The following is a 111,695-nucleotide window of genomic DNA, read 5'->3' as shown; positions in this document are numbered from 1 at the left end:
CAACAACTGGATGTGCTCGGCCAACGGTTCGTCCGAGCTTCCTTCCGCAACGAAGAGCCCGGAGTGCACCCGGTCGCTCATGCCGTCAGTCCTGGGGGAAGGCGCAGTTGCGCCGATGGCGGGCTGGCCAGGTAGGCGACCACATCGGCCTCGGAGAAGGCGGGGCGTCCTGGCGTCGCGCGCCAGGACTTCCGGTACGGCAGGAGCGACAGCGAACGGGTCACCCCCCCTTTTGGCGTCGATCTTGGCCTGAGCTGCGCCAACAACAGGTCGGCCGGGTCGCAGAGCTGCACCACTCCCGGCGCGTGGGTGTTGACGATTACCTGGCGGAATGGGTTCGCGTCGTCCGGCGGGTCGGCCGGGTCGACGGCGAGGTCGCGTACGAGCTGCACCATCGCGGGGAGGTTCGCGGGGTGGATGCCGTTCTCCGGCTCCTCCATGCAGATCAGCCCGGTGAATTCCGCGTCCTCAAGCAGCACACAGAGGGCCAGGAAGCGCAGGGTGCCCTCCGACAGCGCCCGAGCCGGCAGCCTGAGGCCACCTCTCTCCTGAAGGAAGAGGGTGTAGATCTCGCGGGCCTCGTCGAATTCGACATCCAGGCCGTCGACGTTGACTCCGGCGAGGTCGGAGAGCCTGCCGGCCACCATGGCGTACATCCGCTCCGGATCGGCCGACCAGTCGGGCGCGTGCGCGACCCGGTACAGCGTGCTGGCAAGATGCCGGCCGTTCGGGGCGAGAGAGTCCGGGTCCATCGCCTCGTCCGGCGCCCGCAGCGCCGACGGTTCCAGAGCGAGCCGCCGCCAGCTCTGCATCTCCCGTCGGGCTGCGAGGATGGTCGGGTAGTCGCTCGTGTTCATGGTACTGAGAACGGTGCGACTGGCCCGCTCGGCAAGGCGCGATCTCTTGATGCTCTCGCCTTCGGCGTGGACGTCGACAACCAGGCCATCTTCATTTCGATGTTTGGTGGAGAGAAAGGTTCTCCCGCGGTTGGCTGCAATGACGACCGCATCGAGGAAATTTGCCGCTGCAGGGAAACGCAGTCGCGCCCGAGCGTCATCGATCTGTCGCAGGTCTTCCCGGACCAACTGGAGACCACCCATGCCATGTTCCCCGCGTGCCGCCTCGTAGCGAAGCGTCACCTCGTAGCGCAGGCAGGTCGCCAAGGAGCGCGAACTTTCACCGAGCTCGTCGTCGACCTCCCTGGGCACGATCATCTCCGCGGCCAGGGTCATCTCGTGCCGATCGCTGCGGTATCCGTCCCAGAAGAGATCGCGAGGGTCGCCACCTCTGTTTCCCGCCGCGCTCCGCACCCGCTGGGATGCTTTGTGGAGGGAGTCACCGGCGAGGTACGACAGAAATTCGATGGCGTCGAAGACGTTCGACTTGCCCATGCCGTTCGCGCCGGCAATGCAAGTGAATGGACCGAACTCGACATCCACGTCGAGCAGGTTCTTGAAGCCCTGCACCTCCAGCCGGGTAAGCATGGTCAGAGCCTAATCGCAGTTGACCTCGCCACCTACGCCACCTCGGGGACGGGCGCGGCGGTGGCGCGGACGGAGTGGAGGATCGAGACGATCCGGTCCACGTCGTCGGAGGGGAAGAGACCGTCCGGCCTTCGTCTACTCGCCCGCCACCGGCCTGATCAGCCCCGTCAGCAAGATCGCACGCTCAACTTTCCGCGCGGCCGTCGCCCGACAGAGTGCCCGTAAGCCCGGAAGCCGTACAGATGCCGGAGCGGCACCGGGGAAGCCTGCACCGGATCCCCGCCACCGCAACAGCTCAACGCCGTCAACGCCGTCAACGCCTTTGCGCACGACCGTCGAGTACCTGCCGGCAGAAGACGGGCCCGGTCTCAGCAAGTCTCAGGTGAGCGACATGCTCAGGAGTCTCCGGCAGAAGAGGGAAGCGCGAGTCGAAGCGCCGCGGGTGCCGCCTGACCGACCCGACGATGATCAGCTCGCCGAGCCAGGGCAAAAACTCTCCTCGGCCGGTTCGACGGCCCAACCTCAGCCGTCGGCACCTGGCTGCCTTTCCGTCGGCGGATTGGTGGCAGCGGGTATGGCTCTCTGCTGCAACGGCACAGTTCTCGACGGAGATTGGCCCGCCTGGTTGGCGCTGTCGGGTGCTGCAGCCTTGCTCCTCGGGATCGCCGGCACCATCGCCACGGTCCGTCAGAACACCAAGTCAAATGACGAGGCATGAGGCCGCCTGTCGCAGACCTTCAGAGTGACTACGACCCTTCAGGTCCGCCGGCGGGGTAGTGCCCAGCCGAGAAAGCGATCGAAGATCTGGGTCGGGTCGGGGCCGTCGTGCGGGTGGAGAGTGTGCAGTTGGCCGGCCGCGTCGTGCAGCAGCCCGCCGAGGTAGACCAGCAGCGCCACCCGGTCGTGCGCGTACTCCCGGAGGAGGGTGAGTCGCGCGGTGGCGCACGGCCAGGGTGCGGCGCACGCCCGGCAGAGCCAGAGGGGCCGCAGCGGCAGGTGCCCACGGCCGCTCACCATCGGCCGCCGTTGGCCCGCCAGGTCTGTGCCGGGGTGAGCCAGCCCGCCCGACCCACCTGGGGATTCGCCCTGGTCACCTCGTCCCACCAGCGGCTGTTCGGCGGCGGCGCGGGCGGTTCGGTGGGAACAGGCGCGTGCCGGTCGGGGCAGGCCGTCCAGCGCAGGCCGCACGAGCACCAGCGCCGTCCGTAGCGCCAGGTCCGTCGGTGCCGGGGCGCGAGCGGCACCGGGCCCGCGTTGCGTCGCGGCCACCCCATCAGCGCCGACCATGGGGTACGCCGGCCAGCAGTCCGCCGCGTCCCGCCACCGTGTCGATCACATCGTCGGGCAGGCCGCGCGAACGCAGCAACCGCCGTGCCCAGCGGTGCAGCAGGCAGGGGTACGGGGTCCGGTCGCTGCGGCACAGCGGGCCGGTGGGCCACTCCTCGGGCCGGTGCACGAGCAACGCCCGCAGGCCGAGCTTGACGTCCTCCACGGTGACCACCCACGGCAGGGGCAGCTCACCGAGCACCTTTTCCAACGCGTCCACCGGTTCGTCGGCCACTGACCGCACGTGTGTTGCCTCCTCATCGAGTGCGGCGCCGAGGCGGGCGGGGACGGCCGTGCGCGCATGGTCAGCCGGAGCCCGGCACCCGCCCCGGGCCTGTTCACGGAACCCATCGACGGCAGATCGCGGGCAGGGGACACCCGGCCGACTGCCCGGGGGAGTGGTCGGCCGGGTGGTTCCACAGGACGACCAGCTCCGGGTTTGCAGACCAGGGAGCCGGTCAGGTCGAACTTTGTCAGACAAGACAAGTAAAGTCAACGCTGATCTAGCCCTTGCTTGTCATGTAAAGCTTGGCCGTGATCAAATGGCGGTGCAGACCAGGGAGTCAACATGCCCGCCAAAGCAAAGTGGGCGCAGATCGCGGACCAGATCCGTGATCAGATTGCGTCCGGACAACTCGCACCCGGCGAGAGGCTGCCATCCACGGCGCAGCTCAAGGAAGAGCACGGCGTCTCTGCCGGCGTTGTGCGTCAGGCGGTCCTCGTCCTGCAAATGCAGGGCTGGGTGGAAGGCGTACACGGCGTCGGCGTGTTCGTCGTCGAGCAACTGCCCCAGGGGCAGGGCAAGTCCTGATCGGGGTTCCGCGACCGGGTCCAACCGAGGCGTCTCACCTCGCGTAGCCGCATGCCGGGCGCGGTCAGGCGTGCGCCGGGGTGCTACGCAGCTCGGCGAGGAGGCGCTCCACCTCGGCGAAGGCCGCGTCGGGCAGCGGGCCGTACGCCAGCGTTCCCAGGTTTTCCTCGGCCTGGGCCACCGTCCGGCAGCCGGGGATGGGCAGCGTCCGCGGGCTGCGCGCGAGCAGCCAACCCAGCGCGCCCTGGGCGAGGGTACGACCGTCGGCGGTGAGCGCTTCACGTACCCGTGCCACCCGGTCGGCCCACTCCGCTCTGGGCACCCCGTCGGTGAACCAGGGCAGCCACTCCGGGGCGATCCCGCGTACGTCGTCGCCGCCCCGCGCGGCCGGCGCGCCCTGGTACTTCGCGGTGAGCAGGCCCATCGCGAGCGGCCCCCGATTGAGGCTGGCCAGGTCGAACTCGTCGCAGACCGCGAGCATCTCCGCGTTGTCCCGCAGCACCGACTGGTCGTGCTGGATCGTCGCGCAGTGTGGCCCCGCCGCCGCGAACGCCCGCGCCGAGGCGGGGTCGTCGGTGCTCCAGCCGTACGCCCGGATGTTGCCCTCGGCGACCAGCGCCTCCAGCGTGTCGACCAGGTCCAGCGCCTGCGGCACCGGCAGCGCGTTGACGTGCAGCTGGTACAGGTCGACGTGGTCGGTGTCGAGTCGGCGCAGCGAGTCCTCCAGGCTGCGCCGCGCGTAGGCCGGGCTGGCGTCGACGCCGGTGGCCTGCCGGGTGGTCTCGTCGGTGGGGTGGCCGAACTTGGTGGCGATCACCGCCCGGTCGCGGCGGCCGGCGAGGGCGCGCCCGAGCACCCGCTCGCTGTGTCCGGCGCCGTAGTTGCTGGACGTGTCGAAGAGCGTCGCCCCGAGGTCGAGCGCCCGGTGGACCGTGCGCACCGACTCGTCGTCGTCGACCTCGCCCCAGCCGAGCGGCTGCTCGCCCTCCCAGAGCGGGCCGCCGATCGCCCAGCAGCCCATGCCGATCGCGCTGACCTCGATACCGCTGCGCCCCAGTCGTCGTGTCGTCGTCATGGGACCACTTTTCAACCTGGAGTGCGCTCCAGGTCAAGCGTTAGCCTGCGGACGTGACCGGACGACACTCGCCTTCGGAGGCTGCCCGGCGCAGCGGCTTCAGCCTCGACACCCTGCGCTACTACGAGAAGATCGGCCTGCTCGCCGACATCGACCGCACCTCGGGCGGCCGGCGCGTCTTCACCGACGACGATCTGAGCTGGCTGGTGCTGTTCCGCTGTCTGCGCGACACCGGCATGCCGATCGCCGAGATGTGCCGCTACGCCGAGCTGGCCCGGGAGGGCGCGCACACCGCCGGCGAGCGGCGGGCGCTGCTGGAGCGGCACGCAGAGCGGGTCGAGGAGCAGATGACGCTTCTCCAGCGCCAGTACGACCACCTCCGCGAAAGATCAGGTTCTACGACCGGCTCACCTGAGCCCCTCGTCCGGACCCAGCCCAACCCGGCCGATCAGGCCAGCCGGGCGAGCACCGGCGCGAGCGGTTCGAGGGCGTCGCGGCGTACCACGAAGCGGGTGACCCCCCAGCGGCGCTCGTGTGCCGTGACCGCCGCGACGATCTCGTCCTCGGTCCCGATCAACACGAACGGGATGGCCAGCAGCTCGGCCACGGTCATCCCGTTGCCCCGGGCGTGCTCCGCCGCTGCGGCCTCCGCGTCGTCGGTGACCACCACCCGCTGGACCAGCGCCTCCAGCGCAGGCGGGTCGTCCCGACCCGCGGCGCCGGCGGCGACGCAGGCCAGCTGCGCCTCGATCTGGTCGGCCCGCCACCGGGCCGCGTGCGTGTGGCCGTCGGCGAGGGTACGCCCGAAGCCGGTCAACCCGACCACGTCGGCGTGCGCGCCGGCCCAACGCAGCAGCGTCGAGTTGGCGGTGCCCATGGTCAGCGGGATCCGCTCCTGCACCGGCCGGGGTGAGCGCAGCCGCGCCTCAAACATCGCCAACTCGGGGGAGTCGACCGTTACCGGGGCGCCGTCGAGCAGGGCGCGGACCGCCTCGGCGACGGCCACGCAGCGGCGGACCCGGCCGGCTACGTCGGGGCGTTCCCGGCCGACGGCGCGCCACTCGGCCGGGGTGTGGCCGGCGCCGACGCCCAGCCGGGCCCGCCCGCCGGAGACCAGGTCGAGGGTGGCCACGTCGGCGGCGAGCAGCATCGGCTCGCGCACGCCCAGGTTCGACACGTACGACCCGAGCCCGATCGTCGAGGTCACCGACGCGGCGGCGGCCAGCGCGACGAAGGGGGAGGTCACGTCGCCGGGATGGTCGCCGGCGAGCAGCGCGTCGAAGCCGGCCGCCTCGGCCCGGCGGGCCAGCTCGACCCAGCTCGCCGCGTCGGTGGGGGTTGCCTGGAGGGAGAAGGTGGTCACCGGCCCAGCCTGCGGTGCCGACGGCCGCCCGGCCAGCCCGCCGGCCCGGATTCTGCCGACCGGCGAATCCGCTCACGGCGTAGCGGTCGGCGCGGGTCAGGTCTCGTCGGGCAGGGGCACGCCGAGGAGCTCCTCGGTAGTTCCGCCGCGGAGCGCGTTCAGCGCGGCGACCAGCTTCTTCTCCTCGTAGACGAAGTGCGATTCGAGCAGCGCGCTCAGCCCGTCCAGCTCGGCGCGTACCCCGTCGGAGTCGGCCGGGTCGGCGGCCAGATCCTCGACGCGGCGCAGGATCGTCGCGACCACCTCGTGGTCGGCGGTGAGTTCGTCCAGCACTGGGCGCAGCTCGGGAGCCTGCGCGGCCAGCAGCCGGAACGCGCCGCCGTCCTCACCGGTGTGGTGCCGGGTGAGCGCGGCGCAGAAGGTCAGGCAGTGGGCACGCAGGTCGCGCCCGGGGCTGCCGAGGTTGGCGCGCAGCGCAGCCAACTCCTCGCGGAGCCAGAGGTGAATCTCGATCAACTGGTTGCCGAACGCCGTCAGGCGGTCCTGCGGCGGGTGGGAAGGATGCACGTGTGTCCCATGCGGTCCCGCGCCTCCATGCCCTCGGCGGCCTCCGTGCCGGGTACACCGCGACGCTGCGGCGATCCTACGCGGACCCGCCGGTGACGTCCGGCTTGTCGTCGTGCCAGCGGGCCCGGAAGGCTGCCTCGGCCGCCTCGTGGGTGGTCCGCTCGTCGTGCACGACCGACCGGAGGGCGTGCCGGGAGTCGGCGAAGATCGTCACTTCGACGGCGATCAGCCCGACGCAGATCGCGGTCAGCAGCCCGAGCGCGCCCAGCGCCGGCAGGTGATGCGCCACCGGCACGGCGGCGGCCAGCGCCACCAGCACCCCGACCCGGGTCCAGGGGAGGGTGTGCAGGGTGCGGAGCTGGAACAGCAAGTTGGCGGCCAGGTAGCAGATCACCCCGCCGTAGAACAGCTGCAGGGGCGGGCCGTGCACCTTCTCGCCCAGCCCGCCCGCGGAGTCGGTGACCGCGCGGACCAGTTCCTCGCTACCGATCGAGAACATGATGATGCCGGCGATCATCGGCAGGTAGAGGTAGGCGTAGGCGTCCCGGGCCATGGTCATCCGGCCGTGACCGGTCGCCGCGTGCAGGGCGATCCGGGCGGCCGGACCGACGACGTCGAAGTGGGCCCACCAGAGGGCCGCGGTGAACACGATGCCCAGCACGGCCGCCAGCACCGCGGACCAGGTGACCGGCTTGCCGAGGAGGTTGCCGCCGACGCCGACCGAGATGATCGATTCGCCGAGCGCGATGATCAGGATCAGGTCGTAGCGTTCGGTCCAGTGCTCCGCGGAGGTCACGGTCCAGCCCCAGGCGCCCGCGATCAGTCCCGTCCCGTACTGGACCAGCACCACGATGATCCAGAGCACGTCCCGGACGAGCGCGGCCCGGCCCGGGTCGGCGATCGCCGCCGGTACCAGCGCCGCCGCCATCAGCAGGACGGTGCTGCCGACCAGCTCCGGCATGAACTGGATCAGGTGCCGGCGGTCACTCGGGTTGTCCCGTCCGGCGCGCAGGAACAGCACCAGGTGGACCGCGCGGACCGCCACGTAGCTGGCCGCCACCACCATCGGCCCGGCGAACCCCTCCTGAGGGTCACCGAACGCCTGCGGCAGCGCCAGGGCGAAGGCGAAGAGGGAGGCCATCGCGGCCACCATCAGCACCGGCACGAAGCCCTCGCCGAGCCGCAGCCGGGTGGCGGCCATGCTGTGCACCACCCAGCACCACCAGAGCACGGCCAGCACCAGCACCGCGTGCAGCAGGCTCCGGCCGCTGATCTCGATGGCGGTCGCCCGGGTGATGATGAAGAACGAGACGACGAAGACCAGGTCGAAGAAGACCTCGAACTTGTCCACCCGGGCGCCGGGGGCGACCGCGACGGCCGGGCCGAGCCGCCCGCGCCGCCGGTCCTCGCCCATCCGTTCACTCTCGCAGCGTCCGGGCCTCGGGGCCGGCGATTCACCTCAGCCCGTCGGGCGGTGGCGCAGCCCGTCCATCAGCAGGTCGAGCAGCCGGCCGGCGAGGTCGCGCTGCTCCGGGCCGCCGGCGGCGAGGGAGACCCCGCTCAGGCCGGCCAGCACGTCACCCGGGTCGACGTCCGCCCGGAGCGTGCCGGTGGCCGCGCCGGCCGACAACAGCCGGGTGAGCGCGGCCACCAGCAGGTCGCGGCTCTGGGCGTACGGGTTGGCGCCGCCGGCGATCACCAGCCGCAGCGCGTCCGCCATCCCGCGCTTGGTGGCGAGATAGTCGACGAACCGGTCCATCCAGGCCCGGGTCGCCTCGGCCGGCGGGAGCCGGTCCAGCAGGTCGCCCGCCGCGTCGCAGAGCTTCGCCAGCTCGTTGCGGTAGGCGGCCTCGACCAACGCCTCCCGGGTGGGGAAATGCCGGTAGAGGGTGCCGATGCCCACTCCGGCGTCCCGGGCCACCGCGTCCAGCGTTACCTCGGGGCCCTGGCGGGAAAACGCCCGTACGGCCGCGTCCAGGAGTCGCTCGCGGTTGCGTGCCGCGTCGGCGCGCAGCGGTCGAGGGCCGGATGCCGGCACGTCTCCTCCTGGGCTCGGGTGGCCGGTTGGCAAACGGAGGGTCCTCCGGTTAGCCTCGGTGTCGTACCGGAGGGGCCTCCGCTTCTCATCGTAGCGGCCGGACCGCGGTCCGCGCCGCCTCGGACAAGGACGGATCATGACTACGAGCACACCAGTCCGCACGCCCTTCGACGCCCGGTCCACCGCCCTGGAGGTGGTCCGCGACATCGACCTCACCGGCCGTCGCGCGATCGTCACCGGCGGCGCGTCCGGCATCGGGGTCGAGACGGCCCGCGCGCTCGCCGCCGCCGGCGCCGACGTCACGATCGCCGTACGCAACCTCGACGCCGGCCGCACCGCGGCCGAGGACATCACCGGCACCACCGGCAACGAGCAGGTGCTGGTCGCCCCGCTCGACCTCGCCGACCAGGGGTCCGTCGCCGCGTTCGTCGGCACCTGGGACGGCCCGCTGCACATCCTGGTCAACAACGCCGGGATCATGGCCTCGCCCGAGATGCGCACCCCGCAGGGCTGGGAGATGCAGTTCGCCACCAACCACCTCGGGCACTTCGCGCTCGCCACCGGGCTGCACCGCTCGCTCGCCGCGGCCGAGGGCGCCCGGGTCGTCTCGGTCAGCTCCAGCGCACACCTGCGCTCGCCGGTGGTCTTCGAGGACATCCACTTCCGGCAGCGCCCCTACGAGCCGTGGGCGGCGTACGGGCAGTCCAAGACCGCCAACGTGCTCTTCGCCGTCGACGCGACCCGACGCTGGGCCGACGACGGCATCCTCACCAACGCCCTGATGCCGGGCGCGATCCGGACCAACCTCCAGCGCTACGTCAGCGACGAGGACCTGGCCCGCCTGCGCGCCGAGAGCGGCGGCGGGGCCACGCCCAACTGGAAGAACACCGAGCAGGGCGCGGCCACCTCGGTGCTGGTGGCCACCTCGCCGCTGCTCGACGGCGTCGGCGGGCGCTACTTCGAGGACTGCCAGCAGGCCGAGCTCAACCAGCCCGGTACCCGCACCGGCGTCGCCGCGTACGCGCTGGACCCGGAGGCCGCAGAGCGGCTCTGGGAGGTCTCCGAGGAGACCCTGCGCGCCTGACCGGCGGCTGGAACGACGAAGGGGCGGCCCCGGTCGCGATGACCGGGGCGCCCCTTCGTACGCCGGTGTTACAGGCCCAGCTCGGCCTCGAAGTTGCCGGCCTCCAGCCGCTCCTTGACCGCGACCAGGAAGCGGGCGGCGTCGGCGCCGTCGACCAGCCGGTGGTCGTAGGAGAGGGCCAGGTAGACCATCGACCGGACCGCGACGACCTCGCCCAGCTCCGGGTCGTTCACCACGACCGGACGCTTCACCACGGCACCCGTGCCGAGCATCGCCGCCTGCGGCGACGGCACGATCGGGGTGTCGAAGAGCGCGCCCCGGCTGCCGGTGTTGGTCAGCGTGAAGGTCGCCCCGGCGATCTCGTCCGGGCTGATCTTGTTGGTCCGGGTGCGCTCGGCCAGGTCGGCGACCCGCTTGGCGATGCCACCCAGGTTGAGGTCGCCGGCGTTGTGGATGACCGGGACCAGCAGGCCCCGCTCGGTGTCCACGGCGATGCCGAGGTGCTCGGCGTCCGGGTAGGTGATCGTCCCGCCCGCCAGGTCCATCCGGGCGTTGACGATCGGGTACGTCTGCAGCGCCTCGACGGTGGCGAGGGCGAAGAACGGCAGGAAGGAGAGCTTCACGCCGTGCCGCTGCTGGAAGGAGTCCTTCGCCTGCGCCCGCAGCTTGGCGATCCTGGTGACGTCCACCTCGATCACCGTGGTGAGCTGCGCCATCTCGTGCAGCGACTCGTGCATCCGCTTGGCGATGGCCGTGCGGATCCGGGTCAGCTTCTCGGTCGTGCCCCGCTTGCCGCTCGGCTGCGGCTTCGCGGCCGGCTTGGCCGGGGCCGCCGCCGCGGCGGCCGGCTGCGCGGCGGGGGCCGGAGCGGCCTTGGCGGCCTTGGCCTTCTCGGCCGCCTCCAGCACGTCCTGCTTGCGGATCCGACCACCGACACCGGTGCCGTTGACCGAGGAGAGGTCCACGCCGTGCTCGCCGGCCAGCTTGCGCACCAGCGGGGTCACGTAACCCGCGGCCTCCTCGCCGCCACCCTGGACGGGGGCGGTGGGCCGCTGCGGGGTCGGCGTCGCGGCGGACGGCTGGGCGGCCTGCTCGGCCTTGGTCGGCTGGGCCGCCGTCTCGGCCTCCGCGGCCGGCTCGTTGTACGACATGCCCGGGGTCGGCTCCTCGACCTTGGGCTCCGGGGCGGGCTCGGCCTTCGGCTCCGGCTTCGGCTCGGGCTTGGCCTCCGCCTTCGGCGCGGGCGTCGGCTCCGGCTTCGCCTCGGCCGGGGCGGCCCCGGCGGCGCCGATGATCGCCAGGTCGGCGCCGACGTCGGCGCTCTCGTCCTCGGCGACCTTGATCTCCAGCAGGGTGCCGGCGACCGGCGAGGGGATCTCGGTGTCGACCTTGTCGGTGGAGACCTCCAGCAGCGGCTCGTCCACCTCGACGCTCTCGCCGACCTGCTTGAGCCAGCGGGTGACCGTACCCTCGGTGACGCTCTCGCCCAGGGCCGGCATCTTCACCGGGGTTCCCTGGCCCGACGGCGCCGGAGCGGCCTGCGCCTGCGGCTGCTCGGCGGCCGGCTGCTCCTGCTCCGGCTCCGGGCCGGCGCCCTCGGCGGCGGCCGTCGGCTCGGCGGCCGGCTCGACCTGCTCCGCCGGGGCGGCCTCGCCACCACCGGTGGACTCGCCCTCACCCGCGATGACGGCCAGCTCGCTGCCCACCTCGGCGGTCTCGTCCTCGCCCACCACGATCCGGCTCAGCACGCCCGCCGCGGGGGACGGGATCTCGGTGTCGACCTTGTCGGTCGACACCTCGAGCAGCGGCTCGTCGACCTCGACGGTGTCGCCCTCCTGCTTGAGCCAGCGGGTGACGGTGCCCTCGGTGACGCTCTCGCCGAGCCGAGGCATGGTGACCGATACCGGCATGTTCTGAAACTCCTTCGTGGCCTCGTGCGATCCTCGCCCGCTTGCCGCCGGCGTCGCGGAATGAGTGTGGGTCAGGCGTGCGAGTGCAGCGGCTTGCCGGCCAGGGCCAGGTGCGCCTCGCCCAGGGCCTCGTTCTGGGTCGGGTGGGCGTGCACGAGCTGCGCCACCTCGGCCGGGTACGCCTCCCAGTTGTAGATGAGCTGCGCCTCGCCGATCAGCTCACCGACCCGGGCACCCACCATGTGCACGCCGACCACCGGGCCGTCGGCGACGCGGACCAGCTTCACATGCCCGGCGGTCTTGAGGATCTGGCTCTTGCCGTTCCCGCCCAGGTTGTAGTTGTACGTCTGCACCTTGTCGGCGCCGTACTGCTCCTTGGCCTTCGCCTCGGTCAGGCCGACGGAGGCCAGCTCCGGGTCGGAGTAGGTCACCCGCGGGATGCCGGCCTCGTCGATCACGGCCGGGTTCTGGCCGGCGATCTCCTCGGCGACGAAGATGCCCTGCTGGAAGCCGCGGTGGGCGAGCTGGAGGCCGGGCACGATGTCGCCGACGGCGTAGACGTTCGGCACGCTGGTGCGCAGCCGCTCGTCGGTCAGCACGTAGCCGCGGTCCATCTTGACGCCCTGGTCCTCGTAGCCGAGGTTGGCGGTGTTCGGGCCGCGGCCGACGGCGACCAGCAGCAGCTCGGCCTCGACGGTGTCGCCACCGGAAATGGTCAGCTTGACGCCGTTCTCGGTCTTCTCGACCTTCTCGAACGGCTTGCCGACCTTGAAGTTGATCTTCCGCTTGCGGAACGCCCGCTCCAGCGCCTTGGACGACTCCTCGTCCTCCGCGGCCACCAGCCGCGGCAGCGCCTCGACGATGGTCACGTCCACGCCGAAGGACTTCCACACGCTGGCGAACTCCACGCCGATCACGCCGCCGCCGAGCACGATCACCGACGAGGGGACCCGGTCCAGGGTCAGCGCGTGGTCGCTGGTGATGATCCGCTCGCCGTCGACCTCCAGGCCGGGCAGGCTCTTCGCGTACGAGCCGGAGGCCAGGATGACGTTGCGGCCGGTGTAGCGCTTGCCGTCCACCTCGACGACGTTCTTGCCGACCAGCTTGCCGGCGCCCGCCACGAAGGTGATGTTCTTGGCGCTGCCCACCAGGCCCTGCAGGCCCTTGTACAGCCGGGAGACCACGCCGTCCTTGTACGAGTTGACCGCCGCCATGTCGATGCCGAGCAGTTCGGCCTTGACGCCGAACTGCTCCGACTCGCGGGTCTGGTCGGCGACCTCGGCCGCGTGCAGCAGCGCCTTGGTCGGGATGCAACCGTTGTGCAGGCAGGTACCGCCGAGCTTGCCCTTCTCGATCAGCGCGACCGAGAGGTCCAGCTGGGCGGCGCGCAGCGCCGCCGCGTAGCCGCCGCTGCCACCTCCGAGAATGACGATGTCGAAGGTCGCTTCGTTCGGCTCGCTCACGTCCAACTCCCAGGTCGCGTCGCTGCATCGGGGGTCACGGAGGGATGACACGGACACACCCCACCTCGGTCATCTTGTCACTAGCGGACGCGGAGCGCGTAGTGAGGTGCCCAACGACACGTCGTCGACACGTACGCTTGGCACCGTCTTCGATGACATTACGGGGGAGGTTCGGGCGGGGTGGGGTTGTTCCGACGACGCAGGAAGGCGGTCGGCGTCAGCCGGGACCGCCCGGCCGACCGTGCCGATCTCGACCACCTTGAGAACTTCGTCCGCACCCGGCGCGGGGTGGAGGCGTACATCGAGCCCCGCACGACGGTCACCGAGACCACGGTGATCCTGATCGCCGACGACGGCGAGTGGACCCGCCGCCGGGTCGAGGGCCCGGAGGGCGCCCGTCGCTTCGCCCACAAGCTCGCCATCCCCATCTACGACGTCCGCCTGATGGGCTACCCGCAGCGGATGCGCGACTACAACGAACGCCGCAAGCGCCGCCCGCACCTCTTCTGACGCGCGGCGGGGCGGCTCCCCGGAGGGAGCCGCCCCGCGTTCGCGTATCCGTCAGCCGTTGGCGGCGACGTCCTCGACCAGCTGCACCAGGGTGCGGACCGGGACGCCCGTGCCGCCCTTGGTCCAGTAGCCGGTGGCCTCGCCCGAGTGGTAGCCCGGGCCGGCGATGTCGATGTGCGCCCACGCCACGTCGTCGGTGACGAACTCGCGCAGGAACACGCCACCCTGGAGCATGTGGCCGGCCCGGTCCATCCCGGCGTTGACCTGGGAGATGTCGGCGACGTCGGAGTCCATGCCCTTGCGCACGTCGTCCGGCAGCGGCATCGGCCAGGCCGGCTCGCCGACGGAGTCGCCGACGACCTTGACCCGCTCGCACAGCTCCGGGGTGCCCATCACGCCGGCGATCCGCTTGCCCAGCGAGATCACCTGCCCGCCGGTCAGGGTGGAGGTCTCGAAGAGGTAGTCGGTGCCGTCGGCGCAGGCCCGGGCCATCGCGTCACCGAGGATCATCCGGCCCTCGGCGTCGGTGTTGAGCACCTCCACCCGCTTGCCGTTGAACATGGTGATCACGTCACCCGGCCGGTAGCTGGTGCCGGACGGCATGTTCTCCGCCATCGGCAGGTACCCGGTGACCGCCACGGACGGCTTGAGCGCGGCGATCGCCAGCATCGCGGCGCCGACCGCGGCGGCCCCGGCCATGTCGGACTTCATCTCCCACATGCCCTGCGCCGGCTTGATCGAGATGCCACCGGTGTCGAAGGTGATGCCCTTGCCGACCAGCGCCACCCGCTTGCCGGACCCGCCGCCCTGCGGCGTGTAGGTGAGCTTCACCAGGCGCGGCGGGGCCTCCGAGCCCTGCCCGACCGCGACGATGCCGCCGTACCCGCCGGCCCGCAGCGCCTCCTCGTCGAGCACCTCGACCGTCAGGCCGGCGGCCCGGGCGGCGGTGGCGACGGCGTCGGCGAACGCCGGCGGACGCAGCTCGTTCGGGGCGGTGTTGACCCAGTCCCGGCTGGTCCGGACCGCGCCGGCCACCGCGGTGGCCCGGTCGAGCTCGGCCAGGGCGCCCGCCTCGGCGGCGTCCGGGACGGCGATCAGCACCTCGGCCACCGGCTCCCGCCGGGCCGGCTGCGGCTTGGTCTTGTAGCCGGCGAACCGGTAACCGCCGAGCAGCGCGCCCTCGGCGACCGCGCGCAACGCGGCCGGGGCGTCGGCGTCGTCCGGCAGCGGCAGGGCCAGCGCCACCCGGGGCGCACCGGCCAGCGCGCGGACGGCCGCGCCGGCGGCCCGGCGCAGCGTCTCCGGGGCGGGGGCGGCGCCGGTCGGCTCCGGGCCGAGCCCGACCACGGCGACGATCGGCGCGGTCACCGTGCCCAGCGTGGCCAGCTTGATCACCTCGCCCGGTGCGCCGGTTGCGCCGAGCAGCGCCAGCGTCTCGGTCAGCTTGCCGTCGAAGGCGGCGGCGATGCTCTCCGCGCCGCTGGCCAGCAGCAGGATGCCGGCGAGGCCGCTGGTGGCGGCCTGCTCTCCGGACAGGCTGTGCACGCCGATCACGATCGCGTCGACGGCGAGCTCTGCGGGGTCGGTGTCAACCAGGCTCAGGGTGGTGCTGGGCGATGTCACTGAAGCTACTCCGGGCGGGCCGGGCCGGCCGCGTCGTCGCGTACCGGCGGTGATGGTCTCCGGCGGCAACCTACCCGCCGGAGCGCGGGTGCGTCCCGCCGATGTTCATGACGGGTCCCGCCGATGCTAACCAGCGGTGCGGTCCCCGGTAAGTTGCCACCCATGACGGACGTGACCCCGGACGCCGCCGAGACCCGGCTGCGCCGTTCCCCGCTGCACGAGCGGCACACCGCTCTCGGCGCCAAGTTCGCCCCCTTCGGGGGCTGGGAGATGCCCCTGGAGTACGCGGGCGGCGGCGTGCTCAAGGAGCACACCGCGGTGCGTACCGCGGTGGGCGTCTTCGACGTCTCGCACCTGGGCAAGGCGCGGGTCACCGGGCCCGGCGCGGCGGAGTTCGTCAACGCCTGCCTCAGCAACGACCTGGCCAGGATCGGCCCCGGCCGGGCGCAGTACACGCTCTGCTGCGACGACGCGACCGGCGGCGTGGTGGACGACATCATCGCCTACCTGCACGCCGACGACCACGTCTTCCTCATCCCGAACGCCGCGAACACCGCCGAGGTGGTACGCCGGCTGCGCGCCGCCGCGCCGGCCGGGATCGAGGTCACCGACGAGCACGAGGCGTACGCGGTGCTGGCCGTGCAGGGCCCCCGCTCGGCGGAACTGCTGACCGCCCTGGGCCTGCCCACGGAGCACGGCTACATGAGCTTCTCCACCGCCACCCTGGCCGGCACCGAGCTGACCGTGTGCCGCACCGGCTACACCGGCGAGCTGGGCTACGAGCTGGTGGTGCCGGCGGAGCACGCGGTGGCCGTCTGGGACGCCCTCTTCGCGGCCGGCTTCGAGCTGCGGGCCTGTGGGCTGGGCGCCCGGGACACCCTGCGCACCGAGATGGGCTACCCGCTGCACGGGCAGGACCTGTCGCTGGAGATCACCCCGGTGCAGGCCCGCTCCGGCTGGGCGGTCGGCTGGGACAAGCCGGCCTTCTGGGGCCGCGACGCGCTGCTCGCCGAGAAGGCCGCCGGCCCCGCCCGTACGCTGCGCGGCCTGGAGGCCGTCGACCGGGCCATCCCGCGCGCCGGCATGACCGTGTACGCGGGCGACGCCGAGGTCGGCACGATCACCAGCGGCACCTTCAGCCCGACCCGGAAGCAGGGCATCGCCCTCGCCCTGCTCCGCGCCGACCCGAAGCTCGCCGACGGCGACCTGGTCGAGGTGGACATCCGCGGCCGCCGCGCCCAGATGCGCGTCACCCGTCCCCCCTTCGTCCAGCCCTCCGTCAAGGGCTGACCGGCGTCAGGGGGTGGGGCGTTCGCCGGCGTCGAGGACGGCCTGGGTCCAGCCGCCCTCGATGACGCCGGTGCCGTCCAGCAGGGCCCAGTCGACGACGTCCGCCGTCTCGACCACCACCGGGGAGCCGATCCGGACGGTCGGGTCGGTGCTGGCGTCGCTGGCGCTGGCGCCGACGATCCGCTCCGGCGCCTCCCACGAGGTCACCCCCGCCCACACGTACTCCGGGCCCTCGTCGCCGGGCAGGCCGTACTTGACGACCAGCTGCGACTCCGGCGGCAGCGCGTCGGCGAGGAACCGGGCCCGGACGTCCGGCAGGCTCTCCCGGGCGGTGGCGATCGCCCGGCTCATCGCGTCACCCGCGCGGGCGTAGCGGACGTCCGGCTGGATGCCGGCGAAGAGCGTCGCGCAGGCCGCCGCGTAGTACTTCCCGTCCGGCCCCGGGTGCCCGGGCGGCGGGCGCAGGCTGAGGAACGAGTCGGCGTCCGGGTCGGTGGCCGGGTCCAACTCCAGCCGGAGCAGCACCGGGGCGGTCGCGCCGTGCTGCTCCGGGTTGCCGTACGCCACCGCGATGTCGTGCCCGGTCACCGTGGCCAGCACCGGTAGCTGCACGAACGCCGGCACCTCCTCGCCGGCCAGCCCGTCGGTCCAGTCCCGCAGCAGCCGCCGGGCCGCCCCGGTCATCACCGCGCCCCAGGCCCGGGTGAGGTGGTCCGGCACGCCCTGGGTCTGCAACTCCAGCAACCCGAACCGGCGCAGCCCCTTGGTGGTGAACCAGAGCCCCTCCGCGTCGGACGAGTAGGGCACCAGCACCCAGTCGACCAGGCGGACCCGGCCGTTGGCGTCGGGCAGCGAACGCAGCGCGGTCGCCGGGTCGAGGAACTGCAGGCCGAAGACGTCCACCACGTCGCCGTCGACGGACTCGGCGATCGCCGCCGCCACCGCCCGGGCCGCCCACTCGTGCGCCGGCGGCCAGCCCGGCCGGTACTCGGCCTGCACCACCACCAGGTGGCTCGCCGCCGCCAGCCGACCGAGCTGCTCCTCGGTGGCGCCGAACGCGCTGAGCAGGTCCGTCGGCAGCTCCGGGAACTCGTCGATCGAGCGGGTGTCCACGGACATCAGCGGGCTGTCCAGCATCTGCTTCGCCAGCCCGTGCACCGGGTCGGCCAGCCGGCCCTCCAGGGCCTGCACCGCCGTCTTCGGGCTCACCCGGGGCAGTCCCGCCATCGGCACCAGGTAGGTCGCGCTCAGCGACTCCGGGACCGGTACGGGGAGGAAGTCGTCCGTGATGAGCAAGTCGTCCCCCGGAAGGCCGTGCCGGTGCTGTCGGGGCAAACGCTACCCGGCGCCGCGTACCGCCTTCAGCCGGACAGCACCAGTCCCAGGTAGACGAGCGTGGTGACCAGCTCGACGCCAGCGCCGAGCACGTCGCCGGTGATGCCGCCGAGCCGGCGTACCACGTGGCGGAGCAGCCCGACCGCGACGGCGAGCGCGGCCACCACGGCCAGCGGCCCCTGCCACGGGCGGCCCGGCACGGCCGGCACCGCCACCAGCGCGACGGCCGCCGTGCCCGCCACCAGCGCGACCGGCCCGACGGTCCCCGCGACCAGCGCGCCCAGCCCCTCCGGCCGGGCCGCGGGCACCCCGCGCCGGCAGGCGAAGGGCACCCCGAGCCGCCCCGCCGCCGTCGCGGCGACCACGGCCGCGAGCGCCGCCGGCCAGGACCGCCCGGCCAGCTCCGCGAGGCACGCCGCCTGGAGCAGGAGTACGACCACCAGCGCCGCCACCCCGAACGGCCCGACGTCCGGCTTCTTCATGATCTCCAGCGCCGCCGCCCCCCGCCGGTACGATCCCAGCGCGTCCACGGTGTCGGCCAGCCCGTCCAGGTGCAGCCCCCGGGTGGCCAACGCGGCGCAGCCCACCGTCACCCCGGCCGCGACCAGCGGGGGAGCCAGCGGGGTGAGCAGCAGCAGCACCCCGGCGAGCGCCGCGCCGAGCAGCGCGCCGACCAGCGGGGCGAGCGCCATCGCGGTGCCGGCGGTGGCCCGGTCGATCCGGCCGGCGCGCACCGGCAGGGTGGTGAAGGTGGTCAGCGCCAGCCGCAGGCCGTCGAGCCGGCCCCGGTCAGCCGGCACGCCAGCCGGACGGGTCCCGCTCCGGCCCGGTCGTGGCCGGCCCCGGGCCGGCCGGCTCGGGCTCGGTGAAGTCCGGCTCGGGCTCGGTGCTGGTCGGCCCCGGGCCGGCGGGCTCGGGCTCGGTGAAGTCGGGCTCCTCGTCGTCCCCGCCGCCGAGGCGCGGGTGCTGCGGCAGCGCGGCGGCCAGCGCCAGCACCGAGCGCAGCAGCGGCAGCGCGGTCAGCGCGTTCGCCCCCTCGCCGAGGTCCAGCCGCAGGTCGAGCAGGGGCGTCAGGCCGAGCACGTCGGCGGCGAGCCGGACGGCCGGGTGACCGCCGTGGTCGGCCAGCAGGCACCAGTGCCGGGCCTGCCCGGCCAGATCCCGGCTGATCATCCCGGCGGCCACGCCGACCGGGCCGTCGAGCAGCACCGGCACCCGGCGGGCGGTCGCGCCGAGCAGCACGCCCGTCGCCACCGCGATGTCGCCGCCGCCCAGCTCGGCCAGCACGTCCTTGGCGTCGCGCGGGGACCGCCGGGTGCGGTGCAGCGCGTCCCGGACCGCGGCGCAGCGGAGCATCCACGCCGCGTCGTCGATCTCCCCGTCGGGGGTGTGCACCCGGCCGAGCACCGCCGGAGCCTCCGCGCCCGCGGTGGCCGCGAGCACCGCGGCGGCGGCCGCCTCGGTGCCGGCCCCGCACGCCCCCAGCACCAGCAGCTGTACGCCCGCGTCGGCGGCCTCCTCGGCCAGCCGCCAGCCGTACCGCAGCGCCGACTCGACGGCCGCCCCGGCCAACGCCGGCTCCTGCTCCATCGGCGCCGACGACGGGGTGTCCACCACCTGGAGGCTGGCCCCGCTCTCGGCGGCCAGCCGGGCCAGCGCGCCCCGGCCGGCGCGGGCCTGCCGGGCCCGGCGGGACGACTCCCCGGCGATGGCGCCGGCGGCCGCACCGCCGGTGTGATCGCCGTGCAGCAGCAGCACCCGGACGGTCTGCCACGGCTTCGGGGTGGCCGTGCCCTGGGTGGCGGCGGCGAAGCCGACGACCCGCTCCAGCACCCCGAAGCCGGCGCCCGGCACGTCCAGGGTGGCGAGCCGGTCGATCGCCTGCGGGCCGGCGTACTCGTCGGGCATGGGCAGTTCCATGCCCGGCTGGATGACCAGGCCGGTCGCGACCATCGGCAGCGCCATGGTGGGCGCCGCCCAGGCGATGCCGTTGGTCTCGCCAGCGGCGGCCGAGGTGGGCGGCAGGGTCGGGGTGAGCACGTCCGGCAGCGGCGCCTCCGGCTCGCCGGCCGGCGCCAGGGTGACGTGACCGGTCGGCCGGTCGGTCGACGCCGGGGCGGCCTGCGCGGGCACGCTCGCCGGGCGGGGCGCGGCGGCCGGCTTGAGCCACGCCGGCTGGCCGGCGACCACCAGCACCACCGCGTCGCAGGCGTCGGCGACCGCCCGGTTCGCCGCGCCGAGCGCGTCGGTGAACGCCCGCCCCAGCGGGGTGGTCGGCACCAGCGACAGCCCCACCTCCGGGCTGACCAGCACGATCCGGGCCTCGCTGTCGCGCACCGCGGTGGCCAGCTCGGCGATGGTGGCGACATCGTCGGCCGGCTGGTGGGCCGGGTCGAGCAGCACGGTCACCCAGCCGCCCAGGTCGTCCACGAGCAGCGTCTCGTTCGGGCCGGCGGAGCCGATCACGTCGGCCAGCCGGCGCGGGTCGTCCGCGGTCTCCTCGGTGGTCCAGCTGCCCGGTCGCCGCTCGCGGTGCGCGGCGAGGCGGGCCGCCCACTCGGTGTCCTCCGGGTCGGCGTCGGCCGCGGTGGCCACGTAGCGCACCGTGGGGGCGTCGGCCACCAGGGACTCGGCGAACTCCGACTTGCCCGAGCGGGTACCGCCGAGCACCAGGACCGTGTTCCACCCGTCAACGGACATGTCCGTACCTTAAAGCCGCCCGGCGCGGCCCCGCCCGCCGGCCCGCGCTCAGGCGCAGTGTTCGAAAGCGCTGCCGTAGCTGGCGCCGCCGGTCGACCCGCCCCACCGCACGCAGGCCCCGGCCGCACCGGCGCGCACCGGCCCGGCGTAGTACTCGAACGGGCCGCTGTCGGTCTCCCGGGCCCTGCCCTGCACCTCCAGGTACGCCGCGGCGGCCGTCGGCTCGCCGACCGCCGTCTCCTTGAGGGTGACCACGCAGTTGGCCTTCGCCGCCTCGTTCCACAGCAGGTACACCCGCCCCTGCCGGACGCCGCCCGCGGTCAGCGTCGCCGAGTCGATCACCTGGTACCCGCTGCCGCAGACCTGACCCGCGGTGTACTGGTTGGGCGTGGCGGGCCGGGTGGTCGTCGCGCCCGGTGCGGGCGCGGTGGTGGTGGTCGCGCCCGGGGCCGGGTCGACGGTCGCCGGGGCGGTGCCGGTCGGCCCGGTGGTCGGCCGGGTGGCCGCCGGTGCGGGGCCCTCGGCGGGGGCCGACGGTGGGCGGGAGCCGGTGGGGCTTCCGGTGGGCCGCGGCCGCCCGCCGGCCCGGGTGACGCCCGGGCTCGGCACCGCCGGCGCGGGCACCGCCGACTCGGCGGTCAGCTCCGCCCCTCGGCCGGCGGCCGGTTCGTCCGGGCCGAACGCGGCCAGCGCGCCGCCCGCGACGGCCAGCGCGGCGACCACCCCGCCCACGGCGATCAGGGCGAGCCGGCGCCGGGCGGACGGCCCGGCCTGGTCCTCGCGGGTCGGCGCGACACCGCCCGTCCCGGTGCCGCCGCCTGTCGGGGTGTCCCCGCCGGTGTTCGCACCGCCCGTGGGGATGTGCCCGCCGGTGCTCCCACCGCCCGTGAGGATGCCCCCGCTGGTGCTCGCACCGCCCGTGGGGGTGCCCGCGGGGGCCGGGACGGCCTGCGGGCCGCCCAGCGCCCAGGGCGGGCGGGGCGGCGCGGGGAGGACGGCCAGGGTGGCGTCCCGGGCGTCCAGGGCCGCACCGGCGAACGCCTGGGCGCTCGGCCAGCGGTCGGCCGGCCGCTTGGCCAGGGCCCGTTCGACCACCGCCGCGACCGCGGGCGGGGTGTCCGGCGGCAGCGGCGGCGGGGCGTCCTGGGCGTGCCGCAGCGCCACCTGCAGCGGGTTGTCGCCGGCGAACGGTGGCTGCCCGGCCAGGCAGAAGTAGGCCAGCGCGCCGAGCGCGTACGTGTCGGTGGCCGGCGAGACCGGCTGGCCGATGGCCTGCTCCGGCGACATGTACGACGCGGTGCCGAGCACCATGTGCGCCGCGGTGATGCCGGCCGTGGCGGTGGACCGGGCGATGCCGAAGTCCACCAGCACCACGTTGCCGTCCCGCCCGACCAGCAGGTTGGCCGGCTTCACGTCCCGGTGCACGATGCCGGCGAGGTGAGCGGCGTGCAGCGCCCCGGCGGCCTGCGCCACCACCGACATGGTCGAGGCCGGGTCGAGCCGACCGGCCCGACGTACCCAGGCGGAGAGCGGTTCCCCGTCGACGTACGCCATCACCAGGTAGCTGACCCGGCTGCCGTCGGCGAGCGTCGCCGTGCCGAAGTCGTGCACCGCGACGATCCCCGGGTGCCGCAGCGCGGCCAGCATCCGGGCCTCGGCGTGGAACCGGGTGCTGAACTCCGGGTCCTCCAGCAGCTCGGGCAGCATCACCTTCACCGCCACCTCGCGTTCGAGCAGGGTGTCGACGCACCGCCAGACCGCGCCCATGCCGCCGGTGGCCACCCGTTCGTTCAGCCGGTACCGGTCACCGAGCAACACCCCTCGAGTCAGCACCGCGTCACCGTACCGGCCGGGACCCACGGAGGTGATCACCCGGGGCGAGGGTCGGGCCGTTCGGCGGGCGGCCGACTACGCTTGCGGAGGTTCCGTCCCCGGGGGACGGTGAGCGGCGAGGGGAGACGCGGCATGGCGTGGAGCTGGCGGTACGAGGGCACGGACGGCGCGACGGTCGACGGACCGGCTGAGACGTTCGGCAGCCAGGCGGACGCCGAGTCCTGGATCGGCCAAACCTGGCGGGAGCTCGCGGCGTCCGGCGTCACCTCGGTCGCGCTCGTCGAGGACGACCGGGTGGAGTACCGGATGAGCCTGCTGCCGACGGCGGAGTGATGGCGTACGACCGCCCGGGCGAACCGCTCGTGCTCGGTGTGCCCCGGGCGGCGTTCCGGCCCAGCCCGGTCTTCCTCGCCCTGGTGGCGCTCTTCGCGGCCAGCGGGGTGATGGCCTGGAACCGGTTCGGCAGCGTCCGCTTCGACGTCTTCCTCTTCGTCGTCTCGGGCTGGCTGGTCTCGCTCTGCCTGCACGAGTACGCGCACGCGGTGGTCGCGTTCCGGGCCGGCGACCGGGACATCGCGCACCGCGGCTACCTGACGCTCAACCCGTTCAAGTACACCCACCCGCTGCTGTCGATCGTGCTGCCGGTGGTGGTGGTGCTGCTCGGCGGCATCGGCCTGCCCGGTGGGGCGGTCTGGGTGGACCGGCACGCCATCCCGGGTCGGCTGCGGCACACCCTGGTCAGCCTCGCCGGTCCGGCCACCAACGTGCTGTTCACGCTGGTGCTGGTGGCGGTGCTGCGGGTCGGCATCGGGGTGGGCGGGCCGATCGAGTTCTGGGCCGGGGTGGCGCTGCTGGCGTTCCTCCAGCTCACCGCGAGCGTGCTCAACCTGCTCCCGGTGCCGGGCCTGGACGGCGGCAACATGATCCAGCCCTGGCTGAACCCGCAGTGGCGCCGGATGTACGACCTGTTCGCGCCGTACGGCTTCATCCTGCTCTTCGCGCTGCTGTGGAACCCGCGCATCGGCGGCTGGTTCTTCGGCGCGGTCTTCGCGGTCGGCGACGCGCTGGGCCTGCCGTCGTGGCTCTACGCCGCCGGCCTCGACCTGATCCGCTTCTGGCAGGGCTGACCCCTCCCGGACGTTTGCGCGCGGACGCTACGAACTTGATGACGTGGACGAATCGGTCGGCTACTGATTCGTCCACGTCATCAAGTCTGTAGCGGTCGATCGTCTCCACCCGGACCGCGCCGGGCCACCGGCCGCCGGGTCACGGGCCACCGGGTCACGGGCCACCGGGTCACGGGTCACCGGGAGCCGCCGCGCAGCGGCGGGGCGCGTCAGGCTCGGCGTACCCCCGGAAAGGGCCCGGGTCGGCGCGGACGCCGCGCCGACCCGGGGAAACGTCACGGCCGCTGGGCCGGGCTCTCGGTCTTCGCCGCGTCGCGCTCGGTGACCGGCTCGACGATCTCGTCGATCGCCTTCATCAGGTCCGCGTCGAGCTTCACGCCGGCCGCCTTGACGTTGTCGTGCACCTGCTCCGGGCGGGACGCCCCGACGATCGCCGAGGAGACGTTCGGGTTCTGCAGCACCCAGGCGATGGCGAGCTGCGGCATGGTCAGCCCGGCCTGCTCGGCCAGCGGCTTGAGCCGCTGCACGCGGGTCAGCACCTCGTCGGTCAGCCACTGGGCGATGAACCCGGCGCCGGACTTCTCGTCGGTGGCCCGGGAGCCGGCCGGCGGCGGCTGACCCGGCTGGTACTTGCCGGAGAGCACACCCTGCGCCATCGGCGACCAGACGATCTGGCCGATGCCCAGCTCCTCGCTCGCCGGGACCACCTCGGTCTCGATGACCCGCCACAGCATCGAGTACTGCGGCTGGTTGGAGACCAGCGGGATGCGCAGCTCACGGGCGAGCTTGTGGGCCTCCCGCAGCTGCGACGCCTTCCACTCGGAGACGCCGATGTAGTGCGCCTTGCCGGCGTGCACGATGTCGGCGAAGGCCTCCATCGTCTCCTCCAGCGGCGTGCTGTAGTCGTACCGGTGGGCCTGGTAGAGGTCCACGTAGTCGGTGCGCAGCCGGCGCAGCGAGCCGTTGATCGACTCCATGATGTGCTTGCGGGACAGGCCCCGGTCGTTGCGGCCCGGGCCGGTCGGCCAGAAGACCTTGGTGAACACCTCGACGCCCTCTCGGCGCTCGCCCGCGAGGGCCTTGCCGAGCACCTCCTCGGCGCGGGTGCCGGCGTACACGTCGGCGGTGTCGAAGGTGGTGATGCCGGTGTCCAGGGCGGCCCGGACGCAGGCCAGCGCCGCGTCCTCCTCCACCTGGGAGCCGTGGGTGATCCAGTTGCCGTACGAGATCTCACTGACCAGCAGGCCGGAGCGGCCTAGGTGTCGGAATTCCATACCCCGACCCTAGCCCCGCCCGATCATGGTCACCGGACGGCGCGTCGGTGGGTGGCTCAGAGCACCGGGTGGGTGTCGGTGAGCAGCAGGTCGAGCTCGGCGACGACCGCGTCGGGGCTCGGGTGCCCCGGGTCGATCAGCGGCGCGCCGCCCCGGTCCAGCGCGCCCCAGCGGCCCGCGGCGTCGGCCACCAGGAACGCCACCGGGTGGATCACGATCGCCGGATGCTCCGGCGGGACGACCCACTTCCCGCGCCGGTCCACCACGCCCCGCCGGCCGCCGGCGTCGAGCACCGCCAGCCCCTCGGCGGTGAAGCCGTCGATCCGGCGACCGTCGACCAGCGCGGTGGCGAACCCGTGGTACTGCGGCCGGACGACCATTCGCCCGTTGCGGTCCACCGCGCCCCAGCCGCCCCGGCGGACCGCCGCCACGCCGCCGACGAACGGCCGGACCTCGTCGAAGCCCGGCGGCACCGCCTCCGTGCCGTCCGGCTCGATCGCCGTCCAGTCCGTGCCGCCTTCGGGTGAGACCCAGGCCAGCCCGTCGGAGAAGGGCCGCACCGCCGCGTACGACGGGCCGAGCAGGGTGTTCCCGCTCTCGTCGATCAGCTCCCAGCCCGGCGCGTCGGGGCGGCGTACCCACGCCATCCCGTCGGCGAACGGCTGGGCCGCGGCGAACTGGTAGCCGAGCGCCAGCTCGCCGTCGGCGTCCGCGTACCCCCAGCGGTCCAGGGCGCCGTCGTGGGTGGGCACCGGCGACCGGCGCCCGCGCCGCACCTCCTCCGCCCCCCGGGGGTACGGCCCGAAGCCGCCGCCCGCCGCCGCCCGGACGTGTACGGCGTCCAGTGCGACCCGGATCCGCCCGGTGAGTTCCGGGTCCTCGGCGCGGTGCAGGCCCAGCGCCCGCTCGAAGTGTTCGCAGGCCTCCATCAGCCGGCCCTGGTCGTAGCAGGACCGGCCGGCGTGCTCGTGCAGGGCCGCCCGGAGCCGGGCCGGCAGCTCCGTCGAGTTGGCCTCGGCGAAGAGCCGGTCCGCCTCGGCGAACTCGCCCTTCCAGCGCAGCACCTCGGCCAACCGCGCCCGGGCCAACGCGGTCCGCCGCAGCTCGCTGGTCGCCTCGGCGTAGGTGAGCGCGAGCCGGCCGTCGGCCAGCGCGTCGTCCAGGTCGTCCACCAGGCGGGAGACCACGGCGCGCAGGCTGAGCAGCCGGGCGCGGGCGCGGTTGTCCAGGGACGCGCCGAGCTTCTCGGTCAGCCGCCGCCGAATCATCCGCAGCTCGTCGGGGTCGTCGACGACCTCGCGCAGCGTCTCCGGGTCGAGTCGCCAGTGGTACCCGGCGAGGATCTGCTCCGGGTCGCCGTTCGGGAAGGGCTTCGGGGGCGGTGTTGCGTCCCCGGCGACCGGCGGCTCCCGGTCGCCGGCCGGGGACGGCGACGCGGGCTGCTCCAGGCCGGGGGGCGCGGAGACCGGCCGAACCCCCGCCGCCGGTTGTTCCGGCTGCTCGCCGACGGCACCTTCGGTGCCGGAGGTCGACGCGTCGCGGGCTGTCCGCTCCGGCTCGTCGGCCGGCGCAGCGGACACCGAAGCCGGCTCGTCGGCCGGCGTGGCGGCCAGCGCCGGTCCGTCGGTGGTCGCCGTCGGGGCCGGCTCGTCGGCCGGGCCGGGGGAGGGCGGTGCGGAGACCGGCCGGGCCGCCACCGGCTCGTCCGCCGGGGGTGGCGGGACCACTGGGGGCGGCGCGGACACCGGCGCGGACGCCTCGTCGGCCCTCGCCCACGTCGACGCCTCGTCGGCCCATCCCGGCGATGCGGGGGCTGGGGCCGGCGGCGTGGAGACCTGCGCCGGCGGGGCGGAGACCTGCATCGGTGGGTCCGAGACCGGGGCGGCGGGTTCCCAGGGCCGCGCGAGCGGCGCGGAGATCGGTGCCGGTGGCCCGGAGACCTGGGCCGGCGGCCCGGAGACGGGGGCCGACGGTGCCCAGCTCGGGGCCGGCGGGGTGGGGACCTGCGCCGGACCGGTCGGCTCGACGGATGCCGGGGGAGCGGGTGAGGAGTCGACCGGAGCCGGAGCTGCCGCGGTCCGCGCCCACGATGCCGGCGCCTCGGCCGGCGGTCCCGACACCGGACGGACTCGGTCCTCGTCGGTCGCGGGCGGCGCAGGGACCGGCCAGGCCGGAACCCTGCCGTCCGTGACAGATGGCGTGTCGACCGACGGGAGGTCGCCGGCCGGGGCGGTGTCGGCCGCGGTCAAGGTGGACGGTGGTGCCGACACCGGTCGGGCCGGCGGTGCGGAGGAGCGCTGGGGTCCGGGCCCGTCCGGAACGCTGGGACCGTTGGCGCTGGTCCCGCCGTGGTCGGGCCGCCGCGACGACGGGGGCGCGGTGGGTGCGGCACCCGCTCCGGCGTCGTCGTCGCCCGGTCGCGGCGACGACCGGTCCTGCCCGGTCGAGGTCGGCGTCGGCCGGGCGGGTTGGAACCAGGCTTCCGAGGTGTTGCGTTCCGCAGGCCGGGCGGCCGCCGGCGGGGCCGCCGGCTCCGGAGTGGGCGCTGGCGGTACGTAGCGGCGGGGCCGGTCGGGCGTGATCTCGAGCGCCGGGGCGTTGGACGGTCCGGCGGCTGCGGGGCCGTTCGGGCCGGGCGACGCGGGGCGCACGGGCGCCCGGGCTTCGGCGCCGACGGGCTGTCCGGGCGGTGCCGGGGCGGCCGGCCGTGCCGGGGCGGCCGGCGAGGTCGGGGCGGCCGGCGGCGCGGGCGTGCGCGGCGCGGTGGCCTCGCGGCCGGGCTGTCCCGGGGCCGGCGCGTCGGTGCGGGGCCGCTGCGCGGGCGGCGCGGGGTCGGCCGGTGGGGTCGGCCGGTCGTTCGTCTCCGGCAGCGGCACGAACTCCACCCGGAGCCGGGCGGCCGGGGGTCCGGACACCGGCGTGGCCTCGTCGGGCGCGGCGTGCCTGTCCCGGCGGGCGGGCATGCCGCCGGAGGTCGGTGGCACCGGCCCTCTCGTGGCCGGCGGGACCGGCGGCCGGTCCAGATCCTGCTGCCGCGCGCCGCGCCGGAAGGCATCGGGCTCGCGACCGCCGGACGTCGGCGCACCGGAGGTCGGCACGCCCGACACCGGGGAGCCGGAGACGGGGGCACCGGACACCGGTCGACCCGACACCGGGGCTCCGGAGATGGGCGCGCCGGAGACCGGGGAGCCGGAGACGGGCGCGCCGGGGAACGGGACCGGCGGCGTCGGCACGCCGGACACCGGAGGGCCCGAGACCGGGCCACCGGAGACCGGACGACCCGACGCCGGACCGCCGGAGACGGGGGCGCCGGAGACCGGCCGGGAGGTCGCCGCCCGGGCAGCGGGTCGCTCCTCGTGCCAGGACGGCCGGGGATCCGGCCGATGCGGCGGTACCGGCTCGGCCTGGCGGTGCCGCTCCGCACGCCGGCCGTCGTGGCCGGGCTCCGGCCGTTCCGGGCCGGGCGCCGGCCAGCGGGACCCGTCCCGGTCCGCGTCGGGCCGGTCCCACGGTCCGCGGTACGCCTCGGCGGGCCGGACCTCCTCGCGCGAGCGGCGATCCGGGTACGCCTCCGCGCGGGCGGCCGCCTCGCGCGGTTCCGGCCGGCGCTCGTCCTGAGCACGGCGCTCACCCTGACCAGGGCGTTCGTCCTGACCACGGCGTTCACCCTGACCAGGGCGTTCGTCGTGACCACGGCGTTCACCCTGACCAGGGCGTTCGTCGTGACCACGGCGTTCACCCTGACTACGGCGTTCGTCGTCAAGACGGCGGTCGTCGTGAAGACGGTGCTCGTCGCGGCCGGGGCGGTCGTCGCGGTCCCGCCGCTCGGGCTCGCGACGGACTTCGCCGCCGGCCCGCCCGTCGTGTGCCGGCCGCCCGTCGTGTGCCGGCCGCCCGTCGTGGGCCGGCGATCCGCCGGGAACCTGCCACCGGTCGTGCGCGGGCCGCCCGTCGCCATTGGGTCGCCCGTCGACGGCGGCGCGCCCGTTGACGGCGGGTCGTGCGTCGTGGCGGCCATCCTGGTCGCGGCGCTCGTCGTACCCGGGGCGTTCGTCGTGGCGGCGCTCGTCGTAGCCGCGCTGGAGCGTCCCGCGGTCCTCGGGGCGATACGGGGCGGAACGTCGGCCGTCGTCGGGGTCGTACCCGCGGGCGGCCGGGCGCTCGTCGTGATCGCGGCGGGGCTGCCAGCGGGACTCGTCGTCGCGGTAGCGCCCCGGGGCGTCCCGCTCGGCCCGGTATCGGGCGGCCGGCTGCTGCTCGTACGGGTCGGCGCGGCCCCGGCCGTCGTCGGCGGGTCGGCGGCCGTACCCGGAGTGCTCGGGCGCGGCGGATCGGCGGTGCGGAACGGCCTCGTCGGGCTCGGGCATCCAGCCGGGTTCGGCGGCCCGGCCGACGTCGGCGCGAGCCGGCTCCGGGCGGGGGCCCGGCGAGACCGGTGCGACGCCCGGGGCGGGGGTGCGCTCGGGGCGGGACGGGCGGGTGTCGTGCCGGTCAACGCGGTCGCGCTGCCAGGCCGCCTCCCGGTACTCCTCGGCCGGCCCGGGTCGCGGGTCGGACCAGCCGGGTCGCTCGTCGTGCCGGTCGGGCTCGGGGCGGCGTCGCTCCCGCTGCCAGACGGGCCCGTCGGCCGGCCGGCGGTACGGCTCGTCGGCGGCGCGCCGCTCGTCGGCGGGGCGGCTGTCCCGGCGCGGCGGCGCCTCGTCCTCGTCGGCCCAGGACCGCCCGAGGTACGTGCCGTCGGGCCGGGTGGGGGCGAGCGGGGGCACCTCGGCGGGGGCGACCACGGCGGCCCGTCCGCGCGGGACGGGCGGTGCCGGGTGCCGGGCGCCGATGTCGCCGGGGTAGCGCTGGCCGGGGAACTGGGGGTGCCACTCGCTGGTCGGTTCGACCACCCAGGAGGGTTCCCCCGGGTCGCGCCAGCGGTCGCGGTAACCGCCCGTCATCTCCGGACTCCATCGCCGCTCGTGCGGCGCGCCCCGATGGCCGGCTCGCGTCGCTCGCTCACGGCGGTGTCACCTCGTTGCAAATTGTCGTGCCGGGCGCCCCCGGTGCCGGTAGAGTCCCCCGCTCCGACACGGCTTGGCTGCGGATGGAGGGTAACGGCGTGGGCTCGGTCACCGCCACTGTGGCACCGCCCACGGACTCAAACGTTATCCGATGGTTCCGGACATTCCGGGCGATATCCGGTTCCGGCTTCAGACGATACGCCACCTACCGGCAGGCGGCCCTGGCCGGTGTCGTCACCAACTCCGTCTTCGGGTTCCTGCGCTGCTCCGTCCTGCTCGCCGTGGTCGGCAGCGCGGGCGGCGTGGCCGGCTACGACCGGGCGCAGCTCGCCACGTTCGTCTGGGCCGGGCAGGGCATGATCGCGGTCATCCTGCTCTGGGGCTGGACCGAGCTCGCCGACCGGATCCGCACCGGTGACATCGCCAGCGACCTGCTCCGGCCGGTCCACCCGGTGACCAGCTACCTCGCCGCCGACCTGGGTCGCGCCGGGTACGCCGTGCCGACCCGGCTGCTCCCGCCGCTGCTGGTGGGGGCGCTCTTCTTCGACGTGCACCTGCCCGCCCGCTGGCCGACCGTCCCGCTGTTCCTGCTCTCCGCGGTCACCGCGGTGGTGCTCTGCTTCGGCTGCCGGTTCCTGGTCAACGCCAGCGCGTACTGGTTGCAGGACGTCCGCGGCGCGATGATCCTCTGGACGCTCGGCTCCGGGGTGCTGGCCGGGCTCTACTTCCCGTTGCGCTTCCTGCCCGGGTGGCTGCAGTGGGTGCTCTGGGTCGGCACCCCTTTCCCGAGCCTGCTGCAGACCCCGCTCGACGTGCTGGTCGAACGGGTCCCACCGGCCACCCAGCTCGGCCTGGTCGTCCTCCAGCTGGCCTGGACGGTCGTGATCCTGGCCCTGTGCCGGCTGGTGCAGCGCCGCGCCGAGCGTCGCCTGGTGGTGCAGGGTGGCTGAGACGCCGGGCACCCTGGCGGCCTACCGGGCCCTGCTCGGCGCGCAGGCCCGGTCCCAGGCGGCCTACCGGACGTCCTTCGTGGTCGACCTGGTGGGCAACGTCGGGGCCACCGTCTTCGACGTGGTCGCCATCCTGGTGCTCTACCGGGTGACCCGCGCGCTGGGCGGCTTCAGCCTGCACGAGACGCTGGTCATGGTGGGCCTCTCCGCCGCCGCGTTCGCCACCGCCGACCTGCTGGTCGGCAACATCGAACGGCTGCCCCGCTACGTACGCACCGGGCTGTTCGACGCGGTGCTGGTCCGGCCGCTCGGCGCGCTGCCGCAGCTGCTGCTGATGGACCTGCCGGTGCGCAAGATCTCCCGGGCGCTGTTCGGCCTGGCCGTGCTGGTGGTGGCGCTGGCCACCGCCGGGATCGACTGGACGCCCGCCCGGGTGGCGCTCGCCGTCGTCGCCCCGCTGGCCGGGGTGGTCTTCTTCGGTTCGATCTTCGTGGCCACCGCCACGGTGTCGTTCCTCTGGGTGGAGTCGGGGGAGCTGGGCGCCTCCGTCACCTACGGCGGGAAGGAGTTCACCACGTACCCCGTCACCGTCTTCGAGGGCTGGTTCCGCGCGACCTTCGCGTACGGGCTGGGGTTCGCCTTCGTCAGCTACCAGCCCGCGCTGGCGCTGCTCGGCCGGCCCGATCCGCTGGGCCTGCCGCCCTGGGCGGGGTGGGCCGCGCCGGGGGTCGCGCTGGTCGCCGCCACCGGCGCGGCCGCCGCCTGGCGCGCCGGGGTCCGCCACTACCGGAGTACGGGGTCATGAGCGTCATCGAGCTGCACGGGCTGCGCAAGGACTTCACGGTACGGGTGAAGGCCGGCCGGCTGCGCCGCGAGAAGCGGACGGTCACCGCGGTCGACGGCATCGACCTGCGGGTCGAGCGGGGCGAGATGCTCGGCTACATCGGCCCGAACGGCGCGGGCAAGTCCACCACGCTGAAGATGCTCACCGGCGTGCTGACCCCCTCGGCCGGTGAGGCGCGGGTGTGCGGGCTGCGGCCGGTGCCGGAGCGCACCCGGCTGGCGTTGCGGATCGGGGTGGTCTTCGGCCAGCGGTCCCAGCTCTGGTGGGACCTGCCGCTGCGGGACTCGTTCGACCTGCTGCGGCACGTCTACCGGGTGCCGGCCGGCGACCACGCCGTCCGGCTGCGCCGCTGCCGGGAGCTGCTCGACCTGGACGCGTTCCTGGACACCCCGGTCCGGCAGCTCTCGCTGGGGCAGCGGATGCGCGGCGAGCTGAGCGCCGCCCTGCTGCACGGGCCGGAGGTGCTCTTCCTCGACGAGCCGACCATCGGGCTGGACGTGGTCAGCAAGCATGCGGTCCGGGACTTCCTCGCCGAGCTGGGCCGGGCCGGCGACACCACCCTGGTGTTGACCACACACGACCTGGCCGACATCGAGCGGCTCTGCCGGCGGCTGGTGGTGATCGACCACGGTCGGGTGATGCACGACGGGTCGATCGCCGACCTGCACGCCCGGTACGGCTCGCGCCGTCTGGTCGTCGCCGAGCTGGACGCCGCGCTGGCGGTGCCGCCGAAGCTGGTCGGCGCGCCGTTGCACCGGGTCGAGGCCGACGGCCGGCGGCTGGTCTACGCGCTGGAGTCGGCCGGGGTGGCCGAGGTGGTCGCGGGGCTGGCCGGGCTGGCCGCGCTGCGGGACATCTCGATCGTGGAGCCGGACATCGAGGCGGTGGTGGCCCGGCTCTACCGGGCCCCGGCGCCGGAGCCGCGGCTGCCTGGCTGACCCGGCGAGGGTCAGGGGTGCTCCATCACGAGGACCGCGAAGCTGCCGGGGGCCAGCGCCTCGTACCGGTGGGGTGCGTCGCCGGGGAAGGTGGCGTAGTCGCCGGGGCCGAGTTCCACCAGGTCCGACTCCGGGCCGACCCGCATCCGGCCGGCGGCGACCACGACGTGCTCGATGCTGCGCGGGGTGTGCGGCTGCGCGATCCGTACCGCGCCCGGCTCCAGCTCGATCAGGTAGACGTCGCGGCGGGCGTGCGTCGAGCCGGCGGCGAGCAGGGTGCCGGTGAAGTCGGCGTGCTCCGAGCGGATCCGGGGGCCCTCGCCGACCCGGACCACGCGTACGGCGGCCGGGGGCGGCTCGACCAGGCGGCTGAAGGGTACGCCGAGCGCGACGCCGAGCGCCCAGAGCGTCTCGACGCTCGGGTTGCCCGCGCCGGACTCCAGCTGGGACAGGGTCGACTTGGCGATCCCGGCGCGCCGGGCCAGCTCGGTGAGGGAGATGCCTGCCCGCTGGCGTTCGTGGCGCAGCGCGGCGGCGATGGTGGCCAGCGGGGGCGCGGAGTCGGCCGGCATGTTCGCTCCAGTGGTCGAGATGTTCGGTTTGACGAACGCTGGTGAGCGCGTTCATCATGATGAACCATGCGTACGGTACAACGAACGCCGGCCGCCGGGCCGCTGCGCGATGTCGCGGCCATCGGCGCGGCGATGGTCGCCGTCGGCGCCTCCTTCGGCGCCGTCGCCGTCGCCGCCGGTGTGCCCGGCTGGGCCGCCGTCACCATGTCGGTGCTCGTCTACGCCGGTGGCGCCCAGTTCATGGCGGTGGGCCTGGTGGCCGCGGGCAGCCCGCTGGCCGCCGTGCTGGCGGGCCTGCTGCTCAATGCCCGGCACCTGCCGTTCGGCCTGACGCTGGGGGACAGCCTTGGCGTCCAACGGTGGCGTCGGCTGCTCGGCAGCCACCTGATGACCGACGAGGCCACCGCCTTCGCGCTCGCCCGCCCGGCCGGCGAACCGCGCCAGCGGGCGTTCTGGCTGGCCGGGCCGCTGCTCTTCCTGGCCTGGAACGCCGGTACCCTGCTCGGCGTGCTCGCCGGCGGGGCGGTGGGCGACCCGGCCGCCCTGGGCCTGGACGCCGCCTTCCCGGCCGGGCTCGCCGCTCTGCTGCTGCCGACGCTGCGGGATCGCGAGACCCGGTTCGTGGCGTTGGGCGGCGCCGGCTTGGCGGTGCTGGCCACCCCGGTGCTGCCGGCCGGCCTACCGGTGCTGCTCGCGCTCGCCGGCCTGCTCGTCCCCGCAGTGCGCGCCCTCCGGTCCAGCCCGGCCGGCACCGCCGACGGGCCGGACCGGACCGTGCCGGTGGGGGAGCCGTCGTGCTGATCGCCGTGATCCTCGCCCTGGCCGCCGGCACCTACGGCTTCCGGGCGGCCGGGGTGCTGCTCCGCGACCGGCTGGACCTGCCGGACTGGTCCCGCCGGCTGCTCCCGATCGGGGCCGCCGCGCTGCTGGCCGCGCTGGCCGCCACCGCCGCGCTGACCGAGGCCGGCGGCTTCGCCGGCTACGCCCGACCGGCCGGCGTGCTGGTCGGGCTGGTGCTGGCCTGGCGCGGGGCGCCCTTCGTCCTGGTGGTGGTCGCCGCGGCCGGAACCACCGCGCTGCTGCGCCTGCTCGGGGTGGCGTGACGAGGCCCCTCCCCGCGGCGGCGGGAAGGGGCCTGGAGACCGTCGGACCGACTCAGATCGGGTCGCCGATGTTGACCTGCGGCGCCGGCGCGCGCATCCGGCGGAAGGTGATCGACCGCATGATCGCGTAGAGGTAGAGCGAGCCCATCCGCTCGCCGCTCTTCGGGAACCGCTCCGCGACCAACTTCTTGATCTTGCGGGAGATCAGCACCGAGTCGACCACCACGCCGAGCGCGAGGGCGCCCCAGAGCAGGTTCGAGGCGAGCCGGACGGCCGGCGGCATCGCCGCGTTCGACCCGATCAGCACGATCAGCGCGCCGCCGAAGAACCAGGTGCCGACCGTACGCCGGGAGTCGACCACGTTGCGGGCCATCTGCCGCTCCGGGCCGCGGTCGCGCGGGCCGCCCTCGCGGCGGAACTCCGCCGCGGCCTCGGCGCGCGCCTTGCGGCGCTGCTCCCGGGCCTCTTCCTTGGTCAGCGGCCGGACCGGGCCGGCCGGGCGGCGGCCGGCGACCGGGCGCTTCGGGGTCTCCCGGCCCAGCTCCTTCTTGCTCGGGGTGTAACCCCGGGCACGCGCGGCGGGCTGCTCCTCGGTCACCACGGTGGCGGAGGAGTCGGAGTCGGCGGACTTGCGGCGAAACAGCGAGGGCACGAGGTGAAGAGTAGCCAAACGACGGCGCCCGGTGCACATCACGGTGCACCGGGCGCTCGACGAGCTCAGGTGAGGTCTGTTACGGCCGCTCGACGTGCGCGCCGAGGCTGGCCAGCTTCGCCTCGAAGTCCTCGTAGCCGCGGTTGATCAGGTCGACGCCGTAAACCCGGGAGGTGCCCTCGGCCGCGAGCGCCGCGATGAGGTGGCTGAACCCGGCGCGCAGGTCCGGGATGACCAGGTCGGCCGCGTGCAGCTTGCTCGGGCCGGCGATCACCGCGGAGTGCTTGAAGTTGCGCCGGCCGAAGCGGCACGGGGTGCCGCCGAGGCAGTCGCGGTAGACCTGGATGTTGGCGCCCATGGTGTTCAGCGCCTCGGTGTAGCCCAGCCGCTGCTCGTAGACCGTCTCGTGGACGATCGACAGGCCGCGGGCCTGGGTCAGCGCGACGACGAGGGGCTGCTGCCAGTCGGTCATGAAGCCGGGGTGCACGTCGGTCTCCAGCGCCACGGCGTTCAGCTCGCCGCCCGGGTGCCAGAACCGGATGCCGCCCTCCTGGCCCGGGTCGCCCAGCTTCGGCGGGCGGGCGTCGGTGACCTCGTACTCGCCGCCGACCGAGCGGAAGATGTTCAGGAAGGTCATCATGTCGGCCTGCTGCGCGCCGAGCACCTCGACGTCGCCGCGGGTGGCCAGCGCGGCCGCCGCCCAGCTCGCCGCCTCGATCCGGTCCGGGATCGGCCGGTGGGTGTAGCCGTGCAGCTTCTTCACACCCTGGATCTCGATCACCCGGTCGGTGTGGACCTTGATGATCGCGCCCATCTTCTGCAGGATGCAGATCAGGTCGATGATCTCCGGCTCGACGGCGGCGTTGCGCAGCTCGGTGACGCCCTCGGCCATCACCGCCGTGAGCAGCACCTGCTCGGTCGCGCCCACGCTCGGGTACGGCAGGGCGAACTTGGTGCCGTGCAGCCCGTTGGGCGCCGACAGGTGCAGCCCCTCCGGGGTCTTCTCCACGGTCGCGCCGAACTCGCGCAGCGCCTGGAGGTGGAAGTCGATCGGACGCGGCCCGATGTGGCAGCCGCCCAGGTCCGGGATGAACGCGTGGCCCAGCCGGTGCAGCAGCGGGCCGCAGAACAGGATCGGGATCCGGCTGGAGCCGGCGTGCACGTTGATCTGGTCGGTGCTGGCGCTCTCGACGTTCGACGGGTCGAAGACGAGCTCGCCGTCCTCCGCGCCGTCGGTCACCTTCACCCCGTGCAGGCCGAGCAGCCCACGGACCACCTCGACGTCACGGATCTTCGGCACGTCGAACAGCCGGCTGGGGGAGTCGCCCAGCAGGGCGGCGACCATCGCCTTCGAGACCAGGTTCTTCGCGCCGCGCACGCGGATCCGCCCTTCCAGCGGAGTACCTCCGTGTACGACCAGGACGTCGTCCGTCAACGCAACCTCCAGCGCGCGTCGGGTGGTGCATGTGAAAGTCGATGGTCGGGCAGGCAGTCGAGCTACCCGAGGGGGACCGGACCGAAACGGGATCCCCGTGTGTCGTCGCCCCGGCAGCATAGCCCTCGGTGACGAAAAGGGAATCGGTCACATCGCCAGCCACGGCACGAACCGGGGTTTCCGGCGCGTATCCGTACCAGCGATGTGACCGTCGGTGATCAGGCCGCCGCGGGCGGCGGGGTGTCGACGCCCGGCAGGGCGAGCATCTGGTCCAGTGCCACCCGGGCGTGGTGCGCGGTGTCCGGGTCGACGGTGATCTGGTTGACCACCCGACCGGCGACCAGCTCCTCCAGCGCCCAGACCAGGTGCGGCAGGTCGATCCGGTTCATCGTCGAGCAGTAGCAGACCGCCTTGTCGAGGAACATGATCTGCTTGTCCGGGTGGGCCAGCGCCAACCGGCGCACCAGGTTGAGCTCCGTGCCGACGGCCCAGGCCGAACCGGCCGGGGCCGCCTCGATGGTCTTGATGATGTATTCCGTGGAGCCCACCTGGTCGGCGGCGGTGACCACCTCGTGCCGGCACTCCGGGTGCACCAGCACGTTGACCCCCGGCACCCGCTCCCGGACGTCGTTGACGCTGTCGAGGGTGAACCGGCCGTGCACCGAGCAGTGCCCGCGCCAGAGGATCATCTTCGCGTCGCGCAGCTGCTCCGCGGTGAGCCCGCCGTTCGGCTTGTGCGGGTCGTAGAGCACGCAGTCGTCCAGGGAGAGGCCCATCTCCAGCACCGCCGTGTTGCGGCCCAGGTGCTGGTCGGGGAAGAAGAAGACCTTCGAACCCTGCTCGTACGCCCACTCCAGGGCGCGTCGCGCGTTGGACGAGGTGCAGACCACGCCGCCGTTGCGCCCGACGAAGCCCTTGATGTCCGCCGAGGAGTTCATGTACGTCACCGGGACCGTGTCGCCGGCGATGCCCAGCTCGGTCAGCACGTCCCAGGCCGTCTCGACCTGCGACAGCACCGCCATGTCGGCCATCGAGCAGCCGGCCGCCAGGTCGGGCAGGATCACCTTCTGCGCGTCCGAGGTGAGGATGTCGGCGCTCTCGGCCATGAAGTGCACGCCGCAGAAGACGATGTACTCCGCGTCGGGGCGGGCCGCCGCCTCACGGGCCAGCTTGAACGAGTCGCCGGTCACGTCGGCGAACTGGATCACCTCGTCGCGCTGGTAGTGGTGGCCCAGCACGAACACCTTCGTGCCGAGCGCCGCCTTGGCGGCCGCGGCGCGGGCCACCAGGTCGGGGTCGCTCGGCGCCGGCAGGTCGCCCGGACACTCCACGCCACGCTCGGTGGCGGGGTCGCTGCCGCGGCCGAGGAGCAGCAGCGCAGTCGCGGTGTTGGAGGGTTCCACCCAGGTCGAAGTCACGCCGTCCATGGTCCCACAGCGCGCCGGCCGTACCGGCTCCGCCGGTGTGTGCTGCCACACTGCCCCCCGCCGATGTGGCCTGCCACACTGCGGGCATGCGCGTGCTGCTCTGTCCGGACAAGTTCGCGGGCACCCTCGGGGCCGGGGAGGTGGCCGCCGCGGTCGCCGAGGGCTGGCGGGAGGTGGCCGCCGCCGACGACCTGCTCATCCGCCCGCTGGCGGACGGCGGCCCCGGCTTCGTCGCGGTGCTCGCCGACGCGCTCGGCGGTCGGCGGATCGGGGTGCCGACGGTCGACCCGCTGGGCCGGCCGGCTGACGGTGAGATCCTGCTCACCGGCGACGGCACCGCCTACCTGGAGAGCGCCCAGGCGTGCGGGCTGCACCTGCTCAGCGCCGCCGAGCGGGATCCGAAGGCCACCACCTCGTACGGGCTGGGGGTGCTGGTCACCGCCGCCCTGGAGTACGGGGCCCGCACGGTGGTGATCGGGCTGGGCGGCTCCGGCACCAACGACGGGGGCGCCGGGCTGCTCACCGCGCTCGGCGTCACCGGGCTCGACGCCGCCGGCCGGGCCCTGCCGTACGGCGGGGCGGCGCTTGCCGCCGTCGCGTCGCTCGACGGCGTTCCCCGGCTACGCGGCGCCACCCTGGTGGCCGCCACCGACGTGGACAACCCGCTGCTCGGGCTGCACGGCGCCAGCAACGTCTTCGGCCCGCAGAAGGGCGCCGACCGGGCCGACGTGCTGCTGCTCGACGCCGCGTTGGAACGCTGGGCGGCGGTGCTCGAACGCGACCTGCCCGGCTGCCCACCCGGGCTCGGCGCGTTGCCCGGCGGCGGCGCGGCCGGCGGCCTCGGCGCGGCGATCCTCGCCCTCGGCGGTCGCTGCGAGTCCGGCATCGACCTGGTCACCCGGGCGATCGGGCTGGACGCCGCCCTCGACACCGCCGACCTGGTGATCACGGGGGAGGGGTCGTTCGACCACCAGTCGCTGCGCGGCAAGGTCGTCGCCGGGGTGGCCGGCGCCGCCCGGGACCGCGGGGTGCCCTGCGTGGTGCTGGCGGGACGGGTGAGCACCGGTCGGCGGGAGGCCGCCTCCGCCGGGGTGACCGAGGCGTACAGCCTGGTGGAGCACTTCGGCGGCGAGGAGCGCGGCGGGATCGAGGCCGCCATGGGCCGCCCCGCCGAGGGGCTGCGGGCGCTGGGCGCCCGGCTTGCCCGGCAGTGGAGCCGCTGACCCCGCCCGTCGGGGTCTGACCTTCCGGCCGTGGTCACGCCACCCGGGTGACCCCGGCCGCAGCGGCGTACGATCGGATCTGGACCACACCGGGAATCACTGACCGACGTGCGACGTTGGCCAGTGCGTCCGGACCCATACCGCGCAGGGAGATTTCCACGTGACCACGCCAGCGCAGACCGAGTCGACCGAGGCCCAGGCCCCTACTTCCGTCGTCCTCACCGACGTCGCGGCGCAGAAGGTCAAGGCCCTGATCGAGCAGGAGGGCCGCGAAGACCTGCGGCTCCGGGTCGCGGTGCAGCCGGGTGGCTGCTCCGGCCTGCGGTACCAGCTCTTCTTCGACGAGCGCTCGCTCGACGGTGACGTCGTCAGCGACTTCGACGGTGTCGAGGTCGTCGTCGACCGGATGAGCGCTCCGTACCTGTCCGGCGCGACCATCGACTTCGCCGACCGGATCGACGCCCAGGGCTTCACCATCGACAACCCGAACGCGGGCAACTCCTGCGCCTGCGGCGACTCCTTCAGCTGAGTCGCAGCTCTTCGTACGACCGGGGCCGCCCCTGCCGGGGCGGCCCCGTCGTCATTTCCGGCCCTGACCAGCGGGTGGCCGAGGGGCGGCCGGCGGGTGAGCGGGCGATGGCCGGACCGCGACCCGCGATCATGCCGGTACCGGTAGGCTGACCCGCGCCGTGCCCCCGACCCAGAGGGTTGACATGAAGATCGCCGTGACCGGTTCGATCGCGACCGACCACCTGATGAGCTTCCCCGGCCGTTTCGCCGACCAGCTCATCGCCGACCAGCTCGACAAGGTGTCGCTCTCCTTCCTGGTGGACGAGCTGGTCCTCCGTCGGGGCGGCACCGCCGCCAACATCGCCTTCGGCATGGCCCAGCTGGGGCTCAGCCCGGTCCTGCTCGGCGCGGTCGGCGCCGACTTCGCCGACTACCGCTCCTGGCTGGAGCGGCACGGGGTGGACTGCGACTCGGTGCACGTCAGCGAGGTGGCGCACACCGCCCGCTTCGTCTGCACCACCGACACCGACATGTGCCAGATCGCCTCCTTCTACGCCGGGGCGATGAGCGAGGCCCGCAACATCGAGCTGGCCCCGGTGGCGCAGCGCCTCGGCGGCCTGGACCTGGTGCTGGTCAGCGCCAACGACCCGGCGGCGATGATCCGGCATTCCGCCGAGTGCCGGGAGCGCGGCTACCCGTTCGTCGCCGACCCGTCCCAGCAGCTCGCCCGGATGGACGGCGAGGACGTGCTCGGCCTGATCGACGGCGCCGACTACCTGATGACCAACGAGTACGAGAAGTCCCTGCTGCAGAGCAAGGCCGGGCTCAGCGACGAGCAGCTGCTGGAGCGGGTCAAGGTCCGGGTCACCACGCTGGGCAAGCAGGGTGTGCAGATCGCCGGCCGCGAGATCGGCACCATCCACGTGCCGATCGCCCGGGAGATGCAGGCCATCGACCCGACCGGTGTCGGGGACGGTTTCCGGGCCGGCTTCTTCGCCGCGCTGAACTGGGGCGTCGGGGTGGAGCGGGCCGCGCAGGTCGGCTGCCTGCTGGCCACCCTGGTGCTGGAGAACTTCGGCGGCCAGGAGTACGAGGTGCGCCGCGACCTGTTCGTGAAGCGTCTCGCCGAGTCGTACGGCGACGCCGCCGCCGAGGATGTGCGGCCGCACCTGCTGCCGTGAGTCCGGTCCTCGTCGCGTTCGCCGGCCTGCCCGGAGTGGGGAAGAGCACCCTCGCCGGGCGGGTCGGCGCGGCACTGGGCGCGCCGGTGCTGCCGGTGGACCCGGTGGAGCGGGCGATGGCCCGGTTCGGGCTGGTCGGCGACGTGCCGGGGATGGCCGCATACGGCGCGGTGGCCGGGCTCGCCGAGGTGCAGCTCGGGCTGGGGCTGAGCGTGGTGGTCGACGCGGTAAACCCGGTGGCCAGCGCCCGGGGGCTCTGGCACGACCTGGCCGAGCGCGCCGGGGTGCCGCTGCGCATGGTCGAGGTGCACTGCGGGGACACCGCGGAGCACCGCCGCCGGGTCGAGGCCCGGCTGGCCGCCGAACCTGACGAGCTGACCCCCACCTGGGAGCAGACCCTGGTCCGCCGGGCCGAGTACGAGCCGATCATCGGCTCCCGGCTGGTGGTCGACACCGCCATCGACGTCGACCCGCTGCCGGCGATCCTGCGCTACCTGGACTGATCAGCGGCTACGGCGCACGTCGTAGCCGGGGCCGTCCGGGCTGGCGGCGACGAACTCCTGCCCCCGCATCCGGCACCAGGCGGGGATGTCCACCGCTGCGGCGGGGTCGTCGGCGAGGACCCGCAGCACCGCACCGACCGGCAGCTCGGGCAGCCGGCGGGCCAGCCCGATCACCGGCAGCGGGCAGCGCTGCCCCCGGCAGTCCAGGACCTCGGTGGGCTCGCTCACAGCCCCACCACCCCGGCCTCGGCGCGCAGGTCGGCGACGATCCCGGGCAGCTCGGTGAGGAACCGCTCGACGTCCGCCTCCGACGTCTCCCGGTGCAGCGACACCCGGACGTTGCCGTGCGAGAGCACCCCCATCGCCTCCAGCACGTGCGAGGGGCGCAGCGTGGAGGAGGTGCAGGAGGAGCCGGAGGAGACCGCGAAGCCCCGCCGGTCCAGCGCGTGCAGCAGCGCCTCGCCGTCGACGTAGAGGCACGAGAAGGTCACCAGGTGGGGGAGCCGGTCGACCGGGTCGCCGACCACCTCGACGTCGGGCACCTCGGCCGCCACCCGGGTCCGGATCCGGTCCACCAGCGGCGCCAGCCGGGCCGCCTCGGCCGCCGCGTCGGCCGCCGCGGCGCGCAGGCTCGCCGCCGCCGCCACCACCGCGGGCAGGTTCAACACCCCGGGGGTACGCCCCGACTCCCGCTCGTCGGCCGGCCAGGGCGACTCCCAGCGGGTGCCCTTGCGGACCACCAGCAGCCCCACCCCGGGCGGCCCGCCCCACTTGTGCGCGCTGGCGGTCAGGATGGACCAGCCGGCCGGCACCGGGACCCGGCCCACCACCTGAGCCGCGTCGACGTAGAGCGGCACCCCGGCGTCGGCGCAGGTCGCGGCCGCCTCGGCCACCGGCTGGACGGTGCCCACCTCGTGGCTGGCGGCAATCAGTGCGGCGAGCGCCACACCCGGCGCCCGGACCGCGTCGGACCAGGCGGCCCGGTCCAGCCGGCCGAGCCGGTCCACCGGCACCGCGGTGGCGGCGCCGCCCGCCGCGACGTGCCGTTCGGCGGCGTGCAGCACCGCCGAGTGCTCGATCGCGGAGTGCACCAGGGTCGCGCCGACCCGGCGCCGTCCGATCAGCGCACCGAGCACGGCGGAGTGGGCCGCGGTCGTACCGCTGGGGGTGAAGGAGAGTTCGTCGGCGCGGACGCCGAGCGCCTGCGCGGTGGCCTCGCGGGCCGCGTCGAGGAGCTGGCGGGCCCGGCGGGCCTGGCTGTACAGCCGGGCGGGGTCGGCCCAGCCGTCGTCGAGGGCGGCCAGCAGCGCCTGCCGGGCGACCGGGTGCAGCGGTGCGGCCGTGGCCGCGTCCAGGTAGACCGGGGATGCGCTCACGACTGCCCACGCTATCGCGTCGGTATGCCCAAGATCCCCCCGATGGGGGCGGACAGTGACCCCAACCGGGTCGAGCCCGTCATGGTCGAGTAATCTGCGACCGTCGGTGACGCCTTTGCCGTCGGTGTCTAAGGAAAACCACCGCGGCGCGCTAGGGAGGCAGGACCAGGTGGTCGCAAGGAGTTCGGAGGTACGGCCGTCGGCCGTACGGCACAGCGCTTCCCCAGGAGCCGGTGGACGCCGGCGGCGTGGTGCTGGTCGGCTCGCCGGGCTCGGTCTCGGCGGAGCTGCGCTGCTGGTTCTGCTCACCGGGTGTGACGTCGGCAAGTCCGTCGACGGGTTCGGCTGGCCGCAGGGCGGCATCACGCCGGAGGCGCACCGGATGTACGACCTGTGGATCGCGTCCTGCATCGCGGCCCTCGCGGTCGGCGTCTTCGTGTGGGGCCTGATCTTCTGGTGCGTGGTGCGCTACCGCAAGCGCGGCAATGAGCTGCCCGTGCAGACCCGCTACAACCTGCCGATGGAGTTCCTCTACACCATCGCGCCGATCCTGATCGTCTCGGTGCTCTTCTACTACACGGCCGTCGTGCAGACGAACGTGGTGAAGACGACGAAGAACCCAGACGTCACCGTCGAGGTCGTCGCGTTCAAGTGGAACTGGCAGTTCAACTACCGCGACGGCCAGGGCAAGGACGCCAACACGGTGGCCTCGGTCCTCGGCACCAGCGAGGTCATCCCGGTGCTGGTGCTGCCGAGCGACCGGTCGATCCGGTTCGAGGAGACCAGCAAGGACGTCATCCACTCCTTCTGGGTGCCGGAGCTGCTGTTCAAGCGGGACGTCTTCCCCGGCCAGATCCGCAACGTGTTCGAGGTCTCCAAGCTCGACACCGAGGGCGCGTACGTCGGCCGCTGCGCCGAGCTCTGCGGCAGCTACCACGCCTTCATGAACTTCGAGCTGCGCGTGGTCTCCCCGGAGAAGTACGACCAGTTCCTGGCGGCGAAGAAGGACGGCAAGTCGACGCAGGAAGCGCTCACCGCCATCGGCGAGGAGCCCTACGCGCAGACCACCGAGCCGTTCAAGACCCGGCGCAACGTGGCCACCTTCAACCCGGACAAGTCGAACTCCGACGAGCGGAACTGAGGTATCGGGAATGAAGACCGAGTGGCGTATCTTCCTGACCATCGCCGGTTTCCTCTTCGGCGCGACTGTCCTCTACGGCGCCTGGACGTACGGCGGCGGCCGGGTCGAGTGGGTCGGCACGGTGGCCCTGCTGCTGTCGTTCCTGCTCTGCGCGATGTGCGGTGGCTTCTTCTGGTTCGTCTCCCGCCGCATCGACCTGCGGCCGGAGGACCGGCCGGACGGCGAGATCGCCGACGGCGCGGGCGAGATCGGCTTCTTCAGCCCGGGCAGCTACTGGCCGCTCGGCCTGGCCATGGCCGCCGCCCTGGCCGGCCTCGGCCTGGCGTTCTGGCAGTTCTGGCTGGTGGGCCTCGGCCTGCTGGCGGTCATCTTCGCCGCCTGCGGCCTGCTGTTCGAGTACTACACCGGCACCCGCCGTACGGCCGAGCACTGATCTGAAGCTCCACGAGGCCCGCGTCCCGTCAGGGGCGCGGGCTTCGTCGTGTCCGGGTGCCGCCCTGCTCCGCAGCGGCAACCCGCTGGCGACCAGACCCGGTATCCGGGGTCCGGCGCGCGGCCGGTCGGGGTCGCGGGTCGCCGGCTCCTGTCCGGAGGGGGTCGACCTTTGGACGCTACGAACTTGATGTCGTTGACGAATCGGATGTCGGTTCGGGGCGGTCGAGGCGTGATTACCACCTGACCGATCCACGATTCGTTCGCGTCATCAAGTCTGTAGCGGCGCGGGGGACCACTCGGTCGGGCCCCTGCCGTCTCGCCCAACCGTCACACCACATCGGCGCCCGGAGCAGGCGGGTCTGCGGCGTCCCGGCGCTGCTGGCGGGGAGGCTGGATCCTGCGCGGGCCGCGTCCGGCGCTGGCGGCCGGACCGGTCGGTGCCGTACCAGTCGGGACGCGGGTGCCGATGTGCGTCCGGCCGCCCCTGGTCGAGGCCCGGGGGGACGGCGGCGGCCGGTGGCGGGTCGCCGGCGGATGTGGCGCGACCGCTCGGACGATGAGCCGCCGGTGCGGTCAGGCCGCGCGGCGGTGGGGGGCCGGGTCGCGCCGGCGGTGCTCCAGCCGGGTCGCCGGGAAGGCGAAGGTGGCGATCAGCACAGCGGTGCCGCAGCCGGTGCAGATGAGCTCGGGGCAGTCCGCGTCGTGGCCGTCCACGCAGGGTGGGGCCTCGAACGGCTGGACGCCCTCGCAGGCGTCGCAGTAGAGCTCGCGGTCCGACACGGGCGTCTCCTCTCGCTCCGATCGGCGACGGTAATCGCCGCCAACGGCCGAAAACGGAAAATTACTCCCGTGTAGTTTGGCACGGCCCTCCGACACTTCCGGCCGCGCCACCCGTCGGCCCGCTGGGCGCCCGCTCAGAGCGCCCGGGCGGTGGCGATCCAGCGGTCCAGCGCCGCGGCCGCCGCCCCCGAGTCGATCGCCTCGGCCGCCCGGCCCATCCCGGCCCGCAGCGCCTCGGTCAGGTCGCCGTCGAGCGGCCCCTGGGTGGCCAGCGCGGCGGCGGCGTTCACCAGCACGGCGTCGCGCACCGGACCGGTCTCGCCGGCCAGCAGCCGGCGGGCCACCTCGGCGTTGTACGGAGCGTCCCCGCCCCGCAGGTCGGCCAGGGTGGACCGGGGCACCCCGAGATCCGTCGCGTCCAGCAGCGCCTCTCTGACGGTGCCCTGCTGGGCCACCCAGACGCGGGTCGGGGCGGCGGTGGTGAACTCGTCCAGCCCGTCCTCGCCGCGCATCACGATGACCGAGTCGCCCCGGGCGGCGAAGACGCTCGCCATCACCGGCGCCATCCGGGCGTCGAAGCAGCCGACCGCGCCGGAGCGGGGGCGGGCCGGGTTGGTCAGCGGGCCGAGGAAGTTGAAGGCCGTGGGCACGCCGATCTCGCGGCGGACCGGCCCGGCGTGCCGCATCCCCGGGTGGAACCGGGCGGCGAAGCAGAACCCGATGCCCGCCTCCTCGACGCAGCGGGCGACCTGCTCGGGTGCCAGGTCCAGCGGGACGCCGAGAAACTCCAGCAGGTCGGCGGTGCCGCAGAGCGACGAGGCCGCCCGGTTGCCGTGCTTGACCACCCGGACGCCGGCGCCGGCCACCACGAGCGCGGTCATCGTGGAGATGTTCACCGTGTGGGCGAGGTCACCGCCGGTGCCCACCACGTCGAGCGCGGTGCGGCGCAGCTCCTCGGACAGCACCACCTCGACCGACCGGCCGAGCATCGCCTCGACCAGGCCGGCCAGCTCGGCCGGGGTCTCGCCCTTGGCGCGCAGCGCCACGGCGAAGGCGGCGATCTGGGACGGGGCGGCGGCGCCGGTCATGATCTCGTCCATCGCCCAGGCCGTGTCGGCGGTGGAGAGCTCGTCGGCGCGCAGCAGCGCGTTGAGCAGGTGCGGCCAGGTGCGTTCGCCCATCGTGGGCCTCCCGAGCGGCGTGGGGTGCGGGTGGGGCGGGAATTGGCGCCCGTCCACCCGGGCGCCGGGGCGCCGCCGAGTGCGGCGACTCAGGCGGCGGCGTGCGTACGCAGCAGCTCGGCGACCGTGGTGCCGGTGGTCACCGGGTCGAGCGGGTGCACCAGCGTGGCGTCGACCTGCGCGTACGCGGCGAGCCATCGGTCGGCGGCGCGGGCGATGACCACGCAGGTCGGCGGGGCGTCGTCCCGGTCGTCCTTGATCTGGCGGGCGATGCCGATGCCGCCGCCCGGGGTGGCCTCCCCGTCGAGCAGCATCAGGTCGATCTCGTAGTCGTCGACCAGCCGGACGCACTCGGCGTAGGTCGAGGCGTCGACGAACTCGATCTGCAGACCGGGCGCGGGACGGGTGCCGACGGCCAGCCGCATCCGGTCACGGACCTGCGGGTCGTCGCTGTAGAGCAGGACGGTGCAAAGACGATCACTCATGCCGGCACTCCGCATTGACTGGACTGGCCCACCTCGTTGCTGCCGGGTGATCGTACCGTTCGGTGTGGCGTACCCGACATCCTGCCCGGGGGATCCCGACAGCCCTGGCGTCTTTGCAGCTCACGCCGGTGCGCCCGGTCCCGGCGCGGCAGTCCCGGCGGCCTCGGCCGCGCGCTCCCGGGCCTCCTGCCGGTCCAGCTCCCGGTCGAGCCGGCGGGCCTCCCGCTCGGACTGCTTGACCCACTGCACCACCAGCACCGCGATCATCGTGACGCTGACGAACTCGCCGCCGGCCCAGAGGATGCCGCCGGCGACCACCTGGTCGTTCCAGGGGTTCGACCAGGTCAGGCCCAGTGACGGGTACCAGTCGCCGCCGAAGAGCGTGGTGCTCTGCATGATGGTGAGACCGAGCACGGTGTGGAACGGCACCGACAGCATCATCAGCAGCGCCCGGGCCGGGTACGGCCAGCGCCCCGGCAGCGGGTCCAGGCCGAGCAGCGGCCAGAAGAACACGCAGCCGGTCATGATGAAGTGCGCGTGCACCAGCTCGTGCGCCCAGGCGTGCTCGAGGGTGTAGCGGTACAGGTCGGTGAAGTAGAGCGCGAACGGGTTCACCACGAAGATGCTGAACGCCACCAGCGGGAAGCTGTAGATCTTCGCGATCCGGCTGTGCACGATCGCCAGCAGCCGCTTGCGCGGCCGGACCGGCAGGGTGCGCAGCGCCAGGGTGACCGGCGCGCCCAGGGCCAGGAAGATCGGCGAGATCATCGACAGCACCATGTGCTGGACCATGTGCACCGACAGCAGCGACGTGTCGTACGCGTGCAGGCCGCTCACCGTGACCGCGGCGATGCCGCCGAGGCCGGGGCCGAGGAAGCAGACGGTCCGGACCACCGGCCAGCGGTCCCCGCGCAGCCGGAGCCGGTGCACGCCGTAGAGGTAGAGCCCGGCGGCCAGCACCAGGCCGAGGGCGAGCCAGCTGTCCAGTCGGGTCTCGGTGAAGACCCGACCGATGGTGAACGGCGGCGGGACCTCGGCTCCGGCCGCCAGGACACCGGACGGAACCGCCGAGGTGGCGGCGAAGATCGGATCGACATGCAGCACGCTTTTCAGGGTAGGTCAGGCGAACCGGACCGCCCCGATCGGGCCACGGATGGCGCAGGTTTGCCACCCCGCTGATTCCCGTCACAGGTCGCGGGCAATAATGACCGCGTGACTGCGGCCCCAGCCATTGACAAGAGCCGGATCCACTCCTTGACCCGACCCAACATGGTCAGCGTCGGGACGATCGTGTGGCTCTCCAGCGAACTCATGTTCTTCGCGGCGCTGTTCGCGATGTACTTCTCCATCCGCGCGGCAGCGCCGGAGCAGTGGACGGAGCACACCGAGATCCTCAACGTGCCCTATGCGACCACCTTCACGGTGATCCTGGTGCTCTCCTCGGTGACCTGTCAGCTCGGTGTCTTCGCCGCCGAGAAGGGTGACGTCCACGCCCTGCGGCGCTGGTTCACGATCACCTTCGTGATGGGCCTGATCTTCGTGCTCGGCCAGGCGAACGAGTACCGGAACCTGGTGCACGAGGGCGTGAAGATCAACGGAGACGGTTACGGGTCGATGTTCTACCTGACCACCGGCTTCCACGGCCTCCACGTGACCGGCGGTCTCATCGCCTTCGTCATCTTCATGATCCGCACCACCATGGGCCGGTTCACCCCGGCGCAGGCCACGTCGGCGATCGTCGTGTCGTACTACTGGCACTTCGTCGACGTCGTGTGGATCGCGCTCTACGCCATGATCTACTGGCTTCAGTGATCTTGGCGCGTCACGAACCGCGCCGCTGCTCCGTCCCCTGAGACAAGGTCCAACCGGTTAAGGACACAGGTCATGACTTCTGACAACGACCGCCGACGCGGTCTGCTCGCGCGCCTGCGCGGGCGGCCCGTGGCGCGCAGCAGGGGCCGCCGCCGGCTGGGCGCCGCGGTCCGGCTGATCGCCGCGCTGACGCTGGCCGGCGGCGCCTACACCGTCTTCGCCCCCGGCGCGCAGGCGCAGGAAAACCCGCCGATCACCGGTGCCGCGGCCGAGGGCAAGGCGCTGTTCGACGTGAGCTGCGTGACCTGCCACGGTCGCAACGCGCAGGGTGTCGAGGGTCGTGGCCCGAGCCTGGTCGGCGTCGGCGCCGCCTCGGTGGAGTTCCAGGTCGGCAGCGGCCGTATGCCGATGGCCCGCCAGGAGGCGCAGGCCATGCGCAAGCCCCCGGTCTTCACCGACGAGCAGGTGCGCCAGCTCGGCCAGTACATCCAGGAGCTCGGCGGCGGCCCGCAGGTCCCGCAGGGCAACCTCCGCGAAGGCGCCAACGTGTCGACCGGCGGTGAGCTGTTCCGGATCAACTGCTCGCAGTGCCACGCCTTCGGCGGTGGCGGCGGCGCGCTCTCCTCGGGCAAGTTCGCCCCGAGCCTGCGCCCGGCGAGCGACCGGCAGATCTACGCCGCCATGCTGAGCGGCCCGCAGAACATGCCGGTCTTCGGCGACAACCAGATCACTCCGGAGCAGAAGGCGGACATCATCGCCTACATCCAGGGGACCCTGAAGGCCGACCAGGACCAGGGCGGCTTCAACCTCGGCCGGTACGGCCCCTCCACCGAGGGCCTGGCGATCTTCCTGATCGGCATCGTCGCGCTGGTCTTCGCCAGCCTGTGGATCGCGGGCAAGTCGTGACCGGCCGGATCGTCAGTACCATTGCCGTGGTGCCGTCCTGCGGCACCGCCCGTAGCGAGGTGACGGCATGAGCACCCACACCGAGCACCAGGCCCCGCAGGGCCGGGAGCAGCTCGACGTCCTCGACCCCCGGCTGTCCCGCTTCGACGTCGTCCAGGAGGGCGCGCGCCGGGACGACATCGAGATCGTCCACTACGAGCAGCAGGTCGTCCCGGGCAGCAAGGCCGAGCGCCGGCTGACCCGTCTGGTGGCCGGGTTCTTCCTGCTCACCGGCCTCGCGGCCACCGCATTTCTGATCATTTACATCTGGTGGCCGTGGAAGTGGGAGACCGGCCGGGGTGGTGACAAGTACTACACCCCGCTGCTCGGCCTCACCCTGGGCATCGCCCTGCTGGCCATCGGTTTCGGCATCCTGACCTGGGGCAAGAAGTTGCTGCCCAAGGAGGTCTCGATCCAGGACCGGCACGACCAGCCGGGCTCCCCGGAGGATCGCAAGATCACCGGCGAGACGATGCTCTACATGGCCGACGAGCTGGGTGTCCGGCGGCGTCCGCTGCTCGGCGTCTCGCTGGTCGCCGGCCTGCTGCCGGTGGGCGCGGTCGTCGCGGCCCCGCTGGTCGGTGGCCTGATCTCCGACCCGCACAAGAACAATCAGATGTTCACCACCGGCTTCGCGCCGGCGGAGGGCGGCAAGAAGATCCGGCTGGTCCGCGAGGACGGCCGGCCGATCCGCCCGGCCGACGTCAGCGTCGGTGGCCAGCTGACCGTCTTCCCCGGCATCGAGCACGGCGTGAGCAACAAGCACGCCGACTCGCCGACCCTGCTGATCCACCTGCGGGAGTCGGACGCCCAGGATTCGCGCGCGGCCAACGCGCGGGTCGGTCACGGTGACTTCATGTGGGGCAACTTCGCGGCGTTCTCCAAGATCTGCACGCACGCCGGCTGCCCCGCCAGCCTGTTCGAGCAGCAGACCAACCGCCTGCTCTGCCCGTGCCACCAGAGCCAGTTCAAGATCACCGATAACGCCCGGCCGGTCTTCGGCCCGGCGAGCCGACGGCTGCCGCAGCTGCCGATCGAGGTGGACGAGGAAGGCTTCTTCGTGGCCAAGTCCGACTACACCGAAACCATCGGCCCCGACTTCTGGGAGCGGCCATGAAGCGCCGAAAGTTTGACGTAGCAGCGGTGCCGGCCAAGTCCGCCGGTGCGGTGGACGACCGGTTCCAGGTGGCCACCCCGCTGCGCAAGCTGCTCAACAAGGTCTTCCCGGACCACTGGTCGTTCCTGCTCGGCGAGATCGCGCTCTTCTCGTTCGTCGTGCTGCTGCTGACCGGCGTCTTCCTGACCTTCTTCTACGAGCCGGCGATGACCGAGGTCGTCTACAACGGCAGCTACGCCCCGCTGCGGGGCACGCCGATGTCGGCCGCGTACGCCTCCAGCCTGGACCTGTCGTTCGACGTCCGGGGCGGCCTGATCATGCGGCAGATGCACCACTGGGCGGCGCTGCTGTTCATGGCCTCGATCGTCGTGCACATGCTGCGGGTCTTCTTCACCGGCGCGTTCCGCAAGCCGCGTGAGACGAACTGGATCATCGGCTCGCTGCTGTTCTGGGTCGGCTTCCTGGCCGGCTTCACCGGCTACTCGCTGCCGGACGACGGCCTCTCCGGCACCGGTCTGCGGATCGCCTCCGGCATCATGCTGTCGATCCCGGTGATCGGCTCCTGGGTCACCTCGTCGATCTTCGGCGGCGAGTTCCCGGGCGAGATCCTCATCAGCCGGGCCTTCATCGCCCACGTGCTGCTCATCCCCGGTCTGCTGGTGGCGCTGATCAGCGTCCACCTGGGCCTGGTCTTCAAGCAGAAGCACACCCAGTGGCCCGGCCCCGGCCGGACCAACGAGAACGTGGTCGGCGAGCGGATGTTCCCGCGCTACGCGCTCAAGCAGGGCGGCTTCTTCATGGTCGTCTTCGGCGTGATCGCGCTGATGGGTGGCCTCTTCCAGATCAACCCGATCTGGTACTTCGGTCCGTACGAGGCGTGGGTGGTCTCGGCCGCCAGCCAGCCCGACTGGTACGTCATGTTCCTCGACGGCTCCACCCGTCTCATGCCGGCCTGGGAGATCAACATCCCGATCGGCGACGGCTACGTCATCCCGCCGCTGTTCTGGCCGACGGTCGTGCTCCCCGGCATCCTGGTCGGGCTCTCCTTGTTCTACCCGTTCCTGGAGGCCCGGCACCTCAAGGACCGCAAGCACCACAACCTGCTGCAGCGGCCCCGGGACGTCCCGGCCCGTACCGCGGTGGGCGCGATGGCGGTCTCCTTCTACATCGTGCTGACCCTCTCCGGCGGCAACGACGTGATCGCCGACAAGTTCCAGATCAGCCTCAACGCGATGACCTGGGCGGGCCGGGTCGGCCTGCTGGTGGTCCCGCCGTTGGCGTACTACGTGACGTACCGGCTCTGCCTCGGTCTTCAGCAGCACGACCGGGAGGTGCTGGCCCACGGCGTGGAGACCGGCATCATCCGGCGCCTGCCGGACGGCCGCTTCGTCGAGGTGCACCAGCCGCTCAGCGCGGCCAACGGGCACGCCGACGGGCACGGTGAGCTGGAGTACGTCGGCTGGGTGGTGCCGAAGAAGATGAACCGGCTCGGCGCCCTCGGCCCGGCCATCCGGGGCTTCTTCTACCCGATCGAGAAGCCGGCCGAGGCGCCGGTCTCGCCGGGGCACCCGCCGGTCGAGCCCCGACCGGAGCGCACGGAGGTCGGCAGCGGCGAGAGCCGTCGCTGACCGCACCGGACGACTGACCGTGGCGCCCGCCGGATCTTCCGGCGGGCGCCACGTCCGTTTCCGGCCCGCTCGTCCCCCCGCCCCGTGGTCCCCGCCCGGAGCCGCCCCCCATCGGGTGGAAACGCAGGAATAACCCTCGCCAGCCGGGTATCCGTGCGGTCCAACGGAAACGGGGAGGGAAACATGTTGGGTATCAAACGCCTGGGACTCCTGGCGGCCCTGGTGCTGGTCGGCGTGGCACCGGCCACGGCCGCGCAGGCCGCGGCACAGCCGTCGACGCAGGACACCCAGTACCTGCAAGCGGTGCACCAGGTGAACCTGTTCGAGATCACCGCGGGTGACCTGGCCCAGAAGAAGGCGCAGAACGCCGACGTCAAGCGGCTCGGCGAGATGTTCAAGACGGACCACACCCAGCTCGACCAGACGGTGCAGAGCACCGCGCAGCAGTTGAACGTGACGCTGCCGAGTGAGCCGACCGCTGACCAGCAGAAGGTGGCGGACAAGCTCAACAACCTCAGCGGCACCGAGTTCGACAAGGCGTGGGTGACGGCCCAGCTGGCCGGGCACGTCCAGGCCATCCAGGCCACTCAGACCGAGATATCGCAGGGCTCCGAGCAGTCGGTGATCCAGCTGGCCCAGGACGCGCTGCCGGTCCTGCAGGCCCACTACGACGAGTTGGTCGCCCTGGCCCAGCAGCTGGGCATCCCGGTCCCGCAGGCCAGCGCCAGCGGCACCCCGAGCCCGGGTGGCTCCGGCACCCCGGCCCCGGGCAACACCACCGAGACCCCGGCTCCGGGTGGCACCACCGAGTCGCCGGCCCCGGGTGGCACCACCGAGACGCCGGCTCCGAGCAACAGCTGACGTCACCGCACCACCGGCGATGGCCGGTCCGCCCTACCGGGCGGGCCGGCCACCGGCGCGTCCGGGGCGGTCAGTCGGCGCTGGCCAACCCGATCGCGAACGCCTCCTCCAGGTCGTGCTGGGAGTACGCCCGGAACGCGATGTGCGACTCCGTGTTGATCACCCCGGGCACCTTGGAGATGCTGCCGGCGATGACCTCGGCGATCTGCTCGAACTCCCGTACCCGCACGATGGCGATCAGGTCGACGTGCCCGGCGACCGAGTAGACCTCGCTGACGCCGGGCAGGTTGGCCAGGTTCTCCGCCACCTCGGGGATCGAGTCGGTGGCGCAGTCGATCAGGACGATCGCGGTGATCACTGGACGATTCTCCGTTCGTCGTGCCCGGCGGTGACGCCGGCCTGGCGTCGCTGACCATGCTAGAGGCCCGTCGGATCGCCCGGAGCGGGACCGGGAGGGCGAAACCGGGCGGCCCGCGTCGGATCAGAGCAGCATGGTGTGCGGATCCGCCGCCATCGCCCGCAGCCAGCCCGCCGCCTCGGCGGCTCCCGGGCAGCGGGCCGTGTCGAGCGCGGCGGCGAGCGCCCGCATCTCGGGGGCCGGGATCAGCACCCCGTCCCGGCTGCGCAGCCGGGTGCGGACCGTGCCCTCGCCGGTGGTCACGGTGAGCACCGGCGTCCGGGTGCCGGCGCCGATCGCGACGACCGTGCCGTCGCTGGACACGCCGGTGTTCGAGTCGGCGGTGGCGTGCAGCGACACCACCCGGGCGGACCGCAGGTCGACGCTGCGGGAGGTCAGCGTGGTCACGGTGAGCCGGCTGCCCTCCAGCCGGGCCCCCGACCGGACGAGCACGGCGGTCTGGATGCCGACGAGGATCGCGGTGAGGCCGGCCAGCAGAAGTGCGCAGAGACCCGGCAGTACCCGGTCCCCGCCGCCGGTCGCGGCGACCAGTCCGTGTCCCAGCAGCGCGCCGAGGCAGCCGCAGCCGACCGTGAGCATGGCGCCCACCAGCAGTACCGAGACGACCCGCCAGCGCCGGCTCGCGCCGTACCCGACCGACAGTTCCGTACGTGCGACGTGGGGTTGCATGGTCGCGAGTGTGGCAGTGTCGATCAACTCGGCCGCCCGCGGCGGCCCTCGGCCCGGGTCAGCCCGCGCCGGCGGGTACGGTGCGGCCGTCGGTGGCCCGTACCGCGTCGCGCAGCCGCTCGCCCGCGTCGACCGTGGCGCCGGGCCAGACCACCACCCGTTCGATGTCGCCCCGGACCACCGCCCCCGCGCCGACCACCGCCTGGCGGACCCGGCCGGTCACCTCGGCCGTCGGGTCGACCAGCTCACCGCCGGCCGCCGCGTGCAGGTTCGCCGCCAGAAAGTCGGCCGGGGTGCCGGTGTCGTAGAACGTGCCGGGGTAGGGGACCACCTCCAGCGCGCCGGCCGCCTCCGCCGGCCGCCACACCGCCCGGACCAGGTCCCCGAAGGTCGCCGGCAGCTCCCGGACCAGTCGCCACGGCAGCAGCGAGAAGCCGGTGAAGACGTGACCGTGGAAGGTGCCGGGCGCTGCCGGGTCGGCGGCCGGCCGGCCGAGCAGGCGTACGCTCCGGAAGTCCCAGCCGGCCAGCAGCGCGGCGACGTCCGGGCCCGGCGGGGCCTGCGGGTCGGCGAGGTACGCGTCGGCGTTGCCGACCAGCACCCCGCGGCCGGCGATCCAGTCCCGCAGGTTGCCCAGCCCGCCGGCGGTGCCGAGCGGATCGCCCGGCTCGACCGACAGGTGTGCCCGGTCACCGACGTGCGCGACCACCTGGTCGGCCAGGTAGCAGGCGTTCACCGCGACCCGTCCGGGACCGGTCAGCCCGAGCCCGGCCAGCCGGTCCAGCGCCCGGTCCAGCAGCGCGACGTTGCCGACCGGGCAGAGCGCCTTCGGCAGCCGCTCGGTGAGCGGGCGCAGCCGGGTGCCCTCGCCGGCGGCGAGGACCACCGCGCAGAGCCCCTCGGGCGCGGCGTTCACACCAGTGGCTGGCCGGCGCGCGGCCCGATGCCGTAGTAGCCGAGCAGGTTGGCGGTGGCCCGGCTCAGCCGCGGCAGGTCGTCCAGCGGATGCCAGACCGCCTCGAAGACCTCGGCGCCGTCCACCGCCAGTTCGGTGGTGGAGGCCGGCACCTCCGTCTCGAAGACCATGTCGACCCAGCCCTTGGCGTGCACCACCGCGTTGGGCACGGCCGGGCGCAACCGGTCGGGGGAGAGCCGGATGCCGGATTCCTCGTGCAGCTCGCGGGCCGCTCCCACGATCGGCGCCTCGCCCCGCTGGAGCAGGCCGGCGGGGAGCGTCCAGCTGTAGCCCGGGGGCTGGCGCAGCAGCAGGATCCGGCCCACGCCGGTGGCCTCGCTGTCCCGGACCAGGGTGACCGCGCCGACGATGTACTTCGGCACCGCGAGTCGGACCAGCCGGCGGCGCATCCCCACCGGTAGCCGGTAGAAGACCTTGTAGGCGACGGCCCTACCGGTGGCGCGGGAGCGGGGGATCATGGCTTCAGGCTAGCCGTGCGGGGCGGGCGGTGCCGGGCGGGTCGCCCCGCCGGTCACTGCCGGTGGTCGACCAGGTCGATGAGCTGGCGTACGACGGTGTCCGGCTCGATCGCCCGGTCGAAGACCGCGACCAGCATGGTCTCCAGGTCGGGGTAGCCCAGCTCTTCCGACAGGCGCAGCAGCGGCAGGTCGCTGGCCAACCCCCGGTCGTGCTTGCGCAGCGCCAGCCCGATGGTGGCCCGGCCCAGGCGCACCTTGTCGGCGATCGAGATGCCCGGCTCGGTGTGCTCGGCGAACCAGCGGTTGATCTGCATCTGCGCGTGCGGCGACTTGACGAAGCCGAGCCACTCCCGCCGGGGCCCGCGCGGGGCGATGTCCACCTCGAAGCCGCTCTCCGCGTCGCTCTCGGTGAAGATCTCCACCACATCCCCCTCATCCAGCTCGGACGAGAGCGGGGCCAGCCGGCCGTTGATCCGCGCGGCCAGGCAGTGGTCGCCGCGCTCGGTGCCCAGCTCGTACGCCAGGTCGACCGGGGTGGCCCCGGCCGGGAGCACCACCTGCCGGCCGTCGGCGACCACCTGGACCTGCGCCTCGGCGAGGTCGCAGCGCAGCGACTCCAGGAACTGGGCCGGGTCGGGCGCCTCCTGCTCCCAGTTGAGCACCCGGCGCAGCCAGGCCAGCTGTTCGGCCCGGACGGCGCCGGAGGGGCGTGGGAAGCGGAAGTCGGCGGCGATGCCGTACTCGGCGGCGCGGTGCATCTCCTTCGTCCGGATCAGCACCTCGACGGTGCGCCCCTGCGGCCCGCAGACGCTGGTGTGCAACGACCGGTAGAGGTTGTTCTTCGGCGAGGCGATGAAGTCCTTGAACCGGCCGGGCACCGGGCGCCAGCGCCCGTGCACCGCACCGAGCGCGGCGTAGCAGTCGGTGGCCGGGCCGTCCACCACGATCGCGATCCGGGGCAGGTCGAACGGGGCGGTGTGCCCGCCGGCGACGGTGTCCTTCCAGATCGAGTAGAGGTGCCGGGGACGCGGACCCACCTCGGCGTCCACCCGGCTGCGGCGCAGCGCCACCTTCACCTGGGCGACCACGTCGTCCAGGTAGGCGTCCCAGCCGGGCCGGTCGTGCACGTGCCGGGCGAGCCGGGCGTGCTCCTCGGGGTGCAGGTGCAGCAGCACCACGTCGTCCAGCTCCCGCTTGAGGGTCTGGATGCCCAGCCGGTCGCAGAGCGGGACCAGCACCTCCTGGGTCTTACGGGCGATCCGCTCCCGGGAGGAGGCGGAGCGGACCCCGAGGGTGCGCATGTTGTGCAGCCGGTCGGCGAGCTTGATGATCAGCACCCGGACGTCCTTGCCGGCCGCGATGATCATTTTGCGGATCGTCTCCGCCTCGGCCGCCTTGCCGTAGAACGCCTTGTCGAACTTGGTCACCCCGTCGACCAGGTGGGCCACCTCGTGGCCGAAGTCCTCGCTGAGCGCCTGCAGGGTGTAGCGGGTGTCCTCCACCGTGTCGTGCAGCAGCCCCGCCACCAGGGTGGTGGTGTCCATGCCCAGATCGGCGCAGATCTCGGCGACCGCGAGCGGGTGGGTGATGTACGGCTCGCCGCTCTTGCGGAACTGGCCGCGGTGCATGTTCTCCGCGATGGTGTAGGCCCGGCGCAGCACCGAGGCGTCCGCGCTGGCGTGGATGGCGCGGTGGCTGCGGACCAGCGGGCCGACCGGGTCGTTGTCGGTGCTCGGCCAGCTCAGCAGGGACCGCAACCGGCGGGCCAGCGGCAGCTCCCCGGGCTGGGTCGGGAGCGCGCCCCCCAGGGCGGCGCCGTGTCCGGCGTCGACGTCCACGAGGGACACCTCCTCACCCCGGCTCCACGGTCGCTGTCATCGCCAACCGGAAGCAGGCCCACGAAACGGGCAGGACTGCACTCCCTTAACAGCCTAAGCGAGTCTCGGTCGTCCGATCGGTCACTTGCTCATGAGCGTTCGGTCGAGAGTTGGTGGGAGCCGGCGTTCTCGGCCTTGGCCAGCAGGTCGCGGAAGCGGCCCGCCCCGGCCACCGGGGACGACCATTCGGAGGTCATCTCCACCAGCCGCGTCTCCGAACGCTCCAACCAGGACAGGATGCGCTCGGTCTCCTCGGCGGTGGCCCGGGGCACCGGACCGTGGCCCGGCTCCACCGTCTCCGCGGTGGCCCGGATCGCGGTGATGGTCGGTCGAGGGTGGACGCCCGGCGGGGAGACCCCCGCCCCGGCCAGCCGGCCGTGCCGGACCAGCGCCAGCTCCCAGCCGCCGCCGGCCGCGGGCCGGGCGGCGGTCAGCTCGGCGATCCGGGTCAGCCCGGCCAGCCGCTGCATCCGCACGGCCGCCCGCAGCACCGCGGCCAACCGGGAGCGCACCACCGCCGCCTCCTCGTAGCGCCGCGCGGCGGAGAGCGCCTCGATCCGGGCGAGCAGGGCGTCCACCACCACCTGGGGATCGTTCGTGGTGGCGGTGCGGAACGGGGTGGCGGCGCGGTGGTCGTACTCCTCGGGGGTGATCCGGTGCTCGCAGGGTGCCGGGCAGCGACCCAGCTCGGCCAGCGCGCAGGCCGGCGTCACGGTACGCAGCGAGAGCCGGTGGGTGCACTGGCGCAGCGGCACCGCGTCGTGGAAGCCGGCGGCGGCCAGCTCGGCCGCCCGCCTGGACCGGAACGGGCCGAGGTAGGCGGTGTCGCCAGGGGAGATGCCGCGCACCACCGACAGCCGCGGGTAGGGGCCGTCGGTCAGCTTCAGCCAGACCATCCGCTCGGGGAACTTGGAGCGGCGGTTGTACGGCGGCGCGTGCGCGGCGATCAACCGCAGCTCGCGCACCTCGGCCTCCAGCGGGTGGGCGCACTCCACCGCCTCCACCCGCTCGGCGGCGGCCAGCATCTCCGACATCCGGGCCCGCTTCTCGGCGGCGGTGAAGTAGCTGCGCACCCGGGTGGCGATGTCGCCGGAGGTGCCGACGTAGAGCGGCCGGTCGTCGGCGGCCCGGAAGATGTAGACCCCGGGCGCCTTGGGCAGCCCCTCGGCGAGGTGCCGCTTGCGGCGCTGGGTCGGGGTGACCGCCCGGGCGAACTCGATCGCGTCGCCGACCGTGTCGACCCGGTGCCCGCCGAGCCGGGCGATCAGCCCGTGCAGCACGTCCACGGTGGCCTTGGCGTCGTCCAGCGCCCGGTGGGTGGGCTGGGTGGCGGTGCGGAAGTAGGCGGCCAGGGTGCCGAGCTTGCGGTTGGGCACCTCGTCGCGGGTGAGCACCCGCCGGGCCAGCGCGGCGGTGTCCAGCACCCGGGGGTTGGGCCAGCGGTAGCCGTGCTTCGCGCAGGCCGCCTTGAGGAAGCCCACGTCGTAGGGCGCGTTGTGGGCCACCAGCACGGCGTCGGTGAGGAACTCCAGGAAGCTCGGCAGCACCTGCTCGATCGGCGGCGCCGGCACCAGCATGGCCTGGGTGATGCCGGTCAGCACGGTGATGAACGGCGGGATCGGCACACCGGGGTTGACCAGGGTGGCCAGCACCCCCAGCTCCTCGCCGCCGCGCACCTTGACGGCGCCGATCTCGGTGATGCCGCCGCCGTCCGGCGCGCCGCCGGTCGTCTCCAGGTCGACCACCACGAAGGTGGTCGCGTAGAGCGGGAGCGCAGGGTCCACCCCGGCGCCCGCTGTCGGATCCAGACCGGCCAGCGTCTGCTGGACGTACTCCCCAGGTGCCACGGGCGGCAGGCTAGCGGGCCGGTCCGACACTCCCGTCGCAACGGCCCCACCGATCACCAGGGTCTAGGATGAGAGATCGGCTCACTCGCCCGGCAGTGGGCCCGGTCGCGGTGGGAGACTTGCCACATGCCCCTCACCGAGCCGTACGACGACCACCTCCCGGAGGAGGGGTCGTCCGCCGCCGCGCCCGAGGCCGGCGTGGATCCGGGTGCGGGGGCGCCCGAGCCGGAACCCACCCTGCCGGAACCGGTCCGCCAGCGCATCGTCGCGCTCACCGCCACGGTGCTGCCCGGGCTGCCCGCGGACGAGGTGCCCGTTCCGCTGCGCCGGGTGGCCAAGTTCGCCCCGAACCGCCGGGCCCGGCTCGGCGCGCCGGTGATCGCCGCCCAGCTCACCGCCGATCCGCTCTTCCGGCAGCGGGTCACCGCGCGGGTGCTGGCCGACGCCGGTGACCTCGGCGCGGCCGTGGTCGAGGGCACCGCCCCGGCCGCCGCCGACCCGGTCGAGGTGGCCGCCCTGGCCTACCTGGCCCGGCCCCGGGGCTGGCGGGACCTGATCGAGGCGAGCGGGGCCGCGGTGCGCGCCGAAGCGGACAGCGCGGTCGTCGCCGAGCTGGTTCGCGAGGCCGAGCAGCGGGCCACCCGGGCCGAGCACGACCGGGCGGTGGCCCGGGTCGAGGCGGAGAAGCTCCGCGACGAGCTGGCCCGGGTCCGCGAGGAGCTGGGGCAGCTGCGGGAGGAGAGCCGCCAGCTCCAACGCACCCTGCGCGAGACCCAGGTCCGCGAGCGGAAGGCCGCCGAGCTGCTGGCCACCGAGCGGGGCCGGGCCGCCCGGGCGGCCGCCGACAGCGACGCCGAGCTGCGCCGGGCGCGGGCCCGACTGGCCGAAGCGGAGGCGGCGGCCGGGGTGGCGCGGGCCACCGCCAAGGAGTCCCGCTCGGTCGACGACGCCCGGCTCTGGCTGCTGCTGGAGACCATCGGGCAGGCCGCCGTCGGGCTCCGCCGGGAGCTGGCCCTCGACCCGGTCGACAAGCTGCCCGCCGACTTCGTCGCCGAGGCCTTCGCCGAGCCGGCCGCCGCGACCGCGGGCGGGCCGGCGGCCCGGGCCCGGGACACCGACGACCCGGCCCGGCTGGACCAACTGCTCGCTCTGCCCCGCGCGCACCTGGTGGTGGACGGCTACAACGTCACCAAGCGTGGCTTCGGCGAGATGTCGCTGGAGCAGCAGCGCAAACGCCTGATCACCGGGCTGGGCGGGATCGCCGCGCAGACCGGTGACGAGGTCACCGTGGTCTTCGACGGCGCCGAGCGGATGCACGGCCTGCCGCCCACCCCGCGTGGGGTGCGGGTGCTCTTCTCCCGCAAGGGCGAGACCGCCGACGAGCTGATCCGCCGCCTGGTGCGGGCCGAGCCGGCCGGCCGGCCGGTGGTGGTGGTCTCCTCGGACCGGGAGGTCGCCGACGGGGTACGCCGGCACGGGGCGTACCCGCTGGGGGCCGACTCGCTGCTGCGCCGGCTGTCCCGCTCCTGAGCGTTGATCACCGGATGTCCGGTTCTGTCGTACCCGATGACTAGTGTCCGACCTGACCGACGGTGGTCGGGCGATGACCGTCGCCCTCCGCCACACTCCGTCAGGAGGCACGATGCTCATCGACTGCGACAGGTGCGGGATCCGGGGCGCCGGCTGCTCCGGTTGCCTGGTGACTGCCCTGCTCGACGTGGATTCGCCGGCGGCCGGGCTGGACGCCGCCGAGCGCCGGGCGATCGAGGTGTTCGCCCGGGCCGGCTTCGACGTGGAGGTGCTGCCGCCGGAGTCCGCTCCCGCCGTCCGCCCCCGGTCCGGGCGTCGCGGCCGGGCCGCCTGACCACGTCGTCCCGGCACCCGGGCCCGCGTTCCTACCCTCCGTTCCGGCGCGTGGACGCCCCGCGAGCGGCCGTCCGGACGGGCAATAGGATGGGCGGCTCACGGGTGGGAGGAGCGGCGGCATGACGCGGACGCGGCGTGGTGGCGGCAGGCCGGCGCGCGAGGTGCCGGCGTGACCCCCCGGGGCTGGGCGGTGCTGACCCTCGCCGCCCTGGTGGTGGCGCTGGTCGTCGCCGGTGCGGTCCTGGTGCCGTGGAGCCGGCCGCCCGCGCCCCGTGCCGACCAGCTCGCCGCGCTGCGCGACCTCCCCGTCGACCAGGTGGCCCGGGGCCGCGCGTTCCGCGAGACGCTGCGCCCCGGCGCGTACGGCGGGCTGGCCGTCGGGCTGCTGGTGGCGCTGCTGCTCGGGCTCACCCCGCTGGGCGCGCGCCTGGTCACGCTGGCCGGCCGCCCCTTCGGCGACCACTGGATGGCCCGCGCGGTGCTCGGCGGGCTCCTCGTCGTCCTCGTCGCCGACCTGCTCACCCTGCCCTTCGCCGCCTGGCGGCAGTCGGTGCTCACCCGCTACGGGCTGAGCACCCACGGCTGGAGCGGCTGGGCGGTCGACCTGCTCAAGTCGTACGCGGTCAGCGCGGTGATCGGCGCGCTCGCGCTGCTCGGCTTCTACACCGTCACCCGGCTCGCCCCGCGCTGGTGGTGGGCGTTCGGTGCCGCCGGGGCCGCCGGCCTGGTGGTGCTGCTCTCGTTCGTGCTGCCGGTGCTGGTGGAGCCGGTGTTCAACCGGTTCACCCCGATGGAGCAGGGCCCGCTGCGCACCGAGCTGACGGCGCTGGCCGCCCGCGATGGGGTGCCCGTACGCGACGTGCTGGTCGCCGACGCCTCCCGCCGGACCCGGGCCGTCAACGCGTACGTCTCCGGGCTCGGGCCCACCCGGCGGGTGGTCGTCTACGACACTCTGCTGCACGAGGCCACCCCGGCCGAGGTGACCAGCGTCGTCGCCCACGAGCTGGGCCACGCGAAGGACCGGGACGTCTGGACCGGCACCCTGACCGGCGCGCTCGGCGCCGCCGCAGCCGTCGTCGCGCTCTACCTGATCGGCTCCTGGGCGCCGCTGCTGCGCCTCGCCGGGGTCGACCAGATCGCCGAGCCGCGCGCCTTCCCGCTGCTGATCGCCCTGGTCACGGTGGCCGGGCTGGTCTTCGCGCCGGTCCAGGCGCTGGTCTCCCGCCGGGTGGAGGCGCGGGCCGACGCGCACGCGCTCGCGCTCACCGGTGACCCAGCCACCTTCGAGGCGATGCAACGCCGGCTGGCCGGGGTGAACCTGGCCGACCCCGACCCGCCGCGCTGGGAGTACCTCTGGTCGGCGTCGCACCCGTCCACCGTGGAGCGGATGGCCGCCGCCCGCGCCTACGCCAGGGAGGTCGGCAGATGAGCCGGACGCTGCTGATCACGAACGACTTCCCGCCCCGCCCCGGCGGTATCCAGTCCTTCGTGCACAACCTGGCGGTCCGCCAGCCCACCGGCTCGGTGGTGGTCTACGCCTCGAGCTGGAAGGGCGCCGCCAAGTTCGACGCCGACCAGCCGTTCGAGGTGGTTCGGGAACGGACCAGAGTGCTGCTGCCCACCCCGTTGATCGCCCGCCGGGCGGCCCGGCTGGCGCGCGAGCACGACTGCGACACCGTCTGGTTCGGCGCCGCCGCCCCGCTCGGCCTGCTCGCCGCCGGGCTGCGCCGCCGGGCCGGCGTCCGCCGGGTGGTCGCCCAGACCCACGGGCACGAGGTCGGCTGGGCCGCGCTGCCCGCCGCCCGGTCCGCGCTGCGCCGGATCGGCCGGGGTACGGACGTGGTGACCTACCTCGGCGATTACACCCGGGTGCGCCTGGAACGCGCGCTGCACGGGGTGACCGAGCTGCACCGGCTCGCCCCCGGCGTGGACGTGGACACCTACCACCCGTCCGTCGACGGCGAACCGGTCCGGGTCCGGCTCGGGCTGGCCGACCGGCCGGTGGTGGTGTGCGTGTCCCGGCTGGTGCCCCGCAAGGGGCAGGACATGCTGATCCGGGCCATGCCGGAGATCCGCCGCCGGGTGCCCGACGCGGCGCTGCTGGTGGTCGGGGGCGGGCCGTACCGGGCGACGCTGGAGAAGCTGGCCCGCCAGGTCGGGGTGGAGCGGGACGTGGTCTTCACCGGCTCGGTCCCCTCGAGCGAGCTGCCCGCGCACTACGCCGCCGGTGACGTCTACGCGATGCCCTGCCGGACCCGCAACCGGGGACTGGACGTGGAGGGGCTCGGCATCGTCTACCTGGAGGCCTCGGCGACCGGCCTGCCGGTGGTGGCCGGCGACTCGGGCGGCGCGCCCGACGCGGTCCGCGAGGGCGAGACCGGGTACGTGGTGCCGGGCCGGGACGTGGCCGCCCTCGCCGACCGGGTGGCCACCCTGCTCGCCGACCGGGACCTGGCCCGCCAGCTCGGCGCGGCCGGCCGGGCCTGGGTGGAGCGGGAGTGGCGCTGGGAGACGCAGGCGCAGCGGATGGCCGCGCTGCTCGCCGGCTGACGCGGGTCAGCGGATCCGGGCGAGAATGTCGGCGGCCGGGGCCGGCCGGCCGAAGTGCCAGCCCTGGCCGGCGTCGCAGCCGATCGTCCGCAGCCGCTCGGCCTGCCCGGCGGTCTCCACGCCCTCCGCGGTGACCGTCAGGTCCAGCGCGTGGGCCAGCGAGACCAGCGAGGAGAGGATCCGCTCGTCGGTCCGGCTGCCCGGGCCGACCGCCGGAGCCCGCAGCCCGGCCACGAACTCCCCGGCCACCTTCAGCTCGGTGACCGGCAGGTCCCGCAGGTACGCCAGGTTGCAGTACCCGGTGCCGAAGTCGTCGATGGCGATCCGCACGCCCAGGTCGGCCAGGACCCGCAGGGACCGGACCGGATCCTCGGCGGTGCTCATCATGGTGCTCTCGGTGATCTCCAGCTGGAGCCGCTCGGGCGGCAGGCCGGTCCGCCCCAGCAGCCCGCTCACCTCCTGCACCAGGCCGGGCCGGTGCACTTGGCGGACGGCCAGGTTGACGCTGACGAAGGGCGCCGGGCCGCCCCCGGTCGACCAGCTCTCCGCCTCGCGGCACGCCTCGGCGAGCACCCAGCCGCCGAGCCGCACGATCAGCCCGGTCTCCTCGGCCAGCCCGATGAACGCGTCCGGGCGGAGCACCCCCAGCTCGGGATGGCGCCAGCGGACCAGGGCCTCCACGCCGAGCAGCGTCCCGTCGCGCAGCGAGGTCAGCGGCTGGTAGTCCAGATAGAACTCGCCGCGGTCGATCGCGGTGGGGATCGCCGCGGCGAGGGCGTACCGGGCCAGTTCGGTGCGGTGCCGGTCCGGGTCGAACAGCGACCAGCGGGCGCCGCCGGCCGCCTTCGCCCAGTGCAGGGTGCTGTCCGCCGCGCGCATCAGCTCGCCGGGGGTGGTGCCGGCCACCGGCCGCTCGACGATGCCGATGCTGGCCGACACGGTCAGCTCGTGGCCGCTGACCAGCGCGGGCTCGCCGACCGCCGCGAGCGCCGCCTCGGCGACCTTGACCACGTCGTCGGTGTTCGCGGTGCGTTCGACCAGGATGACGAACTCGTCGCCGCCGACCCGGGCGACCAGGTGCTCGCCGAGGGCCTGGCGCAGCCGCCCGGCCACCGCGATGAGCAACGCGTCGCCGACCTGGTGTCCGAGCGAGTCGTTGACCACCTTGAACCGGTCCAGGTCCAGGAAGCACACTCCGACCCGGTCGGTGCCACGCCCGGGTCGGGCGATGGCCGCGCTGAGCCGTTCGGTGAACAGGGTCCGGTTGGGCAGCTCGGTGAGCGGGTCGTGGGTGGCCTGGTGGCGGAAGCGGGACTCGCTGTCCCGCAGCGCCCGCTCGGCCTGGGCGCGGGCCACCAGCGCGGCCCGCCGGATCGACTCCTGCTCGTCGAGGGTCCGGTCGCGCAGGGCGCGGGCGTACCCGGTGGCCACGGTGGCCAGCAGCCGGGCCATCCGGTCCTCGACGTCGTCGGCGAGCAGCCCGAGATCCCGGACCAGCCGGAGCTGGATCACCTCCACCGTGCGGCCGAGCCCCTCGGCGGAGGCGATGTGCGCGGCGACCAGTTCCGCGCCCACCTGGTGGCCGACCCGGGGGTCGAAGGGCTCCGCCCGCAGCGCCGCGGCCAGCCGTACGGTGAGTCGTTGCAGCAGCGCCTCCAGCTGCGCCTGGGTCATCGGCAGGTAGCTGGTGCCGGAGACCGCCTTGGCCCAGGCCCGGGCGAACGTCCCGGGGCAGGACGCGACCGCCGGCTCACCCACCGAGGCGTCCGACGCCACCCAGGAAGACCGCCTGCTCGGCCTCCTCGGCGCTCTCCGGCGTCTCCGGCCGCCACTGCGGCACCCAGACCACGCCGGGGTCGACCAGCTCGAAGCCGTCGAAGAAGGCGGTCAGCTCGGCCCGGCTGCGGATCCACAGCGGACTGTCGGTGCGCCGGTAGACCCGCTCGGCCTCGGCCCGCTCGCCGGTGCCGCTGCGGCTGTCGTCGCTGGCCTGGGAGAGCACCAGGTAGCTCCCGGGCGCGAGCGCCTCGCGCAGCGTCCGCAGGATCTCCTCCGGCTGGTCGGAGGAGGGCACGAAGTGCAGCACCGCCACGATCAGCACGGCGACCGGCTGGGAGAAGTCCAGCAGCTTCGTCACCTCGGGATGGCTCAGGATCGCCGCCGGCCGACGCAGGTCCTCCTGGACCGCCGTGGCGTTCGGGCTGCCGCCGAGGATCTCCCGGCTGTGCGCCACCGCGACCGGGTCGACGTCGACGTAGACCACCCGGGAGTCGGGGGCGACCCGCTGGGCGATCTCGTGCACGTTGCCCACGGTCGGGATGCCGGAGCCGATGTCGAGGAACTGGCGCACGCCGGAGTCGACCAGGTGCTGCACCACCCGGCGCATGAAGGCCCGGTTGGCCTGGGCCATCAGCGGCGCGTCCGGGACGGCCTCCATCATGGCCCGGGCGGCGGCCCGGTCGGCGGCGAAGTTGTGCGAGCCGCCGAGGTAGTAGTCGTACATGCGGGCCACGCTGGGGCGTTCGATGTCGATGTCCTCGGGAGCCCAGTCCGGCCGCTGCATGCCCTACCCCTTTGTCGACAGACGCGAGAGACGTCGCCCGCGCGGGCCACCCGGGTATTCTGCCCGCCCGTTGTCGCGGTGCAAAGACCGCGGTCGCTGCGCGACGGTCCGCTCACGCAGCGGCGCGCGGGGACCTGCGGGAACGGCACGAGGTCCGCGTCCGACGGGCGGACGCGGACCTCGCGGCGACGGGTCGGGAGACCCTCAGAACTTCGGCGCGTCCGGTGCCTCGAGCAGGCCGAGCCGCAGCGCCGTCATCAGCGCCTGGGCGCGGTTGGCCGCGCCCAGCTTCTCGTAGAGCTTCGAGATGTGGGTCTTGGCGGTGGACTCGCTGACGAAGAGCTGCTTGGCGATGCCGGCCACGCTCATGCCGTCGGCGAGCAGCCGCAGCACCTGCCCCTCGCGGGGAGAGAGCTGCGGGCCGGACGGAGCCAGCCGGCGCTTCATCGCCTCGGCCAGGTCGGCCGCGGTGAACGCGCTGGGGGAGGAGGCCGCGTGCCGGGCGGCGGCGACCACCTCGTCGGCCGGCGCGGTCTTCGGCACGAACGCGCTCGCCCCGGCCTCCAGGGCGCCGAAGAGCTGGTCGTCCCCGGCGTACATGGTGAGCACCACGATGCCCATCGACGCGCTGGACTTGCGCAGCGCCCGGGTGGCCTCGAGGCCACTGCCGTCGGGGAGACGCAGATCCATGATCACGACGTCCGGCTGCAGCGCGCCGGCCTGGCGCACGCCCTCCGCCGCGGTGGCGGCCTCGCCGACGACCTCGAACTGCCGGTCACGCTCGAACGCGTGCCGGAGCCCCTTGCGAATCAGATCGTGATCGTCGACAAGGAGAACCTTGGTACGGGTGGCCGGTGTCGGACTTGTGGTCATCCTCGGGTTACTCCCCTTCTGCTGCTGCGCTGCCACGCACGTTATCGCGCCGGGGCGACGATCCCACCACCACCGCCACGGTCGTACCGCTGGGTTGCCGCGGCCTGATCTCCAACCGGCCCCGGATACGTTCCGCCCTCTCGGCCATGATCGCAAGACCGTAGTGCCCGTCCGCGTGCTGGTCACCGATGCCGTGACCGTCATCCGACACTTCGATCTGTGCGTACGGGGGGTCGACCTCACAGGTGACCCAGAGATTCGAGGCGCCGGCGTGCTTACGGGCGTTGGTGACCGCCTCCTGCGCGATGCGCAGCAACTCGGCCTCGGTGGCCGACGGCAGCCGGGCGGTGGACTCGTCCAGCGACAGGTGCACCCGCAGCCCGCCGGAGGCGCCGACGGTGCGGGCGTACTCGGCGATCGCGGCGGCCAGGCCGCCGTGCCGGTCCACCTCGCTGCGCAGCTCGAACAGGCTCAGCCGCAGCTCGGTGATCACCCGGGTGACCTCGTGCCGCAGCGCGCGCAGGCTCTCGGCGGTCTCCTCGGCGTCGTCGTGCACGGTGGCCATGGCGTTGTCGATGCCGTAGCCAACCATCACCAGCTCCTGGGCGACCCCGTCGTGGATCTCCCTCGCCAGCCGCTGCCGCTCCTCGTTGGTGGCCAGCGAGCGCACCTCGTCGAAGAGCAGCGCCGCCTCCAGCCGCAGCGCGGCCGGCCCGGTCAGCGCGGTCACCCGGGACACCACCGGCGGGGGGTACGCGTGCGCGGCGTCCGCCTCGATCACCACCAGGCCGATGGTGCGGACGCCCGCGACCAGCGGGACGATCAGCGCGGAGACGTCCCCGCCGCGGTGCGAGCGGGCCTGCGAGCGGGCCGCGGTCTGCGGCTGCTGGCTGGCCCAGGCGTCGGCGATCGCCGAGTCCGCGTCGAGCGTGGTCTCCCAGTCCACCCGGTCCACGCCCACCTGGGCGAGCACCACCAGCCGGCCGCCGCCGCTGGCCGAGAGGACCGCGGCGCGGGTGCTGGGGGCGACGGTGCGCAGCTCCTCCAGCAGGTGCTCGGCGATCCCGCCCGGGTCGAGGGTGGCGCCGGGGAGCTGCCGGGCGACCGTACGCAGCTGGGTGAGCAGCCGGGTCGCCTCGGCGTACGGCTGGGGCTTGCCGTCGCCACGGACCCGCATCACCTGGTGCAGCGTGCCGGCGGCGTAGAGACCCAGCGCGGCCAGGATCAGCCACTGCGCGCAGACCGCGAGGTAGCCCGGCTGGCCGAGCTGCCGGCCGCCGTCGACCTCGGTGAACGCGCCCGCGACCAGCAGGGTGGCCGCGGTGATGCCGAGCAGCGCGGCGCCCTCGGAGAACCGTCGGCGCAGCGCGGTGACCGTCACCGGCACCGCGAGGTACGGCAGCACGGCCGAGGCGCCCAGCCCGCCGACCGACCCGCCGAGAGCGGACTCGACGGCGACCTGGCTGGCGGCCAGCCCGATCAGCACCGCCTCGGCGACCCGGCTGAGCGGGCCGAGCAACCGGTGCTCGGGGGCGATCAGGGCGGGCAGCCCGGCGACGGCCAGCAGGGCGATCCACCAGAGCTGGGCGGGATCGCGGGTGGTGATCAGCGTCAGGACGGCGACCAGCGCCAGCATCACCGCGCGCGCGGCGACGGCGAGAGGCTGGGTCTGGGGTCGGGCAGGTGTGGAGGCGGGCACGTGACGGATCGTAGTCAGCCTCGGTAGATATCCGCGATCTCGGACGCGTAGGTCTTGTGTACGACCTGCCGCTTGACCTTGAGCGACGGGGTCAGCTCACCGGTCGCCTCGGTGAAGTCGTGGGGCAGGATCCGGAACACCTTGATCGCCTCCGCCTTGCTGACCGCCTGGTTGGCCTGGTCGATCGCGCCCTGGATCTCGGCGCGGAGCGTCTCGTCGTCGCGCAGCTGGTCGGCCAGGGTGTCCTCGGGGCGGCCGTGCGCGGCCAGCCACTTGGGCAGGGCCTCCTCGTCGACGGTGACCAGGGCGGCGATGAACGGCTGTCGGTCGCCGACCACGACGCATTGGCTGATCAGCGGGTGCGCCCGGACCTGGTCCTCCAGCACGGCCGGGGCGACGTTCTTGCCGCCGGCCGTCACGATGATCTCCTTCTTCCGGCCGGTGATGGTCAGGAAGCCGTCGTCGTCGAGGTGGCCCAGGTCGCCGGTGCGGAACCAGCCGTCGGCGGTGAGCGCCTCGGCCGTCGCCGCCTCGTTGTTCCAGTAACCCTGGAAGATCAGGTCGCCGGAGATCAGGATCTCGCCGTCGTCGTCGAGCCGGATGGTCACCCCGGGCAGCGGCCGGCCGACCGTGCCGATCTTCGTGCCGGTGGGCAGGTTGGCCGCGGCGGCAGGGGAGGTCTCGGTCAGGCCGTACCCCTCGCAGATGGTCACGCCGATGCCGCGGAAGAAGTGCCCGAGCCGGGCGCCGAGCGGCGCGCCGCCGGAGATGGCGTCGCGGCAGCGGCCGCCGAGCGCGGCGCGCAGCTTGCGGTAGACCAGCTTGTCGAAGAACGCGTGCTGGGTACGCAGCGCCAGGCCCGGCCCGGCCGACGTCTCCAGGGCCTCGCTGTAGGCGATGGCGACCTGCTCGGCCCGGTCGAAGATCTTGCCCTTGCCTTCCGCCTCGGCCTTCTGCCGGGCGCCGTTGTAGACCTTCTCGAAGACCCGGGGGACGGAGAGCACGAAGGTCGGCCTGAACTCCTGGAGCTCGCCGACCAGGTTCTTGGTGTCCGAGCAGTGCGCCATGGTGGCCCGGGCCTGCACCACGCCGATCTGGATCAGCCGGGCGAAGGCGTGTGCCAGCGGGAGGAAGAGCAGCGTCGACGCGCCGGGCCGGAACAGGTTGGGCAGCACCGGCACGGCGTTGGCGATGTCGGCGTACATGTTGCGGTGGGTCAGCACGCAGCCCTTGGGCCGGCCGGTGGTGCCGCTGGTGTAGATGATCGTGGCGATGTCGTTCGCGGTGACCGCCGTGCGGCGGCGCTGGACCTCCGTCGGGTCGACGGCGTCCCCGCCGGCGACGATCTCGTCCACCCCGCCCAGCTCGATCTGCCAGACCTGGCGCAGCTCGGGAAGCCGGTCGCGGAGCCCGGCGACCAGGGTGGCGTGCGCGTTGGACTCGACCACCGCGGCGACCGCGCCGGAGTCGGCGAGGATCCAGGCGGCCTGCTCGGCGCTGGAGGTCTCGTAGATCGGCACGGTGACCGCGCCGGCCGCCCAGATGGCGTAGTCGAGCAGGGTCCACTCGTAGCGGGTGCGGCTCATCAGCGCGACCCGGTCGCCGGGGGCGATGCCGGCGGCGACCAGGCCCCGGGCCACCGCGACGACCTCGTCGCGGAACTGCCGGCAGGTCACGTCCGTCCAGGCGCGGCCCTCGGCGGTCGGGGTGGGGCGGACGAACTGCACGGCGTCCGGCGCGACCTCGGCGTTGTCCCAGACCGGGTCGGTCAGGTTGGCCGCGTCGCCGACGGTGACGATCGGCGGAACGGAGAACTCGCGCACCTGCACTCCCTCGTGCTCGCACTGGCCGGGCCGGCCACGGGTCGGCTTTGTCGCAACCTACCCGCACACCCAGATGGGTGCGGTAGGGAGGTTGCCGGGGGGTGAAATCCCGCCCCGGGGCGAAACGGGGCCGTGCGCGGCGCGGCGGGGGTGGAGCGGCGCGCGCGGGGGCCCCGGCGGGTAGCCTCCCCCCATGGCGGACTCCACCACCCAGTCGATCATCATCGGCGCGTCACCTGAGCAGGTGGCGGCGGTCATCTGCGACTTCCCGAGCTACCCCGAGTGGACCGACGCGATGCAGCGGGTGGAGGTGGTCGAGGAGTACGAGGACGGCTACGCCAGTCAGGTCCGGTTCACCATCGACGCCGGGGTGATGGCCGACGAGTACGTCCTGGCCTACGAGTACGCCGAGGACCTGTCCCGGATCGAGTGGCACCTGGTGGCGCCGTCGAAGATGCAGCGGTCCCAGCGGGGCTCGTACGACATCGTCGGCAACCCGGACGGCACCTCCACGGTGACCTACGCCCTCGAGGTGGAGCTCTCCGTGGGCATGCTCGGCATGTTTCGGCGCAAGGCCGAGAAGATGATCATGGATACCGCGTTGAAGCAGCTCAAGCGTCGGGTAGAAGCACCCGGTGCGGCGCAGTGACGCGACAGCCGGCGGCACGGTAGAGGAGTCGACCATGGGGGGAACGCAGCCGGGCTCCGCCCGGTGGGAGGCCGACCCGGGCTCCGCGCGCGAGGAGGCCGAGCGGCTGGTGGCCACGCTGCTGGCGACGGCCCGACTGGCCACGTCCGGCCCCGGCGCGAGCCCGTGGGGTCCGCTCGGTGGGATCCTCTCGGGTGTCCTCGGTCACAGTGCTGGCCCGTCCCGCCCTTCGGGAGCGGACGAGCGGTCCGGGACGTTCGCCACCGGAACGCCCGAGTGCTGCATCTGTCCGGTCTGCCGGGGTATCGCGGCATTGCGGGACCCGAGTCCGGAGTTCGCCGAGCGGCTCGCCACCGGCGCGGGTGATCTGGCCGCCGGAATCGCCAGCCTGATGCGGGCGTTCGCCGCGCCCGAAGGTGGGGAAGCCTCCCACGGGACGCCGGGTGCCGCTACCGGAGCGACCGGCCGGCCCGCCCCGGCGGACCCGGACGCCGACCACGTGTGGCGCGAGGCCACCCGTACCGGGCATGATTCGGCGTCGGCGCCGGAGCGGGACGTCTGGTCCGCCGCCACCCGGGCGGAGGACGCGGTCGTACCGGCCACCGCCGCCCCGCCCGTCGACGACGCCGGGCCGGTCGCGCCGGCCCAGCAGGTCCGGCCGACAGCCGACCGTCCCGTGCCCGCCTCGCGTGCGCCGGCCGGCGCGGGCGGGGAAGCACCAGGCGACGGAGCCTGATCACCGGACATCCCGGCATCGCACGGCCGGTTCGGCCGATGTCGGGCAGCACAGCAGAGGGGAGTGGCAGCGGTGACGCTGACCATCGGAGTCGACGTCGGTGGCACGAAGGTGGCCGGCGGTGTCGTGGACGACACCGGCAAGGTTCTCGTGCAGGCCCGGCGGGACACCCCCGCGGACGACGTCGGCAAGACCCGTGACGTGATCATCGAGCTGGTGACCGAGCTGGCCAGCGGGCACGAGGTGGACGCGGTCGGCATCGGTGCGGCCGGCTGGATCGACGCGTCCCGGTCCACCGTCCTGTTCGCCCCCAACCTGGCCTGGCGCGACGAGCCGCTGCGGGATTACGTCAGCACCGCGACCGGCCTGCCGGTGATCGTGGAGAACGACGGCAACGTGGCGGCCTGGGCCGAGTTCCGGCACGGCGCGGCCCGCGACGCCGACGACTCGATGGTCATGTTCACCATCGGCACCGGCGTGGGCGGCGGCATCGTCCTCGGCGGCGAGCTGGTCCGCGGCGCCCACGGCATCGCCGCCGAGCTGGGACACATGCTCACCGTGCCGGACGGCCACCAGTGCGGCTGCGGCCGGCTCGGCTGCATCGAGCAGTACGCCAGCGGCAGCGCCCTGGTCCGGTTCGCCCGGGCCGGCGCCCGGCAGGAGCCGCAGCGCGCCACCGCCCTGCTCGAACTAGCCGGCGGCGAGGCCGAGGCGATCACCGGGCCGATGGTCACCGCCGCCGCGCAGGGCGGGGACCCGATCTCCGCCGAGGCGTTCGCCCAGATCGGGCGCTGGCTCGGCACGAGCCTCGCCGACATGGCCCAGATCCTCGACCCGCAGGTGCTCGTGGTGGGCGGCGGCGTGGTGGAGGCCGGCGACCTACTGCTCGGCCCGACCCGGCGGTCCTTCGCCGACGCGCTCGCCCAGCGCAGCCGGCTGCCCGTCGCCGAGGTGCGCCCCGCCGAGCTCGGCAACAGCGCCGGCGTCATCGGCGCCGCCGACCTCGCCCGCCGCCGGTGAGCGCGGGGAACGCCACGGAGCGCGGCCCGGTGGTCGCGGACGGAAGATCGGCCCGGTGACCACGCAGATTCCCGGCAACGCCGCGTCCGACGGCACCCCGGCCTCCGCCGGGGTGCCGCTGCGGGTGGTGTCGTACAACATCCACAGCCAGCGGGACGACACCGCCGCGCTGGCCGCGGTGGTCCGCGAGGCCGCCCCCGACGTGGTGATCGTGCAGGAGGCGCCGCGCCGGTTCCGTTGGCGGCAGAAGTCCGCGGCGCTGGCCGAGTCGTTCGGCCTGGTGGTGGCCGCCGGCGGCCTGCCCTCGCTGGGCAACCTGCTGCTGACCAGCCTGCGGGTGCGGGTGACCGCCACCCGCTGCCAACGCTTCCCGCTCACCCCCGGGCGGCACCTGCGCGGCGCCGCGTACGCCCAGTGCCGGGTCGGCGGCGCGCGCTTCCTGCTGGCCGGCTCGCACCTGTCCACCGACCCCGCCGAGCGGCCGGGGCAGGCCGCCCTGGTGAAGCGGGAACTGGCCGCGGCCACCCTGCCGGTGGTCTTCGGCGCGGATCTCAACGAGGGCCCGGACGGCCCGGCCTGGCAGACCGTCGCCGAGGGACTGACCGACGCGGCGGTGGCCGCCGACGCCGCCGACCGGCACACCTTCTCCTGCGCGAACCCGCGCCGCCGGATCGACGCACTGCTGGTCGACCCGCGGGTGCGGGTGGTCGGGTACGACGTCGTCGACACTCCGCAGACCCGCCGGGCCAGCGATCACTTCCCCGTCCTGGCCGACCTCCTGCTGCCCGGCGGCGACTGACCCGACGGCGGCCGACCAGGGCATCCTCGGGAGGTCCGGCCGCACGCCGTCCCACGCCCGCGGCCCGGGGCTGGACAACCGCCACCGGCGACGGGGAGGATGCCCGTCGAACCGGCGTACCTGGCCGCACATAAGGAGATTCCGGTGTCCCCCTCCACCGAGCACGGCCGGCCCGATCCGGAGACCAGCACGCTCGCCCTGACCCGGGACGGCAGCCCGGTCTCCGACCGGGGCGACACGGTCTGCGTGATCGGCGCCGGGGCCAGCGGTCTCACCGCCGTGAAGAACCTGGCCGAGCACGGCTTCGGTGTCGACTGCTACGAGCGGGAGACCGGCATCGGCGGCGCCTGGAACTGGCGGCACGACCGTAGCCCGGTGTACGCCAGTACCCACCTCATCTCGTCGCGGCCGTTCACCCAGTTCCCCGACTTTCCGATGCCGGACTCCTGGCCGGACTACCCGCACCACAGCCAGTTGCTGTCCTACTTCGAGCGCTACGCCGACCACTTCGACCTGCGGCGGCACATCTGGTTCGGCACCGAGGTGGTCCGGGTCGAGCCGGTGGCCGGCGACCGCTGGGACGTCACCACCCGCAGCACCGGCGGGTACGGCCCGGAGCGCACCTCCCGCTACGCCGCCGTGGTGGTCGCCAACGGGCACAACTGGTCGCCGAAGCTGCCCCGCTACGAGGGGCTGGAGGAGTACCGGGGCGAGATCATGCACGCCTCGTCCTACAAGGACCCGGCGCAGCTGCGCGGCAAGCGGGTGCTGGTGGTCGGTGCCGGCAACACCGGCTGCGACATCGCCGTCGAGGCGGCCCAGCAGGCCTCCCGCTGCTGGCACTCCACCCGCCGCGGCTACTGGTACGCCCCGAAGTACGTCCTCGGCCGCCCGGCCGACCAGGTCAACGACAGCCTGCTGGCGTTGCGGGTGCCGCTGCGCATCCGGCAGTGGCTCTACCACTGGACGCTGCGGCTGACCGTCGGCGACCTGACCCGGTTCGGGCTGCCGAAGCCGGACCACCGGGTGTACGAGACCCACCCGATCGCCAACAGCCAGCTCGTCTACTACGTCGGGCACGGCGAGATCACCCCGGTGCCGGACGTGGCCCGGTTCCACGCCGGCGGGGTCACCCTCACCGACGGCCGGGAGATCGACCCGGAGCTGGTCGTCTTCGCCACCGGCTACCTGCCGCGCTTCGAGTTCCTCGACCCGCAGGTCCTCGGCGACTCCGAGGCCTCCGGCCGGCCCCGACTCTGGCTGAACGCCTTCGCCCCCGGCCACCCGACCCTCGCGGTCGCCGGCCTGGTGCAGCCCGACTCCGGCATCTTCACCCTGTCGCACTGGCAGACGGTGCTCTTCGCCCGGCTGCTCCTGCTCCGGCTGAGCCGCCCGGACCAGGCCGCCGCCTTCGCGGCGAAGGTCGAGGCGGGGGCGGGGGAGCGGTACTCGGGGAAGGTCAAGGACAGCAGCCGGCACTGGTTCGAGGTGGGCCACGCCGACTACCTGCGCGCGGTGCAACGCGCCCTCGACGAGCTGGAGAAAACCCGATGAGTGAGCGGCTGCGGATCATGCGGGGCCGGGAGTGGGCCCGCCCGGTCCGCCCGGTGCGGCGCGAGGTGCTGGGCGCGGCCCCGGAGCTGGAGGAGGGGCGACCGCCGCTGCTCTTCGTACCCGGCTTCGGGCACGGGGCGTGGGCGTTCGCCGAGCACTGGCTGGAGCACGCCGCGTCGCGCGGCTTTCCGGCGTACGCGCTGAGCCTGCGCGGGCACGGCGGCAGCGACCCGGCGCGGGACGCGACGCTGCGGGCGTACACCCATGACGTGGTCCAGGTGGCGGCGGGCCTGCCGCGCCAGGCGGTGCTGGTGGGGCACGGTGCCGGGGCGCTGGTGGTGACCCACGCGCTGGCCCGCTATCCGGCGCGGGCCGCGGTGCTGGCCTCGCCGGTGCTGGGCGGCTGGTCGACGGTGGGCGCGGCGTTGCGGCACAATCCGGCCGGGACGCTGCCGGCGCTGTTCGGCGGGGCGCTGCGGCTGAACCGCCGGCAGCTGTTCAGCCGGGAGCTGCCGGAGGCCGACGCCCGACGGCACGTGGCCCGGCTCGGCCGGGCCGGCCGGCGCGCCCAGTGGCAGCTGCTGGCCGGCCGGGAGGCCGAGCCGGCGGTGGGCCGGCCGCCGGTGCTGGTGCTGGGCAGCCCGGACGACCGGGTGGTGCCGGCGTCGGCGCTGAGCCGGGCCGCCCGCCGGTACGACGCGGCGCCGCTGCTCTTCCCCGGCATGGGGCACGACCTGATGCTCGACGCCCGCTGGCGGGAGCCGATCGACGCGATCCTCGACTGGCTGGTCAAGGAGCCGCAGCGGGGCTGACCCCGACCGGTCAGCCGGTGCTGCCCAGCCGGGTCACCAGCTGACCGGACTCGTCCAGGGCGCTGAGGTAGGAGCGGGCCCAGGCCCGGATGTCGTGCCGGTGCAGGTGTGCGCGCATCGTCCGCATCCGGGTGCCGACGTCCTCCGGGGCGGCCCGCAGCGCGGAGAGCAGCCCCTGCTTGAGGCCCTCCAGGTCGTGCGGGTTGACCAGGTACGCCTGTTCCAGCTCGGCCGCCGCGCCGGCGAACTCGCTGAGCAGCAGGGCGCCGGTGTCGTCGACCCGGGCGGCCACGTACTCCTTGGCGACCAGGTTCATCCCGTCCCGCAGCGGGGTGACCGCCATGACGTCGGCGACCCGGTAGAGCGCGGCCAGCTCGAGCCGGTCGAACGGCTGGGTGAGGTAGTGGATCGCCGGTTCGCCGACCCGGCCGAACTCGCCGTTGATCCGGCCGACCTCGCGTTCGATCCGGTCCCGCAGGATCTGGTACTGGCCGACGCGTTCCCGGCTCGGCATGGCGACCTGCACGAGCACCGTGTCCCGGACCTTGACGTCGCCGCTGGCGAGCAGCTCGCTGTACGCCTTGAGCCGCTGCTCGATGCCCTTGGTGTAGTCCATCCGGTCGACGCTGAGGATCACCTGCGCCGGGTCGCCGAGGTCCTGGCGCAACCGGGCGGCCCGGGCGGTCACGTCCGGCCGCCCGGCGAGCGCGGCCATCTCCGCGGTGTCGATCGAGACCGGGTACGCCCCGATCCGCACCACCCGGTCGTCCACGCCGATCCGCCGATCCGTGGCGGGCAGGTCGAGGACCTTGGTCACGAGCTGGGCGAAGTTGTGCGCGGCCTGGGCCCGCTGGAAGCCGATCAGGTCGGCGCCGAGCATGCCGCGCAGCAGCTCGGCCCGGCGGGGGAGCTGCATGAACAACTCCGGCGGCGGGAACGGCACGTGCAGGAAGAAGCCGATCCGCAGGTCGGGGCGGAGTTCGCGGAGCAGGCCGGGGACCAGTTGCAGGTGATAGTCCTGGATCCAGACCACCCCGCCCTGCTCGGCCACCGCCGCGGTCGCCTCGGCGAACCGCTGGTTGACCCGCTGGTACGCCTCCCACCAGCGGCGGTGGTACTCGGGCTGCTCGACGGCGTCGTGGTAGAGCGGCCAGAGGGTCGCGTTGGCGAACCCCTCGTAGTGGTCCCGCAGGTCCTCGGCGGTGAGCGGGACGGCGTGCATGTGCACGCCGTCGATGTCCGGGAGGGTGGGGGCGGGACCGGTGCCGCCGGCCCAGCCGACCCAGCTGGCTGGGGTGTGTCGCAGCAGCGGGTGCAGCGCGCTGACCAGTCCGCCAGGGGTGCGGCGCCATTCGCAGGCGCCGTCGGGGGCCACGCTGTCGTCGATGGGCAGCCGGTTGGCCACCAGGACGAGGGAATTCTGTCGCATCTCGGGCATTCCGATCTGCAGCGACCGACCGCCGCGAGAGGGGAACAACCGGGCAGCCGGTGGAGGAAGTGACGTACGGCGATATTCCTACTGACCGTAAGTTACACCATTGTTACGCCATCGACCGGGGTGTCGAGTGTCCCGCGATGCGGGCGAGGGCGCTGCCGGCGCCCAGTCAGACGATCGCGCCGTCGTCGGGGTCGTGGTCGTCCTCGTCGCCGGGGCGCAGCCGCCAGATCAGCGTGACGAAGCCGGCCAGGATGCCGGTGAAGCCGAGCAGCGTCACCACCGAGGCGTCCGCCGGCAGCAGCGCCGGGTTGAGGAAGAGCACGAAGCCGAGGACTATGCCCAGCACGCCGACCACGGCGTACTTCGAGACCCGGGGCAGTGGCGGGGGCGGCGGCGGGGTGTAGCCCTCCTCCGAATCGCCGGGGAGGTCGGCGCCGAAGGTGTCCAGCCCGTCGAGCAGGGAGGGCTCCTCGGGCCGGCTCCGGCCCACCGAGATGCCGGAGATGTCGGCCGCGTACGGCAGCCGCCGCACGTCGGTGGCGGTCGGGCCGGCCGGCTCGTCGGTGCGGGGAGCGGCGCCCGCCGTCCGACCGGCCGGGTCGCTCGGGTCGACCGGCTCGTCGTCGACGTCCTCGGCCGCGGGCCAGGGATGGCTGCCGGCCGCCGAGGGGGCGTGGAAGGCGGCGACGATCCGCTCCCACTCGGCGTCCACGTCCGGGTCGGCGCGGGCCGGCTCGGGGGTCGACTCGTCGGCGAGCTGGGTGAGGTAGTCCCGGGCGGTGGTCAGGTGCGAGCGATCCACATAGAGCCGGTCGACCGGACGGGCCGGGACGGTGGTGGTGCGGGTCACCGGGTTCAGGTCGGCGGAGGGCTGCAGGTAGGCGGCGATCCCGCCGGCGGCGAGCACGTCGAGCAGATGTTCGCCGACGCGCGGGTCGACGTCGCCCGCGACGGCGTACTCGCTCGCGTCGAGCCCGTTGTCCCGCCGTCCCCGGCGGGCCCCACCCGCTGACACCGGACATCCTCCTCCGCGCACCTCCCGGTGCGGTCGTGTCGGCGCCCCGCACGCCGTGCCCTGAATCGTGACACGTCGGGACCCGGTTCCGGGAGTGCGTTGTGTCGCGTCTTCCAAAGTCAGCGGCCCTGCCGCAGGTCGCGGCCGGGCCTCTTTGTCCGTTCTTGCTAGGGGCGCGCCAGGGGACTGGCCGGTTCGCGGCGCTCCTCCAGCAGCGCACCCGCGACCTGCGCCCGGGTGGGCTTCGCTCAGCGGGCCGGTCCTGGGCACGTCCGTGAGGGCCGCACCGCCCGGCCGCACCGCCCGGCCGCACCGCACGGCGGGGCCGGGTGGCTCGAACGTCGAGCCACCCGGCCGGGTGCGGACAGGTGGGCGCGTGCGGGGCAGGGTCGGCTATCGAAGCGACCGGAAGGCGGTGCGCAACTCCTCGGTAAGCAGCTGCGGCTGTTCCCATGCCGCGAAGTGCCCGCCCCGGTCGAGCTGGTTGTAGTGGATGAGATTGGGATACGCCTGCTCGGCCCAACTCCTCGGCGCCTGGTAGAGCTCATCCGGGAAGACGCTCACGGCCGCCGGGACGGAGACGTTCTTGGCGCCGAAGAAGGAGAGCTTGTTCTCCCAGTAGAGGCGAGCCGCGGAGACTCCCGTGTTGGTCAGCCAGAACAGCGTGATGTTGTCGAGGATGTCATCCCGCGTGATGCCGCCGGGATTTCCGGCGAAGGCCCGGCAGAACAGTTCCAGGCTGGCCGCGTCATGATCCAACATGTAGCTCGCCAGCGCGACGGGCGAATCCGCGAGTCCGGTCAGCGTCTCCGTGCGCGTCGCCATCATGAGCGCGTACGCGGAATGCTTCCAGAAGAAGTCCAGCTGCTCGCACGCCCGCTTCTCCTCGGCGGAGAGGCCGGACGGCAGCGAGGCGAGCGCGTTGTTCACTCCGGTGATGTCGGACTGGAACAGCGCATCGATGTCGGGCGGCACCGCGCTGGGCATGTTGGTGTGGATGCCGAGCAGTTCCGGGGGCGCCTGCACACCCATGAGGTTGGTGATGAGTGCGCCCCAGTCGCCGCCCTGGGCGACGAATCGCGAGTAGCCGAGGCGCTTCATCAGCTCGGTCCAGGCGCTAGCGATGTGCTCGGGGCCCCAGCCGGGCTTGTCCGGCTTGCCGGAGAAGCCGTAGCCGGGCATCGACGGGATCACCAGGTGGAAAGCGTCCGACGCGTTCGCGCCGTGCGCCGTCGGGTCGGTGAGCGGACCGATGATCTTCATCTGCTCGATGATCGAGCCCGGCCACCCGTGCGTGACGATGAGCGGCAGCGCGTCGTCGTGTTTCGAGCGGATGTGCAGGAAGTGGATGTCGAGCCCGTCGATCTCGGTGATGAAATTGGGCAGCGAGTTCAGCTGTGCCTCGACCCTGCGCCAGTCGTACTCCTTCTCCCAGTAGCGGGCGAGCGCCTGGCTCGTCTCGAGCGGCACGCCCTGCGACTGGTCGTCGACGGTCTGCTTCTCGGGCCAGCGGGTGGCCGCGAGGCGCTCTCGCAGCGCCTGGAGGTCCGCCTCGGGGATCTCCACCCGGAACGGCCGGATGTCTGTGGGAGTACGGGTCAGGGTCTGCGTCTTGGCCGCCACGTGGGCCTCCTCCTCGTTCGAGTTCCTCGGACGTCCAGCGGAGGCGCTCCGCGCCGGGCTGGAAACTAGGTGGCGCTCTCTCCCCGGCGGGGGAGCTTCCAGTCCGGGCGGGGGAAGTGGCAGGTGTAGCCACCGGGATTGCGCTCCAGGTAGTCCTGGTGCTCCGGCTCGGCCTCCCAGAACGGGCCGGCCGGGCTGACCTCGGTGACCACCTTGCCAGGCCAGAGGCCGGAGGCGTCGACGTCGGCGATGGTGTCCTCCGCGACCTGCCGCTGCTGCTCGTCGGTGTAGAAGATGGCCGACCGGTAGCTGACTCCCACGTCGGCTCCCTGCCGATTCTTCGTGGTCGGGTCGTGGACCTGAAAGAAGAACTCCAGCAGTTCCCGGTAGGAGAGCTTGTCGGGGTCGAAGACGATCTCGATCGCCTCGGCGTGGGTTCCGTGGTTGCGGTACGTCGCGTTCGGCACGTCCCCGCCGGTGTATCCGACCCGGGTGGCGAGCACGCCGGGGCGTTTCCGGATGAGATCCTGCATCCCCCAGAAGCAGCCGCCGGCCAGAATCGCCTTCTCGGTCGTGTCGGTCATCGCTGCGCTCCCGTTCGCTGCACGAGGGTCATGGGAGGGTCCCAGTGGTCGACGTGGGAGCCGAGGGCACCTTCCACAGTCCTGCTGGCGGCACTGGCCTTCCCGTTACGACCGCCACCATGCCCGCCGCTGCGGGCAGCGCCGGAGCCGCAGTCGGACGGGTGGGGCGGCGGGTCGAGCCGTACGGCCGTGAATCGTGACGCGTCGGCTTCCGGTGCCGGGAGTGCGTTGTGGCGTGCCGCTCCCGGTTCGTAGGCTCTGTGCCGACGATCCCGCCCGCCGGCGACCCGGCCGGGACGGGGTCGGCGCCACCTCCTCGGGAAGGACGCCGTTGCTGTACTGGCTGATGAAGTACATCATCCTCGGCCCGCTGCTCAAGCTGATCTTCCGGCCGCAGGCGGAGGGGCTGCACCACCTGCCCGCCTCCGGTCCGGTGATCCTCGCCAGCAACCACCTCTCCTTCTCCGACTCGATCTTCACTCCGCTCGTCGTCCCGCGAAAAGTCACCTTCATCGCCAAAGCGGAATACTTCACCGGCAGGGGCATCAAAGGCCGGCTCACCAAGGCGTTCTTCGCCGGCACCGGCTGCATCCCGGTGGACCGCTCCGGTGGCCGGGCCGCGCAGGCGGCGCTGGACACCCAGCTCAGGGTGCTGCGGGCCGGCGGCGTGGCCGGCATCTACCCGGAGGGGACCCGCTCTCCGGACGGGCGGCTCTTCCGGGGCAAGACCGGGGTGGCCCGGCTCGCCCTGGAGAGCGGCGCCCCGGTGGTGCCGATGGCGATGCTCAACTCCGACGAGATCCAGCCCACCGGCCAGATCGTCCCCAACCTCGGCCGGGTCCGGATCCGGTTCGGCGCCCCGCTGGACTTCTCCCGGTACGCGGGGCTGGCCGGCGACCGGTTCGTCGAGCGCGCCGTCACCGACGAGATCATGTACGAACTGATGGAGCTCTCCGGCCGCGAGTACGTCGACACGTACGCCGCCAAGCTGAAGAACGCGCCGCCGCCGGCGGCCGACCCGGCGCCGCGCGAACCCGTCGCCGCCTGAGCCGGCCACCGCCCGCCCCGCGGTCCTTGAGCGCCCGGACCGCTGGGAGTCGCCGCGGAGCCGGGGCGGGTCGTCAGGCCCGGTGCGCGGCGGCCGGGTCGGCCAGGCGCAGCAGGCCGGGCACCGCGTTCCGGTCGGCGAACTCGCGCACCCGCTCCCGGGCGGCCGCCGCGGCCACCGGGTCGGCGGCGGCCAGCGCGCCCACCGAGAGCGCGGTGGTGAGCACGTGGTCGGTGGCGTCGGTCATCCGCGCATAGCTGCCCGCCGCCGTGCCGAACAGCCGCGCCGCGGTGGCCGGATCACCGTCGGCCAGGGCCAGCGTGGCGTCGGCGACCTGCCCGGCCGCCACCGCCCACGGCGTCATCCGGGGCGCCCGGCCGAGCATGTCGTGGACCAGCCGGGCCGCCTCCGGGCCGAGCACCGCCGCCACGTGCCCGACCGCGGGTACCCACTCGGCGAACGGGATCATCCGGGTCCGCCGCCAGTCCTCGTCCAGCTCGGTCAGCAGCCGCATCGCCTCGTCCCGCCGGCCCCGCACCGCCCGACAGAGCGCGGCGTGCGCCAGCGTCGAGCGAAGCACCCGGTGGAACCCGCTGCGTCGGGCCGCGACCAGCGCCCGTGCCACCAGGTCCGGCTCGCCGACGCCGCCCTGCGCCGGGACGGCCGGATCGGTCGGGGTGGCCCGCAGCGCCCGCATCCAGCCGGAGACGGCCACGATGTGCAGGTCCCACTCGGCCGTCGTCGGGCGGCGGGTCGACTCGGCCGCCATCTCCAGCGCCGCCACCCAGTCACCGGCGTAGTAGGCCCGGGCCCACTGGTCGGCGAAGCTGGTCGCCAGGCTGTGCCCGCCGCCGAGGTCCAGCGAGCGCTGCTCGTCCACCAGCCGGGCCGAGCCGGCCAGGTCGCCCTCCTCCTGCGCCGCCCAGGCCAGGTTCTGCACCGCCCGGCGGCGGCTGGTCAACCGCTCCACCCGGCAGTGCTCGGTCACCTCGGCCAGCTCCGCGTAGCCGTCCTCCTCGCCGGCCATGAACCGGGCCACCGCCAGGGTGATCCGGGCGTTCGCCCGAACCTCCCGCAGCTGGAGCCGCTCGGCCAGCTCGGCCGCCGACCGGGCCGCCGCGCACGCCGGGTCCGTCTCGGCGTTGAGCATCCGGACCCGGGCCAGCTCCAGCAGCGCCTCCGCCTTCTCCTCGGTGTCCGGCAGTTCGCCGTAGATGCCGATCGCCCGGTCCAGGCAGCGCAGCGTCTCCGACCGGTCCGCCCGGCTCCAGGCGGCCGTGGCCAGCAGCGTCCAGGCCCGGGCCGCCGCCGTCCGGTCCCCGGCGTCGGCCAGCCGGCCGGCCAGCTCGGTCAGCGTCGCGGTCCCACCGTCGACCAGGAACGCGTCGCCGTCGCGGTAGAGCGCCAGCTCGGCGGCGAAGAGCTCCAGCGCCGGATCGGGGTCGGGGCTGACCGCCAGCGCCCGGTCGACCAGGGTGGCGGCGTTGTCCAGGGCGTGCAGCGCGTACGCCCGGCGGGCCGCCCGGTGCAGGGCGGTCCGGGCGGCCACCGCGTACGGGGCGGGGTCGAGGCCCACCGTGCGGGCGATCTCGTGCGCGGTCCAGCGGTGGTTGGCGAGCATCTCGGCCAGGTCCTGCTGCCGCCCGTCGGTCAGCTGTTCCAGCCAGTCGGCGGTGCGCTGGTGCCGCAGCACCCGCTCGGCGCGGGGGAGTCGCTGGTAGCAGACGTCACGTACCAGGATGTGCCGGAACCGGTACTCCGGCTGGCCGGGCATGGTGGAGGCGGGCAGCTCGAGGACCATGTCGCGGCGTTGCAGCCGGTCCAGCGCCCGCTCCACCCACTCCACCGGCCGGCCCAGCGCGGTCGCCACCGGCGCCGGCCAGAACTGCACGCCGACCACCGCGGCGGCCTGGAGCACCGCCCGGTCGGCCGGGTCGAGCAGGTCCAGCCGGTTGGCGATGACCGCCTGCACGGTGCGCGGCATGCCCGGCGTGTTGACCGGGTCCAGCCGGGCGGCCGGCTCCAGCAGCCCACCGTCCATCAGCATCCGCGCGTACTCCTGGGCGTAGAGCGGGTTGCCGTCGGCGAACTCGATCAGCGGCGCTCGGGCCGCGGCCGGCAGCGCCGCCTGGCCGAGCAGCAGCGAGTAGAGGGTGTCGATGTCGCCGTCGTGCATCGGCGGTACCGAGATGGACATCGCCCCGCTGATCGTGCCGGTCCAGGCGGGGTGACGCTCCCGCAGCTCCGGCCGGGCGGTCGCCACCACCAGCAGGGGTACGCCCCGGGCCGCCGCGCCGAGCTGCTCGACGAAGGTGAGCATCGCCTGGTCGGCCCAGTGCATGTCCTCGAAGATCAGCACCGTCGGGCCCTGCGCGGCCAGCGCGAGCAGGAACCGCCGCCAGGCGGCCTCCGTCTCGCCGGGGTGCAGCCGTTCCCCGGGTACGCCCAGCAGCGGGGCGAGCGGGCCGGCCAGCCGGGCGGCGTGCGGGTCGGTGAGCTGGCCGAGCCGTTGTCGCAGCCGGTCGGCCAGCGCCTCCGGGTCGTCGCTGTCCGGTACGCCCACCCAGCCCTTCACGATGTCCGCCAGGGCCGCGTACGTGACGTTCTCGCCGAACGGCGGGCACTGCCCGACCAGCCAGGTCACCCGGTGTCCGGGCAGGTTCGCGGCGTGCCGGGACAGCTCACGCAGCAGCCGGCTCTTGCCCACCCCGGCCGGCCCGAACACGGTGACCAGTTGCGAGGTGCGTTCGGTGACGGTGCGGTGCAGCGCGCTGACCAGCAGGCCGCGCTCGTGGTCCCGGTCCACCATCGGAGTCAGCTCGGCGGTGCGCGGGTCGGTCCGCGGCCGGGCCCGGACGGCGAGCCAGATCCGGCTCACCGCGCTGCGCCCGCGCAGGGTGACCGGCGGGCGGTCGACGTACTCCATCTCGTGCCGGGTGGCCGACCAGGTGCTCTCGTCGACGACCACCCCGCCGGGCGGGGCGAGGGCCTGCAACCGGCTGGCGGTGTTGACCACGTCCCCGGTGACGAAGGCCTGCCCGCCGTCGCGGGTGGCGGAGAGGTCGACCAGCGCCTCGCCGGTGGCCACGCCGACCCGGAAGCCGAGCGGCGGCTGGGGCGCGGCGGTCTGGCGGGCCAGGTTGCGTTGCAGCTCCAGGCCGGCCCGCACGCAGCGCAGCGCGTCGTTGTCGGTGGCCACCGGGGCGCCGAAGAGCGCCATCACCGCGTCGCCGATGTACTTCTCGACCACCCCGCCGTACTGGTGGACCAGCTTGCGCACGGTGGCGAAGTACGCCTGCTGGAGGCTGCGCGCCTGCTCCGGGTCGGCCCGCTCGGCGTAGGTGGTGAAGTCGACGATGTCGATGAAGAGCACGCTGACCTGGCGGCGGTCCTCCTGCACCACGGTCAGGTGGTCGCGCAGCGGCTGACCGCAGTTGGTGCAGAAGTTGGCCTCGGGGGTGTTGGCGTGCCCGCAGCCGGAGCAGCCGAGCGCCAGCGCCTGTCCGCAGCCACCGCAGAAGCGGTCGTCCGGCCCTGCCACCCGGGAGCAGTGTCCACACTTGAGGTCGATGACGAACTCCGTACGTGAGGAGATCCCAGTATCCCGCGGGCCTGGTCAGTCGGGTACCCGACGTGCGGGCGGACCCTGCGGCTGATCGGCCGGGACTAGTGTTCCTCACGAGGAAAGTTCGCCGTCAGGAGAGTGCCGTGCAGGTTCGACTGTCCGCCTACTGGACCGACCCGGACGGGACGGTCCGGTCCCCGGGGGAAACGGTGGACGTTGACGCGGTCACTCTCGCCAGACTGGAGGAGCAGGGCATGGTAGAGAACCCCGACGGCCAGAGCGCGCCGGACACCAGCACCACGACCACCACCACCAGCACGTCGTCGACGAGCACGAAGTCGACCGACCCGCAGAAGATCGGCCCCGGCCCGGGCGTGCCGCCCGCGGACGAGACCACCAACTGACCCACCGACGCGGCCGGCGGACCGAGGGTCCGCCGGCCGTGCTCTGTCTGCGGTGCCGGTTCTCCGCCGGCCGTGGCCGCCGGCGCGGCCCCGCCGAGGTACGCCGGAATCTCGGCGGAGGGCCGGTCGATCGGGTCAGCGGTCGTTCATGCCGGCGCGCCGGCGCAGCGCCGACACGTCGGTGACCACGATCCGCCGCCCCTCGGTGCGCAGCCAACCCCGGCTGGCGAAGGAACCGATCGCCTGGTTGACGCTCTGTCGGGAGCCGCCGGCCATCTCGGCCAGCTGGCTCTGGTTGAGCTCGATGGTGATCATCGGGGCCTGACTCTCGCCGGCCAGCCGGACCAGCGTCTTGGCCACCCGACCGGGCAGGTCGAGGAAGACGTGGTCGGCGTTCTGCTCGGTGAGCCGGCGGATCAGGCCGCCCAGCGAACGCATCACCGCGTCCAGGATGCGCGGATTGGAGTGCACCAGCTCCATGAAGGCCGGACGGGACAGGGCCAGCGCGGCGCAGTCCTCGATCGCCTCGGCCGAGGCGGACCGGGTCGAGGCGTCCAGCAGGGACACCTCGCCGAGCACGTCCGGCGGTCGGATCACCGACAGCACGGCCCGCTCACCGGTCGGCGCGGTGCGGAAGACCGCCACCGCCCCCCGGCGCAGCACGATCAGCGACTCGCCCGGGTCGTTCTCCACGAAGAGCAGCTGGCCCTTGCGGTAGGTGCGCGGTACGGCCGCGGCGATGACCCGCTGGCGCACCTCCGGTTCGAGCCCGGCGAACATCTCCACGCCCGTGAGGGCGTCACCCGGCTCCGGCAGGCGCATCTCCACGGCCCAACCCCTCCCCGGTAACGGACCACAACTCGCTCACCGGGTGAACCTGATGGCCCTGGACGAGGTGAACTGACACCGGTTCGGCGTCCGGTAGCGGTACACATCAGATCATGACGGTCCGGTCGCTTGCTGTACACCCCTCAAATCGTCTGCGTGACAGCCGCGAGCTGGGACGGCCGCCAGGTTGGATGGCCCGGCCGACGCCGGGCGGATCGCGCGGTCGCGGGCGGCGGGATCACCCTCGCGACCGCACTCCGGCCCCCGGCCGGACCCGCCCGGCGGCGGTGGGCGAGGATGGAACCGATGGTCTACCGCTATTTCTACGACTGCGAATTCATCGAGGACGGCCTGACCGTCGATCTCGTGTCGATCGGCGTCGTCGACGAGTACGGCCGCGAGTTCTACGCGGTCTCCACCGAGTTCGACGACTCCCGCGCCGTGCCCTGGGTGCGCCGCAACGTCCTCGACAAGCTGCCCTCCCCGGCCGACCGGGCCTGGCGCTCCCGCGCGCGGATCCGCGACGACCTCCACGAGTTCCTGCTGGAGCCGATCCGGGACCGGCCGGGCGAGCAGTTGGAGCTCTGGGCCTGGTACGCCGCGTACGACCACGTGGTGCTCGCCCAGCTCTGGGGCGCGATGCCGGCCCTGCCCCGGGAGATCCCCCGGTTCACCAAGGAGCTGCGCCAGCTCTGGGACGACCGGGGCCGGCCCCGACTGCCGGACGCCGACGCCGACCGGCACGACGCGCTGGTCGACGCCCGGCACAACCTGGCCCGCTGGCGGGCGATGACCGGCTGAGCCGGCCCGCCGGCCCGCCGTGGGCGGCGTCACCCGCTCGGCGACGGGAAGGGACTACCAGGTTTGACCCGTTCCGTCCCGGGCACCGCTTCGGGCAGCCGACGGAAGGGGTACGTCATGGCCGAGGAGCCGACCAGCACCGAGGACGCTCGGCGCCGGGTGACCGAGCTGATCCGCCAGGCCCGGATCTGCATGCTGACGACGATCGGCGTGGACGGCCGGCTGGTGAGCCGGCCGATGGGGCTGCAGGAGGCCGAGTTCGACGGGGACCTGTGGTTCTTCGCGTACGCCGACTCGGCCAAGGTGCGCCAGATCCGGGTCAACCCGGAGGTGAACGTGGCCTTCTCCGACCAGAAGCACAACGCCTGGGTGTCACTGTCCGGTACCGCCCAGGAGGGGTTCGACCGGGCGCGCGCCGAGCGGTTGTGGAGCCCGATCCTGAAGACCTGGTTCCCGGACGGCCTGGACACCCCCGGCCTGACCCTGATCAAGGTGCACACCAGCTCCGCCGAGTACTGGGACTCGCCGAACAGCACGGTGGTCAACCTCTTCGGCTTCGCCAAGGCGGCGGTGACCGGGAAGCCGCCGAAGGCGGGCGAGAACCACGAGGTCAGCTACTGACGGGTAGTCGCACCGGACGGGGGGACGGGCCGGGGCGCGCTGTCGTGACCCACCGGTGGCGACTACAGTTCGCACTGACGGCCCGCCCCGGGCCGGCAACGGCGCCGACGGTCTGATCCGACCCATATCCTGGGGCTTATCCGGGCTTCATCTGATGCTCCAGGAGGATGAGCAGATCATGCGTATCGGCGTGCTCACGGGCGGTGGCGACTGCCCAGGTCTCAACGCGGTCATTCGGGCGGTGGTCCGCAAGGGCGTCGCTACCTACGGACACGAGTTCGTGGGCTTCCGGGACGGTTGGAAGGGCCCGCTGGAGGGCCTGACCAAGCCGCTGGGCATCGCGGACGTCCGGGGCATCCTGCCGCGCGGCGGCACCATCCTCGGCTCGTCCCGCACCAACCCGTTCAAGATCGAGAACGGCGTGCAGCGGATCAAGGAGAACCTCGCCGCGCAGGGCGTGGACGCGCTCATCGCGATCGGCGGTGAGGACACCCTCGGCGTCGCCACCAAGCTCCACGAGCTGGGCGTCAACGTGATCGGCGTGCCGAAGACGATCGACAACGACCTCGGCGCGACCGACTACACCTTCGGCTTCGACACCGCCGTCAACATCGCCATGGAGGCGATCGACCGGCTGCACACCACCGCGGAGAGCCACCACCGCACCCTGGTCGTCGAGGTGATGGGCCGGCACGCCGGCTGGATCGCCCTGCACGCCGGCCTGGCCGGTGGCGCCAACGTGATCCTGCTGCCGGAGCGGCAGTTCGACGTCGAGCAGGTCGCCGGCTACGTCGAGAAGCGCTTCCAGCACCAGTACGCCCCGATCGTGGTGGTCGCCGAGGGCGCCCAGCCGCTGGACGGCCAGATGGTGCTGCACAACCAGGAGCTCGACTCCTTCGGCCACGTCCGCCTCGGCGGCATCGGCCAGTGGCTCGCCGAGCAGCTGGAGGCCAAGACCGGCAAGGAGGCCCGCACCGTGGTGCTCGGCCACATCCAGCGCGGCGGCACCCCGACCGCGTTCGACCGGGTGCTCGCCACCCGGCTCGGCCTTCAGGCCATCGATGCGGCGCACGAGGGTGACTGGGGCAAGATGGTCGCCATGCAGAGCACGGACATCGTCCGCGTCCCGCTGGCCGAGGCCACGGCTGAGCTGAAGACCGTGCCGCTGGAGCGGTACGCCGAGGCCGAGGTCTTCTTCGGCAGCTGATCGACGGCAGGCGGCGCGGCGGCCCACCGGGGTCCGCCGCGCCGTGGCCTCGACCGAGAGGGGTACGGCGTCATGGCATCCGGTGCGCACACGGTGGCGGTGATCGGGGCCGGCAAGATCGGCGAGCTGATGCTCTCCGGGCTGCTCCGCTCCGGCTGGCCGGTGGAGCGGCTGCTCGCCACCGCCCGGCGGCCCGCCCGCGCCGAGGAGCTGACCGCCCGGTACGGCGTCCGGGTGGTCGACAACCTCACCGCCGTCGACGAGGCCGCGGTGCTCGCGATCTCGGTGAAGCCGCAGGACGCGGCGACGCTGCTGGACGAGATCGGCCCCAAGGTGCCGGCCGACAAGCTGGTGATCTCGCTCTGCGCCGGCCTGCCCACCACCTTCTTCAGCCGCCGGTTGCCCGAGGGCACCCCGGTGGTGCGGGTGATGACCAACACCCCGGCCCTGGTCGATGAGGCGATGAGCGCCATCTCGGCCGGCGCGCACGCCACCGGGGCGCACCTGGCGCTGGCCGAGGAGATGTTCAAGCCGCTGGGCGCGACCCTGCGGGTGCCCGAGTCGCAGCAGGACGCGGTGACCGCCCTCTCCGGCTCCGGGCCGGCGTACTTCTACCTGCTGGTCGAGGCGATGATCGACGCCGGCATCCTGCTCGGCCTGCCCCGGCAGGTGGCGCACGAGCTGATCGTGCAGACCGCGATCGGCTCGGCGGTGATGCTGCGCGACTCCGGCGAGCACCCGGTCAAGCTGCGCGAGGCGGTCACCTCGCCCGCCGGCACCACCATCTCGGCGATCCGCGAGCTGGAGAACCACGGTGTCCGCGCGGCCATGCTGGCGGCGCTGGAGGCGGCCCGGGACCGGGCCCGCGAGCTGGCCGCCCAGGCCGACTGACGGCGGGCACCCGACCCGGCGCCTAACCGCTGCGGGGCGACCCCGGCGTGGCCGGTGGCCCATACTGGCCCGGTGTTCACTCTCGCCCAGGCGCGCTATCTGGTGGCGACCCTGCGACCCCGGATCGACGAGCTGATCAGGATCCGCGCCGACCTGGCCGAACTCCGCGCCGACCTGGCCAGCCCGGGCGTTTCCGCGCTCGGTGGCCGGGCCGAGGTCAAGGCCCTCGAGGCCCGGTTGCACGGCGTGCTGGAGGAGCTGAACGGTCACGACATCCAGGTCAAGGGCATCGCCCCGGTGCTGCTGGACTTCCCCGGTGAGCGCGCGGGCCGGCAGGTGCTCTGGTGCTGGCTGGAGGGGGACTCCGACGTGCGCTGGTACCACCGGGTGGAGTGCGGCTTCGCCGGCCGTCGCCCGGTCTGACCGGCCTCAGCCGGCGGCGGAACGGGGGATCGGGTCGGCGGGCGGATCGGCGACCGCGAAGACCACCACGTTGTCCCGGTAGTGGCCGCTGCGGCGGTCGAAGTCACCGCCGCAAGTGATCAGGCGCAGTTCCGGGCCGGGGGTCGGGCCGTACACGGTGGCGGTCGGGAAGGCGTCCTTGCGGGTGCGCAGTGTGCCGGTGACCCGGAACGACACCCGCCGCCCGGCGCGCCAGACCTCGATCCGGTCACCCCGGCGCAGCTCGCCGAGGCGGGCGAAGACGGCCGGGCCGCGACGGGAGTCCAGGTGCCCGGCCAGCACCGCCGGGCCGGGGTCGCCGGGGGCCGGCCCACCGCCGTACCAGCCGGCCCGGTCGAACGCGGCGGGCGGGACGAGTTCGCCGGCGACGTCGAGGCCCAGCACCTCCAGCGGGGAGTCCACCCCGATCCGCGCCACGCGTACCCGGGTGGGGGTGTCCCGGGCGCGGGCCGTGCCGGCGGTCGCCGGGCAGCCCTCCGCGCAGCCCGGCCGCCAACTGGCCGCGGGCGGCGGCCCGGATCCGTCGGCCAGGCCGACGCCGGTGCCGGCGGCGACACCGAGCGCCGCGGCGGCCACGACCAGCACGGCCGCCGGCGTCCGGCGGTCCCGGTGCCGCCGGATGCCGAAGCCGGGCCGGTGGGTCACCAGACCGGTCGCCGGCGGCGTCGTGCCAGCAGCACCGCGCCGAGCGCCACGGCGCCCGCGAGCAGGCCGCCGGCGATCATCGGGTACGTCCCGCGCCGCTCCCCGGCCAGCCCGCCGGCGCCCGCGGGCACGCCCCCGTTCGGGGCGACCGCCCCGGCGCGGGCGTCCTCGCGCAGTTCGGTGGTGAGGCCGCCGCCCTTGGCGTCGAGCACCAGCAGCGAGTAGACCCGGCCGCCGTCGAGGGTGACCTCGCTGTCGGTGGTCGGTCCGCTGCCGCCGCCGAGCCGCAGCCGCCAACGGCCGGGCTCCACCACCCGGTAGTCGGTGGTGGTGGCGAAGCGGACCGCGTCGGCGATCGCCGGTCCGCCGGCGGCGGCGACGTCGACCACCGGCGCCCGCACCGAGGCCTGCACGACCCGCACCTTGGCCTGCCCACCGGCCGGCGCGCTGAGGTCGTCGGTGAGCACCCGCAGCCCCAGGTCGGCGTGGCGTCCCACCCCGGCCACCGTGTACGCGGCGCCAGGGGTGACGGCCACCTCGGTGGTGAGCACCGGAGGCTCGCTGGCCGGGGCGCCGGCCTCGCGCATGGCCACCGCGTAGCGGCCGGCCGGCAGCGGCAGGTACTTCGACACCACGCCGTAGCCGACGGCGGGGAAGACCCGCGGCTCGGCCGCGCCGGGCGGGGCGAGGTAGACGTCGACGGCGGGGGTGTCGGGGGAGAGGTGCGCCAGCCGGACGTACCCGACGTCCTGCGGGGCGGCGGCCCCGGCCGGGAGTGCGGCGGCGGTGCTCGACGCGGCGCCGAGCAGGAGCGCGCCGGCCACGGCGGCGGGTCGGCGCGGCACGGTACGGAGCTGGGGCATGTCGTCTCCGGGGTAGGTCGGGTGCGGTCCCGCCCCATAGGGTCCCGTGAACGGGACTCGATCGCAAGCGGGCATGCGGCTGTTTCCGATCGGCCGATATCGGCTGCCCCGACGGACGACGATCCGGTACGGTCCGAACATGATCAAGGTGCGTCGGGCCGAGCCCGGGGACGCGGCGGAGATCGTCCGGCTACGCGGGGTGATGCTGGCCTCGGTGGACGGCGCGGAACCGGCACCCGGGCCATGGCAGCAGGCGGCCCGGGAGGTGCTGCGCCAGCGGCTGGTCGAGCCGGAGGAGTTGCTGGCCGTCCTCGTGGTCGACGCCCCGGACCGGTCCGGCGTCCTCGCCGCCTGCGCGACCGGCACCATCGACCGTCGCCTCGGCGGCCCCGGCAACCCCAGCGGCCTGACCGGGTACGTCTTCAACGTGGTCACCGACCCCGGCTACCGTCGGCGGGGCTACTCCCGGGCCTGCCTGACGGCGCTGCTCGACTGGTACCGGGAGCGGGGCGTGGGCAAGGTGGACCTGCGCGCCTCGGCGGAGGGCGAACCGCTGTACCGCTCGCTGGGTTTCCTGCCCACCTCGGGGCCGACCCTGCGGCTCAGTCTGCCCGTCGACGCCACCGTCCCGAGCTGAGGAGATCACCGTGTTCGCCCTGCCCCTGACCGACACCGCCGAGCTGCGGCCGCTGTCGCCCTGGCACGCGGAGGAGTTCCTCGCCAACCTCGACCGGGCCCGCGAGCACATCTCCCCCTGGGTGTCACCGTCCTTCGTGGCCACCGACCTGGACGGTGCCAAGCGGGTACTGGATCGCTACGCCGACCGGTGGGCCCGCGACGACGGCGGCATCTGGGGCATCTGGGACGACGGTGTGCTGGTCGGCGGGGTGCTCTTCGTCTCCCTCAACGTGCAGGTCGGGGTCTGCGAGGCGGGCTGCTGGCTGGAGCCGGCGGCCGAGGGGCGCGGCCTGGTCACCCGGGCGGTCAGCCGGATCATCGACTGGGCGGTGCGGGAGCGCGGGATCCACCGGGTGGAGTGGCACACGAACGCCGGCAACGCGCGCAGCATCGCGGTGGCCCGCCGGCTCGGCATGCGCCGCGACGGCACCATGCGGGAGGCGCTGCCGGGGCCGGGTGGGCGGGCTGACCTGGAGATCTGGTCGGTGCTCGCCCCGGAGTGGCACGCCCCGGCCTGACTCTCCATCGTCGACCCGAGGTTCGGCCGGGGAGCGCCCAGACGCGGCCGGGCCGGGCGGCCCGGCCGCGCCACCTGACGCGCGCCGACGTCGTGGCCGGCCGGTCGGCGGTCAGCTGTCGGCGTACCGGCGGGCGGCGGCCAGCGCGGCGCGCAGCTTCTCGGCGTCGACCGGAGCCGGCCGCTCCCAGTCGGCCGGGTCGGCCGAGTAGAGGGCGGCGTACGCGGTGGTGTCCCGCTGGAACCGCCAGCCCTCGGCGAGCGGGCCGGCGTCGACCGCGTCGTAGCCGAGCGAGTCGAGGAACGCGGTGACGGTCCGCCTGGCGCCGGCGTCGTCCCCGGCGATCGGCAGCGCCGTCCGGTCCGCGGCGCCGGCCGGGCGGGCAAGGGCGAGCAGGTGCTTGAAGTAGATGTTGTTGAAGCCCTTGACCACGTACGACTCCGGCAGGTGCCGCTGGAGCAGCTCGCTGGTGGTGGTCGACTCGTCGTCCAGCTCCGGGAAGCCGCCGTCGCGGTCCGGGTAGTAGTTGTTCGTGTCGATGACGATCTTGCCGGCGAGCGGCGCGACCGGCACCTCGCGGTAGGCCCGCAGCGGGATGGTGACCACGACCAGGTCGCCCGCCGTCGCCGCTTCGGCCGCCGTGGCCGCCCGGGCCCGCGGGCCCAGCTCGTCCACCAGTTCCTTGAGCGTCTCGGGGCCGCGTGAGTTGCTGAGCACCACGTCGTGACCGGCGGCGACCGCCAGTCGGGCCACGGTGCCGCCGATGTTGCCGCTGCCGATGAGTCCCACAGTTGTCATGTCCGGCACCAACCAGCCCCGCCCGGGCCGTATTCCCGACCGTCCCGCTTGGTTATTCGGCATGTTTCCCGCCGATGAACCCCTACCCACCCCTGTCGCCCATCGATGATGTTCCCTAAATGAGAATTTAGTGATATCTATCTCCCACCACCACTTCCCACCCCCAGGAGTGCGACGTGCGGAGATCCCGTCTTGCCACCCTCGCCGTGAGCCTCGCGGCAACCCTCGGCGCCACCCTCGGCCTCGCGGCACCCGCCCAGGCATCCCCCACCGACCGGTACGTCGCCCTCGGCGACTCGTACGCCTCCGGCGTCGGCGCCGGCAACTACACCACCGAGAGCGGTTCCTGCCAGCGCAGCACGAGTGCCTACCCGGCGCTGTACGCGACCAACGTCCAGCCCGCCTCCTACCGCTCGGTCGCCTGTTCCGGGGCGACCACCGTGGACGTCAGCAACGGCCAGCTCTCCGCGCTCTCCTCCACCACCACGCTGGTCAGCATCACCGTGGGCGGCAACGACGTCGGCTTCTCCAGCATCATGACCACCTGCGTGCTCTACGGTGAGTCGCAGTGCGTGGCGTCCGTCCAGGCGGCCGAGGACAAGGCACGCGCGCAGTTGGCCAGCCTGCTCTCGACCGTCTACAACGGCATCCGGACCCGGTCCCCCTCGGCCCGGGTGGTGGTGGTCGGCTACCCGGTCTTCTACCAGCTCGGCACCCTCTGCGTCGGACTCAGCGCCACCTCCCGGGCGAAGATCAACGAGGGCATCAACCTGGTGGACGACATCACCCGCAGCGCGGCCACCGCGGCCGGGTTCACCTTCGCCGACGTGCGGTCGATCTTCGTCGGCCACCAGTTGTGCAGCTACGGCGACAAGTGGCTGCACGCGTTGAACTACACCAACATCGGCATCTCGTACCACCCGACGGCGGCCGGCCAGTCCGGCGGCTACTACCCGGTCTTCCGCTCCACGGCGGGCTGACCGGTCCGGGCGATCCCGGGGCGGCCGGTCCGCCTCGGGGTCGCTCGACGGCGCAGGCGGCGCGTTCGACGAGACGCCGGCCGGCCGCGGACGGCGGGCCCGGGGCGGGTGACCGCCCCGGGCTCCTCCGTGTCGTACCCGCCGAGGCGTTCCTCGCCGGGCGGGAACGCTCGCCCGGCGGGCGGGGATCAGGCCGGCAGCACCTTCTCGATCGCGGCGCGCAGCTCGGCGGAGTCCGGGGTGACCGTCGGCGCGAACCGGGCGGCCACCGTGCCGTCCGGCGCGACGAGGAACTTCTCGAAGTTCCACCGCACGTCGCCGGTGTGCCCCTCGCCGTCCGGGGTGGACACCAGCTCGGCGTAGAGCGGGTGCCGGGCTGGGCCGTTCACGTCGACCTTCTCGGTCAGCGGGAAGGTCACCCCGTAGTTCACCTGGCAGAACTCGCCGATCTCGTCGGCCGTGCCCGGCTCCTGCCCGGCGAACTGGTTGCACGGCACCCCGAGCACCACCAGGCCGCGGTCGGCGTAGTCGGTGTACAGCTCCTGGAGGCCGGCGTACTGCGGGGTGAGGCCGCAGCGGGAGGCCACGTTCACCACCAGCAGCGCCTTGCCGCGGTAGGCGGCCAGGTCGGCCGGGCCGCCGGCCAGCGCGTCGATCTCGATGTCGAAGACGGTCATGCCGCGAGGCTACGCGCCCGGGACGACCCGCCGGGGCGCCCTGAAGAAATCGACACATGCACATCTTGACGAAGTGATGACAGCGTGAGTAGCGTCTCCCCATCCTTCTGGAAAGTTTCCTAACTGTTAGGGGAGGCGCCACATGAAGAGATCGCTCCGCCGCGCCCTCTGGGCCGGCGCCGTGCTCGCGGTGACCGTCGCGGCGGTACCGGTGACCTCGGCGTTCGGCGCCGGCAGTGTCACCGCCACCTTCGCCAAGGTCCAGGACTGGGGTACCGGACACGAGACCCGGGTGACCGTCGCCAACGGCACCAGCGCCAGCGTGGACACCTGGCGCATCGAGTTCGACCTGCCCTCGGGCACCACCATCAGCAGCGCCTGGGACGCCGACGTCACCAGCAGCGGCAACCACTACGTGGCGGTCAAGAAGAGCTGGGCCGGCCCACTCGCCCCCGGAGCCAGCTTCAGCTGGGGCTACAACGGCACCGGCCCGTGGAAGGGGCCGCTGAACTGCACCGTCAACGGCGCGCCGTGCGGCGGTGGCACCCCGACCACCTCGCCCACGGTCTCGCCGACCGGGTCCCCGACGACCTCGCCCACCCCGTCGCCCACCGCCTCGCCGACGACGTCCCCGACGGTCTCCCCGACCGCGCCCCCGCCCAGCGGCGACCGCAAGGTGGTCGGCTACTTCGCCGAGTGGGGCGTCTACGGCCGCAACTACCACGTCAAGAACATCGCCACCAGCGGGTCCGCGGCCAAGCTCACCCACATCCTGTACGCCTTCGGCAACACCACCGGCGGCCGCTGCGCCATCGGCGACAGCTACGCCGACTACGACAAGGCGTACACCGCCGCGGAGAGCGTGGACGGGGTCGCCGACACCTGGGACCAGCCGTTGCGCGGCAGCTTCAACCAGCTGCGCAAGCTCAAGAAGATGTACCCGCACCTGAAGGTGATCTGGTCCTTCGGCGGCTGGACCTGGTCGGCCGGCTTCACCCAGGCCGCACAGAACCCGGCCGCCTTCGCCGACAGCTGCTACAGCCTGGTCGAGGACCCGCGCTGGGCGGACGTCTTCGACGGCATCGACGTCGACTGGGAGTACCCGAACGCCTGCGGCCTGCAGTGCGACGCCAGCGGCCCGAACGCCTTCAAGAACGTGGTCAGCGCGCTGCGCGCCAAGTTCGGCTCCGCCGCCCTGGTCACCGCCGCGATCACCGCGGACGGCAGCAGCGGCGGCAAGATCGACGCCACCGACTACGCCGGCGCCGCGCCGTACCTGAGCTGGCTGATGCCGATGACCTACGACTACTTCGGGGCCTTCAACGCGCAGGGCCCCACCGCCCCGCACTCCCCGCTCACCTCGTACACCGGCATCCCGCAGCAGGGCTTCAACTCGGACGCGGCGATCCAGAAGCTCAAGAGCAAGGGTGTCCCGGCCAGCAAGCTGCTGCTCGGGATCGGCTTCTACGGCCGGGGCTGGACCGGGGTCACCCAGGCCGCTCCGGGCGGCAGTGCCACCGGTGCGGCGCCGGGCACCTACGAGGCGGGCATCGAGGACTACAAGGTCCTCAAGAACACCTGCCCGGCCACCAGCACGATCGCCGGCACCGCGTACGCGCTGTGCGGCAGCAACTGGTGGAGCTACGACACCCCGTCCACCATCGGCGGCAAGATGACGTACGCGAAGAACCAGGGCCTCGGTGGCGCCTTCTTCTGGGAGCTCTCCGGTGACACGAGCAACGGCGAGCTGATCGGCGCCATCAAGGGCGGACTCGGCTGAGCCGAGCGCCGACGCACCACCCACCCGGCGGGGAGGGACCACGCACCGGTCCCTCCCCGCCCGCTCGTCCCCCTCGCCCCGGTCAGCGCCTGCCGGCCCGGTCCCGGTGCTCCCTTGGCGAGAGGCCGTACGCGGCCCGGAACGCCCGGCTGAAGTGGGCCCGGTCCCGGAAACCGCAGCGCGCCGCGACCTCGTGCACGCTCAGCCGGGCCAGGGCGGGATCGGCCAGGTCCCGGAAGCAGCGCTCCAGCCGGCGGGTGCGGATCAGCGCGGCGGCGGTGGTGCCGGTGCCCTCGAACAATCGGTGCAGCGAGCGCACCGACAGGTGGTGGGCCGCAGCGACGGCGGCCGGAGTCAGCTCGGGCTCGGCGAGGTGCCGTTGGACGAACGCCTCGATCCTGGTCCGCAGGCCGGTGGCCCGTACCTCGGCGGGCAGTTCCGGGGTCAGCCCCAGCTGTCCGGCCAGAGTGCCGGCGATCAGGTCCAGGGCCACCCGCTCCAGGTGCGGGGCGTCCGCCGGGGTGTACTGCCCGGGGTCCTCGACGACCTGGCGCAGGAAGCGGGCCAGCAGCAGCCCCATCCCGGTGCTGGACGGGATCTCCGCGGCCAGCAGCGCCTCGACCCGGCGCGTGGGCAGCGGCAGCGCGCCATGCGGCACCAGCGCGGTGAGGGTGCGTACCGGGCCGCCGGCCGGGCCGGGGTGGTGCGTCGAGCCGTGCGGGCGGACGGTGTCGACGAAGGCGAACCCGGACGGGTCGAGCGGCCCCTCGCGTCGCTCCTGGGACATCCCGCCGTGCCCGGTGAGCGGCAGGGCGAGCTGGTACAGCTCGGGGTCGGTGCTCCGGATCATTGCCGAGGTTCGGGTCATCCGTAGCGACGGGTACTGCCAGACGCCGAGGCGGACCATGCCCAGCTCGACCACCCGCGCCGAGGCGGTGAAGTCCGCGGCGTGGTCGCTGTCGATCCGGGCCGCGGCGGACTGCCGGGCGACGAGGTCCTGCCAGAAGTCGAACCGTTCCGCCGGTGCCAGCCAGCCGGTGTCTACCGAGGACACGGGAAGGATGGCCGGCACCCCCTGTTCGCCGACGGTCGGTCCGCCGTCCACGGCAGACTAGCCAGCCCGCCGCGATGCCGCTCGGCGGCGGGTGCCGCACGGGACGGACCGCCGGCGCAGCGTGTCGTGCCCCCGCCCCGGCGCGCCTCCCCTCGGCGGGCAGGCGCGCCGGGGCCGGCGCGACCGGTGGGGCGGAGGGTCAGACGGCGAGCCAGAGGGCGGGGACGTTGGACGGCTCCCAGCCGGTGAGCGAGGTGTGCGCCTGGCGGCACTGCCAGGTGCGGCCGGCGTACGACACCAGCGCCCCGACCGGATACGCCGTGTTCGGCTGCCAGGCCGGCGCGGTGCCCGACGGCGGGGGAGTGGACGGCGGCGTCGTGCTGCTCGGGGGCGGGGTGGTGGGCGGGGGAGTGGTCGGCGGCGCCGTGGTGGTCGGCGGGGGCGCGGTGGTGGTCGGGGTGGTGCCGCCGAACGTCACGTCCGAGCAGGTGTAGAAGGCCTCCGGGCTGTCCGAGCGCTGCCAGATCGAGTAGACCAGGTGCCGCCCGGTGCGCTGCGGCAGCCGCGCGGTCATCCGGTACGCCCCGTCGGTCAGCGCCGGGTCGGTGGCGGTGTGGAACAGCTCCAGGTCCGCCCAGCGCAGCGGCTGGCCGGGGTCGTAGCCGGCCCGGGTGACGTACAGCTCGAAGGTGCCGCGGTGCGGCGCGGTGGCCCGGTAGGCGAAGGTCCAACTGCCGCCGGAGGGCAGCGCGGTGGCCGGCCAGTCCGCCCGGGCCAGGTCGAAGCCGCGGTACTTGTCCCGGTTGGCGCTGCACAGGCGCCCGTCCGGGATGAGCTGACGGTGTCGGCCGGCGGCGTCGGCGATGTTGATCTCGTTCCAGTCGTAGAGGGCCTGGGTGCCGCCGGCCGCGACCGCCGCGCGGCAGGCGGCCGAGTCGGGCGACTCCGGTCCCTCCAGGAGGCAGGCGTACGTGCGGCTGACCGGGGACTGCATCGAGCCGTGTGCCCCGGCGGCGCCCATCAGTGCCAGCGAGGCCAGCACGGGGACGCCCCCGATCGCGCCGACGGTCAGGGCGAGGCGTCGTCGTCGCTCCATCGTTCCTCCCAACAGTTAAGAGTGTTAACTGAAAGTTTCCGGTACGACGGCCTGCCATGCAAGTACGTCGATGTGACAGACTCGCCGCTCGACATCTGTCGAGACCGCACCCCCGGGGGAGGACCTCATGGGCCCGACGCAGCGCAGGTGGGCCGGCGGCGTCACCGCCCTCGCGCTCCTGCCGCTCACCCTGCTCGGCTGCGGCATCGGCGGCGACGACGAGGACACCGGCGGCGTCACGGCGACCCCCCGGGCCCCCGCCGAGGAGGCCGCCGCCAAGTCCCGCGAGCGGGTGCAGGCCTACCTCGACGCGATGTCCGCCAAGGACGTCGACGCCGGCCGCAGCCAGCTCTGCGCGCCCATGCACGAGGCCTTCGACGCGGCGGCCACCGGCCCCAACGGCGACTTCGCCGACCACTTCGACGTGCCGAGGGCGGCCATCACCGACGTGCGTACCGGCCCCCGCGGCCAGGAGGTCAGCACCTCCGTCACCGTCTCGGTGGGGTCGAAGGAGATCTCCCGGGCGCTGCTGTTCACGGTCACCCGGGGCGGGGCCGACTGGTGCATCTCCGCCGAGACCCCTGGCGGGCACACCCCCGCCCCGGCCGTCACCCCCTGACCCTCCCACCTTCCGGAACCCGCACCCTCGCCGCCTGGCCACCCCGGCCGTCGCCGTACGCTTTCTCCCATGCGCCATGAGTGGCATCAGCTGAGCTACCCCGCCGTGAGCAGCCCCGGGCTGCAGACCAGCCGACCCACCGTCGACTCCGCCGAGGACGCCGCCCTCGGCCTGGACCGATGGCGGGACCTGCCCCGGGCGCAGACCCCGCCGTGGTCCGACCCGGCCGCGGTCGCCGAGGTCTGCAAGGTGCTCGACACCGTTCCGTCGGTGGTCGCGCCCTACGAGGTGGACCAGCTCCGGCAAAAGCTCGCGCTCGTCTGCGAGGGCAAGGCGTTCCTGCTCCAGGGCGGCGACTGCGCGGAGACGTTCGCCGACAACACCGAGAGCCACCTGCTCGCCAACGCCCGCACCCTGCTCCAGATGGCGATCGTGCTCACCTACGGCGCCTCGCTGCCGGTGGTCAAGGTCGCCCGGGTCGCCGGGCAGTACACCAAGCCCCGCTCGCTGCCGACCGACGCGCGCGGCCTGCCGGCCTACCGCGGCGACATGATCAACGGGCTGGACACCACGCCGGAGGCGCGGGTCGCCGACCCGCAGCGCATGATCCGGGCCTACGCGAACTCGGCCGCCGCGATGAACATGCTCCGCGCGTACCTCGGCGGTGGCCTGGCCGACCTGCACGCGGTGCACGACTGGAACAAGGGCTTCGTCAAGAACTCCCCGGCCGGCGAGCGCTACGAGGCGATCGCCCGGGAGATCGACCGGGCGCTGGCCTTCATCCGGGCCTGCGGGATGACCGAGGAGGAGGCCCTGCGGACGGTCACCCTCTACTGCTCGCACGAGGCGCTGGCCCTGGAGTACGACCGGGCGCTCACCCGGGTCTCCGGCCGGCAGGCGTACGGCCTCTCCGGGCACTTCCTCTGGATCGGCGAGCGCACCCGGCAGATCGACGGCGCGCACATCGACTTCATCTCCCGCATCGCCAACCCGATCGGGGTCAAGCTCGGCCCGACCACCACCCCGGACGAGGCGATCGAGCTCTGCGAGAAGCTCAACCCCGAGAACATCCCCGGCCGGCTCACCCTGATCAGTCGGATGGGCAACCACAAGGTGCGCGACGCCCTGCCCCCGATCGTCGCCAAGGTCACCGCGGCCGGCGCCAAGGTGGTCTGGCAGTGCGACCCGATGCACGGCAACACCCACGAGTCCTCCAACGGCTACAAGACCCGGCACTTCGACCGGATCGTCGACGAGGTGCTCGGCTACTTCGAGGTGCACCGCGGCCTGGACACCCACCCGGGCGGCCTGCACGTCGAGCTGACCGGCGAGGACGTCACCGAGTGCCTCGGTGGCGCCCAGGGCATCGAGGACCTCGACCTGCCCGATCGGTACGAAACCGCCTGCGACCCGCGACTGAACACCCAGCAGTCGCTGGAGCTGGCCTTCCTGGTGGCGGAGATGCTCCGTGGCTGACGCGAGGAGTGAGCTTGCGAGCCCCGCAGTCGGCGGCCGAAAGGATGACCGTGGCTGACTTCATCGACCTGCGATCGGACACCGTGACCCGGCCCACCGCCGGGATGCGCGAGGCGATGGCCACCGCCGAGGTCGGCGACGACGTCTACGGCGAGGACCCCACCGTCGCCGCGCTGGAGGCCGAGGTCGCCGCCCTCTTCGGGCACGAGGCGGCGCTCTTCGCCCCGACCGGCTCGATGGCCAACCAGATCGCCCTCCAGCTCGTCGTGCCGCCCGGTGACGAACTGCTCTGCGACGCCGACGCGCACGTCGTCACCTACGAGATCGGCGCGGCGGCCGCGTACGGCGGCATCTCCTCACGGACCTGGCCGGCGGTGGGCGCGGAGGTCGACCCGGACGTGGTCGCCGGCATGGTCCGGCCCGACGGCTACTTCGCCGTGCCGACCCGGGCGATCGCGGTCGAGCAGACCCACAACCGCGGCGGTGGTGGGGTGATCCCGCTGGCGACCCTGCGGGACCTGCGCCGGATCGCCGACGACAACGGCCTCGCCCTGCACTGCGACGGCGCCCGGATCTGGCACGCGCACGTCGCCGACGGGGTGCCGCTGATCGAGTACGGGCGGCTCTTCGACACCCTGTCGGTCTGCCTCTCCAAGGGCCTCGGCGCCCCGGTCGGCTCGCTGGTGGTCGGCAGCGCCGAGAAGGTGGCGCGGGCCCGCTTCGTCCGCAAGCGGATGGGCGGCGGCATGCGCCAGGTCGGTGTCCTCGCCGCCGCCGGCCGGTACGCCCTCGCCCACCACGTCGGGCGGCTCGCCGAGGACCACGCCAAGGCGGCCCGGCTGGCCGAGGCGGTCGCCCCGTTCGGGGTGCTCGCGACCGGGGTGCGGACGAACATCGTCCCGCTCGACCTGACCAAGCACCCGCTCGACGCGAAGGCGTTGGCCGCGGCGGCCCGTGCCGAGGGCATGCTGATCTCGGTGCTCGGCCCGCGTACCGCCCGCCTGGTCACCCACCTGGACGTGACCGACGACGCCATCAACCGCGCCGCCGAAACCCTCACCCACCTCCTCCGCACCTGACCCCCCTCGGCGAGTTGATCAAGAAGTTTGCGTCCTCCGCAGCCGGAATCCGGACGCAAACTTCTTGATCAACGAGGGCTGGGCGGTCCGAGGCGGGGCCGGGGGTGGGTCAGGGGTGGAGGCGGTTGAGGGTGGCGATGTCGGTGGCGTGACCCTCGTGCTTCTCCGTCGGGGTCTCCACCACGATCGGGACCCCGGCGGTGGCCGGATGGGCCATCAGCTCGGCGAACGCCGGCTCGCCGATGCTGCCCTTGCCGATGTTCTCGTGCCGGTCCCGGGTGGAGCCGCACAGGTCCTTCGAGTCGTTCGCGTGCACCAGCCGCAGCCGGTCCGCCCCGACCGTGGCGACGAGCGTGTCCAGGGTCGCCGTCATGCCGCCCTCGGCGGCCAGGTCGTGCCCGGCCGCCCAGGCGTGGCAGGTGTCGAAGCAGACCCCCAGCGCCGGGTGCCGGTCGACCGCGTCGAGGTACGGGCCCAGGTGCTCGACCCGGGAGGCCAGCGACCGGCCCCCGCCCGCGCTCGGCTCGACCAGCAGCATCGGGCCGCCCGCCGCCAGCGTCTCGTCCAGCAGCGGCAGCAACGCCTCGCGTACCTGCCGCATGGCGGCCTCGGCGTGCCCGGCGTCGACCGCGCTGCCGGCGTGGAAGACCACCCCGCGGGCCCCGATCGCCCGACCCCGGCGCAGCCCGTGCGCGAGGGTCTCCGCGGATCGCTCGACCGTCGCCGCGGTGGGTGAACCGAGGTTGACCAGCAGCGACGCGTGGATGAAGATCGGCACCTGCCGCTCGGCGCAGCCGTCGCGGAAGAGGCCGTCCTGCGTCGGGTCGCCGGCCGGCAGCGCCCAGCCCCGCGAGTTGGAGACGTAGACCTGCACCACCCGGGAGCCGGCTGCGTCCAGGTACGGCAGGGCCGCCTTCGCCAGACCGCCCGAGGTGGGGGTGTGCGAGCCGACCGGCCGGCGCGTCGCCACCGTGCTCACAGGCACCCGATCGTGACCGGGGTGCCCGGCGGCACCGACGAGTTCTCGCCCGGGTTCTGGAACCGGACGATGCCGTTCGGGTTGAACTGCACGGTCACCGGGAAGCCCATGCCCTGCAACTGCTGCTGGGCCTGCGGGCAGGGCTGGTCGATCACCCGGGGGACGACCACCTGGGCCGGGCCCTTGCTGACGTCGAGCTTGACCTGGGTGCCCTTCACGACCCCGGCGCCGTCGGCCGGGCTCTGCCCGAGGACCTCGTCCTTCGGCTTGTCCGAGTCCTTGTACGTCTCCACCGGCACCAGCCCGAGCTGCGCCAGCGTCGCCCGCGCCTCGTTGATGTTCCGGCCGACCAGGTTCGGCACCGTGATCGGCGCCCGGCCCCGGCTCAGCACGACGGTGACCCGGGTGCCCGGCCGGACCTGGGCCCCCGCCTTCGGGTTGGTCTCGACCACCACCCCGGCCGGGAGGTTGTCGTCGTAGCGGGCGGCGCCCTTGGCCACCACCAGCTTCGCGCTGGTCAGATCCGCCTCGGCCAGGTCGAACTCCTTGCCGACCACGTCCGGCAGCGGGAACCGCTCGGGCCCCAGCGACAGGGTGAGCGTGATGGTGCCGCCCTTGAGGATCCGGCCCGCCGAGGCCGGGCTCTGCGCGACGACCGCGTCGCGGGGCACCTTCTCGTCGTAGCGGGGCTCGGCGTAGGCGAGGGCGAAGCCACCCCGGTCCGCCTGCGCCTGGGCCTGCGCCTTGGTCATGCTCACCAGCTGCGGGGCGACCGTGTAGCGGCCCACCCCGACCCACCAGCCGCCCACAGCGGCGAGCAGGCCGAGCACCACCACGACGGCGGCCACCGAGAGTCGACCCCGGGGAGTGCCCATCACCCGGTCGCGCAGCTCGGCCAGTCGGGCCTTCGGGTCGCCGGCCGCGGCGGCCCGGCGCCGGTGCGGCCGCTGCGGTTGCCCCTCGGGCAGCCGCGCCCACGCCGGGCGCTCGGCCGGCCGTACGGCGGCGACGACCATGGTCGGCTGGGACACCGCCGACTCCTGGTCCGTCACCCGGCCCAGCGTGGCGGTGTGCGTGTTCGGGTTGCCCAGGTCGTCCCGGGCCACCTGCACCTCGGCCAGCAGGGCACCGGCGTCGGTGGGCCGGGCACCGGGATCGCGCCGGGTGGCCCGCCGGACCAGCTCGTCGAGGACCCGGGGCAGGCCGGGCATCAGGGTCGACGGGGCCGGTACGTCCCGGTCGACGTGCTGCCAGGCCACGTCCACCGGCCGGTCCCCGTCGTACGGGACCCGGCCGGTGAGCATCTCGAACAGCACGATGCCGGCCGAGTAGACGTCGGTGCGCGGGTCCGCGTGCCCGTCGGTGACCAGCTCCGGCGCCACGTACGCCACGGTGGCCATCAGCTGGTTGCCGTCGGCGTCCTCGGCGCTGGCCTCGACCGCGCGGGCCAGCCCGAAGTCGGCGACCTTGACCACGCTGTCGACCAGGTTGGCGGCGCCGCCGGTGGGCGCCTCGGCGACCAGCACGTTCTCCGGCTTGACGTCCCGGTGGACCAGCCCGGCCCGGTGGGCGGCGCCGATCGCGGCGAGCATCTGCTCCATGATCGCGAGCGCCTCGTCCGGGTTGAGCCGGCGCCGCTCGGCCAGCACGTCGCGCAGGGTGCGCCCCCGGACGTACTCCATCACCAGGTACGGCAGCCCGCCGTGGGTGCCCTGGTCGTAGACCGCCACCACGTTCGGATGGGTCAGCCGGGCGATGGTCTTGGCCTCGTCGGTGAACCGGTCCACGAACCCGGCCAGCCGGGACCGGGCCTCGGGCGCCTGGGACGGATGAATGATCTTGACCGCCACGGTGCGCTCCAGGCGCTCGTCGGTGGCGGTGTACACGGTCGCCATGCCGCCACGGGCGACGCGCCCGCGAATGCGGTAGCGCCCGTCGAGGAGCGAGCCCAGCAACGTGTCGGCGACCTGTGTGTCCATCGGCAGGCAGTCTATGTGTCCGGAGGGTGAAGGTTGAACAGGATGCTACAGCCGGGGCCCGATCCCGGCGGTCCCGCCGCGCTCGCGCAGGCCACCCGGGGTGCCGCTGCACCCGTCCGGGGGCGACGTGGCAGGGTGGGCGGGTGACCGATTCCGTACCCGCCGACCAGGCCCCCGGCGCCGACCTCGCCGGCCCGACCGACCCGGCCGACTGGCTGACCCTGCCCGACGTGGCCGAACGGCTCGATTTGTCGATCAGCAAGGTCCACCAGATGATCCGGGACCGCGAGCTGATCGCCGTCCGCCGCGACGGCGTCCGCCGGATCCCCGCCGACCTGGTGGCCAACAAGACGGTGCTCAAGCACCTGCCCGGCGTGCTGAACCTGCTCGCCGACGCCGGCTACGACGACGAGGCCGCGCTGCGCTGGCTCTACGAGCGCGACGACACCCTCTCCGGCGGCACCGGGGCGGCCACCCTCGGCGGCGACCACGCCCGCGAGGTCAAGCGCCGCGCCCAGGCCCTCGGCTTCTGACCCGCTCCTCCTCCGCCGATCACGGGGTTGGCGGCGGTTTCCGGGCCCGGACCGCCGTCAACGCCGTGATCGACCGAGACGTCGCGGTCCGGCTGGTCAGTCGGCGCGGCGGGTCGCGGCGATGGCCAGGTCGACCAGGGCCTGGCGGGCCTCGGTGTCGAGGTCGACGGTGGTCAGCGCGGCCAGCGCGGCATCCGTGAGGGTGACGATGCGCTGCTCCGTACGGGCCAGCGCCCCGCTGCCGCTGATCAGCTCCCGCAGCCGGGCCACCCCGGCCTCGTCCAGCTCGGGGTCGCCCAGCCGGCCGAGCAGCAGCTCCCGGCCGGCGTCGTCGGTCGCCTCGACGGCCGCCGCCACCAGATAGGTGCGCTTGCCCTCGCGCAGGTCGTCGCCGGCCGGCTTGCCCGTCTGCGCCGGGTCGCCGAAGACCCCCAGCACGTCGTCGCGGAGCTGGAACGCCTCGCCCAGCGGCAGCCCGTACGCCGAGTACGCCGTCCGGACGTCCGCGGACGCGTCGGCCAGCGCCGCGCCGAGCAGCAGCGGCCGCTCGACGGTGTACTTCGCCGACTTGTACCGGGCCACCTTGCTGGCCCGCTCCACCGAGGTGTCGCCGGTGACCTGGGTGAGCACGTCGAGGTACTGACCGACGGTGACCTCGGTGCGCATCTCGTCGAAGACCGGCCGGGCGCGGGCCACCGTACGCGGCTCCAGCCCGGACGAGTGCAGCAGCTCGTCCGACCAGACCAGGCAGAGGTCGCCCAGGAGCAGGGCGGCGGCGTCGCCGAACCCGTCCGGGTCCCCACCCCAGCCGGCGGCCCGGTGCCGGGCGGCGAACCGCCGGTGCACCGCCGGCTCACCACGCCGGGTGTCCGACCGGTCCATCAGGTCGTCGTGGATCAGGGCGCTGGCCTGGACGAACTCCAGGGCGGCCAGGGCGGTGACCACCTGGTCCGCGTCCACCCCGCCGGCGCCCCGGAACCCCCAGTACGCGAAGGCCGGGCGCAGCCGCTTGCCGCCGCCGAGCACGAACGCCTCGATCGCCTCGGCGACCGGCACCAGCGCGTCGTCGACGCCGGTCATCCAGGTGCGCTGGTTGGCCAGGAACTCGGTCAGCGCCTTGTCCACCCGCTGACGCAGGCCGGCGCGGTCGACGGGGGAGACGGGAGCAGCGTGGGTCACGCCACGACGCTAGCCGGTCCCGGGGGGCCATGCGGCACCACCGGGTCGGCGCGTCGTGGGAGCCGGTGCCCGGGCGAGGAACGGGCGGGCCTCGCCGAGCAGCGCGGTGTAGCGCCGTACCGCCGGCTCGGCGTGGTGCACGGCCAGCCGGCGCCCCAGCTCGGCCAGCGGGGTGGCCGCCCGCGCCGATCCCGTGCGGACCGCGTCGAGCACCGCCTCCCCGGCCACCGCGCAGGCCTGCTCCACCTCGCCGAGCTGGAGCAGGCCGCGGGCCAGCCAGCCGCCGTAGACCGCCGCGCTGCGGGGGCGGCCGGGACGCCGCGCCGGGCGCAGCAACGGCACGCCCGGGCCGGGACGGCCGAGCGCGACCAGGGTGCGGCCGGTCATCGCGGCCAGCTCGGCGTCGTCGAGCCAGTAGAGCCAGGGCGGCTCCGCGCCCGGGGTGAGGGCCGTCCGCCCGGCCGCGTCGAGGGCCTGCCGGGCGGCCGGTGCCCGGCCGCCCAGCGCCGCGGCGAGCGCGACCCGGTGCAGCAGCAGCGCCCGCAACCCCGGGCTGGCCGACCGGCGGGCGCCCGCGTAGCCGGCGCGGGCCAGCAGCAGCGCGCCCTCCGCATCGCCGGCGCCGGCCAGCAGGTGGCTCGCCGACCCGAGCACGTGCCCGGCGAACGCCGGATCGCCGGCTGCGGCGGCGGCCCGCAGCGCCAGCCGGTAGGCGTCCAGCCCGGCGGCGAGGTCACCGGCGTCCGTGCTGAGCCAGCCGGCGAGCTGGGCCGTCTCGGCGAGCACCGGTAGCTGCCGGCGGCGGCCCGCCGGGCCCGCGCCGGAGAGCGCCCGGACCGCCCGCCGCAGCCGCCCCGCCCCGAGCGGGGCCAGGTCGGCCCCGCCGGCGAGGTCGTCGAGGCGGCGCATCCGGGCCAGCGCGTCGGCGTCGGGCAGGTCGGCCGGGCCGTCGGCCGCCCGGCCCGGCGCCGCCGGCCCGGCCAGGCCGCCCGCCGGCGGCGCGACGACCAGCGGGGCCGACGGGTCCGCCGACCAGCGTTGTGCCAGCGCCAGCAGGGCGGACCGGGACCGAGACCCGGCCGGCCCCGGCACGTCGTGCCGGCGGCTGCGCGCTGCGGCGTCGGTCAGCAGCCCGGCCGGCGCGTCGAGGACGAGGGCGAGCCGGTGCAGCCAGCGGTCGCCCGGCAGCCGCGCCTGGCGCTCCCAGCGGGAGACCTCGTGCCTGGTCAGGGTCGGCACGCCGGCGGCGGCGCAGAGCTCGGCGGCGAGCCGCTGCTGGCTCCAGCCACGGGCCAGCCGCAGCTGGGCGATCAGCGGCCCGAGCAGGCGGGGGTCGGGCGGGGTCATGGGTCCTCCGGTCGGGCGTCGGCGCGGCGCCGCCCGCCAGGACAGGACGGGACGACGCGCCGCGGTGCGTGCTGACCCCCGCGCGTGCCCCCGGGCACCGGCCCGGCCGGCGCCACCCGCGCTGCGACATTCCTACCCCGGGGGTACGACGACACGCCGGACCCGAGGTGCGTCACCCCCGCCGCCCCGGTGACGACCCTCGATCGCCGGATGGGAAGTCGGTGGTGCGTCGGGCGGCGCCCGCTAGAGTCGTGGCGTGGCGCTCGGTCTTCCCTCGGTCCTCCCCAATCCGCAGCCGGCGATCGGGGAGCTCATCCGTGACCGCCAGCCGACCTTCTCGTTCGAGTTCTTCCCGCCCAAGACCCGCGAGGGCGAGCGGCTGCTCTGGCAGGCGATCCGGGAGCTGGAGCCGCTCCAGCCCTCGTTCGTCTCGATCACCTACGGCGCCGGCGGCTCGACCCGGGACACCACCGTCGCGGTGACCGAGCGGATCGCCACCGAGACGACCCTGCTGCCGATGGCGCACCTGACCGCGGTCAACCACTCCGTCGCCGAGCTGCGCAACGTGATCGGCCGGCTGGCCGGCGTCGGGGTGCGCAACGTGCTGGCGGTCCGGGGCGACCCGCCGGGCGACCCGGGCGGCGAGTGGATCCGGCACCCGCAGGGCGTCGGCTACGCCGAGGACCTGGTCCGCCTGGTCCGGGACGCCGGTGACTTCAGCGTCGGGGTGGCCGCCTTCCCGTACAAGCACCCCCGCTCACCGGACATCGAGAGCGACACCGCCCACTTCGTCCGCAAGTGCCGGGCGGGCGCCGAGTTCGCGATCACCCAGATGTTCTTCGACGCCGAGGAATACCTGCGGTTGCGCGACCGGGTGGTGGCGGCCGGCTGTGACACCCCGATCCTGGCCGGCGTCATGCCGGTCACCCAGATCGGCACCATCGAGCGGTCCGTGCAGCTCTCCGGCGCGCCGTTCCCGCCGGCGCTGGCCGAGCGCTTCGCGCGGGTCGCCGACGATCCGGAGGCGGTCCGCCGGCTCGGCATCGAGCAGGCCAGCGAGATGTGCGCGACGCTGCTGGACGAGGGGGTGCCGGGGATCCACTTCATCACCCTCAACCGGTCCACCGCGACCCGCGAGGTCTGGCGCAACCTGCGGGCCGACGCACGCGTGTGAACGTCCCGACACCTGAACCACGCCGCGACGGTTGATCCATGGTGGGCACACAGCTGAAGTGGGACGACTACGCGACCGCGTGGGCGCGGCTGCACGGCGGCTTCGACCCGCGGGCCGCCGCGCCGGTGGTACGCGCGTGGCTGCGCTTCGCCTACCACGTCGGGTACGTCCTCGGCCGGCTCCGGGTCACCCCGACCGCGGTCACCGCGGCCGGGGTGCTGCTCTGCTTCTGCGTACCGCTGTTCGTCACCCGCTCGGTGACCGGGCCGATCATCGGGGCGCTCTTCGTGCTGCTCGCCTCGGTGGCCGACAGCGTGGACGGCGCGGTGGCGGTGGTCACCAACCGGACCACCCGGCTCGGCTACGTCTACGACTCGCTCGCCGACCGGCTCGGTGAGATCGCCTGGCTGGTCGCCTTCTGGCTGGTCGGCGCGCCGGGGGCGCTGGTGGTCGCCGGGGGCGCGCTCTCCTGGCTGCACGAGTACGTCCGGGCCCGCGCGGTGGCCGCCGGGATGCGGGAGATCGGGGCGGTCACCGTCGGGGAGCGGCCCACCCGGGTCTGCGTGGCCCTGGTCGGGCTGCTGCTGGCCGGGCTGACCGGCCTGATCGACCCGGACCTGGCCGCCGGCACCGTCACCATGGCCACCGCCGTCTGGGTGCTGCTGGCCGGCTTCGGCCTCGGGCAGCTGCTGTCGACCGTGCGCCGCGCCCTGCTCGGCGCCGGCTGACCAACCGGGCTGTTCGGCCCCGGGCCGGGCCACCGCCACGGGCCGCGCCACCGCCACGGGCCGCGCCACCGCCACCGCCCCGGGCCACCACCCCTGGCCACCGCCACCGGCCGGTCAGCCGCTACCAGGCGGGGCCGATCTCGTCGGCGACGATCTGCGCGGACATGGTGACCATCGGCAGGCCGCCGCCGGGATGGCTGGAGCCGCCGACCAGCCACAGCCCGTGCGCCGGGCCCCGGTTGGCCGGGCGCAGCAGGCCACCCGCGGTGCCGTAGATCGTCCCGCCCGGGGCGCCGGTCGTGGCGGCCAGGTCGGCGGGGGTGCGCACCTCCCGGAAGGCCAGCCGGTCCCGGACGTCCATCCCGCGCTCGGCGAGCACGTCGAGGATCCGGTCGGCGTACGCGTCGGCCAGCCCCGGCCGGCGCCAGTCCACCGCGCCGGTCGCGGTGCCGTGGCGGGCGGCGTTGACCAGCACGAACCACGCCTCGTGCCCGTCCGGGCGGACCATCGGGTCGTCGGCGACGGTGACGAAGACCGTCGGGTCGGCGGCCGGCCGGGCCCGCACCCCGCGCCCCGGGTCGCCGAAGACCGCGTCGAACTCGGCGTCGTAGTCGCGGGGGAAGTAGACGTTGTGGTGGGCCAGCCCGGTGTCGCCGCGTACCCCGAGCAGCAGCACGAAGCCGGCCAGGCTGCGGTCGGCCAGCCCGGCCAGCCGGCGGGGGCTGGGCAACAGATCGCGGTAGACGGTGAGCGCGTCGACGTTGGCCACCGCCACGTCGGCCGGGACGGGCGCGGCGACGCCGGCGAGGCGTACCCCGTGCACCCGGCCGCCGGCGGCATCGATCCGGGTGACCGTCTCCCCGGTGCGCAACTCCACGCCCAGGTCGAGGCAGCGGGAGAGCAGCGCGTCGGCCAGCGT

At 73.9% G+C, this 111,695-nt stretch carries 106 protein-coding genes and 2 pseudogenes (2 of these 108 cut by a window edge); 51 read left to right on the top strand and 57 right to left on the bottom strand.

The window, feature by feature from the left end:
* Together AC5RWQ_RS16505 and AC5RWQ_RS16500 are read right to left on the bottom strand one after the other, a co-directional pair.
* On the bottom strand, window positions 1-81 hold the beginning of the coding sequence (locus tag AC5RWQ_RS16505; protein WP_494283598.1) for a hypothetical protein. It extends 624 nt beyond the left edge of the window; only the first 81 of its 705 coding nucleotides appear in the window; the start codon lies at window positions 79-81; its stop codon lies off the left edge, out of view.
* The gene (locus tag AC5RWQ_RS16500) at window positions 78-1,484 is read right to left on the bottom strand and encodes an AAA family ATPase (RefSeq protein WP_494283597.1); all 1,407 of its coding nucleotides are present in this window, start codon (window positions 1,482-1,484) and stop codon (window positions 78-80) included. The genes AC5RWQ_RS16505 and AC5RWQ_RS16500 overlap by 4 nt, the downstream gene beginning before the upstream one ends.
* Before the next feature lie 382 nt (window positions 1,485-1,866).
* On the opposite strand from AC5RWQ_RS16500, the gene AC5RWQ_RS16495 reads away from it, so the two are divergent.
* Complete coding sequence (locus AC5RWQ_RS16495) at window positions 1,867-2,202, top strand: hypothetical protein (RefSeq protein WP_494283596.1); 336 nt, start codon at window positions 1,867-1,869, stop codon at window positions 2,200-2,202.
* A 38-nt stretch (window positions 2,203-2,240) separates the two neighbouring features.
* Here the strand turns inward: AC5RWQ_RS16495 and AC5RWQ_RS16490 are convergent, their stop codons facing one another.
* The 3 genes from AC5RWQ_RS16490 to AC5RWQ_RS16480 are packed head-to-tail and all read right to left on the bottom strand — an operon-like array spanning window position 2,241 to window position 3,045.
* Complete coding sequence (locus tag AC5RWQ_RS16490; protein WP_494283595.1) at window positions 2,241-2,501, bottom strand: hypothetical protein; 261 nt, start codon at window positions 2,499-2,501, stop codon at window positions 2,241-2,243.
* A complete protein-coding gene (locus tag AC5RWQ_RS16485; protein ID WP_494283594.1) occupies window positions 2,495-2,758 on the bottom strand; it encodes a hypothetical protein in 264 nt (87 codons plus the stop codon). The genes AC5RWQ_RS16490 and AC5RWQ_RS16485 overlap by 7 nt, the downstream gene beginning before the upstream one ends.
* Window positions 2,758-3,045, bottom strand: coding sequence for a hypothetical protein (locus AC5RWQ_RS16480; RefSeq protein WP_494283593.1), 288 nt, complete (start codon window positions 3,043-3,045; stop codon window positions 2,758-2,760). Before AC5RWQ_RS16480 ends, AC5RWQ_RS16485 begins: the two co-directional genes overlap by 1 nt.
* Window positions 3,046-3,378: 333 nt before the next feature.
* Here AC5RWQ_RS16480 and AC5RWQ_RS16475 point away from each other — a divergent pair, with 333 nt between their 5' ends.
* Entirely contained in the window at window positions 3,379-3,621 is a 243-nt protein-coding gene (locus tag AC5RWQ_RS16475) for a winged helix-turn-helix domain-containing protein (RefSeq protein WP_494283592.1), read from the top strand.
* A 64-nt stretch (window positions 3,622-3,685) separates the two neighbouring features.
* Here the strand turns inward: AC5RWQ_RS16475 and AC5RWQ_RS16470 are convergent, their stop codons facing one another.
* Window positions 3,686-4,696, bottom strand: a complete 1,011-nt coding sequence (locus AC5RWQ_RS16470) for an aldo/keto reductase (RefSeq protein WP_494283591.1) — start codon at window positions 4,694-4,696, stop codon at window positions 3,686-3,688.
* A 53-nt stretch (window positions 4,697-4,749) separates the two neighbouring features.
* On the opposite strand from AC5RWQ_RS16470, the pseudogene AC5RWQ_RS16465 reads away from it, so the two are divergent.
* Window positions 4,750-5,111: pseudogene (locus AC5RWQ_RS16465) on the top strand (MerR family transcriptional regulator).
* 33 nt (window positions 5,112-5,144) lie between these two features.
* Here AC5RWQ_RS16465 and AC5RWQ_RS16460 read toward each other — a convergent pair.
* From AC5RWQ_RS16460 to AC5RWQ_RS16445, 4 genes are all read right to left on the bottom strand, one after another.
* Entirely contained in the window at window positions 5,145-6,059 is a 915-nt protein-coding gene (locus AC5RWQ_RS16460; protein WP_494283590.1) for an LLM class flavin-dependent oxidoreductase, read from the bottom strand.
* 96 nt (window positions 6,060-6,155) lie between these two features.
* The gene (locus AC5RWQ_RS16455; protein WP_494283589.1) at window positions 6,156-6,626 is read right to left on the bottom strand and encodes a hemerythrin domain-containing protein; all 471 of its coding nucleotides are present in this window, start codon (window positions 6,624-6,626) and stop codon (window positions 6,156-6,158) included.
* Window positions 6,627-6,702: 76 nt separating this feature from the next.
* The gene (locus AC5RWQ_RS16450) at window positions 6,703-8,040 is read right to left on the bottom strand and encodes a low temperature requirement protein A (protein ID WP_494283588.1); all 1,338 of its coding nucleotides are present in this window, start codon (window positions 8,038-8,040) and stop codon (window positions 6,703-6,705) included.
* A gap of 45 nt (window positions 8,041-8,085) precedes the next feature.
* Window positions 8,086-8,664 (bottom strand): TetR/AcrR family transcriptional regulator, encoded by a 579-nt coding sequence (locus AC5RWQ_RS16445; protein ID WP_494283587.1) that lies wholly within the window; start codon window positions 8,662-8,664, stop codon window positions 8,086-8,088.
* 136 nt (window positions 8,665-8,800) lie between these two features.
* Between AC5RWQ_RS16445 and AC5RWQ_RS16440 the strand changes: the two genes are divergently transcribed.
* Window positions 8,801-9,748, top strand: coding sequence for an SDR family NAD(P)-dependent oxidoreductase (locus AC5RWQ_RS16440; RefSeq protein ID WP_494283586.1), 948 nt, complete (start codon window positions 8,801-8,803; stop codon window positions 9,746-9,748).
* 68 nt (window positions 9,749-9,816) lie between these two features.
* Here the strand turns inward: AC5RWQ_RS16440 and sucB are convergent, their stop codons facing one another.
* Both sucB and lpdA read right to left on the bottom strand, forming a co-directional pair.
* Window positions 9,817-11,658, bottom strand: coding sequence for a 2-oxoglutarate dehydrogenase, E2 component, dihydrolipoamide succinyltransferase (gene sucB, locus AC5RWQ_RS16435; protein ID WP_494283585.1), 1,842 nt, complete (start codon window positions 11,656-11,658; stop codon window positions 9,817-9,819).
* Window positions 11,659-11,729: 71 nt separating this feature from the next.
* On the bottom strand, window positions 11,730-13,121 hold the full coding sequence (gene lpdA / locus AC5RWQ_RS16430) for a dihydrolipoyl dehydrogenase (protein WP_494283584.1): 1,392 nt from the start codon (window positions 13,119-13,121) through the stop codon (window positions 11,730-11,732).
* Window positions 13,122-13,301: 180 nt separating this feature from the next.
* On the opposite strand from lpdA, the gene AC5RWQ_RS16425 reads away from it, so the two are divergent.
* Entirely contained in the window at window positions 13,302-13,631 is a 330-nt protein-coding gene (locus tag AC5RWQ_RS16425; RefSeq protein ID WP_334492934.1) for a hypothetical protein, read from the top strand.
* A gap of 51 nt (window positions 13,632-13,682) precedes the next feature.
* On the opposite strand, the gene AC5RWQ_RS16420 is transcribed toward AC5RWQ_RS16425, so the two are convergent.
* Window positions 13,683-15,254 carry a leucyl aminopeptidase gene (locus AC5RWQ_RS16420; protein WP_494283583.1) on the bottom strand — a complete coding sequence of 524 codons (1,572 nt, stop codon included), beginning with the start codon at window positions 15,252-15,254 and terminating at the stop codon, window positions 13,683-13,685.
* 162 nt (window positions 15,255-15,416) lie between these two features.
* On the opposite strand from AC5RWQ_RS16420, the gene gcvT reads away from it, so the two are divergent.
* Window positions 15,417-16,544: a glycine cleavage system aminomethyltransferase GcvT gene (gcvT, locus tag AC5RWQ_RS16415; protein WP_494283582.1), complete on the top strand. Its 1,128-nt coding sequence runs from the start codon at window positions 15,417-15,419 to the stop codon at window positions 16,542-16,544.
* A gap of 6 nt (window positions 16,545-16,550) precedes the next feature.
* On the opposite strand, the gene AC5RWQ_RS16410 is transcribed toward gcvT, so the two are convergent.
* From AC5RWQ_RS16410 to AC5RWQ_RS16395, 4 genes and pseudogenes are all read right to left on the bottom strand, one after another.
* Window positions 16,551-17,840: a DUF2314 domain-containing protein gene (locus AC5RWQ_RS16410; protein ID WP_494283581.1), complete on the bottom strand. Its 1,290-nt coding sequence runs from the start codon at window positions 17,838-17,840 to the stop codon at window positions 16,551-16,553.
* A 65-nt stretch (window positions 17,841-17,905) separates the two neighbouring features.
* Entirely contained in the window at window positions 17,906-18,679 is a 774-nt protein-coding gene (locus AC5RWQ_RS16405; protein WP_494283580.1) for an adenosylcobinamide-GDP ribazoletransferase, read from the bottom strand.
* Entirely contained in the window at window positions 18,669-20,579 is a 1,911-nt protein-coding gene (locus AC5RWQ_RS16400; RefSeq protein WP_494283579.1) for a bifunctional adenosylcobinamide kinase/adenosylcobinamide-phosphate guanylyltransferase, read from the bottom strand. Before AC5RWQ_RS16400 ends, AC5RWQ_RS16405 begins: the two co-directional genes overlap by 11 nt.
* Window positions 20,580-21,536: 957 nt before the next feature.
* Window positions 21,537-22,412, bottom strand: a pseudogene (locus AC5RWQ_RS16395) (serine/threonine-protein kinase); the annotation flags it as partial.
* Between the two features lie 132 nt (window positions 22,413-22,544).
* Here AC5RWQ_RS16395 and AC5RWQ_RS16390 point away from each other — a divergent pair.
* Window positions 22,545-22,745: a hypothetical protein gene (locus AC5RWQ_RS16390; RefSeq protein ID WP_334493921.1), complete on the top strand. Its 201-nt coding sequence runs from the start codon at window positions 22,545-22,547 to the stop codon at window positions 22,743-22,745.
* Window positions 22,745-23,539 (top strand): site-2 protease family protein, encoded by a 795-nt coding sequence (locus tag AC5RWQ_RS16385; protein ID WP_494283578.1) that lies wholly within the window; start codon window positions 22,745-22,747, stop codon window positions 23,537-23,539. Before AC5RWQ_RS16390 ends, AC5RWQ_RS16385 begins: the two co-directional genes overlap by 1 nt.
* A 275-nt stretch (window positions 23,540-23,814) precedes the next feature.
* Here the strand turns inward: AC5RWQ_RS16385 and AC5RWQ_RS16380 are convergent, their stop codons facing one another.
* Both AC5RWQ_RS16380 and AC5RWQ_RS16375 read right to left on the bottom strand, forming a co-directional pair.
* Window positions 23,815-24,813, bottom strand: coding sequence for an aldo/keto reductase family protein (locus AC5RWQ_RS16380; RefSeq protein ID WP_494283577.1), 999 nt, complete (start codon window positions 24,811-24,813; stop codon window positions 23,815-23,817).
* A 56-nt stretch (window positions 24,814-24,869) separates the two neighbouring features.
* Window positions 24,870-29,756: a WG repeat-containing protein gene (locus AC5RWQ_RS16375; RefSeq protein ID WP_494283576.1), complete on the bottom strand. Its 4,887-nt coding sequence runs from the start codon at window positions 29,754-29,756 to the stop codon at window positions 24,870-24,872.
* A 161-nt stretch (window positions 29,757-29,917) separates the two neighbouring features.
* Between AC5RWQ_RS16375 and AC5RWQ_RS16370 the strand changes: the two genes are divergently transcribed.
* Genes AC5RWQ_RS16370 through AC5RWQ_RS16360 form a run of 3 tightly spaced genes read left to right on the top strand, consistent with a single transcriptional unit; the run spans window position 29,918 to window position 32,551 of the window.
* Window positions 29,918-30,769: an ABC transporter permease gene (locus tag AC5RWQ_RS16370; RefSeq protein ID WP_494283575.1), complete on the top strand. Its 852-nt coding sequence runs from the start codon at window positions 29,918-29,920 to the stop codon at window positions 30,767-30,769.
* The gene (locus tag AC5RWQ_RS16365; RefSeq protein ID WP_494283574.1) at window positions 30,762-31,574 is read left to right on the top strand and encodes an ABC transporter permease; all 813 of its coding nucleotides are present in this window, start codon (window positions 30,762-30,764) and stop codon (window positions 31,572-31,574) included. Before AC5RWQ_RS16370 ends, AC5RWQ_RS16365 begins: the two co-directional genes overlap by 8 nt.
* Window positions 31,571-32,551 (top strand): ABC transporter ATP-binding protein, encoded by a 981-nt coding sequence (locus AC5RWQ_RS16360; RefSeq protein WP_494283573.1) that lies wholly within the window; start codon window positions 31,571-31,573, stop codon window positions 32,549-32,551. Before AC5RWQ_RS16365 ends, AC5RWQ_RS16360 begins: the two co-directional genes overlap by 4 nt.
* 11 nt (window positions 32,552-32,562) lie before the next feature.
* Here AC5RWQ_RS16360 and AC5RWQ_RS16355 read toward each other — a convergent pair whose 3' ends face one another.
* Window positions 32,563-33,123 carry a helix-turn-helix domain-containing protein gene (locus AC5RWQ_RS16355; RefSeq protein ID WP_494283572.1) on the bottom strand — a complete coding sequence of 187 codons (561 nt, stop codon included), beginning with the start codon at window positions 33,121-33,123 and terminating at the stop codon, window positions 32,563-32,565.
* Between the two features lie 66 nt (window positions 33,124-33,189).
* Here AC5RWQ_RS16355 and AC5RWQ_RS16350 point away from each other — a divergent pair, with 66 nt between their 5' ends.
* A complete protein-coding gene (locus AC5RWQ_RS16350; RefSeq protein WP_494283571.1) occupies window positions 33,190-33,924 on the top strand; it encodes an AzlC family ABC transporter permease in 735 nt (244 codons plus the stop codon).
* A complete protein-coding gene (locus AC5RWQ_RS16345) occupies window positions 33,918-34,226 on the top strand; it encodes an AzlD domain-containing protein (RefSeq protein ID WP_494283570.1) in 309 nt (102 codons plus the stop codon). The genes AC5RWQ_RS16350 and AC5RWQ_RS16345 overlap by 7 nt, the downstream gene beginning before the upstream one ends.
* A 52-nt stretch (window positions 34,227-34,278) precedes the next feature.
* Here the strand turns inward: AC5RWQ_RS16345 and AC5RWQ_RS16340 are convergent, their stop codons facing one another.
* The 3 genes from AC5RWQ_RS16340 to nadA form a co-directional block, all read right to left on the bottom strand.
* On the bottom strand, window positions 34,279-34,917 hold the full coding sequence (locus AC5RWQ_RS16340) for a DUF3043 domain-containing protein (protein WP_494283569.1): 639 nt from the start codon (window positions 34,915-34,917) through the stop codon (window positions 34,279-34,281).
* A 40-nt stretch (window positions 34,918-34,957) separates the two neighbouring features.
* Entirely contained in the window at window positions 34,958-36,313 is a 1,356-nt protein-coding gene (gene murA / locus AC5RWQ_RS16335; protein ID WP_494283568.1) for a UDP-N-acetylglucosamine 1-carboxyvinyltransferase, read from the bottom strand.
* A gap of 218 nt (window positions 36,314-36,531) precedes the next feature.
* The gene (gene nadA, locus AC5RWQ_RS16330; RefSeq protein WP_494283567.1) at window positions 36,532-37,731 is read right to left on the bottom strand and encodes a quinolinate synthase NadA; all 1,200 of its coding nucleotides are present in this window, start codon (window positions 37,729-37,731) and stop codon (window positions 36,532-36,534) included.
* A 95-nt stretch (window positions 37,732-37,826) separates the two neighbouring features.
* Here nadA and AC5RWQ_RS16325 point away from each other — a divergent pair, with 95 nt between their 5' ends.
* The 4 genes from AC5RWQ_RS16325 (at window position 37,827) to AC5RWQ_RS16310 (ending at window position 41,157) form a co-directional block, all read left to right on the top strand.
* On the top strand, window positions 37,827-38,963 hold the full coding sequence (locus AC5RWQ_RS16325; protein WP_494283566.1) for a glycerate kinase family protein: 1,137 nt from the start codon (window positions 37,827-37,829) through the stop codon (window positions 38,961-38,963).
* A 160-nt stretch (window positions 38,964-39,123) separates the two neighbouring features.
* Entirely contained in the window at window positions 39,124-39,492 is a 369-nt protein-coding gene (gene erpA, locus AC5RWQ_RS16320; RefSeq protein ID WP_334490478.1) for an iron-sulfur cluster insertion protein ErpA, read from the top strand.
* A gap of 184 nt (window positions 39,493-39,676) precedes the next feature.
* Window positions 39,677-40,654, top strand: coding sequence for a carbohydrate kinase family protein (locus tag AC5RWQ_RS16315; RefSeq protein ID WP_334490480.1), 978 nt, complete (start codon window positions 39,677-39,679; stop codon window positions 40,652-40,654).
* Entirely contained in the window at window positions 40,651-41,157 is a 507-nt protein-coding gene (locus AC5RWQ_RS16310) for a P-loop nucleotide/nucleoside kinase family protein (protein WP_494283565.1), read from the top strand. Before AC5RWQ_RS16315 ends, AC5RWQ_RS16310 begins: the two co-directional genes overlap by 4 nt.
* Here the strand turns inward: AC5RWQ_RS16310 and AC5RWQ_RS16305 are convergent, their stop codons facing one another.
* Complete coding sequence (locus tag AC5RWQ_RS16305) at window positions 41,158-41,385, bottom strand: sulfurtransferase TusA family protein (RefSeq protein WP_494283564.1); 228 nt, start codon at window positions 41,383-41,385, stop codon at window positions 41,158-41,160. It lies immediately after the preceding gene.
* Complete coding sequence (locus AC5RWQ_RS16300; RefSeq protein WP_494283563.1) at window positions 41,382-42,533, bottom strand: cysteine desulfurase family protein; 1,152 nt, start codon at window positions 42,531-42,533, stop codon at window positions 41,382-41,384. The genes AC5RWQ_RS16305 and AC5RWQ_RS16300 overlap by 4 nt, the downstream gene beginning before the upstream one ends.
* 169 nt (window positions 42,534-42,702) lie before the next feature.
* Between AC5RWQ_RS16300 and ctaC the strand changes: the two genes are divergently transcribed.
* Window positions 42,703-43,674 carry an aa3-type cytochrome oxidase subunit II gene (gene ctaC, locus AC5RWQ_RS16295; RefSeq protein WP_494283562.1) on the top strand — a complete coding sequence of 324 codons (972 nt, stop codon included), beginning with the start codon at window positions 42,703-42,705 and terminating at the stop codon, window positions 43,672-43,674.
* Between the two features lie 10 nt (window positions 43,675-43,684).
* On the top strand, window positions 43,685-44,107 hold the full coding sequence (locus AC5RWQ_RS16290; RefSeq protein WP_494283561.1) for a cytochrome c oxidase subunit 4: 423 nt from the start codon (window positions 43,685-43,687) through the stop codon (window positions 44,105-44,107).
* Between the two features lie 575 nt (window positions 44,108-44,682).
* Here AC5RWQ_RS16290 and AC5RWQ_RS16285 read toward each other — a convergent pair.
* The 4 genes from AC5RWQ_RS16285 to AC5RWQ_RS16270 all read right to left on the bottom strand — a co-directional run bounded on the left by AC5RWQ_RS16285 (window position 44,683) and on the right by AC5RWQ_RS16270 (window position 47,659).
* Window positions 44,683-44,889, bottom strand: coding sequence for a hypothetical protein (locus tag AC5RWQ_RS16285; RefSeq protein WP_494283560.1), 207 nt, complete (start codon window positions 44,887-44,889; stop codon window positions 44,683-44,685).
* 134 nt (window positions 44,890-45,023) lie between these two features.
* Window positions 45,024-46,070: an anthranilate phosphoribosyltransferase gene (trpD, locus tag AC5RWQ_RS16280; RefSeq protein ID WP_494283559.1), complete on the bottom strand. Its 1,047-nt coding sequence runs from the start codon at window positions 46,068-46,070 to the stop codon at window positions 45,024-45,026.
* Window positions 46,071-46,159: 89 nt separating this feature from the next.
* A complete protein-coding gene (locus AC5RWQ_RS16275) occupies window positions 46,160-46,555 on the bottom strand; it encodes a response regulator (RefSeq protein WP_334490492.1) in 396 nt (131 codons plus the stop codon).
* Between the two features lie 120 nt (window positions 46,556-46,675).
* Complete coding sequence (locus AC5RWQ_RS16270; RefSeq protein ID WP_494283558.1) at window positions 46,676-47,659, bottom strand: cytochrome c oxidase assembly protein; 984 nt, start codon at window positions 47,657-47,659, stop codon at window positions 46,676-46,678.
* Window positions 47,660-47,767: 108 nt separating this feature from the next.
* On the opposite strand from AC5RWQ_RS16270, the gene ctaE reads away from it, so the two are divergent.
* From ctaE to AC5RWQ_RS16245, 5 genes are all read left to right on the top strand, one after another.
* Complete coding sequence (gene ctaE, locus AC5RWQ_RS16265; RefSeq protein ID WP_494283557.1) at window positions 47,768-48,367, top strand: aa3-type cytochrome oxidase subunit III; 600 nt, start codon at window positions 47,768-47,770, stop codon at window positions 48,365-48,367.
* Window positions 48,368-48,439: 72 nt separating this feature from the next.
* Complete coding sequence (gene qcrC, locus AC5RWQ_RS16260; protein WP_494283556.1) at window positions 48,440-49,273, top strand: cytochrome bc1 complex diheme cytochrome c subunit; 834 nt, start codon at window positions 48,440-48,442, stop codon at window positions 49,271-49,273.
* A gap of 67 nt (window positions 49,274-49,340) precedes the next feature.
* Window positions 49,341-50,429 carry a cytochrome bc1 complex Rieske iron-sulfur subunit gene (gene qcrA / locus AC5RWQ_RS16255; protein ID WP_494283555.1) on the top strand — a complete coding sequence of 363 codons (1,089 nt, stop codon included), beginning with the start codon at window positions 49,341-49,343 and terminating at the stop codon, window positions 50,427-50,429.
* The gene (gene qcrB, locus AC5RWQ_RS16250) at window positions 50,426-52,057 is read left to right on the top strand and encodes a cytochrome bc1 complex cytochrome b subunit (protein WP_494283554.1); all 1,632 of its coding nucleotides are present in this window, start codon (window positions 50,426-50,428) and stop codon (window positions 52,055-52,057) included. Before qcrA ends, qcrB begins: the two co-directional genes overlap by 4 nt.
* 183 nt (window positions 52,058-52,240) lie before the next feature.
* Window positions 52,241-52,918, top strand: a complete 678-nt coding sequence (locus AC5RWQ_RS16245; protein WP_494283553.1) for a DUF4142 domain-containing protein — start codon at window positions 52,241-52,243, stop codon at window positions 52,916-52,918.
* A 70-nt stretch (window positions 52,919-52,988) separates the two neighbouring features.
* Here the strand turns inward: AC5RWQ_RS16245 and AC5RWQ_RS16240 are convergent, their stop codons facing one another.
* The 6 genes from AC5RWQ_RS16240 to AC5RWQ_RS16215 form a co-directional block, all read right to left on the bottom strand.
* Window positions 52,989-53,276 (bottom strand): Lrp/AsnC family transcriptional regulator, encoded by a 288-nt coding sequence (locus AC5RWQ_RS16240; protein ID WP_334490508.1) that lies wholly within the window; start codon window positions 53,274-53,276, stop codon window positions 52,989-52,991.
* 123 nt (window positions 53,277-53,399) lie between these two features.
* A complete protein-coding gene (locus AC5RWQ_RS16235) occupies window positions 53,400-54,005 on the bottom strand; it encodes a hypothetical protein (RefSeq protein ID WP_494283552.1) in 606 nt (201 codons plus the stop codon).
* A 58-nt stretch (window positions 54,006-54,063) separates the two neighbouring features.
* Entirely contained in the window at window positions 54,064-54,921 is an 858-nt protein-coding gene (locus AC5RWQ_RS16230; RefSeq protein ID WP_494283551.1) for a nucleotidyltransferase family protein, read from the bottom strand.
* Window positions 54,918-55,439, bottom strand: coding sequence for an NUDIX hydrolase (locus tag AC5RWQ_RS16225; protein WP_494283550.1), 522 nt, complete (start codon window positions 55,437-55,439; stop codon window positions 54,918-54,920). Before AC5RWQ_RS16225 ends, AC5RWQ_RS16230 begins: the two co-directional genes overlap by 4 nt.
* A 53-nt stretch (window positions 55,440-55,492) precedes the next feature.
* Window positions 55,493-57,277 carry a RelA/SpoT family protein gene (locus tag AC5RWQ_RS16220; protein ID WP_494283619.1) on the bottom strand — a complete coding sequence of 595 codons (1,785 nt, stop codon included), beginning with the start codon at window positions 57,275-57,277 and terminating at the stop codon, window positions 55,493-55,495.
* Between the two features lie 128 nt (window positions 57,278-57,405).
* On the bottom strand, window positions 57,406-59,163 hold the full coding sequence (locus tag AC5RWQ_RS16215) for a DEDD exonuclease domain-containing protein (protein WP_494283549.1): 1,758 nt from the start codon (window positions 59,161-59,163) through the stop codon (window positions 57,406-57,408).
* A gap of 126 nt (window positions 59,164-59,289) precedes the next feature.
* Here AC5RWQ_RS16215 and AC5RWQ_RS16210 point away from each other — a divergent pair, with 126 nt between their 5' ends.
* The 4 genes from AC5RWQ_RS16210 (at window position 59,290) to AC5RWQ_RS16195 (ending at window position 63,579) form a co-directional block, all read left to right on the top strand.
* Window positions 59,290-60,693, top strand: a complete 1,404-nt coding sequence (locus AC5RWQ_RS16210; RefSeq protein WP_494283548.1) for an NYN domain-containing protein — start codon at window positions 59,290-59,292, stop codon at window positions 60,691-60,693.
* Window positions 60,694-60,805: 112 nt separating this feature from the next.
* A complete protein-coding gene (locus tag AC5RWQ_RS16205; protein ID WP_494283547.1) occupies window positions 60,806-61,027 on the top strand; it encodes a hypothetical protein in 222 nt (73 codons plus the stop codon).
* A gap of 171 nt (window positions 61,028-61,198) precedes the next feature.
* Window positions 61,199-62,458, top strand: a complete 1,260-nt coding sequence (locus AC5RWQ_RS16200) for a M48 family metallopeptidase (RefSeq protein ID WP_334490520.1) — start codon at window positions 61,199-61,201, stop codon at window positions 62,456-62,458.
* Entirely contained in the window at window positions 62,455-63,579 is a 1,125-nt protein-coding gene (locus AC5RWQ_RS16195) for a glycosyltransferase family 4 protein (RefSeq protein WP_494283546.1), read from the top strand. The genes AC5RWQ_RS16200 and AC5RWQ_RS16195 overlap by 4 nt, the downstream gene beginning before the upstream one ends.
* A gap of 6 nt (window positions 63,580-63,585) precedes the next feature.
* Here AC5RWQ_RS16195 and AC5RWQ_RS16190 read toward each other — a convergent pair whose 3' ends face one another.
* The 5 genes from AC5RWQ_RS16190 to AC5RWQ_RS16170 all read right to left on the bottom strand — a co-directional run bounded on the left by AC5RWQ_RS16190 (window position 63,586) and on the right by AC5RWQ_RS16170 (window position 70,537).
* Window positions 63,586-65,253: a putative bifunctional diguanylate cyclase/phosphodiesterase gene (locus AC5RWQ_RS16190; protein WP_494283618.1), complete on the bottom strand. Its 1,668-nt coding sequence runs from the start codon at window positions 65,251-65,253 to the stop codon at window positions 63,586-63,588.
* A 76-nt stretch (window positions 65,254-65,329) separates the two neighbouring features.
* Window positions 65,330-66,142: an SAM-dependent methyltransferase gene (locus tag AC5RWQ_RS16185; RefSeq protein WP_494283545.1), complete on the bottom strand. Its 813-nt coding sequence runs from the start codon at window positions 66,140-66,142 to the stop codon at window positions 65,330-65,332.
* Window positions 66,143-66,346: 204 nt separating this feature from the next.
* Window positions 66,347-67,015: a response regulator transcription factor gene (locus tag AC5RWQ_RS16180; protein ID WP_007072219.1), complete on the bottom strand. Its 669-nt coding sequence runs from the start codon at window positions 67,013-67,015 to the stop codon at window positions 66,347-66,349.
* A 7-nt stretch (window positions 67,016-67,022) separates the two neighbouring features.
* Complete coding sequence (locus AC5RWQ_RS16175; protein ID WP_494283544.1) at window positions 67,023-68,714, bottom strand: sensor histidine kinase; 1,692 nt, start codon at window positions 68,712-68,714, stop codon at window positions 67,023-67,025.
* Between the two features lie 14 nt (window positions 68,715-68,728).
* On the bottom strand, window positions 68,729-70,537 hold the full coding sequence (locus AC5RWQ_RS16170) for an AMP-dependent synthetase/ligase (protein WP_494283543.1): 1,809 nt from the start codon (window positions 70,535-70,537) through the stop codon (window positions 68,729-68,731).
* A 193-nt stretch (window positions 70,538-70,730) separates the two neighbouring features.
* Between AC5RWQ_RS16170 and AC5RWQ_RS16165 the strand changes: the two genes are divergently transcribed.
* From AC5RWQ_RS16165 to AC5RWQ_RS16140, 6 genes are all read left to right on the top strand, one after another.
* Window positions 70,731-71,186: an SRPBCC family protein gene (locus tag AC5RWQ_RS16165; RefSeq protein WP_494283542.1), complete on the top strand. Its 456-nt coding sequence runs from the start codon at window positions 70,731-70,733 to the stop codon at window positions 71,184-71,186.
* A 34-nt stretch (window positions 71,187-71,220) separates the two neighbouring features.
* Entirely contained in the window at window positions 71,221-71,922 is a 702-nt protein-coding gene (locus AC5RWQ_RS16160) for a hypothetical protein (protein ID WP_494283541.1), read from the top strand.
* A gap of 72 nt (window positions 71,923-71,994) precedes the next feature.
* Window positions 71,995-72,942, top strand: coding sequence for an ROK family glucokinase (locus AC5RWQ_RS16155; protein WP_494283540.1), 948 nt, complete (start codon window positions 71,995-71,997; stop codon window positions 72,940-72,942).
* A 55-nt stretch (window positions 72,943-72,997) separates the two neighbouring features.
* Entirely contained in the window at window positions 72,998-73,741 is a 744-nt protein-coding gene (locus AC5RWQ_RS16150; RefSeq protein ID WP_494283539.1) for an endonuclease/exonuclease/phosphatase family protein, read from the top strand.
* Window positions 73,742-73,885: 144 nt separating this feature from the next.
* A complete protein-coding gene (locus tag AC5RWQ_RS16145) occupies window positions 73,886-75,295 on the top strand; it encodes a flavin-containing monooxygenase (RefSeq protein WP_494283538.1) in 1,410 nt (469 codons plus the stop codon).
* The gene (locus AC5RWQ_RS16140; protein WP_494283537.1) at window positions 75,292-76,107 is read left to right on the top strand and encodes an alpha/beta hydrolase; all 816 of its coding nucleotides are present in this window, start codon (window positions 75,292-75,294) and stop codon (window positions 76,105-76,107) included. Before AC5RWQ_RS16145 ends, AC5RWQ_RS16140 begins: the two co-directional genes overlap by 4 nt.
* Before the next feature lie 10 nt (window positions 76,108-76,117).
* Here the strand turns inward: AC5RWQ_RS16140 and AC5RWQ_RS16135 are convergent, their stop codons facing one another.
* From AC5RWQ_RS16135 to msrA, 4 genes are all read right to left on the bottom strand, one after another.
* A complete protein-coding gene (locus AC5RWQ_RS16135) occupies window positions 76,118-77,536 on the bottom strand; it encodes an alpha,alpha-trehalose-phosphate synthase (UDP-forming) (protein WP_494283536.1) in 1,419 nt (472 codons plus the stop codon).
* Window positions 77,537-77,711: 175 nt separating this feature from the next.
* Window positions 77,712-78,560: a DUF308 domain-containing protein gene (locus AC5RWQ_RS16130; protein WP_494283535.1), complete on the bottom strand. Its 849-nt coding sequence runs from the start codon at window positions 78,558-78,560 to the stop codon at window positions 77,712-77,714.
* Between the two features lie 393 nt (window positions 78,561-78,953).
* Window positions 78,954-80,183: an epoxide hydrolase family protein gene (locus AC5RWQ_RS16125; protein ID WP_494283534.1), complete on the bottom strand. Its 1,230-nt coding sequence runs from the start codon at window positions 80,181-80,183 to the stop codon at window positions 78,954-78,956.
* Between the two features lie 65 nt (window positions 80,184-80,248).
* Window positions 80,249-80,767, bottom strand: coding sequence for a peptide-methionine (S)-S-oxide reductase MsrA (gene msrA, locus AC5RWQ_RS16120; RefSeq protein ID WP_494283533.1), 519 nt, complete (start codon window positions 80,765-80,767; stop codon window positions 80,249-80,251).
* A 331-nt stretch (window positions 80,768-81,098) separates the two neighbouring features.
* Between msrA and AC5RWQ_RS16115 the strand changes: the two genes are divergently transcribed.
* A complete protein-coding gene (locus AC5RWQ_RS16115) occupies window positions 81,099-81,815 on the top strand; it encodes a lysophospholipid acyltransferase family protein (RefSeq protein ID WP_494283532.1) in 717 nt (238 codons plus the stop codon).
* A gap of 73 nt (window positions 81,816-81,888) precedes the next feature.
* On the opposite strand, the gene AC5RWQ_RS16110 is transcribed toward AC5RWQ_RS16115, so the two are convergent.
* Window positions 81,889-85,386, bottom strand: coding sequence for an ATP-binding protein (locus AC5RWQ_RS16110; protein ID WP_494283617.1), 3,498 nt, complete (start codon window positions 85,384-85,386; stop codon window positions 81,889-81,891).
* Window positions 85,387-85,523: 137 nt separating this feature from the next.
* On the opposite strand from AC5RWQ_RS16110, the gene AC5RWQ_RS16105 reads away from it, so the two are divergent.
* Window positions 85,524-85,784: a hypothetical protein gene (locus AC5RWQ_RS16105; protein ID WP_494283531.1), complete on the top strand. Its 261-nt coding sequence runs from the start codon at window positions 85,524-85,526 to the stop codon at window positions 85,782-85,784.
* A gap of 135 nt (window positions 85,785-85,919) precedes the next feature.
* Here the strand turns inward: AC5RWQ_RS16105 and AC5RWQ_RS16100 are convergent, their stop codons facing one another.
* On the bottom strand, window positions 85,920-86,612 hold the full coding sequence (locus tag AC5RWQ_RS16100) for a Crp/Fnr family transcriptional regulator (protein ID WP_334490553.1): 693 nt from the start codon (window positions 86,610-86,612) through the stop codon (window positions 85,920-85,922).
* Window positions 86,613-86,918: 306 nt separating this feature from the next.
* Between AC5RWQ_RS16100 and AC5RWQ_RS16095 the strand changes: the two genes are divergently transcribed.
* The 5 genes from AC5RWQ_RS16095 to AC5RWQ_RS16075 all read left to right on the top strand — a co-directional run bounded on the left by AC5RWQ_RS16095 (window position 86,919) and on the right by AC5RWQ_RS16075 (window position 90,555).
* On the top strand, window positions 86,919-87,413 hold the full coding sequence (locus AC5RWQ_RS16095; RefSeq protein ID WP_494283530.1) for a polyadenylate-specific 3'-exoribonuclease AS: 495 nt from the start codon (window positions 86,919-86,921) through the stop codon (window positions 87,411-87,413).
* Between the two features lie 117 nt (window positions 87,414-87,530).
* Window positions 87,531-88,034, top strand: a complete 504-nt coding sequence (locus tag AC5RWQ_RS16090; RefSeq protein ID WP_494283529.1) for a pyridoxamine 5'-phosphate oxidase family protein — start codon at window positions 87,531-87,533, stop codon at window positions 88,032-88,034.
* A gap of 178 nt (window positions 88,035-88,212) precedes the next feature.
* Window positions 88,213-89,241 carry a 6-phosphofructokinase gene (locus AC5RWQ_RS16085; RefSeq protein ID WP_494283616.1) on the top strand — a complete coding sequence of 343 codons (1,029 nt, stop codon included), beginning with the start codon at window positions 88,213-88,215 and terminating at the stop codon, window positions 89,239-89,241.
* A gap of 72 nt (window positions 89,242-89,313) precedes the next feature.
* Complete coding sequence (proC, locus tag AC5RWQ_RS16080; RefSeq protein ID WP_494283528.1) at window positions 89,314-90,132, top strand: pyrroline-5-carboxylate reductase; 819 nt, start codon at window positions 89,314-89,316, stop codon at window positions 90,130-90,132.
* 72 nt (window positions 90,133-90,204) lie between these two features.
* A complete protein-coding gene (locus AC5RWQ_RS16075; protein WP_494283527.1) occupies window positions 90,205-90,555 on the top strand; it encodes a DUF2203 domain-containing protein in 351 nt (116 codons plus the stop codon).
* Between the two features lie 6 nt (window positions 90,556-90,561).
* Here the strand turns inward: AC5RWQ_RS16075 and AC5RWQ_RS16070 are convergent, their stop codons facing one another.
* Together AC5RWQ_RS16070 and AC5RWQ_RS16065 are read right to left on the bottom strand one after the other, a co-directional pair.
* A complete protein-coding gene (locus tag AC5RWQ_RS16070; RefSeq protein WP_494283526.1) occupies window positions 90,562-91,239 on the bottom strand; it encodes a class F sortase in 678 nt (225 codons plus the stop codon).
* A complete protein-coding gene (locus AC5RWQ_RS16065) occupies window positions 91,236-92,102 on the bottom strand; it encodes a DUF4397 domain-containing protein (protein WP_494283525.1) in 867 nt (288 codons plus the stop codon). Before AC5RWQ_RS16065 ends, AC5RWQ_RS16070 begins: the two co-directional genes overlap by 4 nt.
* Window positions 92,103-92,241: 139 nt before the next feature.
* Between AC5RWQ_RS16065 and AC5RWQ_RS16060 the strand changes: the two genes are divergently transcribed.
* Together AC5RWQ_RS16060 and AC5RWQ_RS16055 are read left to right on the top strand one after the other, a co-directional pair.
* On the top strand, window positions 92,242-92,739 hold the full coding sequence (locus tag AC5RWQ_RS16060; RefSeq protein ID WP_494283524.1) for a GNAT family N-acetyltransferase: 498 nt from the start codon (window positions 92,242-92,244) through the stop codon (window positions 92,737-92,739).
* A 10-nt stretch (window positions 92,740-92,749) separates the two neighbouring features.
* The gene (locus AC5RWQ_RS16055) at window positions 92,750-93,298 is read left to right on the top strand and encodes a GNAT family N-acetyltransferase (protein ID WP_494283523.1); all 549 of its coding nucleotides are present in this window, start codon (window positions 92,750-92,752) and stop codon (window positions 93,296-93,298) included.
* Window positions 93,299-93,409: 111 nt separating this feature from the next.
* On the opposite strand, the gene AC5RWQ_RS16050 is transcribed toward AC5RWQ_RS16055, so the two are convergent.
* Entirely contained in the window at window positions 93,410-94,096 is a 687-nt protein-coding gene (locus AC5RWQ_RS16050) for an NADPH-dependent F420 reductase (RefSeq protein WP_494283522.1), read from the bottom strand.
* Window positions 94,097-94,272: 176 nt separating this feature from the next.
* On the opposite strand from AC5RWQ_RS16050, the gene AC5RWQ_RS16045 reads away from it, so the two are divergent.
* Window positions 94,273-95,076, top strand: coding sequence for an SGNH/GDSL hydrolase family protein (locus tag AC5RWQ_RS16045; RefSeq protein ID WP_494283521.1), 804 nt, complete (start codon window positions 94,273-94,275; stop codon window positions 95,074-95,076).
* 188 nt (window positions 95,077-95,264) lie between these two features.
* Here the strand turns inward: AC5RWQ_RS16045 and AC5RWQ_RS16040 are convergent, their stop codons facing one another.
* On the bottom strand, window positions 95,265-95,753 hold the full coding sequence (locus AC5RWQ_RS16040) for a glutathione peroxidase (RefSeq protein ID WP_494283520.1): 489 nt from the start codon (window positions 95,751-95,753) through the stop codon (window positions 95,265-95,267).
* Between the two features lie 142 nt (window positions 95,754-95,895).
* Here AC5RWQ_RS16040 and AC5RWQ_RS16035 point away from each other — a divergent pair, with 142 nt between their 5' ends.
* Entirely contained in the window at window positions 95,896-97,533 is a 1,638-nt protein-coding gene (locus AC5RWQ_RS16035) for a glycosyl hydrolase family 18 protein (protein ID WP_494283519.1), read from the top strand.
* An 82-nt stretch (window positions 97,534-97,615) separates the two neighbouring features.
* Here the strand turns inward: AC5RWQ_RS16035 and AC5RWQ_RS16030 are convergent, their stop codons facing one another.
* Window positions 97,616-98,587: an AraC-like ligand-binding domain-containing protein gene (locus tag AC5RWQ_RS16030; protein WP_494283518.1), complete on the bottom strand. Its 972-nt coding sequence runs from the start codon at window positions 98,585-98,587 to the stop codon at window positions 97,616-97,618.
* A 199-nt stretch (window positions 98,588-98,786) separates the two neighbouring features.
* Window positions 98,787-99,683, bottom strand: coding sequence for a lytic polysaccharide monooxygenase auxiliary activity family 9 protein (locus AC5RWQ_RS16025; protein ID WP_494283517.1), 897 nt, complete (start codon window positions 99,681-99,683; stop codon window positions 98,787-98,789).
* Between the two features lie 127 nt (window positions 99,684-99,810).
* On the opposite strand from AC5RWQ_RS16025, the gene AC5RWQ_RS16020 reads away from it, so the two are divergent.
* The 3 genes from AC5RWQ_RS16020 (at window position 99,811) to AC5RWQ_RS16010 (ending at window position 102,857) form a co-directional block, all read left to right on the top strand.
* Window positions 99,811-100,302, top strand: a complete 492-nt coding sequence (locus tag AC5RWQ_RS16020; RefSeq protein ID WP_494283516.1) for a hypothetical protein — start codon at window positions 99,811-99,813, stop codon at window positions 100,300-100,302.
* 69 nt (window positions 100,303-100,371) lie between these two features.
* A complete protein-coding gene (locus AC5RWQ_RS16015) occupies window positions 100,372-101,778 on the top strand; it encodes a class II 3-deoxy-7-phosphoheptulonate synthase (protein ID WP_494283515.1) in 1,407 nt (468 codons plus the stop codon).
* A gap of 104 nt (window positions 101,779-101,882) precedes the next feature.
* Window positions 101,883-102,857, top strand: coding sequence for a threonine aldolase family protein (locus tag AC5RWQ_RS16010; RefSeq protein WP_494283615.1), 975 nt, complete (start codon window positions 101,883-101,885; stop codon window positions 102,855-102,857).
* Between the two features lie 109 nt (window positions 102,858-102,966).
* Here AC5RWQ_RS16010 and AC5RWQ_RS16005 read toward each other — a convergent pair whose 3' ends face one another.
* Window positions 102,967-103,827, bottom strand: a complete 861-nt coding sequence (locus AC5RWQ_RS16005; RefSeq protein ID WP_494283614.1) for a deoxyribonuclease IV — start codon at window positions 103,825-103,827, stop codon at window positions 102,967-102,969.
* A gap of 5 nt (window positions 103,828-103,832) precedes the next feature.
* Window positions 103,833-105,815: a Stk1 family PASTA domain-containing Ser/Thr kinase gene (gene pknB, locus AC5RWQ_RS16000; RefSeq protein ID WP_494283514.1), complete on the bottom strand. Its 1,983-nt coding sequence runs from the start codon at window positions 105,813-105,815 to the stop codon at window positions 103,833-103,835.
* A 143-nt stretch (window positions 105,816-105,958) separates the two neighbouring features.
* On the opposite strand from pknB, the gene AC5RWQ_RS15995 reads away from it, so the two are divergent.
* Window positions 105,959-106,348 (top strand): Rv2175c family DNA-binding protein, encoded by a 390-nt coding sequence (locus AC5RWQ_RS15995; protein ID WP_494283513.1) that lies wholly within the window; start codon window positions 105,959-105,961, stop codon window positions 106,346-106,348.
* A gap of 96 nt (window positions 106,349-106,444) precedes the next feature.
* On the opposite strand, the gene AC5RWQ_RS15990 is transcribed toward AC5RWQ_RS15995, so the two are convergent.
* Window positions 106,445-107,527 (bottom strand): polyprenyl synthetase family protein, encoded by a 1,083-nt coding sequence (locus AC5RWQ_RS15990; protein WP_494283512.1) that lies wholly within the window; start codon window positions 107,525-107,527, stop codon window positions 106,445-106,447.
* 9 nt (window positions 107,528-107,536) lie between these two features.
* Window positions 107,537-108,874 (bottom strand): NsdA family TPR-like regulatory protein, encoded by a 1,338-nt coding sequence (locus tag AC5RWQ_RS15985; protein ID WP_494283511.1) that lies wholly within the window; start codon window positions 108,872-108,874, stop codon window positions 107,537-107,539.
* Window positions 108,875-109,130: 256 nt separating this feature from the next.
* Between AC5RWQ_RS15985 and metF the strand changes: the two genes are divergently transcribed.
* Both metF and AC5RWQ_RS15975 read left to right on the top strand, forming a co-directional pair.
* Window positions 109,131-110,048: a methylenetetrahydrofolate reductase [NAD(P)H] gene (metF, locus tag AC5RWQ_RS15980; RefSeq protein ID WP_494283510.1), complete on the top strand. Its 918-nt coding sequence runs from the start codon at window positions 109,131-109,133 to the stop codon at window positions 110,046-110,048.
* A 38-nt stretch (window positions 110,049-110,086) separates the two neighbouring features.
* Window positions 110,087-110,776, top strand: a complete 690-nt coding sequence (locus AC5RWQ_RS15975) for a CDP-alcohol phosphatidyltransferase family protein (RefSeq protein ID WP_494283509.1) — start codon at window positions 110,087-110,089, stop codon at window positions 110,774-110,776.
* A gap of 121 nt (window positions 110,777-110,897) precedes the next feature.
* Here the strand turns inward: AC5RWQ_RS15975 and AC5RWQ_RS15970 are convergent, their stop codons facing one another.
* A protein-coding gene (locus tag AC5RWQ_RS15970; RefSeq protein ID WP_494283508.1) for a phytoene desaturase family protein crosses the window boundary here: on the bottom strand, window positions 110,898-111,695 show its 3' portion. 690 nt of this gene lie beyond the right edge of the window; the window shows 798 of its 1,488 coding nt (coding positions 691-1,488); its start codon lies beyond the right edge, outside the window; the stop codon is at window positions 110,898-110,900.

This window comes from Micromonospora sp. BS32 (assembly GCF_059089345.1).
This window is presented reverse-complemented; position numbering and strand designations above follow the sequence as displayed.

Coding starts and splice junctions, on each gene's coding strand:
- AC5RWQ_RS16095 (WP_494283530.1), top strand. CDS start 86,919: ATGGTCTACCGCTATTTCTACGACTGCGAATTCATCGAGGACGGCCTG.
- pknB (WP_494283514.1), bottom strand. CDS start 105,815: ATGGACACACAGGTCGCCGACACGTTGCTGGGCTCGCTCCTCGACGGG.
- AC5RWQ_RS16450 (WP_494283588.1), bottom strand. CDS start 8,040: ATGGGCGAGGACCGGCGGCGCGGGCGGCTCGGCCCGGCCGTCGCGGTC.
- msrA (WP_494283533.1), bottom strand. CDS start 80,767: ATGACCGACACGACCGAGAAGGCGATTCTGGCCGGCGGCTGCTTCTGG.
- AC5RWQ_RS16060 (WP_494283524.1), top strand. CDS start 92,242: ATGATCAAGGTGCGTCGGGCCGAGCCCGGGGACGCGGCGGAGATCGTC.
- AC5RWQ_RS16315 (WP_334490480.1), top strand. CDS start 39,677: ATGAAGATCGCCGTGACCGGTTCGATCGCGACCGACCACCTGATGAGC.
- AC5RWQ_RS16340 (WP_494283569.1), bottom strand. CDS start 34,917: ATGTGCACCGGGCGCCGTCGTTTGGCTACTCTTCACCTCGTGCCCTCG.
- qcrB (WP_494283554.1), top strand. CDS start 50,426: ATGAAGCGCCGAAAGTTTGACGTAGCAGCGGTGCCGGCCAAGTCCGCC.
- AC5RWQ_RS16470 (WP_494283591.1), bottom strand. CDS start 4,696: ATGACGACGACACGACGACTGGGGCGCAGCGGTATCGAGGTCAGCGCG.
- AC5RWQ_RS16040 (WP_494283520.1), bottom strand. CDS start 95,753: ATGACCGTCTTCGACATCGAGATCGACGCGCTGGCCGGCGGCCCGGCC.
- AC5RWQ_RS16180 (WP_007072219.1), bottom strand. CDS start 67,015: ATGACCACAAGTCCGACACCGGCCACCCGTACCAAGGTTCTCCTTGTC.
- AC5RWQ_RS16065 (WP_494283525.1), bottom strand. CDS start 92,102: ATGCCCCAGCTCCGTACCGTGCCGCGCCGACCCGCCGCCGTGGCCGGC.
- AC5RWQ_RS15985 (WP_494283511.1), bottom strand. CDS start 108,874: ATGACCCCGCCCGACCCCCGCCTGCTCGGGCCGCTGATCGCCCAGCTG.
- AC5RWQ_RS16390 (WP_334493921.1), top strand. CDS start 22,545: ATGGCGTGGAGCTGGCGGTACGAGGGCACGGACGGCGCGACGGTCGAC.
- qcrC (WP_494283556.1), top strand. CDS start 48,440: ATGACTTCTGACAACGACCGCCGACGCGGTCTGCTCGCGCGCCTGCGC.
- sucB (WP_494283585.1), bottom strand. CDS start 11,658: ATGCCGGTATCGGTCACCATGCCTCGGCTCGGCGAGAGCGTCACCGAG.
- AC5RWQ_RS16380 (WP_494283577.1), bottom strand. CDS start 24,813: ATGGAATTCCGACACCTAGGCCGCTCCGGCCTGCTGGTCAGTGAGATC.
- qcrA (WP_494283555.1), top strand. CDS start 49,341: ATGAGCACCCACACCGAGCACCAGGCCCCGCAGGGCCGGGAGCAGCTC.
- AC5RWQ_RS16035 (WP_494283519.1), top strand. CDS start 95,896: ATGAAGAGATCGCTCCGCCGCGCCCTCTGGGCCGGCGCCGTGCTCGCG.
- AC5RWQ_RS16090 (WP_494283529.1), top strand. CDS start 87,531: ATGGCCGAGGAGCCGACCAGCACCGAGGACGCTCGGCGCCGGGTGACC.
- AC5RWQ_RS16475 (WP_494283592.1), top strand. CDS start 3,379: ATGCCCGCCAAAGCAAAGTGGGCGCAGATCGCGGACCAGATCCGTGAT.
- AC5RWQ_RS16015 (WP_494283515.1), top strand. CDS start 100,372: ATGCGCCATGAGTGGCATCAGCTGAGCTACCCCGCCGTGAGCAGCCCC.
- AC5RWQ_RS16160 (WP_494283541.1), top strand. CDS start 71,221: ATGGGGGGAACGCAGCCGGGCTCCGCCCGGTGGGAGGCCGACCCGGGC.
- AC5RWQ_RS16210 (WP_494283548.1), top strand. CDS start 59,290: ATGCCCCTCACCGAGCCGTACGACGACCACCTCCCGGAGGAGGGGTCG.
- AC5RWQ_RS16195 (WP_494283546.1), top strand. CDS start 62,455: ATGAGCCGGACGCTGCTGATCACGAACGACTTCCCGCCCCGCCCCGGC.
- AC5RWQ_RS16490 (WP_494283595.1), bottom strand. CDS start 2,501: ATGGTGAGCGGCCGTGGGCACCTGCCGCTGCGGCCCCTCTGGCTCTGC.
- gcvT (WP_494283582.1), top strand. CDS start 15,417: ATGACGGACGTGACCCCGGACGCCGCCGAGACCCGGCTGCGCCGTTCC.
- AC5RWQ_RS16010 (WP_494283615.1), top strand. CDS start 101,883: ATGCGCGAGGCGATGGCCACCGCCGAGGTCGGCGACGACGTCTACGGC.
- AC5RWQ_RS16140 (WP_494283537.1), top strand. CDS start 75,292: ATGAGTGAGCGGCTGCGGATCATGCGGGGCCGGGAGTGGGCCCGCCCG.
- AC5RWQ_RS16235 (WP_494283552.1), bottom strand. CDS start 54,005: ATGCAACCCCACGTCGCACGTACGGAACTGTCGGTCGGGTACGGCGCG.
- AC5RWQ_RS16135 (WP_494283536.1), bottom strand. CDS start 77,536: ATGCGACAGAATTCCCTCGTCCTGGTGGCCAACCGGCTGCCCATCGAC.
- AC5RWQ_RS16245 (WP_494283553.1), top strand. CDS start 52,241: ATGTTGGGTATCAAACGCCTGGGACTCCTGGCGGCCCTGGTGCTGGTC.
- AC5RWQ_RS16190 (WP_494283618.1), bottom strand. CDS start 65,253: ATGACCCAGGCGCAGCTGGAGGCGCTGCTGCAACGACTCACCGTACGG.
- AC5RWQ_RS16440 (WP_494283586.1), top strand. CDS start 8,801: ATGACTACGAGCACACCAGTCCGCACGCCCTTCGACGCCCGGTCCACC.
- AC5RWQ_RS16325 (WP_494283566.1), top strand. CDS start 37,827: ATGCGCGTGCTGCTCTGTCCGGACAAGTTCGCGGGCACCCTCGGGGCC.
- AC5RWQ_RS16165 (WP_494283542.1), top strand. CDS start 70,731: ATGGCGGACTCCACCACCCAGTCGATCATCATCGGCGCGTCACCTGAG.
- AC5RWQ_RS16500 (WP_494283597.1), bottom strand. CDS start 1,484: ATGCTTACCCGGCTGGAGGTGCAGGGCTTCAAGAACCTGCTCGACGTG.
- AC5RWQ_RS16400 (WP_494283579.1), bottom strand. CDS start 20,579: ATGTCCGTTGACGGGTGGAACACGGTCCTGGTGCTCGGCGGTACCCGC.
- AC5RWQ_RS16385 (WP_494283578.1), top strand. CDS start 22,745: ATGGCGTACGACCGCCCGGGCGAACCGCTCGTGCTCGGTGTGCCCCGG.
- AC5RWQ_RS16375 (WP_494283576.1), bottom strand. CDS start 29,756: ATGACGGGCGGTTACCGCGACCGCTGGCGCGACCCGGGGGAACCCTCC.
- proC (WP_494283528.1), top strand. CDS start 89,314: ATGGCATCCGGTGCGCACACGGTGGCGGTGATCGGGGCCGGCAAGATC.
- AC5RWQ_RS15975 (WP_494283509.1), top strand. CDS start 110,087: ATGGTGGGCACACAGCTGAAGTGGGACGACTACGCGACCGCGTGGGCG.
- trpD (WP_494283559.1), bottom strand. CDS start 46,070: ATGGGCGAACGCACCTGGCCGCACCTGCTCAACGCGCTGCTGCGCGCC.
- AC5RWQ_RS16290 (WP_494283561.1), top strand. CDS start 43,685: ATGAAGACCGAGTGGCGTATCTTCCTGACCATCGCCGGTTTCCTCTTC.
- AC5RWQ_RS16025 (WP_494283517.1), bottom strand. CDS start 99,683: ATGGAGCGACGACGACGCCTCGCCCTGACCGTCGGCGCGATCGGGGGC.
- AC5RWQ_RS16275 (WP_334490492.1), bottom strand. CDS start 46,555: ATGAGTGATCGTCTTTGCACCGTCCTGCTCTACAGCGACGACCCGCAG.
- AC5RWQ_RS16350 (WP_494283571.1), top strand. CDS start 33,190: ATGCGTACGGTACAACGAACGCCGGCCGCCGGGCCGCTGCGCGATGTC.
- AC5RWQ_RS16185 (WP_494283545.1), bottom strand. CDS start 66,142: ATGCAGCGGCCGGACTGGGCTCCCGAGGACATCGACATCGAACGCCCC.
- AC5RWQ_RS16360 (WP_494283573.1), top strand. CDS start 31,571: ATGAGCGTCATCGAGCTGCACGGGCTGCGCAAGGACTTCACGGTACGG.
- AC5RWQ_RS16205 (WP_494283547.1), top strand. CDS start 60,806: ATGCTCATCGACTGCGACAGGTGCGGGATCCGGGGCGCCGGCTGCTCC.
- AC5RWQ_RS16050 (WP_494283522.1), bottom strand. CDS start 94,096: ATGACAACTGTGGGACTCATCGGCAGCGGCAACATCGGCGGCACCGTG.
- AC5RWQ_RS16225 (WP_494283550.1), bottom strand. CDS start 55,439: ATGATCCCCCGCTCCCGCGCCACCGGTAGGGCCGTCGCCTACAAGGTC.
- AC5RWQ_RS16085 (WP_494283616.1), top strand. CDS start 88,213: ATGCGTATCGGCGTGCTCACGGGCGGTGGCGACTGCCCAGGTCTCAAC.
- AC5RWQ_RS16485 (WP_494283594.1), bottom strand. CDS start 2,758: ATGGGGTGGCCGCGACGCAACGCGGGCCCGGTGCCGCTCGCGCCCCGG.
- AC5RWQ_RS16020 (WP_494283516.1), top strand. CDS start 99,811: ATGGGCCCGACGCAGCGCAGGTGGGCCGGCGGCGTCACCGCCCTCGCG.
- AC5RWQ_RS16355 (WP_494283572.1), bottom strand. CDS start 33,123: ATGCCGGCCGACTCCGCGCCCCCGCTGGCCACCATCGCCGCCGCGCTG.